At 69.4% G+C, this 112,881-nt stretch carries 102 protein-coding genes, 1 tRNA gene and 2 pseudogenes (2 of these 105 cut by a window edge); 53 read left to right on the forward strand and 52 right to left on the reverse strand.

Annotated features, from left to right (window positions below; translation table 11 throughout):
* A protein-coding gene (locus tag OF380_RS22675) for an ArnT family glycosyltransferase (protein ID WP_264047842.1) crosses the window boundary here: on the reverse strand, positions 1-790 show its 5' portion. 944 nt of this gene lie to the left of the window's left edge; only the first 790 of its 1,734 coding nucleotides appear in the window; the start codon lies at positions 788-790; its stop codon lies beyond the left edge, outside the window.
* Between the two features lie 123 nt (positions 791-913).
* On the reverse strand, positions 914-1,927 hold the full coding sequence (locus OF380_RS22680; RefSeq protein ID WP_264047844.1) for a GlxA family transcriptional regulator: 1,014 nt from the start codon (positions 1,925-1,927) through the stop codon (positions 914-916).
* A gap of 75 nt (positions 1,928-2,002) precedes the next feature.
* Here OF380_RS22680 and OF380_RS22685 point away from each other — a divergent pair, with 75 nt between their 5' ends.
* From OF380_RS22685 to OF380_RS22710, 6 genes are all read left to right on the forward strand, one after another.
* A complete protein-coding gene (locus tag OF380_RS22685) occupies positions 2,003-2,719 on the forward strand; it encodes a DJ-1/PfpI family protein (protein WP_264047846.1) in 717 nt (238 codons plus the stop codon).
* A 182-nt stretch (positions 2,720-2,901) separates the two neighbouring features.
* Positions 2,902-4,227, forward strand: a complete 1,326-nt coding sequence (locus tag OF380_RS22690) for an O-antigen ligase family protein (protein ID WP_264047848.1) — start codon at positions 2,902-2,904, stop codon at positions 4,225-4,227.
* Positions 4,224-5,396, forward strand: coding sequence for an acyltransferase family protein (locus OF380_RS22695; protein ID WP_264047850.1), 1,173 nt, complete (start codon positions 4,224-4,226; stop codon positions 5,394-5,396). The genes OF380_RS22690 and OF380_RS22695 overlap by 4 nt, the downstream gene beginning before the upstream one ends.
* Positions 5,393-7,255 (forward strand): acyltransferase family protein, encoded by a 1,863-nt coding sequence (locus OF380_RS22700; protein WP_264047852.1) that lies wholly within the window; start codon positions 5,393-5,395, stop codon positions 7,253-7,255. Before OF380_RS22695 ends, OF380_RS22700 begins: the two co-directional genes overlap by 4 nt.
* Before the next feature lie 118 nt (positions 7,256-7,373).
* On the forward strand, positions 7,374-7,694 hold the full coding sequence (locus OF380_RS22705) for a GCG_CRPN prefix-to-repeats domain-containing protein (RefSeq protein WP_264047854.1): 321 nt from the start codon (positions 7,374-7,376) through the stop codon (positions 7,692-7,694).
* A 114-nt stretch (positions 7,695-7,808) separates the two neighbouring features.
* A complete protein-coding gene (locus OF380_RS22710; protein WP_264047856.1) occupies positions 7,809-9,632 on the forward strand; it encodes a methanol/ethanol family PQQ-dependent dehydrogenase in 1,824 nt (607 codons plus the stop codon).
* Positions 9,633-9,732: 100 nt separating this feature from the next.
* On the opposite strand, the gene OF380_RS22715 is transcribed toward OF380_RS22710, so the two are convergent.
* The 3 genes from OF380_RS22715 to OF380_RS22725 all read right to left on the reverse strand — a co-directional run bounded on the left by OF380_RS22715 (position 9,733) and on the right by OF380_RS22725 (position 13,682).
* Entirely contained in the window at positions 9,733-11,418 is a 1,686-nt protein-coding gene (locus OF380_RS22715; protein WP_264047857.1) for a methyl-accepting chemotaxis protein, read from the reverse strand.
* 572 nt (positions 11,419-11,990) lie between these two features.
* Positions 11,991-12,470, reverse strand: coding sequence for a hypothetical protein (locus OF380_RS22720; protein WP_264047858.1), 480 nt, complete (start codon positions 12,468-12,470; stop codon positions 11,991-11,993).
* A gap of 117 nt (positions 12,471-12,587) precedes the next feature.
* Positions 12,588-13,682 carry a replication protein RepA gene (locus OF380_RS22725; RefSeq protein ID WP_264051448.1) on the reverse strand — a complete coding sequence of 365 codons (1,095 nt, stop codon included), beginning with the start codon at positions 13,680-13,682 and terminating at the stop codon, positions 12,588-12,590.
* Between the two features lie 592 nt (positions 13,683-14,274).
* Between OF380_RS22725 and mazG the strand changes: the two genes are divergently transcribed.
* Positions 14,275-15,135 (forward strand): nucleoside triphosphate pyrophosphohydrolase, encoded by an 861-nt coding sequence (mazG, locus tag OF380_RS22730; RefSeq protein WP_264047860.1) that lies wholly within the window; start codon positions 14,275-14,277, stop codon positions 15,133-15,135.
* Here mazG and OF380_RS22735 read toward each other — a convergent pair.
* Genes OF380_RS22735 through pabB form a run of 4 tightly spaced genes read right to left on the reverse strand, consistent with a single transcriptional unit; the run spans position 15,101 to position 18,411 of the window.
* Positions 15,101-15,466 carry a DoxX family protein gene (locus tag OF380_RS22735; RefSeq protein WP_264051449.1) on the reverse strand — a complete coding sequence of 122 codons (366 nt, stop codon included), beginning with the start codon at positions 15,464-15,466 and terminating at the stop codon, positions 15,101-15,103. The genes mazG and OF380_RS22735 overlap by 35 nt on opposite strands.
* Positions 15,467-15,498: 32 nt before the next feature.
* On the reverse strand, positions 15,499-16,323 hold the full coding sequence (locus tag OF380_RS22740) for an aminotransferase class IV (RefSeq protein WP_264047861.1): 825 nt from the start codon (positions 16,321-16,323) through the stop codon (positions 15,499-15,501).
* A complete protein-coding gene (locus tag OF380_RS22745; protein ID WP_264047863.1) occupies positions 16,310-16,930 on the reverse strand; it encodes an anthranilate synthase component II in 621 nt (206 codons plus the stop codon). The genes OF380_RS22740 and OF380_RS22745 overlap by 14 nt, the downstream gene beginning before the upstream one ends.
* Positions 16,927-18,411, reverse strand: coding sequence for an aminodeoxychorismate synthase component I (pabB, locus tag OF380_RS22750; RefSeq protein WP_264047865.1), 1,485 nt, complete (start codon positions 18,409-18,411; stop codon positions 16,927-16,929). The genes OF380_RS22745 and pabB overlap by 4 nt, the downstream gene beginning before the upstream one ends.
* A gap of 240 nt (positions 18,412-18,651) precedes the next feature.
* Between pabB and rimO the strand changes: the two genes are divergently transcribed.
* Positions 18,652-20,016: a 30S ribosomal protein S12 methylthiotransferase RimO gene (rimO, locus tag OF380_RS22755; RefSeq protein WP_264047868.1), complete on the forward strand. Its 1,365-nt coding sequence runs from the start codon at positions 18,652-18,654 to the stop codon at positions 20,014-20,016.
* Positions 20,017-20,115: 99 nt separating this feature from the next.
* On the opposite strand, the gene pncA is transcribed toward rimO, so the two are convergent.
* Positions 20,116-20,754 carry a bifunctional nicotinamidase/pyrazinamidase gene (gene pncA, locus OF380_RS22760; protein WP_264047870.1) on the reverse strand — a complete coding sequence of 213 codons (639 nt, stop codon included), beginning with the start codon at positions 20,752-20,754 and terminating at the stop codon, positions 20,116-20,118.
* Entirely contained in the window at positions 20,751-21,725 is a 975-nt protein-coding gene (locus tag OF380_RS22765) for a quinone oxidoreductase family protein (RefSeq protein ID WP_264047872.1), read from the reverse strand. Before OF380_RS22765 ends, pncA begins: the two co-directional genes overlap by 4 nt.
* 326 nt (positions 21,726-22,051) lie before the next feature.
* Between OF380_RS22765 and OF380_RS22770 the strand changes: the two genes are divergently transcribed.
* Positions 22,052-22,279, forward strand: a complete 228-nt coding sequence (locus tag OF380_RS22770; RefSeq protein WP_264047874.1) for a hypothetical protein — start codon at positions 22,052-22,054, stop codon at positions 22,277-22,279.
* On the opposite strand, the gene OF380_RS22775 is transcribed toward OF380_RS22770, so the two are convergent.
* Entirely contained in the window at positions 22,258-23,649 is a 1,392-nt protein-coding gene (locus OF380_RS22775) for a GntP family permease (protein ID WP_264047876.1), read from the reverse strand. The two genes, OF380_RS22770 and OF380_RS22775, sit on opposite strands and share 22 nt — an antisense overlap.
* Before the next feature lie 174 nt (positions 23,650-23,823).
* On the opposite strand from OF380_RS22775, the gene OF380_RS22780 reads away from it, so the two are divergent.
* Positions 23,824-25,035 (forward strand): FAD-dependent monooxygenase, encoded by a 1,212-nt coding sequence (locus OF380_RS22780; RefSeq protein WP_264047878.1) that lies wholly within the window; start codon positions 23,824-23,826, stop codon positions 25,033-25,035.
* Between the two features lie 4 nt (positions 25,036-25,039).
* Here OF380_RS22780 and OF380_RS22785 read toward each other — a convergent pair whose 3' ends face one another.
* Entirely contained in the window at positions 25,040-26,311 is a 1,272-nt protein-coding gene (locus tag OF380_RS22785; RefSeq protein WP_264047881.1) for a patatin-like phospholipase family protein, read from the reverse strand.
* 203 nt (positions 26,312-26,514) lie between these two features.
* Between OF380_RS22785 and OF380_RS22790 the strand changes: the two genes are divergently transcribed.
* Entirely contained in the window at positions 26,515-27,567 is a 1,053-nt protein-coding gene (locus OF380_RS22790; protein WP_264047884.1) for an HpcH/HpaI aldolase/citrate lyase family protein, read from the forward strand.
* Positions 27,568-27,644: 77 nt separating this feature from the next.
* Complete coding sequence (gene hspQ / locus OF380_RS22795; protein ID WP_264047886.1) at positions 27,645-28,001, forward strand: heat shock protein HspQ; 357 nt, start codon at positions 27,645-27,647, stop codon at positions 27,999-28,001.
* 162 nt (positions 28,002-28,163) lie between these two features.
* Here hspQ and OF380_RS22800 read toward each other — a convergent pair whose 3' ends face one another.
* The gene (locus OF380_RS22800) at positions 28,164-28,934 is read right to left on the reverse strand and encodes an invasion associated locus B family protein (protein ID WP_264047888.1); all 771 of its coding nucleotides are present in this window, start codon (positions 28,932-28,934) and stop codon (positions 28,164-28,166) included.
* Between the two features lie 587 nt (positions 28,935-29,521).
* On the opposite strand from OF380_RS22800, the gene OF380_RS22805 reads away from it, so the two are divergent.
* Both OF380_RS22805 and OF380_RS22810 read left to right on the forward strand, forming a co-directional pair.
* Positions 29,522-30,922, forward strand: a complete 1,401-nt coding sequence (locus tag OF380_RS22805; protein ID WP_264047890.1) for an AMP-binding protein — start codon at positions 29,522-29,524, stop codon at positions 30,920-30,922.
* A 334-nt stretch (positions 30,923-31,256) separates the two neighbouring features.
* Positions 31,257-31,601 (forward strand): hypothetical protein, encoded by a 345-nt coding sequence (locus OF380_RS22810; RefSeq protein WP_264051450.1) that lies wholly within the window; start codon positions 31,257-31,259, stop codon positions 31,599-31,601.
* Between the two features lie 86 nt (positions 31,602-31,687).
* Here the strand turns inward: OF380_RS22810 and mfd are convergent, their stop codons facing one another.
* From mfd to OF380_RS22825, 3 genes are all read right to left on the reverse strand, one after another.
* Positions 31,688-35,275, reverse strand: coding sequence for a transcription-repair coupling factor (mfd, locus tag OF380_RS22815; RefSeq protein WP_264047892.1), 3,588 nt, complete (start codon positions 35,273-35,275; stop codon positions 31,688-31,690).
* Positions 35,276-36,374: 1,099 nt separating this feature from the next.
* Entirely contained in the window at positions 36,375-37,397 is a 1,023-nt protein-coding gene (locus OF380_RS22820; protein WP_264047894.1) for a helix-turn-helix domain-containing protein, read from the reverse strand.
* Positions 37,398-37,618: 221 nt separating this feature from the next.
* Complete coding sequence (locus tag OF380_RS22825) at positions 37,619-37,912, reverse strand: FAD assembly factor SdhE (RefSeq protein WP_264047896.1); 294 nt, start codon at positions 37,910-37,912, stop codon at positions 37,619-37,621.
* Positions 37,913-38,119: 207 nt separating this feature from the next.
* Between OF380_RS22825 and recG the strand changes: the two genes are divergently transcribed.
* Both recG and OF380_RS22835 read left to right on the forward strand, forming a co-directional pair.
* Positions 38,120-40,267 (forward strand): ATP-dependent DNA helicase RecG, encoded by a 2,148-nt coding sequence (gene recG / locus OF380_RS22830; protein ID WP_264047898.1) that lies wholly within the window; start codon positions 38,120-38,122, stop codon positions 40,265-40,267.
* 208 nt (positions 40,268-40,475) lie between these two features.
* Entirely contained in the window at positions 40,476-40,946 is a 471-nt protein-coding gene (locus OF380_RS22835; protein WP_264047900.1) for a hypothetical protein, read from the forward strand.
* Between the two features lie 124 nt (positions 40,947-41,070).
* On the opposite strand, the gene OF380_RS22840 is transcribed toward OF380_RS22835, so the two are convergent.
* Complete coding sequence (locus OF380_RS22840; protein WP_404810495.1) at positions 41,071-41,850, reverse strand: DUF502 domain-containing protein; 780 nt, start codon at positions 41,848-41,850, stop codon at positions 41,071-41,073.
* Positions 41,851-42,034: 184 nt separating this feature from the next.
* Between OF380_RS22840 and OF380_RS22845 the strand changes: the two genes are divergently transcribed.
* From OF380_RS22845 to cysE, 3 genes are all read left to right on the forward strand, one after another.
* A complete protein-coding gene (locus OF380_RS22845) occupies positions 42,035-42,298 on the forward strand; it encodes a hypothetical protein (RefSeq protein WP_264047902.1) in 264 nt (87 codons plus the stop codon).
* Positions 42,299-42,607: 309 nt separating this feature from the next.
* Positions 42,608-42,799 (forward strand): hypothetical protein, encoded by a 192-nt coding sequence (locus OF380_RS22850; RefSeq protein WP_264047904.1) that lies wholly within the window; start codon positions 42,608-42,610, stop codon positions 42,797-42,799.
* A 55-nt stretch (positions 42,800-42,854) separates the two neighbouring features.
* Positions 42,855-43,748, forward strand: coding sequence for a serine O-acetyltransferase (cysE, locus tag OF380_RS22855; protein WP_264047905.1), 894 nt, complete (start codon positions 42,855-42,857; stop codon positions 43,746-43,748).
* A gap of 226 nt (positions 43,749-43,974) precedes the next feature.
* Here cysE and OF380_RS22860 read toward each other — a convergent pair whose 3' ends face one another.
* Positions 43,975-44,790, reverse strand: a complete 816-nt coding sequence (locus tag OF380_RS22860) for an alpha/beta hydrolase (protein WP_264047906.1) — start codon at positions 44,788-44,790, stop codon at positions 43,975-43,977.
* A gap of 610 nt (positions 44,791-45,400) precedes the next feature.
* On the opposite strand from OF380_RS22860, the gene OF380_RS22865 reads away from it, so the two are divergent.
* Both OF380_RS22865 and OF380_RS22870 read left to right on the forward strand, forming a co-directional pair.
* Positions 45,401-46,792, forward strand: a complete 1,392-nt coding sequence (locus tag OF380_RS22865) for a family 2B encapsulin nanocompartment shell protein (protein ID WP_264047908.1) — start codon at positions 45,401-45,403, stop codon at positions 46,790-46,792.
* Positions 46,779-48,863 carry a family 2A encapsulin nanocompartment cargo protein cysteine desulfurase gene (locus OF380_RS22870; RefSeq protein WP_264047910.1) on the forward strand — a complete coding sequence of 695 codons (2,085 nt, stop codon included), beginning with the start codon at positions 46,779-46,781 and terminating at the stop codon, positions 48,861-48,863. Before OF380_RS22865 ends, OF380_RS22870 begins: the two co-directional genes overlap by 14 nt.
* Before the next feature lie 36 nt (positions 48,864-48,899).
* Here the strand turns inward: OF380_RS22870 and glmS are convergent, their stop codons facing one another.
* Both glmS and glmU read right to left on the reverse strand, forming a co-directional pair.
* Positions 48,900-50,726 (reverse strand): glutamine--fructose-6-phosphate transaminase (isomerizing), encoded by a 1,827-nt coding sequence (gene glmS, locus OF380_RS22875; protein ID WP_264047912.1) that lies wholly within the window; start codon positions 50,724-50,726, stop codon positions 48,900-48,902.
* Between the two features lie 226 nt (positions 50,727-50,952).
* Complete coding sequence (gene glmU / locus OF380_RS22880; RefSeq protein ID WP_264047914.1) at positions 50,953-52,383, reverse strand: bifunctional UDP-N-acetylglucosamine diphosphorylase/glucosamine-1-phosphate N-acetyltransferase GlmU; 1,431 nt, start codon at positions 52,381-52,383, stop codon at positions 50,953-50,955.
* A 286-nt stretch (positions 52,384-52,669) separates the two neighbouring features.
* Between glmU and OF380_RS22885 the strand changes: the two genes are divergently transcribed.
* From OF380_RS22885 to OF380_RS22895, 3 genes are all read left to right on the forward strand, one after another.
* Positions 52,670-54,256, forward strand: coding sequence for a glucan biosynthesis protein (locus OF380_RS22885; RefSeq protein WP_404810628.1), 1,587 nt, complete (start codon positions 52,670-52,672; stop codon positions 54,254-54,256).
* A 62-nt stretch (positions 54,257-54,318) separates the two neighbouring features.
* The gene (gene mdoH / locus OF380_RS22890; protein ID WP_264051453.1) at positions 54,319-56,406 is read left to right on the forward strand and encodes a glucans biosynthesis glucosyltransferase MdoH; all 2,088 of its coding nucleotides are present in this window, start codon (positions 54,319-54,321) and stop codon (positions 56,404-56,406) included.
* 288 nt (positions 56,407-56,694) lie between these two features.
* A complete protein-coding gene (locus OF380_RS22895) occupies positions 56,695-57,102 on the forward strand; it encodes a hypothetical protein (RefSeq protein WP_264047917.1) in 408 nt (135 codons plus the stop codon).
* A 97-nt stretch (positions 57,103-57,199) separates the two neighbouring features.
* Here the strand turns inward: OF380_RS22895 and OF380_RS22900 are convergent, their stop codons facing one another.
* The 11 genes and pseudogenes from OF380_RS22900 to OF380_RS22950 all read right to left on the reverse strand — a co-directional run bounded on the left by OF380_RS22900 (position 57,200) and on the right by OF380_RS22950 (position 71,351).
* A complete protein-coding gene (locus OF380_RS22900; protein ID WP_404810496.1) occupies positions 57,200-57,445 on the reverse strand; it encodes a hypothetical protein in 246 nt (81 codons plus the stop codon).
* 150 nt (positions 57,446-57,595) lie between these two features.
* Positions 57,596-57,778, reverse strand: a complete 183-nt coding sequence (locus OF380_RS22905; RefSeq protein ID WP_264047919.1) for a DUF3606 domain-containing protein — start codon at positions 57,776-57,778, stop codon at positions 57,596-57,598.
* Between the two features lie 120 nt (positions 57,779-57,898).
* Complete coding sequence (locus OF380_RS22910; protein WP_264047922.1) at positions 57,899-58,174, reverse strand: hypothetical protein; 276 nt, start codon at positions 58,172-58,174, stop codon at positions 57,899-57,901.
* A gap of 542 nt (positions 58,175-58,716) precedes the next feature.
* Complete coding sequence (gene bcsN / locus OF380_RS22915) at positions 58,717-59,763, reverse strand: cellulose biosynthesis protein BcsN (RefSeq protein ID WP_264047924.1); 1,047 nt, start codon at positions 59,761-59,763, stop codon at positions 58,717-58,719.
* Complete coding sequence (locus OF380_RS22920) at positions 59,760-61,712, reverse strand: hypothetical protein (protein WP_264047926.1); 1,953 nt, start codon at positions 61,710-61,712, stop codon at positions 59,760-59,762. The genes bcsN and OF380_RS22920 overlap by 4 nt, the downstream gene beginning before the upstream one ends.
* A complete protein-coding gene (locus OF380_RS22925) occupies positions 61,697-62,947 on the reverse strand; it encodes a glycosyl hydrolase family 8 (RefSeq protein ID WP_404810497.1) in 1,251 nt (416 codons plus the stop codon). Before OF380_RS22925 ends, OF380_RS22920 begins: the two co-directional genes overlap by 16 nt.
* A complete protein-coding gene (locus OF380_RS22930; protein ID WP_264047931.1) occupies positions 62,944-65,463 on the reverse strand; it encodes a cellulose biosynthesis cyclic di-GMP-binding regulatory protein BcsB in 2,520 nt (839 codons plus the stop codon). The genes OF380_RS22925 and OF380_RS22930 overlap by 4 nt, the downstream gene beginning before the upstream one ends.
* 64 nt (positions 65,464-65,527) lie before the next feature.
* Complete coding sequence (gene bcsA / locus OF380_RS22935) at positions 65,528-67,918, reverse strand: UDP-forming cellulose synthase catalytic subunit (protein WP_264047933.1); 2,391 nt, start codon at positions 67,916-67,918, stop codon at positions 65,528-65,530.
* 75 nt (positions 67,919-67,993) lie between these two features.
* A complete protein-coding gene (bcsS, locus tag OF380_RS22940; RefSeq protein WP_264047935.1) occupies positions 67,994-68,725 on the reverse strand; it encodes a cellulose biosynthesis protein BcsS in 732 nt (243 codons plus the stop codon).
* A gap of 546 nt (positions 68,726-69,271) precedes the next feature.
* The gene (locus OF380_RS22945) at positions 69,272-70,879 is read right to left on the reverse strand and encodes a PDC sensor domain-containing protein (protein ID WP_264047936.1); all 1,608 of its coding nucleotides are present in this window, start codon (positions 70,877-70,879) and stop codon (positions 69,272-69,274) included.
* Positions 70,880-70,905: 26 nt separating this feature from the next.
* Positions 70,906-71,351: pseudogene (locus OF380_RS22950) on the reverse strand (transposase).
* A gap of 300 nt (positions 71,352-71,651) precedes the next feature.
* Here OF380_RS22950 and OF380_RS22955 point away from each other — a divergent pair.
* Complete coding sequence (locus OF380_RS22955) at positions 71,652-71,954, forward strand: contact-dependent growth inhibition system immunity protein (RefSeq protein WP_264047938.1); 303 nt, start codon at positions 71,652-71,654, stop codon at positions 71,952-71,954.
* 232 nt (positions 71,955-72,186) lie between these two features.
* Positions 72,187-72,804 carry a hypothetical protein gene (locus tag OF380_RS22960; protein WP_264047940.1) on the forward strand — a complete coding sequence of 206 codons (618 nt, stop codon included), beginning with the start codon at positions 72,187-72,189 and terminating at the stop codon, positions 72,802-72,804.
* Positions 72,805-72,983: 179 nt separating this feature from the next.
* Here the strand turns inward: OF380_RS22960 and OF380_RS22965 are convergent, their stop codons facing one another.
* From OF380_RS22965 to OF380_RS22995, 7 genes are all read right to left on the reverse strand, one after another.
* The gene (locus OF380_RS22965) at positions 72,984-73,217 is read right to left on the reverse strand and encodes a hypothetical protein (RefSeq protein WP_264047942.1); all 234 of its coding nucleotides are present in this window, start codon (positions 73,215-73,217) and stop codon (positions 72,984-72,986) included.
* Between the two features lie 5 nt (positions 73,218-73,222).
* Positions 73,223-73,552: an SDR family oxidoreductase gene (locus OF380_RS22970; RefSeq protein ID WP_264047944.1), complete on the reverse strand. Its 330-nt coding sequence runs from the start codon at positions 73,550-73,552 to the stop codon at positions 73,223-73,225.
* Between the two features lie 162 nt (positions 73,553-73,714).
* Positions 73,715-74,743: an IS110 family RNA-guided transposase gene (locus OF380_RS22975; protein WP_264047946.1), complete on the reverse strand. Its 1,029-nt coding sequence runs from the start codon at positions 74,741-74,743 to the stop codon at positions 73,715-73,717.
* Positions 74,744-74,925: 182 nt separating this feature from the next.
* Positions 74,926-75,600 carry a hypothetical protein gene (locus OF380_RS22980; RefSeq protein ID WP_264047948.1) on the reverse strand — a complete coding sequence of 225 codons (675 nt, stop codon included), beginning with the start codon at positions 75,598-75,600 and terminating at the stop codon, positions 74,926-74,928.
* 398 nt (positions 75,601-75,998) lie between these two features.
* Positions 75,999-76,088, reverse strand: a tRNA-Ser gene (locus tag OF380_RS22985).
* A 78-nt stretch (positions 76,089-76,166) separates the two neighbouring features.
* A complete protein-coding gene (locus OF380_RS22990; RefSeq protein ID WP_264047950.1) occupies positions 76,167-77,324 on the reverse strand; it encodes a site-specific integrase in 1,158 nt (385 codons plus the stop codon).
* A complete protein-coding gene (locus OF380_RS22995) occupies positions 77,321-77,887 on the reverse strand; it encodes a hypothetical protein (RefSeq protein WP_264047952.1) in 567 nt (188 codons plus the stop codon). The genes OF380_RS22990 and OF380_RS22995 overlap by 4 nt, the downstream gene beginning before the upstream one ends.
* A 198-nt stretch (positions 77,888-78,085) precedes the next feature.
* On the opposite strand from OF380_RS22995, the gene OF380_RS23000 reads away from it, so the two are divergent.
* The 7 genes from OF380_RS23000 to OF380_RS23030 all read left to right on the forward strand — a co-directional run bounded on the left by OF380_RS23000 (position 78,086) and on the right by OF380_RS23030 (position 82,215).
* On the forward strand, positions 78,086-78,298 hold the full coding sequence (locus tag OF380_RS23000; RefSeq protein WP_264047954.1) for a helix-turn-helix domain-containing protein: 213 nt from the start codon (positions 78,086-78,088) through the stop codon (positions 78,296-78,298).
* A 3-nt stretch (positions 78,299-78,301) separates the two neighbouring features.
* Entirely contained in the window at positions 78,302-78,502 is a 201-nt protein-coding gene (locus OF380_RS23005; protein ID WP_264047955.1) for a hypothetical protein, read from the forward strand.
* On the forward strand, positions 78,499-78,771 hold the full coding sequence (locus tag OF380_RS23010) for a hypothetical protein (RefSeq protein WP_264047957.1): 273 nt from the start codon (positions 78,499-78,501) through the stop codon (positions 78,769-78,771). Before OF380_RS23005 ends, OF380_RS23010 begins: the two co-directional genes overlap by 4 nt.
* Positions 78,768-78,998, forward strand: a complete 231-nt coding sequence (locus OF380_RS23015; RefSeq protein WP_264047959.1) for a hypothetical protein — start codon at positions 78,768-78,770, stop codon at positions 78,996-78,998. The genes OF380_RS23010 and OF380_RS23015 overlap by 4 nt, the downstream gene beginning before the upstream one ends.
* Positions 78,995-80,404: a replicative DNA helicase gene (locus OF380_RS23020; protein WP_264047961.1), complete on the forward strand. Its 1,410-nt coding sequence runs from the start codon at positions 78,995-78,997 to the stop codon at positions 80,402-80,404. The genes OF380_RS23015 and OF380_RS23020 overlap by 4 nt, the downstream gene beginning before the upstream one ends.
* Positions 80,404-81,351, forward strand: a complete 948-nt coding sequence (locus OF380_RS23025) for a YdaU family protein (protein ID WP_264047962.1) — start codon at positions 80,404-80,406, stop codon at positions 81,349-81,351. The genes OF380_RS23020 and OF380_RS23025 overlap by 1 nt, the downstream gene beginning before the upstream one ends.
* 396 nt (positions 81,352-81,747) lie before the next feature.
* Positions 81,748-82,215, forward strand: coding sequence for a hypothetical protein (locus OF380_RS23030; RefSeq protein WP_264047964.1), 468 nt, complete (start codon positions 81,748-81,750; stop codon positions 82,213-82,215).
* 52 nt (positions 82,216-82,267) lie between these two features.
* Here the strand turns inward: OF380_RS23030 and OF380_RS23035 are convergent, their stop codons facing one another.
* A complete protein-coding gene (locus OF380_RS23035; RefSeq protein WP_264047965.1) occupies positions 82,268-82,486 on the reverse strand; it encodes a hypothetical protein in 219 nt (72 codons plus the stop codon).
* Between the two features lie 135 nt (positions 82,487-82,621).
* On the reverse strand, positions 82,622-82,876 hold the full coding sequence (locus OF380_RS23040) for a hypothetical protein (protein WP_264047967.1): 255 nt from the start codon (positions 82,874-82,876) through the stop codon (positions 82,622-82,624).
* Between the two features lie 776 nt (positions 82,877-83,652).
* On the opposite strand from OF380_RS23040, the gene OF380_RS23045 reads away from it, so the two are divergent.
* From OF380_RS23045 to OF380_RS23080, 8 genes are all read left to right on the forward strand, one after another.
* Complete coding sequence (locus OF380_RS23045; RefSeq protein WP_264047968.1) at positions 83,653-83,871, forward strand: hypothetical protein; 219 nt, start codon at positions 83,653-83,655, stop codon at positions 83,869-83,871.
* 12 nt (positions 83,872-83,883) lie between these two features.
* The gene (locus OF380_RS23050; protein WP_264047969.1) at positions 83,884-84,918 is read left to right on the forward strand and encodes a hypothetical protein; all 1,035 of its coding nucleotides are present in this window, start codon (positions 83,884-83,886) and stop codon (positions 84,916-84,918) included.
* A 111-nt stretch (positions 84,919-85,029) separates the two neighbouring features.
* Positions 85,030-85,398: a hypothetical protein gene (locus OF380_RS23055; protein ID WP_264047971.1), complete on the forward strand. Its 369-nt coding sequence runs from the start codon at positions 85,030-85,032 to the stop codon at positions 85,396-85,398.
* Between the two features lie 125 nt (positions 85,399-85,523).
* Entirely contained in the window at positions 85,524-86,138 is a 615-nt protein-coding gene (locus OF380_RS23060; RefSeq protein WP_264047973.1) for a hypothetical protein, read from the forward strand.
* Positions 86,139-86,164: 26 nt separating this feature from the next.
* Positions 86,165-86,527, forward strand: a complete 363-nt coding sequence (locus OF380_RS23065; RefSeq protein ID WP_264047975.1) for a hypothetical protein — start codon at positions 86,165-86,167, stop codon at positions 86,525-86,527.
* A gap of 25 nt (positions 86,528-86,552) precedes the next feature.
* Positions 86,553-89,366 (forward strand): phage tail length tape measure family protein, encoded by a 2,814-nt coding sequence (locus OF380_RS23070; RefSeq protein ID WP_264047977.1) that lies wholly within the window; start codon positions 86,553-86,555, stop codon positions 89,364-89,366.
* Between the two features lie 399 nt (positions 89,367-89,765).
* Positions 89,766-90,782, forward strand: coding sequence for an HD domain-containing protein (locus tag OF380_RS23075; RefSeq protein WP_264047979.1), 1,017 nt, complete (start codon positions 89,766-89,768; stop codon positions 90,780-90,782).
* Positions 90,742-91,680, forward strand: a complete 939-nt coding sequence (locus OF380_RS23080) for a nucleotidyltransferase domain-containing protein (protein ID WP_264047982.1) — start codon at positions 90,742-90,744, stop codon at positions 91,678-91,680. Before OF380_RS23075 ends, OF380_RS23080 begins: the two co-directional genes overlap by 41 nt.
* A gap of 206 nt (positions 91,681-91,886) precedes the next feature.
* Here the strand turns inward: OF380_RS23080 and OF380_RS23085 are convergent, their stop codons facing one another.
* The 3 genes from OF380_RS23085 to OF380_RS23095 all read right to left on the reverse strand — a co-directional run bounded on the left by OF380_RS23085 (position 91,887) and on the right by OF380_RS23095 (position 92,842).
* On the reverse strand, positions 91,887-92,105 hold the full coding sequence (locus OF380_RS23085; RefSeq protein WP_264047984.1) for a hypothetical protein: 219 nt from the start codon (positions 92,103-92,105) through the stop codon (positions 91,887-91,889).
* 20 nt (positions 92,106-92,125) lie between these two features.
* On the reverse strand, positions 92,126-92,413 hold the full coding sequence (locus OF380_RS23090) for a hypothetical protein (RefSeq protein WP_264047985.1): 288 nt from the start codon (positions 92,411-92,413) through the stop codon (positions 92,126-92,128).
* Positions 92,414-92,539: 126 nt separating this feature from the next.
* A complete protein-coding gene (locus tag OF380_RS23095) occupies positions 92,540-92,842 on the reverse strand; it encodes a hypothetical protein (protein WP_264047988.1) in 303 nt (100 codons plus the stop codon).
* A gap of 61 nt (positions 92,843-92,903) precedes the next feature.
* Between OF380_RS23095 and OF380_RS23100 the strand changes: the two genes are divergently transcribed.
* A complete protein-coding gene (locus OF380_RS23100) occupies positions 92,904-93,083 on the forward strand; it encodes a hypothetical protein (RefSeq protein WP_264047989.1) in 180 nt (59 codons plus the stop codon).
* Between the two features lie 1,139 nt (positions 93,084-94,222).
* Here OF380_RS23100 and OF380_RS23105 read toward each other — a convergent pair.
* From OF380_RS23105 to OF380_RS23115, 3 genes are all read right to left on the reverse strand, one after another.
* Positions 94,223-94,486: a hypothetical protein gene (locus OF380_RS23105; RefSeq protein ID WP_264047990.1), complete on the reverse strand. Its 264-nt coding sequence runs from the start codon at positions 94,484-94,486 to the stop codon at positions 94,223-94,225.
* A gap of 167 nt (positions 94,487-94,653) precedes the next feature.
* Positions 94,654-94,992 carry a hypothetical protein gene (locus tag OF380_RS23110; RefSeq protein ID WP_264047991.1) on the reverse strand — a complete coding sequence of 113 codons (339 nt, stop codon included), beginning with the start codon at positions 94,990-94,992 and terminating at the stop codon, positions 94,654-94,656.
* The gene (locus tag OF380_RS23115; protein ID WP_264047992.1) at positions 94,989-95,252 is read right to left on the reverse strand and encodes a toxin-antitoxin system HicB family antitoxin; all 264 of its coding nucleotides are present in this window, start codon (positions 95,250-95,252) and stop codon (positions 94,989-94,991) included. The genes OF380_RS23110 and OF380_RS23115 overlap by 4 nt, the downstream gene beginning before the upstream one ends.
* A 186-nt stretch (positions 95,253-95,438) precedes the next feature.
* On the opposite strand from OF380_RS23115, the gene OF380_RS23120 reads away from it, so the two are divergent.
* The 3 genes from OF380_RS23120 to OF380_RS23130 are packed head-to-tail and all read left to right on the forward strand — an operon-like array spanning position 95,439 to position 96,803.
* On the forward strand, positions 95,439-95,618 hold the full coding sequence (locus OF380_RS23120; RefSeq protein ID WP_264047993.1) for a hypothetical protein: 180 nt from the start codon (positions 95,439-95,441) through the stop codon (positions 95,616-95,618).
* Between the two features lie 10 nt (positions 95,619-95,628).
* Positions 95,629-96,549, forward strand: a complete 921-nt coding sequence (locus OF380_RS23125) for a hypothetical protein (RefSeq protein ID WP_264047994.1) — start codon at positions 95,629-95,631, stop codon at positions 96,547-96,549.
* Positions 96,550-96,551: 2 nt separating this feature from the next.
* The gene (locus OF380_RS23130; protein ID WP_264047995.1) at positions 96,552-96,803 is read left to right on the forward strand and encodes a hypothetical protein; all 252 of its coding nucleotides are present in this window, start codon (positions 96,552-96,554) and stop codon (positions 96,801-96,803) included.
* A 587-nt stretch (positions 96,804-97,390) separates the two neighbouring features.
* Here the strand turns inward: OF380_RS23130 and OF380_RS23135 are convergent.
* Positions 97,391-97,639, reverse strand: a complete 249-nt coding sequence (locus OF380_RS23135) for a globin domain-containing protein (protein WP_264047996.1) — start codon at positions 97,637-97,639, stop codon at positions 97,391-97,393.
* 254 nt (positions 97,640-97,893) lie between these two features.
* Here OF380_RS23135 and OF380_RS23140 point away from each other — a divergent pair, with 254 nt between their 5' ends.
* A complete protein-coding gene (locus OF380_RS23140) occupies positions 97,894-98,874 on the forward strand; it encodes an aliphatic sulfonate ABC transporter substrate-binding protein (RefSeq protein ID WP_264047997.1) in 981 nt (326 codons plus the stop codon).
* 46 nt (positions 98,875-98,920) lie between these two features.
* On the opposite strand, the pseudogene OF380_RS23145 reads toward OF380_RS23140, so the two are convergent.
* Both OF380_RS23145 and OF380_RS23150 read right to left on the reverse strand, forming a co-directional pair.
* Positions 98,921-100,007, reverse strand: a pseudogene (locus tag OF380_RS23145) (LLM class flavin-dependent oxidoreductase); the annotation flags it as partial.
* 27 nt (positions 100,008-100,034) lie between these two features.
* Positions 100,035-101,252 (reverse strand): acyl-CoA dehydrogenase family protein, encoded by a 1,218-nt coding sequence (locus tag OF380_RS23150; RefSeq protein WP_264047999.1) that lies wholly within the window; start codon positions 101,250-101,252, stop codon positions 100,035-100,037.
* A 302-nt stretch (positions 101,253-101,554) separates the two neighbouring features.
* Between OF380_RS23150 and OF380_RS23155 the strand changes: the two genes are divergently transcribed.
* From OF380_RS23155 to OF380_RS23170, 4 genes are all read left to right on the forward strand, one after another.
* A complete protein-coding gene (locus OF380_RS23155) occupies positions 101,555-102,967 on the forward strand; it encodes an LLM class flavin-dependent oxidoreductase (protein WP_264048000.1) in 1,413 nt (470 codons plus the stop codon).
* Positions 102,968-103,278: 311 nt separating this feature from the next.
* Positions 103,279-104,229, forward strand: coding sequence for an aliphatic sulfonate ABC transporter substrate-binding protein (locus tag OF380_RS23160; RefSeq protein ID WP_404810629.1), 951 nt, complete (start codon positions 103,279-103,281; stop codon positions 104,227-104,229).
* A gap of 1 nt (position 104,230) precedes the next feature.
* Positions 104,231-105,274, forward strand: a complete 1,044-nt coding sequence (locus tag OF380_RS23165) for an LLM class flavin-dependent oxidoreductase (RefSeq protein ID WP_264048001.1) — start codon at positions 104,231-104,233, stop codon at positions 105,272-105,274.
* 227 nt (positions 105,275-105,501) lie between these two features.
* Positions 105,502-107,880, forward strand: coding sequence for a type IA DNA topoisomerase (locus OF380_RS23170; RefSeq protein ID WP_264051458.1), 2,379 nt, complete (start codon positions 105,502-105,504; stop codon positions 107,878-107,880).
* A 23-nt stretch (positions 107,881-107,903) separates the two neighbouring features.
* Here the strand turns inward: OF380_RS23170 and OF380_RS23175 are convergent, their stop codons facing one another.
* Positions 107,904-108,032, reverse strand: a complete 129-nt coding sequence (locus OF380_RS23175) for a hypothetical protein (protein ID WP_264048002.1) — start codon at positions 108,030-108,032, stop codon at positions 107,904-107,906.
* A gap of 359 nt (positions 108,033-108,391) precedes the next feature.
* On the opposite strand from OF380_RS23175, the gene OF380_RS23180 reads away from it, so the two are divergent.
* Positions 108,392-109,282 (forward strand): LysR family transcriptional regulator, encoded by an 891-nt coding sequence (locus OF380_RS23180; protein WP_264048003.1) that lies wholly within the window; start codon positions 108,392-108,394, stop codon positions 109,280-109,282.
* 37 nt (positions 109,283-109,319) lie between these two features.
* On the opposite strand, the gene OF380_RS23185 is transcribed toward OF380_RS23180, so the two are convergent.
* Positions 109,320-110,414, reverse strand: coding sequence for a YeiH family protein (locus OF380_RS23185; protein ID WP_264048004.1), 1,095 nt, complete (start codon positions 110,412-110,414; stop codon positions 109,320-109,322).
* Between the two features lie 233 nt (positions 110,415-110,647).
* On the opposite strand from OF380_RS23185, the gene rocF reads away from it, so the two are divergent.
* Positions 110,648-111,577, forward strand: a complete 930-nt coding sequence (gene rocF, locus OF380_RS23190; protein WP_264048005.1) for an arginase — start codon at positions 110,648-110,650, stop codon at positions 111,575-111,577.
* A 149-nt stretch (positions 111,578-111,726) separates the two neighbouring features.
* Positions 111,727-112,881 carry the 5' portion of a sensor domain-containing diguanylate cyclase gene (locus tag OF380_RS23195; RefSeq protein WP_264048006.1) on the forward strand. 93 nt of this gene lie beyond the right edge of the window, so only the first 1,155 of its 1,248 coding nucleotides appear in the window; the start codon lies at positions 111,727-111,729; its stop codon lies off the right edge, out of view.

The following is a 112,881-nucleotide window of genomic DNA, read 5'->3' on the forward strand; positions in this document are numbered from 1 at the left end:
AGGTGATGGCCGCGAACCAGGGGGCCACGATCAGCAGGGTCAGGGGCAGGCCGAGGCCGGGCCGCAGGGCGCCGAGCCAGCGGCCCGAGCGCGCGCGCACCGAGAGGACGAGGGCCGGCAGGCCGCAGAACAGCGGCACCATCGGACCCTTGATCAGGATGCCGAGGGCCAGGCCGAGCCAGAAGGCCAGCACGGTGGCAGTGTCGAGGCGCTCCCGCTCCCGCTGCAGCCAGGCACGGGCGAGAGCCCCGAAGGTCGCCACCGCGCAGGCGCAGAGGAGCGCGTCGGTCTTGGCGAGCCGCGCCTCGGCCGAGAGCACCACGCAGGCCCCGAACAGGGCCGCGGCGAGGAGCGCCCCGCGCCGGGGCAGGAAGGACAGGGCCGACCAGTAGGTCAGCAGCACCGCGCCGATGGCGCCCAGCAGCGACGGGATGCGGTACAGCCCGATGGTGGTGCGGGCGTTCGGCACGCCGAGCGCCTCGGCGGCGCCGACCACCGCGGCCTGCGCCCAGTAGATGCCCACCGGCTTCTTGTGCCGGGCCTCCGCCTGGAAGCGGATGTCGATGAGGTCCCCGGTCTCCAGCATCTGCTTGGAGGCCTGGGCGAAGCGCGGCTCGTCCCGGTCCATGGGCTGGAGCGAGGCGATCCCGGGCAGGAAGCAGACGAGGCAGAGGACCACCAGCAGGACGCAGGCGCGGGCATGGCTCCGGGTCGCGGCCGCCAGGATGGCGTCCGGGAACGCCAGGGCGTCGCCGCGGGCCGGGTGGGGCACGAAGGCGCGGTCGGTCATGCGGGAGGATGGGCCGTCTGGGGGGACATACGCGGCTCCGCACCGGCGCTCGGCCCCGGAATCCGCTCGATGATTCCGGTCGATGCCGCGAGGCCGGCGGTGTCGATGATGCGGCCGGGAATGTCAAATCCCGGGGTCGGCCCCCGGCCCCGGGGCGCCCTCGCGAAAGCGCCGGCGGTAGGCGGCCGGCGCCACCGCGACGTGGCGGAGGAAGCTGCGCCGCAGGGTCTCCTCGGAGCCGAAGCCGCAGCGCGCGGCGATGCGCTTGAGAGGAAGCGCGCTCTCGGCCAGCAGCCGCCGCGCCGCCTCGACGCGCAGCCGCTCCAGGGCGCGGGCCGGGGTCAGCCCCGTGGCCGCACGGTAGTGCCGGGCAAAGCCGCGCGGGCTCATGCCGGCGGCCTCCGCGAGGCGCGCGACGGTGAGGTCCTCGCCGAGGTGCTCGGCGATCCAGGCGTGCAGCGCCTCGAAGCGCGTGCCCGCCGCCTGGAGCGACAGGGCAGTGCTGAACTGGGCCTGCCCGCCGGGTCGCTTGAGGAACACCACGAGGTGCCGGGCGACCGCCAGGGCCGTCGCCCGGCCGAGGTCGGCCTCCACCAGGGCAAGGGCGAGGTCGATGCCCGCCGTCACCCCGGCGGAGGTCCAGAGCGCGCCGTCCCGGATGAAGATGGGGTCGGGCTCGACCCGGGCCCGCGGGTAGCGCCGCGCGAGTTCGGCGCAGCGCGTCCAGTGGGTCGCCACCCGGCGCCCGTCGAGGAGGCCCGCCGCCCCGAGGAGGAAGGCGCCCGTGCAGACCGATGCCACGCGCCGGGCGCGGGGGACGCGCGCGGCGATCCAGGCCGGCAGGTCGCCCGCCTCCGCCGCCGTGACGCCGCGCCCGCCCGCCACGAGGAGCGTGTCGAGGGGCCGATCCGCGGGCGGCAGCGCCTCCGTCGCGAGCCCGAGCCCGGCGGAGCTGCGGACGGGCTCGCCCGCCGACGCGACCACGTGCAGGGCGTAGGGCGCCGCGCCGGGGCCCGCGAGGTCGTTGGCCGTGGCGAAGACCTGCAGCGGCCCCGCCACGTCGAGGAGTTGGACATCCGCGAAGACGAGGATCTCGACGCGGCGCGGGTCTGGCAGGAAACGAGGGGACTTAGTCATTTCCGCCAGAGACTGACCGGTTAGGGTCCTGCCTGTCCAGACCGGCTGGACCAGCCCTGCGGAGATCCTGGAACGATGACCCTCGACATCGGCCTCCTCACCTTCCCGAGCGTCCAGCAGCTCGACCTCACCGCGCCCTACGAGGTGTTCGCCGGGATCCCGGGGGCCCGCATCCACCTCGTGGCGGCGGGGCTCGACCCGGTGACGAGCGCCACCGGCCTCGTGCTCACCCCGACGACGCGCCTGGCGGATTGCCCGCGCCTCGACGTCCTCTGCGTCCCCGGAGGGGTCGGGGTGAACGCGCTGATGCGGGACGAAAGCGTGCTCGGCTTCGTGCGCGCGCAGGCGGAGCACGCGCGCTACGTCACCTCCGTCTGTACCGGGGCGCTGGTGCTCGGCGCGGCGGGCCTGCTCAAGGGCCGGCGCGCCACCACCCACTGGGCCGCCCTCGACCTGCTGCCCGCCTTCGGGGCGATTCCCGTGGCCGAGCGGGTGGTGCGCGACGGCGCCCTCTTCACCGGCGGCGGCGTCACCGCCGGGATCGACTTCGCCCTGACGCTCGCCGCCGAACTCGTGGGGCGGCCGATGGCCGAGGGCATCCAGCTCGGCCTCGAATACGCACCGGCCCCGCCCTTCGCCTCCGGCACGCCCGAGGCGGCCAGCCCCGCCGTGCTCGCCGCGACGCGGGCGCGCCTCGCGGCGAGCCGGGCCGAGCGCGAGGGCATCGTGCGGGCGCTCACCGGCGCGGCGGACGTCGCGGCGTGGGAGCGCCCGGCTCCGACCGCGTCCTGAGGATCGCCGCGCCCGTTCGCGGGGTCTTCGTGGATCCGCAAGGTCTTCGTGGTTCAAAAGAACCTTCGCAGGTTGATCAGAAGAACCTTCGGGGGTTGGAAAGTATTCTGCGCGCCTATCGAGCGGGGCGGGCGGCGCTAGAATGGGCATCGTGCGCCGCATCCTCGGCGCAGGAGCGGACCATGACGACGGGCATTGCCGGCGGTGCGCAGGCCGCGAGGCGGGCAGACCTCCCCGATGCCGTGCGCGTCGGGACGATGGGCCTCATCCTGCTCTTCGTGCTGATCGGGGCCGATCCGTTCTACGACGGGACGGCGGCCGAGAACGCGGCCTCGCGGGCCGGTGGCAACCTGCTCAACCAGGTGCTGTTCCTGGCCATGGGCGCCATCGCGGCCGTGGTGCTGGCCTGGCGCGGGCGGGAGGCCCTGCGCCCGCTGGCCACCCTGCCGATCCTGGCCACCCTCGGCTGGATCTGCGTCTCCACCGCCCTCTCGATCGAGCCCGCCGTCTCGGCGCGCCGGCTGATCTCCCTCGTGATCATGTTCAGCGGCGTGGTGAGCGTGCTGGTGCTGGCCCGCGACGCACGCCAGTTCGCCGACGTGTTCGGCACCTGCGTGCTCGTCGTGCTCCTGCTCTGCTACCTCGGCGTCGCCCTGGTGCCCGAGCGCGCCATGCACACGGCCCTCGACCTCATCGAGCCCGAGCATGCGGGGAGCTGGCGCGGCCTCTACGCGCACAAGAACGGCGCGGGCGCGGCCATGGGCCTGTTCGTCATCGTCGGCCTGTTCTGGGCCGGGATGGGCCGGCGGGTGCTCGGAACCCTGGTGGCCGTGCTGGCGGGTGTCTTCCTCGCCTTCACCAACGCCAAGACCTCCCTGGTCATGACCCCCCTGGTGCTCGGCCTGACCTGGGCCTGCACCCTCTCGGCCTCGCGGCCCTGGCGCCGGCTCGTGCTCCTCGGGCCCCTGGCGCTGCTGCTGGTGGCGACGGTGGGCTCCGTGATGTCCCCGGCCATCGGATCGGTGATCGCGAGCCTGACCTCGGACCCGACCTATACCGGCCGCACCGAGATCTGGGCCTTCGCCCTCGACAACATCGCCAAGCGCCCCCTCACCGGCTTCGGCTACGGGGCGTTCTGGGAGAGCGTGTTCTACGGCGGCGGCGGGGACGCGACGACCTGGGTCAACCGCGCCACGGATTCGCATAACGGCTACCTCAACACCGCCCTGGAGAGCGGCCTGCCCGGCCTCGCCCTGACCGTGTGGTGGCTCGTGCTCGCCCCCCTCTCCGACCTCGAATCCCACCAGTCCCGCCAGAGCGCGCGGGCGGCCGCGATCGACCCGCTCAGCCTGCTGTTCCTGCGGATCTGGCTGTTCACCCTGCTGGTCGCGGTGTTCGAATCGGTGTTCTACCAGGCCACCAACGCGCTGTTCTTCCTGCTCGCCGTCGCCGTGCTGGGCCTGCGCTTCTCCGCCGGGGCGCGGGTGATCGAGGCGGGCTCGCGGTGACGGACCCGGCCGGGATCGCACCGTCCGCGCCGGGCCGCGCCCACCCGCCGGTCGCCCCCTTGCGCGCGCTGACGGCCCTGCGCTTCGTGGCCGCCGCCTACGTCCTGGTGTTCCACTACGCCCGGTTCTTCTTCCCCGAGGCCGCGATCCCGGCCCCGATCGGGCTCGGCTATTCCGGGGTGACGTTCTTCTTCCTGCTCTCGGGCTTCATCCTGGCCTACAACTACCACGCGGTGGACCTGCGCGAGCCCGGCGCCCGCGCCCGCTTCCGCCGGGCGCGGGTGGCCCGGGTCTATCCCGTCTACCTGCTCTCCCTGGCCCTCGCCCTGCCATGGCTCGCCGCCTGGGTGGCGAAATCGGCGCCCCCCCTGCAGGGGCTGATGGCCGCGAGCGCGGTGCTGGCACCGCTCGGCCTGCACGCCTGGGTGCCGGGCGCGGCCTGCGCGCTGAACTGCCCGAGCTGGTCGGTCTCGGTGGAGCTGGTCTTCTACGCCCTGTTCCCCGTCCTGCTGCCGCTCGCCCTGCGGACACCCGGCCGCACCGCCGCCCTCACCCTGGCGGCCTGGGGCGCCCTCGCCGCCGCGGCGAGCCTCGCCTTCGCGCGCTACGCCCCCGGTGCGTCGCTGATCGACCCGACGGGCACGGGACCGGTGCTGCTCGCGCAGGCGATCAAGTACAACCCCCTGCTGCGCCTGCCGGAATTCGTCGCCGGCCTCCTCCTCTACGCGGCCTCGCGGCGGGTCCGGATACCGACCGGCGGCCTCCTCGGGCTGGCGGCGCTCGCCGCCCTCGGACTGGTCGCGGCCGCCCCCCACCTGCCGGAGGTGGTCCTTCACAACGGCCTCACGGCGCTGGCCTGGGCCCCCCTGATCCTGGCCGGGGCGCAGATGCGCTCCGGCCCCCTGGTGGCGCCGGGATTCGTCTTCCTCGGCCGGATCTCCTTTGCCCTCTACCTCATCCATGCGCCGGCCTACGCCCTGGTGAACAGCCTCGACCGGGCCGCCCTCGGCGGCCGGCTCCGGGACCTGCCCTGGCTCGGGGCGGGTCTCGCCGCCGCCCTCGCCCTGGGCTTCAGCGTCGCGCTGCACCGCCTCGTCGAGGAGCCGGCGCGCCGGCGCATCCTGCGGGCGGGCGGGCCGGCGCGCGAACCCGCGCCCGCCTCACCGTGACCTACCGCCCCGACATCGACGGCCTGCGCGCCCTGGCGGTGCTCGCGGTCCTGGCCTTCCATGCGGGAATTCCGGGCTTCGGGGGCGGCTTCGTCGGGGTCGACGTGTTCCTCGTTATCTCCGGCGCCATCATCACCGCGCGGATCCGCGCCGAGGTGGAGGCCGGGCACTTCTGCGTGGCGGGGTTCTACGAGCGGCGGATCCGGCGCATCCTGCCGATGCTCGCCGCCACGATCCTCGCCAGCGCCCTCGCCGCCGCCGTCCTGCTGCCCGCAGAGGCGCGGACCGACCTCGCCCGCAGCCTCGCCGCCGCCGCCGGCTTCGTCTCGAACCTCTATTTCTGGAAGACCTCGGGCTACTTCGACGTCGCCGCCCAGACCCGCCCCCTGCTCCACACCTGGTCGCTCTCCCTGGAGGAGCAGTTCTACCTCGTCGTCCCGCTCCTGCTGCCGGTGCTGCTGCACCGGTTCCCCCGCCGGGCGGTCGCCCTCCTGCTCCTGGGGGCCCTGGCCTCGTTCGGGCTCAGCCTCTGGCTCACCGCGCGCGCGCCGACGACGAGCTTCTACCTGCTGCCGACCCGGGCCTGGGAACTCCTCCTCGGGAGCCTCCTCGCCTTCGCACGGCCCGGCGCGATCCGGGCGCCGGCCCTACGCGAGGCACTCGCGGCGGCCGGGCTCGCGCTGATCCTGGTGCCGGTGCTCGCCTATGACGAGGCGACCCCCTTCCCCGGCCTCGGCGCCGTGCCGCCCTGCCTCGGGGCGGCGCTGGTCATCCTCGCCGGCGCGTCCGGCCCGAGCCGCGTCGGCGCCCTGCTCGCGGCCCGCCCCTGCGTCGCGGTCGGGCTCGTCTCCTATGCCCTCTACATGGTGCACTGGCCGCTGATCGTGTTCACGCGCTACGCCCTGCTGCGCGAGCCCGAGGGCCTGGAGACCGTGGCGCTGCTCGCCGCCTGCGGCGCCCTCGCCTATGCGGGCTGGCGCTGGATCGAGACGCCGTTCCGGCGCCCGGCGCAGGCCCTGCCCCGGGCCGTCCTGTTCCGCCGGACCGGGGCCGCCCTGGCCGGGTGCCTCGCCCTCGGCCTCGCGGCCGGGTTCGGGGCGCCCCCCGCCGGCCCGGCCGGGACGCCGCTCGCCGGCCTGGAACGCGAGGGCTGGCGGGGCGGGCGCTGCTTCCTCGAGGATCAGGATCCCGCCGCCTGGGCCGGCGAGGCCTGCCGGATCGCCGCCGGTACCGGGCGCACCGCCCTGCTCTGGGGCGATTCCTTCGCCGCCCATTACGTGCCGGGCCTGGCGCGGCATGCCGGGGACCTCAGCCACGACATCCTGCAATACACCGCCGCCGGCTGCCCGCCGCTCCTCGACCACCGGTCCCGCGCCCGGCCGACCTGCGCCGCCTTCAACGCCCGCCTGCCCGAGGTGATCCGCGCCTACGGGGTCAGCCAAGTCATCCTCGCCGCGCGCTGGGACCTCGTGCCGCCCCACGCGCTGGCGACCCTGCCCGACACCCTGGCACGCCTGCGGGCGGCGGGGGTCGCGGTCTCGCTCATCGGCCCCTCGCCGCTCTTCGCCTTCGACGTGGGGCTCCTCGGCGCGCGCGGCGCCGGAACCCGGGACGACGGCTCGGCCGCCTGGTTCGCCCGGTCCGGGCACCGCGCCGCCGAGACCCTGCGGGCCCTGGCGCCGGAGGTGGGCTTCGCCGACCCCGAGGCCTTCTTCTGCGCCGGCCCCCTCTGCCGCTACCGCACGGACGGCAGCGACCTGTTCGTCGATTACGGACACCTCTCGCAGGCGGGCAGCGACCGGGCGGTGCGGGCCTATTTCCCCCTGCTCCGACCCCAGCGGGCCTCCCTGGCGCCCTGAGGCGCCGACCCCGCGATCCGGCCGTTCCCTGTCAGCGGATGTTCAGGACGCCCCTGGCAGGTTTCGGGGGTCCGGCCCGCGAGGCCGGATTCGGACATCAGCAGAAGGTCATGGTTCCATGCCCGTGAAATCGCTCGTGGCGGCCCTCGCCGTCGCCGGCGGCGTCAGCCTCGCCCCCGCCGCCCACGCCGCACCGATCGCTCCGGCCCAGCCCCTGGCGGGCGCGGCCGTCGAGACCGTCGCCTATGGGTGCGGCCCCGGCTTCATTCCGAACCGGTTCGGCTATTGCCGGCCGATGGGCCGCCCCGTCTACGGCCCCCGCGCCTTCTACGGGCCCAGGCCCTTCTACGGACCGCGTCCCTTCTATGGACCGCCCCCGTTCTACGGGCCGCGCCACGGCTATTACCGCCCGCGCCCGCTCTACGGGCCGTACTTCTAGGATCGGACCGGACCGGGCGGCCCCGCGCCGCCCGCGTCATTTGGTGTCGGCGCCGGACGGGGCCGGAAGGACTAGGAGCGGGCCCCTCCGCGAATGCCGCGACGGGGAGCCCCCATGCGCGCCAACCTCCTGCCCGGTCGTCTCTTCGGCCCCTTCGGTCTTTTCGGCCTCTCCGGCCTCTTGGGTATCCTGGTCTTCTTCGGGATCCTGGCGGGCGGGCCCGGGCCGGCCCGGGCCGAGCCGGTGCTGCCCACCCTCGACGCCGCCAACACCCGCTACTCCGCCCTCGACCGGATCACCGCCGACAATGTCGGCCGCCTCCAGGTCGCCTGGACCTTCTCCACCGGGGCCTTGCGCGGCCACGAGGGCGCCCCCCTGGTGGTCGACGGGGTGATGTACGTCCACACGCCCTTCCCCAACACCGTCACCGCCCTGGACCTCGACCACGAGGGCCGCATCCTGTGGCGCTACGAACCGAAGCAGGACCCGGGCGTCCAGGCCCTCCTGTGCTGCGACACGGTCCATCGCGGCCTCGCCTATGCGGACGGCGCCCTCCTCCTGCAGCTCGCCGACACCACCCTGGTCTCCCTCGACGCGAAGACCGGCCGGGTGAACTGGTCGGTGCGCAACGGCGACCCGGCCCGGGGCGAGACCAACACCGCCGCCGTCCTGCCGGTGAAGGGCAAGGTCCTGGTCGGCCTGTCGGGGGGCGAGTTCGGGGTGCAGTGCCACGTCACCGCCTACGACGCGCGGAGCGGGGCCCGGCTCTGGCGCGCCACCGCGACGGGCACCGATGCGGAGATGCGGGTCGACCCCGAGCGGACCACGTCCCTCGGCAGGCCCATCGGCCGGGATTCCTCGCTGAAGAGCTGGGAGGGCGACCAGTGGCGGACCGGCGGCGCCTGCGCCTGGGGCTGGTTCGCCTACGACGCGGCCCTCGACCTCGTCTATTACGGCACCGGCAACCCCTCGACCTGGAACCCGGCGCAGCGCCCCGGCGACAACCGCTGGTCGGCCTCGATCGTGGCCCGCGATCCCGACACGGGGATCGCCCGCTGGCTCTACCAGATGACGCCCCACGACCAGTGGGACTACGACGGCGTCAACGAGATGATCCTCACCGACCAGGCGGTCGACGGCGTCACCCGCCCGCTCCTCACCCATTTCGACCGCAACGGCTTCGCCTACACGCTGGATCGCGCCACCGGCGAACTCCTGGCCGCCCGGAAATTCGACCGCGCGGTGAACTGGGCCAGCCATGTGGACCTCGACCGGGCCTCGCCGGGCTACGGCCGCCCGGTGCTCGACCCGCGCTACGCGCCCGAGGCCACCGGCGAGGACGAGACCACCACGGGCATCTGCCCCGGCGCCATCGGGGCCAAGAACCAGCAGCCGGCCGCCTACTCGCCGCGCACACGGCTGTTCTACGTGCCGACCAACCACATCTGCATGGATTATGAGCCCTTCCGGGTCTCCTACACGCCCGGCCTGCCCTATGTCGGCGCCACCGTGAGCCTGCGCCCGGCCCCGGACGATCCCCGCACCGGCACCCTGACCGCCTGGGACGGGGTGAAGGGGGGCATCGCCTGGTCGATCCCCGAGCCGTTCTCGGTCTGGTCCGGGGTGCTCGCCACCGCCGGGGACGTGGTGTTCTACGGAACCCTCGAGGGCTATCTGAAGGCCGTCGACGCGCGCTCGGGCCGCGAACGCTACCGGTTCAAGACGCCGTCCGGCATCGTCGGCAACGTCACCACCTACACGCATCGGGGCCGGCAATACGTCGCCGTGCTCTCGGGGGTCGGCGGCTGGGCCGGGATCGGCCTGGCGGCGGGCCTCACCGATCCCAACGACGGCGCCGGCGCGGTCGGCGGCTACGCCGCCCTCTCCCGCTACACCGCGCTCGGGGGCCAGCTCACCGTGTTCGCCCTGCCCGAGTGAGGCTTGACTGGCGATAGGTCCCGCCTCCCGACGCAGCGACCGGGGGCGGCCGGGCCTCGACCCGGCGCGCCCCACGACGCTTCGGCCGTCCGCGATGGCCTCAGGCGGCCCGGACCATCGCCAGGAACCGCACGACCTCGGTGTTGAGGTGCACGGAGTCCCGCGAGAGTTCCGACGCGGAGGCCAGGACGAGGTTGGCAGCCGCTCCGGTCTCCTCGGCGGCGCTGGCCACGCCCGCGATGTTGCCCGTCACCTCGCCGGTGCCCGTCGCGGCCTGGGACACGTTGCGGACGATCTCCTGGGTGGCCGCCCCCTGCTCCTCCACCGCCGCCGCGATGGTCGTGGCCACGGCGTCGATGTCGCGGATGCGCGCGGTGATCACGGCGATGGCCGAGACGGCCTGACCGGTAGCCCCCTGCATCTGCGTGATCTGCTCGGAGATCTCGCTGGTCGCCCGCGCGGTCTGGCTCGCCAGTTCCTTCACCTCCGTGGCCACCACCGCGAAGCCGCGCCCGGCTTCGCCGGCGCGCGCCGCCTCGATGGTGGCGTTGAGCGCCAGCAGGTTCGTCTGGTTCGCGATGTTCGAGATCAGGCCGACGACGTCGCCGATGCGGCTGGCGGCCTGGCTCAGGGTCTGGACGAGGGCGCCGGTCTGGTCGGCCTCCACGACGGCGTGCTGCGCGAGGTCGGCCGATCCGCTCACCTGGCGGCCGATCTCCTGGACCGAAACCCCGAGTTCCTCGGCGGCGGCCGCCACGGTGCTGACGTTGACGGCGGCCTCCTCGGCGGCGGCGGCCACGGTGGTGGACTGGTTCGCGGTCTCGGTGGCGGTGGCGCTCATGGCCTGGGCCGTCGTCTGCAACGCGGTGGCCGAGGACGACACCCGGTCGACGATTCCGCTGACCGCCGCCTCGAAGGCGTCCGCCATCTGACGCATGCCGAGCTTGCGCTGCTCCTCCGCCGCCAGGCGCGCCTGGAGCGTCTCGGCTTCCACGGCGCGGGCCTGGATCATGCCGTCCTTGAACACCTGCACGGCGCCCGCCATCGACCCGACTTCGTCACGGCGATCCTGGAGTGCGATCTCGGTGGTGACATCGCCCGAGGCCAACCGGGCCATGATGCCCGTCAGGCGCGCGATCGGGCGGGTGATGCCGACCATGCCCACGGCGATCGCCACGATCATCCCGAGAGCGACGCCCAGCGCACCCGTCACGATCAGGGCCAAGCGCGTCGCATCGGTCTGCCGGGTCAGATCGTCGGAGGCATTGGCCACGAATTTCTCGAGATCTTCGGCCATGTCGGCACCGGATTGGGTCAGACGCGTGAAGATCGGGTCGATCCTGACGTGGACCAGATCCAGGGCCTCGGCGTTCTGGTTCCTGCGCGCCAGGTTCCGGACCTCGGTGATCTGGTGGAGATAGGTCTCGACCTGGGCCGATTGATCGGACAGCCGCGCGGCGAAGGTGGGTGCCTTCTCCGGAATGGTCTTGATCAGGGCCCTGAGTGTCGTGGCGGTGGCGTCGAACTGCGCGGAAGCGCTGTCCATCTGCTTTTCGTCCGTCTCAGCGACCAGTCTGTACACGTTGTAATTGAGCTCGACAACGAGTCGATTGACCCGGCGCAGACTGGCAATCGCACGCGTTTCCCGCAGGATGAACAGGCTGTAGGCGTCGTCGATTGCTGTCATGCGCGACTGCCCATACCAGACGAGGCCGCCGACGATCACGCCCATGAGAGAAATTACCGCCAGGATCTTATGGATAATTTTGATATTTCCGAGTTTCATTTCATCAGACTCCCGCCGGGATCGCCGAATTTGACAACATATCTGTAGAAATGATCGATTAAATTATTGATAAAACCAGTACCTCCCCTATAAGGCTGTACCTCTGCCAATTTATCCCGAATCCAAAGCGGAGATCACACGGCTATCCTCGCTCTTTCTGGTGGATGGCCCGGCCAAGACTGGTGTGAGGCGCCTGCCGCCCGCGCGGATGGAGCATCGCCGCATCCGTTGCAATCCGGCCATTCCGAGAGCGGTTCTCGCAGGTGCGGATAGCCCGGGCCCGTCCCCCGAAAGCCCCTCGCCTCCCCTCCGGCGGCACGCCGTCCTTCCCCACCGCAGGTTGTCTCGAGCCTGACGCCGGCGGCGGCTCCGGACGGCCCGCCTCCGCCTGCGGCCGGCCTCCCCGGAGAGGGGCGGGACGCCTGGAACCGTGACGAGACCGGCCGGATCGGGGCCGACCCGCGCGACGGAGAGGCGGCCGCCGTCCGCCGGCCCTCACGGGATCCGACCGATGGGCCGGGGGCCGTCGAGACCCCGTGCCGGACCGTCCGGGACGGCCCGAACGGCAGGCCTCAATCCGGATCCTCGTCCTCCTCCACCGGGGCGTAGACCGCCTCGCCGAGGCGCTTCAGGGGACCGCCGGGCCCCGAGCGCTTCCACAGGCGGGTGTTGAGGGCCGCCACCGGATCGTGGCCGGGAAGTTCGAAGCCGAGGGCCGTGAGGCCCTGCAGGATCTCGCCCGCATGGAGCGGCCGGCCGGCCTCGTGCAGCAGGTTGACCGCCGCCGCCACGAGGGCGCGCCCGTGCCGGCGCGCCGCCACGAGATCCTCGCCCGCCCGGGCGGGTTCGGCGGGGCCGGGCAGCGGCCCCAGGGCGGCGGGCGGGGTCTCGGGCTCAGGCCCGGACGGGGCTTCCGGCATTGGGGCGGCCCGGCCCAGGCGCCGGCCGAGCTCGAGATAGAGCTGGTGCTCGGCGATGGCGCGGTCGAGCTCGTCCCGGCGGCGGCGCAGGTCGCGCAGGGCCGCCTCGGCCTCGATTTCGGACAGGAACACGGCACCCCCACGGACGGTGTCTGGATCGGGCGATTATTCCGTCCGATATTCCATGGGGTCGGCGCCGCAGCAAGGCATCTTCCGCGATTTATTCCTTCTAATCGAAGGAATATACCGTCAGCCGGACACGGCGGCGGCCCGACGCGGCAGCTTGGCCCCGCGCGGGGGGATCATCAGGGTGCTCGGGTCGGCGGGCTGGAGCAGCATGCCGTTGTCGTCGAGGCGGATCGGCAGCTTCGGGAACACCTCCTGCAGGTGGGCCAGATCCGCCTTGAAGGCCTGCCGGAAGCTGCGGATGCTGGCATTGTCGGCCCCGAACTGCTTGTGCAGGTTGTCCCAGGTGAGGCGTAAGGGCCGCTGCAGGGCGCGCAGCCGGTAGCCGACCCAGAACAGGAGGTCGAGCTTGCGCGCCGAGCCCGAGAAGGCGCGGGCCGCGCGGATGTCCACCGGCAGGGCGTGCTGGATCAGGTTGTCGTAGAAATCCTGGTGGAACTGCACGCTCTTCTGCCAGACCACCCCGTCGGCCCCCTGGGGCAGCCAGAGGTCGAGCTGGCGGAAGGGCGGCACGTTGAGGGTGCTGGCGCTGCCCGCCCCGTCCCAGAGGCCGATCTGCAGGGTGCAGGCGGCGAGCCGCGCGAGCTGCTCCTTGAACTGCCGGATGGTGCCGCGCTCGCCGCCGGTCACGGCGAAGCCCATCTCCTTCATGAAGCCCGACAGGCTGTCGGCCACCGCGATGGTGGGGCTGCGCTGGCGCACGGCCTCGGTGCAGAGGTGCAGGAGCACGAGGCGGGCCTTGGGCCCGTAGGGCAGGCCCTGGAACTCCATCTCGCCGGTGGCGGGGTTCTTCAGGCGCCCGGCCAGCAGGCTCAGGGAATTGCGGCCATATTCGCGAAAGAACTCGCGGGCGTCGCCGGGGTCGCGATAGGGCAGCCCGCAGAGCGCCAGCACGGAATGGATGTGCTGCAGGTTCTCCGGGCCGGTGGGCTCGTTCTCGATGACCTCGCGCACGGCGTCGCGCCGGCGCTGATCGCGGCCCATGGCCTGGCGCCGGCCGACGACGGCGCCCCGCGCCGCGGCCTCCGCGTCCCGGGCCCGCTGCCGGTGCAGGATGGTGTTCGCGATGGTGGCGAACAGGAAGCTGCCCCGCGCGGCCTCCACCTCGGCGAGGAGATCGGCATCGCGGATACCCGCCACTACGTCCTCGATCCCCATGATCCCGGTGATGACCCTCGCGTGCCCAGATGCGGCCGATCCCCGGATCGGGCCGCGCCGCGACCATGCCCGATTCCCCGCCGCCGAGTCTCGGGCGACGGCGCCTCCGGGCGCGGTCATCCCGGCTATCCACCGGCCGCACCTCGCGAAAACCGCCCGGGCGCGGGTGGGCGACGGCGCCCCGCGCAGAGTTCGATACGGGGTCGAATCCCGCCCTGTCCCCAGAGTTCACCGGCGCGGAGCCTTATCCACGCCGAACCCGATACGGCTGGACGCAGAATCCGATGCGCCGGGGCCGGCCGCCGACGCCGAATCCGATACGGGCGCACGCAGAGTTCGATACGGATCCACGCAGAGTTCGATACGCAACCACCCCGCAGGACACTGGAAAGATTGGGGTTTCGCCGCCCCCATATAACTCTCAGAAATGACTCTCTGAGAATCTCTTACTGATACCTTTCCTAAGGGTCCGGGGGTCCGTTCGGAAGAACGAACACACCCCCGGCCAAGGCTTTTTGAAGGGAATTTCGGGAATTAGGCACCGCTTCTCCCGCATTCGTCCCCAGCCTCACGGCCCGTCCCACGATCGGCTATGGAACCATCATCGAGGGACGGGACGCGGAGCGACGTGGTGAGGATCGAGGATCTGCTGGCTCTGATGGCGACCCTGCGGGACCCGGAGGTCGGCTGCCCCTGGGACGTGGCGCAGGATTTCGCCAGCATCAGCCCCTACACGGTGGAGGAAGCCTACGAGGTGGCTGACGCCATCGCGCGGGGCGACGTGGCGGACCTGCGCGACGAACTCGGCGACCTGCTGCTCCAGGTGGTCTTCCACGCGCGCATCGCCGAGGAGGCCGGGCTCTTCGCCTTCCCGGACGTGGTCCGCGCGGTGGTGGAGAAGATGGTGCGGCGCCACCCGCACGTCTTCGCGCCGGACGGCGCGCTCCTGCCCGCCGGCTCCCCCCGGCGCGAGCCCGAGGCGGTGGCGGCGCAGTGGGAGGCGATCAAGGCGGAGGAGCGCCGGGCGAAGCCCCCGGCCGAGGCGGGGCCGCTCGCCGGCATTCCCCTCGCCCTGCCCGCCCTGACCCGCGCCCAGAAGATCTCGGCCAAGGCCGCGACCTACGGCTTCGACTGGCCCGATCCCGATCAGGTGGTGCTGAAGGTGCGCGAGGAGATCGACGAGGTCGCCGACGCGATGGCGAACGGCACCCCGACGGCGGTGGCGGAAGAGATCGGCGACCTGCTGTTCTCGGTGGCCAACCTCGCCCGGCATCTCGGGATCGATCCGGAATATTCCCTACGAGAGGGGAATATGAAGTTCACCCGGCGCTTCGACGCCATGGCGGCGACCCTGGCGGCGGAGGGGCGCGGCCTCGCCGACAGCGACCTCGACGCGATGGAGGCCGCCTGGCGGGCGGTCAAGTTGTCCGAGACGGGCGGGGCCAGTCGATGACCCGCGCGGCATAGAGCGCCCACCAGACGAAGACGGGCTGAAACGCCAGCCGCGGGCCGTGATACCACCAGCTGTCGGGCAGGCCCGGCACGGCGATGCCTTCGAAGGCGTGCTTGAGATTGGCCGGGAAGACGCAGACCGCGTAGAGCGCGAGCCCGATCCCGGCCCAGCGCCGGGTGGGCGCGAAGGCGAGGCCGAGCACGCCGGCGAGTTCGCACAGGCCCGTGACGATCACGGTGAGGCGGGGCGCCGGCACCCAGTCCGGGATGATCGGCAGGAAGGCGTCGGGGGCAGCCAGGTGCACGGTGCCGATGAAGCCGTAGGCGGCCATCAGCGGGAGGCGCCACCGGAGCCGCGACGTCCTCACGGGGCCATCGCCCCGCGCAGGTCGGCCACGAGGGCCGCGACCCCGGAATGGTCCGCGCTGGCGAAGGCGGTCGCGCCGATCGCCGTCACGGGAGCCAGGCCCCGCAGGGAATTGGTCGCGAACACCGCCTCGGCGCGCAGGAGCGCGTCGAGATCGAAGCTCCGTTCCGCGCTCGACAGCCCGAGCCGCGGCGCGCGCGCGAGAACCTCGGCGCGCAGGATGCCGGGCAGCACGCCGTCCGAGAGGGGCGGGGTGACGAGGACGCCGTCGATCACCGCGAACAGGTTGGCCGTGCCGGCGCAGGCCACATGCCCCTTCGTGTTGCCGAACAGGGCCTCGTCGAACCCGGCCGCCCGCGCCTCGCCCGCCGCCAGCACCGCGTCGAGGTAGCCCAGCGTCTTCAGGCTCGCGGCCGGGGAGGTCTCGTTGCGGCGGATCGCGGTGGCGTGGAGGGTGAGGGGGGCGAAGGCCAGGCTCGGCGCCACGGGGGCGGAGCGCGCGAAGAGCAGCGGCCGGGCCTCGGCGGGGGGCGCGAGGCCGCGCGGTCCGGCGCCCCGCGTGATGGTGGTGCGGATCGCCGCGAGCGGGCCTTCCTCCGCCGCCGCCAGGGCCCGCATGGCCGTGGCGATGCGCTCGGGCGGAACCGGAAAGCCGAGGGCCGCGGTGGCCGCCGAGAGGCGCGCCACGTGGGCGGCCTCGAACAGGATGCGGCCGTGGCGGGCGAGCGCGGTGTCGAACACCCCGTCGCCGAGCGTCAGGCCCCGGTCGGCGAGGTCGAAGGGCACCGGCCCCGGCGTGAGGCGTCCGTCAAACCACAGCATCGGTCGAGGCCGGTGCCGCGTGATCGGTGCGCCAGTCGCGCGCCAGTCGCAGGAAGTTGCCGAACAGGGCGTGGCCGTCCTCGGTGAGCACGGATTCCGGGTGGAACTGCACGCCCCAGGTCGGGTGGCTCCGGTGCGAGAGGGCCATGACCTCGCCCTCCGTCGAGACCGCGTCGATGCGCAGGCGCTCGGCCATGCCGGGCTCCGGCGCCACGATGAGGGAATGGTAGCGCCCGACCCGCATCGGATCGGGCAGGCCGGTGAACAGGCCGGTCCCGTCGTGCCGGACCGGCGTCGCCTGCCCGTGCAGGGGGCGCGTCGCCCGCGCGACCCGGCCGCCGAAGGCCGCGCCGATGGCCTGGTGGCCGAGGCAGACCCCGAGCAGCGGCACTGCGCCGGAGAGTTCGCGGATGGCCGGCAACGAGATGCCGGCCTCCGCCGGGGTGCAGGGGCCGGGGGAGATCACGATGGCCTCCGGCGCGAGCGCCCGGATGCCCGCCACATCGAGGGCGTCGTTGCGCGCCACCTGCACGGTCTCGCCGAGCTCCTCGAAGTAGCGCACCACGTTGAAGACGAAGCTGTCGTAATTGTCGATGACGAGGATCACGGCGCCCTCCCCGTCCCGGATCCGCGGGCGTCGGGCTCGAAGGCTTCCGGTTCGAAGGCTTCCGGTACGAAGGCTTCCGGTACGAAGGCTTCCGGTACGAAGGCTTCCGGCTCGAAGGCCTGGAACACCCGCGCGGCCTTGGTCAGGGTCTCCTCGTATTCCGGCCCCGGCTCCGAGAGCAGGGTGACGCCCCCGCCCGCCTGGAGCACGGCCGTGCGCGCGTCCATGAACACGGTGCGGATGGCGATCGCGGTGTCGAGGTCGCCCTCGAACCCCAGCGCGCCGATGGCGCCGCAATAGAGTTCGCGGGCATCCCCCTCGATCTCGGTGATGATGTCCATGGCGCGCAGCTTCGGCGCGCCGGTGATCGAGCCGCCCGGGAAGGTGGCGGCGATCAGGTCGAGGGCGTCGAGGCCGGGTTTGAGGGTTCCGGTGACCACCGAGACGAGATGGTGGACGGACGCATAGGATTCGAGCCCGCACAGGACCGGCACCCGCACGCTGTGGGGCTCGCAGATGCGCGAGAGGTCGTTGCGCAGCAGATCCACGATCATGATGTTCTCCGCCCGCTCCTTGGGGTTGGCCTGGAGGGCCTCTCCCAGGCGCGCATCGGCTTCCGGGTCGGCCACGCGCCGCACCGTGCCCTTGATCGGCCGGGTCTCGATGGCCCGCCCGCTGAGCTTGAGGAAGCGCTCGGGGCTGCTGGAGGCGATGCGCAGCGGGCCGAAGTCGAGATAGGCGCCGAAGGTCGAGGGGTTCGTGGCGCGCAGGCGCCGGTAGAGCTTGAGCGGGTCGAACCCTTCGGGCAGGTCGGCCTCGAAGCGCTGGGCGATGTTGGCCTGGTAGATGTCGCCGGCCCGGATGTAGGCGCGCACCCGCTCCACCGCCGCCTCGTAGGCGGCCTGCGAAAAATTCGAGCGCCATTCGAGCGGCCCCTGCGCCGCCGGCGCGGGGCTCGGCCGGGCCTCGGCCAGCAGGCGTGTGAACTGCGCCAGCCGGGCCCGGGCCCGGGCCTCGCGCGCGGCCGGGTCGGTCTCGGGAAAGCCGGTGGCGAGGAGGCGGCAGCGCCCGGTGGCGTGGTCGATGCTGAGCACCGTGTCGTAGAGGTTGAAGGCGATGTCGTCGCAGAGACCCGCCCGCCGGGCCGGGGGCGCCACCCGCTCCAGCGCCGCGCCGAGATCGTAGGCGACGTAGCCGATCGCCCCGCCCGCGAAGTCCGGCAGGTCGGGGTCGCGCGCCGTGCGATAGGGGGCGAGGCAGGCGCGCAGGGCCTCGAGACCGGAGCCCGGCAGGTTTCGTCCGTCGAGGGTGGCGACGCCATCGCGACAGCGGAAGCGCCCGAACGGGTCCGCCGCCAGGGTGGAGGTCCGGCCCAGGGTGTCGTGGTGCATGGCGCTGTCGAGGAAGGCGAGGTCCGGCAGCGCGGCCAGGGCCTCGGCCGCCGCGACGGCATCGACGGACGGGATGTCAGCAATCCACATGATGACTCGAAGATGTCGGGGACGCGGCGAAGGTCATGAGTCGGGTTCTGGAGCGGGCCTGCGGGTACCATGCTCAGGTGGCATGCGCGACGGCGTGGCAAAAGCGCGATCCGCGCATGGCTCGGATCCGCGCGGCTCGCCTGACGGCACGAATCCCGTTATAGGGCTGTCAACCTCTTTGTCCCGCCCTCCCCCGATTCCACGGCCCCTCCGGTCTCCGGTCCGGCCCGACGAGCCTCCATGACCGCATCGCCCCTGCTACCCACCGTCCCGACGGCGCCCGATGCGGCCCTCAAGGCGGCTCCCAAGATCTCCTTCGTGTCGCTGGGCTGCCCCAAGGCGCTGGTGGATTCCGAGCGCATCCTCACGCACCTGCGCGCGGAGGGCTACGAGCTCGCCCGGCGGCATGACGGCGCGGACGTCGTCATCGTCAACACCTGCGGCTTCCTCGATTCGGCCAAGGCCGAATCGCTCTCGGCCATCGGCGAGGCCATGGCGGAGAACGGCCGCGTCATCGTGACGGGCTGCATGGGCGCCCAGCCGGACGAGATCCGCGAAAAGTACCCGAACCTGCTCGCGGTCACCGGGCCGCAGGCCTACGAATCGGTGGTGGCGGCGGTGCACGAGGCGGTGCCTCCGGCCCACGACCCGTTCCTCGATCTCGTGCCGCCGCAGGGGGTGAAGCTCACCCCGCGCCACTACGCGTACCTGAAGATTTCCGAGGGCTGCAACAACCGCTGCACCTTCTGCATCATCCCGAGCTTGCGCGGCGACCTCGTCAGCCGGCCGGCGGGCGACGTGCTGCGCGAGGCGGAAAAACTGGTGAAGGCCGGCGTCAAGGAACTGCTGGTGGTCTCGCAGGACACCTCCGCCTACGGGGTCGACATCCGCTACGCGTCGAGCCCCTGGCGCGACCGGGAGGTGCGGGCGAAGTTCTACGATCTCGCCGCCGAACTCGGCGAACTCGGGGCCTGGGTGCGGATGCACTACGTCTACCCCTACCCGCACGTGGACGAGGTCATCCCGCTGATGGCCGAGGGCAAGGTGCTGCCGTATCTCGACATGCCGCTCCAGCACGCCAGCCCGTCCGTGCTCAGGCGCATGCGCCGGCCCGGCAACCAGGAGAAGCAGTTGGAGCGCATCCGGCGCTGGCGCGAGATCTGCCCGGACCTCGCCATCCGCTCCACCTTCATCGTGGGCTTCCCCGGCGAGACCGAGGCCGAGTTCGAGGAATTGCTGGCCTGGATTCGCGAAGCCAGGCTCGAGCGCGTCGGCTGCTTCGAGTTCGAGCCGGTGGGTGGCGCGGTGGCCAACGGCCTCGGCGATCCGGTGCCGCCGGAGGTCAAGGCCGAGCGCAAGCGCCGCTTCATGGAGGCGCAGCAGGGCGTCTCCGCCCGCCTGCAGAAGGCCCGCATCGGCAAGCGCCTGCCCGTGATCATCGACGCGGCCGAGGGCGGCATCGCCAAGGGCCGCTCGAAGTACGACGCCCCCGAGATCGACGGCAACGTCCACGTCACGTCGCGCCGGCCCCTGCGGGTCGGCGACATCGTGACCGTGAAGATCGAGCGCGCGGACGCGTACGATCTCTATGGGAGTGCGGTCTAGGACCCGGGGAACTCTCCTCCCCGCAAGGGGGAGGGAAACGCGTCTGACTCGGACAGGGAAGCGCCGCTGGGAGGATTTGGGGCCAATCGGTCTCGCGTCCTACCCGCTCCCGCCCCCGATCGCTCCGCTCACGACCCGCCCGACCCCGGCCGCCGCCATCTCGGCCCAGGCCCGCGCCACCGAGCCGTCGCGGTCGATCCCCCGCACGGCATCCTCGACCACCACGGCCTCGAACCCGGCCGCCCGGGCGTCCAGGGCGCTCCAGGCGACGCAGTAATCGGTGGCGAGGCCGCACAGCACCACGCGGGTGAAGCCGCGCTCCCTCAGGTAGCCGGCCAGCCCGGTCGGTGTGCGCCGGTCGGCCTCCAGGAAGGCCGAGTAGCTGTCGACGTGCCGGTGATGGCCCTTGCGGATCACCAGTTCGGCGCGCTCCGCCGCGAGCCCGGGAGCGAGCGCGGCCCCGGCGCTGCCCTGCACGCAATGCTCCGGCCACAGCACCTGCGGGCCGTAGTCCAGCGCCACCGTGTCGAAGGGCGCCCGGCCGGGATGGCGCGTGGCGAAGGAGACGTGGCCCGGCGGATGCCAGTCCTGCGTCACCACCGCGTGCGGGAAACGCCCGAGCAGGCGGTTGATCGGGGCGATCACCGCGTCCCCATCGGGTACGGCGAGCGCCCCGCCGGGCAGGAAATCCACCTGGACGTCGATGACGAGGAGGATCTCCCGCTCGTCCGGCGTCACGGGATCATCACCGTGGCGCCCGTGGTCTTGCGGGCGGCCAGATCCCGATGGACCTGCTGCACGTCGGCGAGCTTGGCCGTGCTGTGGACCGGGATCTTCACCGCCCCGCTCGCCACTACGGAGAACAGGTTCTCGGCCATGGCGTCGAGGGTCTCGCGCTTGCTCGCATGGGCGAAGAGCGAGGGGCGGGTGGCGTAGAGCGAGCCTTTCTGGCCGAGCAGCGCCAAGCTGAAATCGTCCACCGGGCCGGAGGCCGAGCCGAAGCTGACGAACATCCCCAGCGGGCTGATGCAGTCGAGGGAGGCCGGGAAGGTGTCCTTGCCGACCCCGTCATAGACCACGGGCACGCCCTTGCCCTTCGTGATCTCCCGGACGCGTGCGGCAAAATCCTCGTCGCGGTAGAGGATGACGTGGTCGCAGCCGTTGGCGCGGGCCAACTCCGCCTTCTCCTCGGACCCGACGGTGCCGATCACCGTGGCGCCGAGGTGCTTGGCCCATTGGCAGGCGATGAGGCCGACGCCGCCGGCGGCGGCGTGGAACAGGATGGTGTCGCCGGGCTTCACCGCGTAGGTCCGGTGCAGCAGGTACTCGGCGGTGAGGCCCTTGAGCATCATCGCGGCGGCGGTCTTGTCGTCGACCCCGTCGGCGAGGTGCACGGCCGCGCTCGCCTCGATCACGACCTCCTCCGCATAGGTGCTCGCGGCCGAGCCGTAGGCCACCCGCTCGCCGACCCGGAAGTTCGTGACGCCGTCGCCGACCGCCACGACCTCGCCGGCGCCCTCCTTGCCGGGGGTGAAGGGCAGCTGCGGCGCCTTGTAGGCGCCCGAGCGGAAGTAGATGTCGATGAAGTTGACACCGATGGCGGTCTGCCGGACGTGGATCTGACCGGGACCCGGGGCCGGAAGCGTCACGTCCTCGTAGCGCATCACCTCGGGGCCGCCGTACTCGTGAACCTGGATCGCCTTCGGCATCGTGTCGTTCCTCTGTCTGGGTCTTCGTTTGGTCTTGGGCTGATCTGCGGCGGGACCGGCGCGGGGCCACCGACCGCGATGGACAGCGACATAGACGGTCCCGGCATCCCGGCAACGGCGCAAGCTCTCATCCCGCCTCCGCCACGCCATGTGCGCCAACGCACCGGCCTGGAACGGCGGGGCTGCGGTCGCGATCCGATTGCGTCCGTGGCGGCCGCGTGATTAACGCAGATTAATCGGCTTCGCGGCCCGCGGAGGCGTGGGGCGCGGGAGACGGCCGACCCGGTCCGGCCGGGACGACACGACCACGAGGGCGGATCGGCTGGATGGACGAGATCGTGTGGATACGTCCCGCCGGGTACGACCCCGCCGTGCAGCCGGGCACGATCCTGCGTCCGGATGCGGGGCTGCCGGAATTCCGGGTCCTGGCCCGCCGCCCCGTGGTGATGATGTTTCATGCCGGGCCGGACTGGGACATCCGGCCCTTCACCCAGCTCACCCTGCGGCTCGTCGAGCCGGAGGAGGCCTCCCCTCAGACGATGCCGGTGAGGTAGTAGACCCCGATTACCAGGAACACCGCCGCGGTCTTCAGGAGGGTGATGGCGAAGACGTCGGCATAGGCCTGCCGGTGGGTGAGGCCCGTGACCGACAGCAGGGTGATGACGGCGCCGTTGTGCGGCAGGGTGTCCATGCCGCCGCTCGCCATGCTGGCCACCCGGTGCAGCACCTCCATGGGGATGTTGGCCGCCTGCGCCGCCGCGATGAAGGTGGAGGACATGGCCGCCAGCGCGATGCTCATGCCGCCCGAGGCCGAGCCGGTGATGCCGGCCAGCGCCGTCACCGTGACGGCCTCGTTGACCAGCGGGTTCGGGATCGCCGAGAGGGCGTCGCGGATGACGAGGAAGCCGGGGAGCGCGGCGATGACCGCGCCGAAGCCGTATTCGGAAGCCGTGTTCATGGCCGCCAGCAGCGAGCCCGCCACCGCCGCGCGGCTGCCTTCCGCGAAGCCCTGGGAGACCGGGCGCCAGGCGAAGACCAGCACGGTGATGATGCCGGCGAGCAGCGCCAGCTCCACCGCCCAGATCGCGGTGACCGACGAGACCGTCGTGACGATGGGCTTGTCGAGGCCGGCCAGCGCCGTCTCCGCCTTGGCCCCGTAGAAGCGCGGGATCGCGGCGGTGAAGGCGAGGTTCGACAGGCCGACCACGATCAGCGGCAGGAGGGCGATGGCCGGGTGGGCGCGGGCGGCCTCGTCCATCACCTGCGGCTCGTTGCTGTGGCCGGTGCCGTAGCCCTCGCCCTTGCGCTTGGCCGAGGCGATGCGCCCGTCGAGATAGGCGACGCCGACCACGAGGATGAAGACCGCGCCGATCAGCCCGAGCCAGGGGGCGGCCCAGGTGTTGGTGCCGAAGAAGGTGGTGGGGATGATGTTCTGGATCTGCGGCGTGCCGGGCAGCGCGTCCATCGTGTAGGAGAAGGCCCCGAGCGCGATGGTGCCGGGGATCAGGCGCTTGGGGATGTCGCTGAGGCGGAAGGCTTCGGCCGCGAAGGGATAGACCGCGAACACCACCACGAAGAGCGAGACGCCCCCGTAGGTGAGCAGGTTGCAGACCAGCACGATGGAGAGGACGGCGCGCCTGGCGCCCACCAGTTCGATCACGGCGGTCACGATGGAGCGGGAGAAGCCCGACATCTCGATGACCTTGCCGAACACCGCGCCGAGCAGGAACACCGGGAAGTACAGCTTCACGAAGCCGACCATCTTCTCCATGAACAGGCCGGAGAAGACCGGCAGCACCGCCGAAGGATCGGTGAGCAGCACCGCCAGCAGGGCGGCCACCGGCGCGAACAGGATGACGGAAAAGCCGCGATAGGCGACGAGCATCAGGAAGCCGAGCGCCAGAAGCGCTATGAACAGGCTCATGGGAATGGCGTCCTCCGGGTGGCCGATGTCCACGGCCTTGCGCAGGATGGTACAAGCCGCGCCCCTGCGGCACCATCGCGGCCTTGACCGCTGCGGTGACACGCCTCTGTAAGCGTTAGGTTTTTATGGGCGGGCCGAGGCGCCGCTTGAGTCCGTTCAGGAGACCGCGAAGCCGTGGCGACACTTCCTCCCACATCCGAATCCTTCGCGGTCGCCGTGGTCGGTGCCGGCGCGGCGGGCCTTGCCCTCGCCCTCGCCCTGACGCGGGGCGGCGTCGCCACCGCCCTCGTCGGACGCCACGCCCCCGTGGCGGACGGGCGCACGGTGGCGCTCCTCGACGGGTCCGTGCGCTTCCTCGACGCGCTGGGAGTCTGGCCGGCCCTCGCGCCCCATGCCAGCCCGCTTGCCGAACTCCACATCGTCGACGACACCGGCAGCCTGTTCCGGCCGCCTCCGGCCCGCTTCGTCGCCACCGAGATCGGGCTCGAGGCCTTCGGCTGGAACGTGGAGAGCGCCCGCCTCGTGGAGGGACTGCGGGCGCAGGCGCGCGGGACCGAGAACCTCACCCTGGTCGAGAGCGACGCGGAGGGTTTCTCGGCCGGCGAGGCGGAGGCCACGCTTACGCTGACGGAGGGCGGCACGCTGTCGGCGCGCCTCGTCGTCGGGGCGGACGGGGCGCGCTCGCGGTTGCGCGAGGCCGCCGGCATCGTGCCCCGCACCTGGTCCTACCCGCAGGCTGCGATCACCACGATCCTGGCCCATGCGCGGCCCCACCGCGACGTCTCCACCGAGTTCCACACCCGGCAGGGGCCGTTCACCCTGGTGCCGCTGCCCGGCGGGCATCGCTCCAGCCTCGTCTGGGTGATGGGCGAAGGCCCGGCCCGGCGCATGGCCGACCTCGACGATGCGGCGCTGGCCCGGGCGGTGGAGCATCAGGCGCAGGCCATGCTCGGCGCCATGCGGATCGACGGCCCGCGCGGCCTCGTGCCGATGCGGGGCCTGTCCCTGCCCAGCCCCGTCGGAGCCCGGCTCGCCCTCGTCGGTGAGGCTGCCCACGTCTTCCCGCCCATCGGGGCGCAGGGGTTGAACCTCGGCCTGCGGGACGTGGCGGCCCTGCGCGACGCGGTGATGCGGGCGGTGGAGGACGGGCGCGACCCGGGTTCGCGCGCGGCGCTCGCCGGCTTCGCGCGGGGGCGCCGCCTCGACGCCCGCCTGCGCACCACGGCGGTGGACGCCCTCAACCGAAGCCTGCTCGCCAGCCTCCTGCCGGTCGACGCCCTGCGCGGCCTCGGGCTCCTCGCCATGACGACGATCGGCCCGCTGCGCCGCCTCGTCATGCGCGAGGGCGTACTGCCCCGCCTGGGCGCCCCGAGCCTGATGCGCTGACGCCTCAGCGTCCGGCGAGGCTCCGGATCGCGGGCGGGTCCGTCGCCTCGCGCGCGGCCCGGTGATCCACCGAGCCCGTGGCGATCTCCGCGGGGTCCGGGCCGTTCCGGAAGGCGGTACCGTCCCGGCCGAGCGCCGCGCCGTGGGCGAACAGGGCCTTCATGTAGCCCTGGTCGAAGGGCGCCGCGGAGGTCTTGCCGAAGCGCCCGTCGATCTGCGCGACCTGCAGGTCGAGGCCGGTGCGCCGGGCATAGCCCTCGCTCAGCGCCAGGGTCGCGCGCGTCTGCGCCTTGATCGCCGCCGACATCGAGCGGCCGAGCACGCTCAGGGTGGTGCGCGACGCCATCTGGAAGTCCGGCGTCAGGCTGTTGTTGATCACGAGGTACACCCGATGCGTCGGCAGGGGCTTCGGGTCCCGGGCCAGCAGCATCGCTTCCGGGGCGAGGTAGTACGGCGCGGTGGTGCCGCCGTCGTCGTGCATCTCCTGAAAGCGCTTGGGCTGGGCGCCGTTGCCCGCCACCGCGTCGATCATCACCGGCGGGAATACGCCGGGTACGGCGGCGGAGGCCAGGATCACCGACCGGAACAGGGCGAGCGCCTTGGGGCCGCCGGCCTGCGCGATGGCCCCCATGTCCCACAGGACCGGGCGCTCGCCGTCCACGATCGTCGTCACCACGAGGAGGCGGCGGCCCTTGGCGTGCTCGGCCGCCACGGCCTTGAGGAGCGCCGGTGTGACGGCCCGCTCGATGCGCCGCTTGAGGGGCCAGGTGTCGGTGAGCGCCTCGTTCGTGCCGCCGAACTCGAACACGTCGGCCGCCGAGACCTCGGTGTAGTTCTCGCGCAGCATCGCGTCGCCGGATGATCCGATGAACGCGAAGGGCGCGATCATCGCGCCGGTGCTGACGCCCGTGATGACGCCGAAATCGGGCCGGGTCCCGGCCTCGCTCCAGCCGTTGAGCAGGCCGGCCGCGAAGGCGCCGTTCTCGCCGCCGCCCGAAAGGACGAGCCAGGGCCGGCTGGCGGCGGCGGCACCGTTGAGGAGCGTGCGGAACGCGCCGGCGTCATCGCCCGCGATGCGGACGGCGGGGCTCAAACCCTCGGGCCGCGCTGTGATCGCCTCGGCGGCGGTGAAGGCCACGCGCTCGGTCTGGCGGGACTCGCTCGCCCTGTTCCGCTCGGCGGCCAGGACCGTCTGCGGAAGGCTCAGGGCGATCACGGCCGTGCAGAGCAGCGCCCGGGACCGGAAGCCGCTGCGCCTGATCGATGATCCGGACATGGGGTCCGTCCTTCGTGTTGGGTGAGGTGCCCCCCTCATCGTGAGAACGTGAGGGGGCGACGCGCGTTCCGGGTAGGTCCTCCGATCCGGTTGCATGGCAAACGTTCTGCGTGCGTCCGCACACCTTTACGCGGGGGCGGACCTTGAACTAACCGCTGGGGCGGGACCCCGATACGACAGAAGAACCGGAGCCTGAGACGCCCATGAAACTGCCACGCCGCTTCTTCCAGCCGCTCGCCACCGGCGCGCCGGCCCCCTTCCGCGAGCTTCCCGTCAAGCTCGAGCGCATGATCCACTTCGTGCCGCCCCACAATGAGAAGGTGCGTGCCCGCGTGCCGGAGCTCGCCGCCACCGTCGACGTGGTGCTCGGCAACCTCGAGGACGCGGTGCCGGTCGACCAGAAGGAGGCCGCCCGCAAGGGCTTCGTGGCGATGGCGCAAGCCACCGACTTCGCCGCCACCGGCACGGGCCTCTGGACCCGCATCAACGCCCTGAACTCCCCCTGGATCCTGGACGACCTGTTCGAGATCGTCTCCCAGGTCGGATCCAAGCTCGACGTGGTGATGGTGCCCAAGGTCGAGGGGCCGTGGGACATCCACTACGTCGACCAGCTGCTGGCTCAGCTCGAGGCCCGGCACGGGGTGGAGAAGCCGATCCTCGTCCACGCCATCCTGGAGACGGCGGAAGGCGTCGCCAACGTCGATGCCATCGCCTCCGCCTCGCCCCGCATGCACGGCATGAGCCTCGGCCCCGCCGACCTCGCGGCCTCGCGCGGCATGAAGACCACCCGCGTCGGCGGCGGCCACCCGGATTACCGCGTCGTCGCCGACCCGACCCAGGACGGCGCCGCCCGCGCCAGTGCGCAGCAGGACCTCTGGCACTACACCATCGCGAAAATGGTCGATGCCTGCATGGCCAACGGGCTCAAGGCCTTCTACGGCCCCTTCGGCGACTTCTCGGACGGGGAGGCCTGCGAGGCCCAGTTCCGCAACGCCTTCCTGATGGGCTGCGCCGGAGCCTGGACCCTGCACCCGAACCAGGTCGCCATCGCCAAGCGGGTCTTCGCGCCCGACCCGGCGGAGGTCGCCTTCGCGGTGCGGATCGTCGAGGCGATGCCGGACGGCACCGGCGCGGTGATGCTCGACGGCAAGATGCAGGACGACGCCACCTGGAAGCAGGCCAAGGTCATCGTGGATCTCGCCAGACTCGTCGCCGAGAAGGACCCGGAGCTGGCCAAGACCTACGGCCTGGCCTGAGCTTTTCGGCCCCGCGTCCCATCGTCGGCGACATGCCGACGATGACAAGCGGCGCGGGGCATCTTATTTTGCTGGTCATGACCGACACGATCACCGCCGATCCCCTGATGAGAACCGCCAAGTTCGGCCTCGGCGCCGTGGTGCGCCACCGCATCTACCCGTTCCGCGGCATCGTCTTCGACATCGACCCCGTGTTCGACAACACCGAGGAATGGTGGCTGGCGATCCCCGAGGAGGTCCGGCCGCGCAAGGACCAGCCCTTCTACCACCTGCTCGCCGAGAACGCGGAGAGCGAGTACGTCGCCTACGTGTCCGAGCAGAACCTGCTGCCCGACACCTCGGGCGAGGCCCTGCGCCACACCGGCATCGCCGAGGTGTTCGAGCGCGGTGCCGATGGCCATTACCGCATGCGCGGGGCGGCCCACGCGAACTGATTCGGGCTCCGGTCGGCCGATTCGACGACGTTCCCAAGGATTCTCCGAGCCGCGACGAAACAAGGCCAGGCGCGATGCCTGGCCTTGTTTCGTCGTGCGGGGCCGGCCGCGCGAGGCGACCGGCGGGGGCGCTCAGGGCTTGAGCGCTTAGGACTTGAGCGCTTAGGGCTTGGGCGCGGGGGCCGGGGCGCCGCCGGCGGCGTTCTGCTGCTCCAGCTTCTTGCGCATGTCCTCGGAGCGCTTCTCCAGCTCGCTCTGGAGCTTCTTCTGCTGCTCCTCGAGCACCTTCGGGTCGATGGCCGGGCCGTCGAAGGCCTTGCCGAAGCCGGCGATCGGCACCGCGAAGGTGACCTCGCGCTGGGTCTGGTTCTGGACGCTGACGTTCAGGGCGGTGCCCTTCTTCATCGCGTTGACGAGCTCGGGGCCGACGCCGCCGGCTTCCGCGAAGCAGCCGTTGGGGAAGCAGACCGCGAACTTGCCCGCCGTGCCCTGCTGGCCGTCCACGGTGAAGCGGATGCCCGGCTGCAGCAGCAGGCCCAGCGGCAGGAGGAAGCGGACCACGCGCGCTTCCTGCTTCTGGGCGGCGTTCTTCATCTCGTAGACGGCGACCGCGAGGACCGGCTGGCCCTGGTCGGAAACGAAGTCGCGGGTGGTGTAGCAGACGTCGGTGCCGCTGCCCTGATCCTTGCCGCAGACCTTGGTCCATTCCGTCTGGGCGGGATCGGACTTCACGTTGACGATCTGCGGGCCGGTCTGGGCGGCGTTGGTCGGGGCGCCGGCGGGCGGAGCCGTCGGAGCGGGCGCGGCCGGGGCCGCCTTGCCCTTGGGGGCCTGCGCGTAGGCCGGTCCAGCAAGCCCTGCTCCTGCAAGCCCCGCGAGGGCAAGGAACGTGGCGGCGCGCAGCGGGCGTGCGGGACTTTTGGCGAAGAACATCAGCTCTGACCCCTTAGGATTCGGCGTAACGGATTCGGCTTGCGGAATGCGCCTCGAAGCTGGGGCGCGGATTCGCATCGAACGGTTTGGACTTCAAGGGCGCTTCGGCCTCGGGGCAGCGTTCCGGCCCCAGTTTGGCGGATTGACCGCATCCGGACGGGTCGGAATGGTGCCCCTGCGACCGAGATTGCTCCTCGCGAACATGAATGGACCGGGATGCGACCGGCGCGGTGGAGCCCCCTCAGCCCCGCCCGGAAACCCCTGGACCGCAACCCCTGGACCGCGCCGGTGGGCGGCGCGTCCCGCCTGAACGACAGGGCGGCCTGCTTTCCCCCCGATTGCGGCGAAGACATGACACCCTCGGGGCCGGGACCGCTGCGTGGCCGCGCCGGCGCGCCCTGAGGCCCGAGACCCGTGCCCGAGACCGAACCGCGATGAGCTCGCTGGAATCCGGGTCTGCTCACGCGTCGGCAGCCGTCCGCCGGACCTCACGGGCTCCGACCCTCGCTCGGGGTCGACGGGCCTCGGTCTTAAGCCGCGCTTAACCCTAAGGGTTCACGAACAGCCTGTAGCGGGAGTCAGCGCACGTGTCGGCGCAGCAAGCAGCCCATCTCCTCGAATCCGTCCGTGCGGGGATTCCCCTGTCCCGGGTCGGCGCGCTCATGTCCGGTGGACCGGCCGCGACCGGAATCCGTTCCGCCAGCGGAGTCCCCTCCCCGGCCCCGCCGGCGCCGCCCACGCGGGGCTCCGCCGATCCCGGCCCCGACGGCGTCCGGGTTCCGCCCCGGGCCCAGCGCCTCTGCACCCTGCTCGCCGCCACGGCGCAGGCTCATCCGGACCGCCTGGCCTTCATCGATCCCGCGCACAAGCCCCTCTGGAGCGCCCGGCCCGCCATCAGCTGGACCTATGCGGCGGCCGCCGAGATCGTCGCCCGCCTCGCCCAGGGCCTGCGCAGCTGGCGCCTGGCCCCGGCCAGCCGCATCGGCATCGCGCTCGCCGGCAGCTCCGAGAGCTTCCTCGCCTACCTCGCGGTGGAGGCGGCGGGACACGTCCCCTGCCTGCTGCCCCTCGCCTTCGACGAAGAGGCCCTGCTCGCGGCGGTGCAGGCGGCGGCCCTGCCCGCCGTGATCACGCAGACCCGCTTCGGCGCCCTCGCGCCCGCCGAGCGCCTCTGCCGGGTCGCGGTGCGGTATTTCGGCCTGCGCTACCTCGCCGCCTTCGGGCCGGACGTCCCCGATGGGGTCATCAACCTCGACGCGATGGTCCTCGACCAGGCGGGCGGGGCGTTTGCGGACGGCCCCGGCGGGATGATCAGCTTCCTCGGCGGCGATCCCGCGCGGCCGGTCCATCGCGGCAGCGACGCGCTGCTCGCCGCCATCGCGGTCTATCTCGTCACCGCCCGGGTGCAGCCCGGCGACCGGATCCTCAGCCTGCTGCCGCAGGACGACCTGCGCGGCCTCGTCACCGGCCTCGGCGCCGCCCTCGTCTCCGGCGCCGGGCTCGAGACCCTGCCGGTCTTCGAGGCCCGGAGCTTCGCCGCCAGCCTCGACCGGCCGCTCCCGACCCGGCTCGTCGCGCCCGCCGCCCTGGAGCGCAACCTCGCCGCCTGCCGGCTGCCGGCGAGCCTCGCCTCCCTCACCCTGGCGCATCGCGCACCGGGGCGCCTCGGCCAGCGCTGGCTGAGCCCGCAGGCGGACCGCGCGGTGGTGGATGTGGTGGCCTTCGAGGAGACCGCGCTGCTGGCCGGTGCCCGGGCGGCCAACGACGTCGCCCTCGCGCTGACCCATCCCGAGCGCGGGCACCTGTTCTCGACCCTCATGGCCCTGCGCCGTGACGCGGAGGGGCGCCTCGCCTTCCGGGGACGGGCCTGCCAGGCCGGTGCGCTGCAGCGCGATGGGACGATCCCCGAGATGGTCGATGACTGGATGCCCTCGTCCTTCGTGACGGGCGTCGAGGACGACCGCACCCTGGCGATCCGCCACGCCTGAGGCGTCATGCGCCCGTCACGTCCCTCCGGGCCGGACCGCACGGTCCGGATGCCCCCGCCTCGTCTCCGGGGCTGCGCTGCGGCGACGGGGCTGCGCTGCGGCGACGGGGCTGCGCTGCGGCGACGGGGATTGTCGGTGCCTGACAGGGCCTTGCGCCGCACCGGAGCGCAAGACCATCGCCGCATGATGCGGCGCACCGAATCGGTTCATCCCCGGGTCACCGAAGAGAATGCAAGGTCATTCTCGAAACGTGGCCGGCGAACCAACCGCCTCCATGTGTGTTGTCACACGGGTCTCTTTCCAAGAGACGATGGATGGGCTAGCACTGATGCTCATGGGTGCGCTGCAACAAGTTCTCGTTGTCGACGATGGCCATCGCGCCGTCGATCATTCGCTCGCCGCCGAGCTCGCCGAGCTCGGTTATGCCAGCGTCACCGCCTCGCTCGAGGCTGCACACGACGTGCTCGCGGTCATCGCGCGCCCGGCCGCCATCCTGCTCCAGGCTTCCTCCCGGCGCGATCCGGCCTATGACCAGCTCTCCGAGCGCCTGCGCGAGCAGATGCGCCAGGCCGGCATTCCGGTAATCGTGGTGGACGACGCGATGGGACGCCGGTCCGGCACCTGTATCGATCTCCAGAGCCAGATCGGCCCCTACGTCCTCAACCAGCCCGACCTCTGAGGAGCCGGCCGAAGCGGCCGGATCCAACCACTTCCGTTCCCCGCGAAAAGGGCGTGCCGGCGGCGCGCCCTTTTCGCGTCGTGGGGTCAGGCCGCCTTCTTGCCCCGGGCGATCTTCGAGAGTTCGCGCAGGATCGAGGTCGTGATCTTCAGGCGCTCGGGGATGGAATCGAGTTCGCGGATGAACACGATGCTCATGTCGGGCCGGACCTTAGCGAAGGAGGCCTGACCGCCGACGAAGGCCACCAGACCCTGCGGGTTGGCGAAAGCCTTGTCGCGGAAGTGGATGACGACGCCCTTCGGCCCGGCCTCGACCTTCTCCACGTTGGTGTCGCGGCACAGGATCTTGATGGTGACGATCTTGAGGAGCTGCTCCACCTCCGGCGGCAGCGGGCCGAAGCGGTCGATCAGCTCGGCGCCGAAGCTCTCCATCTCGGCGTCGTTCTCGAGGGTCGAGAGCCGGCGGTAGAGCCCGAGGCGGACGGTGAGGTCCTCCACGTAGTCTTCCGGAATCGTGACCGGCGCGCCCAGCGCGATCGTAGGCGACCAGGCCTCCTCCACCGGCTCGTCGATGCCGGCCTTGAGGGCGGTGACCGCATCCTCCAGCATCTGCTGGTAGAGTTCGTAGCCGACCTCCTTGATGTGGCCGGACTGGGCGTCGCCGAGCAGGTTGCCCGCGCCGCGGATGTCGAGGTCGTGGGAGGCCAGCTGGAAGCCGGCGCCCAGGGTGTCGAGGGTCTGCAGAACCTGCAGGCGCTTCTCCGCCTGGACCGTGAGGGTGCGGTTGGCCGGGGTCGTGAACAGCGCGTAGGCCCGGGCCTTGGCGCGCCCGACGCGGCCGCGCAGCTGGTAGAGCTGGGCCAGACCGAACATGTCGGCCCGGTGCACGATGAGGGTGTTGGCGGTGGGGATGTCGAGGCCGGATTCCACGATGGTGGTGGAGAGCAGCACGTCGTACTTGCCCTCGTAGAAGGCCGTCATCACGTCCTCCAGCTGCCCGGCCGCCATCTGGCCGTGGGCGACCGCCACGGTGGTCTCGGGCATCTCCTGGTCGAGGAAGCGCTTGACCTCGGCGAGATCCTCGATGCGCGGCACCACGTAGAAGGACTGGCCGCCGCGATAGCGCTCGCGCAGCAGGGCCTCGCGGACGAGGAGCGGATCGAACGGCGTCACGGAGGTGCGCACGGCCAGGCGGTCCACCGGGGGCGTCGCGATGATCGAGAGTTCGCGGACCCCCGTCATGGCGAGCTGCAGGGTGCGCGGGATCGGCGTCGCCGAGAGGGTGAGCACGTGCACGTCGGCCTGGAGCGCCTTGAGGCGCTCCTTGTGGGCCACGCCGAAATGCTGCTCCTCGTCGACGATGATGAGGCCGAGATCCTTGAAGGCGACGTTCTTGGCCAGCAGCGCATGGGTGCCGACGACGATGTCGACGGTGCCGGCGGCGATGCCCGCCCGGTTCTGCTTCATCTCGGCGGCCGGCACGAAGCGCGAGAGCTGCGCCACCTGCACGGGCAATCCCTTGAAGCGCTCCGCGAAGGTCCGGAAATGCTGGCGCGCCAGGAGGGTGGTGGGCACCACCACCGCCACCTGCTTGCCGCCGAGCGCCCCCGCGAAGGCGGCGCGCAACGCCACCTCGGTCTTGCCGAAGCCGACATCGCCGCAGACGAGGCGGTCCATCGGCCGGCCGGCGTTGAGGTCGGTCAGCACCGCGTCGATGGCGTTGGCCTGGTCCTCGGTCTCGTTGAAGGCGAAGCGCGCCGCGAACTCGTCGTAGAGCCCCTCCGGCGCGTGCAGGCGGGGCGCCTGGCGCACGAAGCGCTCGGCCGCGACCCGGATGAGCTGGCCGGCCATCTCCAGGATGCGCTTCTTCATCTTGGCCTTGCGGGCCTGCCAGGCGCCGCCGCCGAGGCGGTCGAGGGCCACCTCCGCATCCTCCGAGCCGTAGCGCGTCAGGAGCTCGATGTTCTCCACCGGCAGCAGCAGCAGGCCGCCGGCATACTGGATCTCCAGGCAATCGTGCGGCGCGCCCGCGGCCGTGATCGTCTTCAGGCCGATGAACCGGCCGATGCCGTGGTCGGCATGGACCACGAGGTCGCCGGGCTGGAGCGCCTGGACCTCCAGGATGATGTCCTGCGGGCGCTTGGCCTTGCGCTTCTGGCGCACCAGCCGGTCGCCGAGGATGTCGCCCTCGGAGATCACCGCGAGCCGGTCGACGGTGAAGCCGGATTCGAGGCCCCAGACCGCCACCGCCACGTCGGTGCCGCGCTTGAGCGCGTTCACCGCCGTGAGGGTGTTGATGGCGACGGGCTTCTTCAGGCCGTGGTCGCCGAGCACGGAGCAGAGCCGGTCGCGCGAGCCGTCCGACCAGGAGCCGAGGATCACGTGATGGCCGCTGGCCTGAAGCTCCTTCACGTGGGCCACGGCCGCGTCGAAGACGCTGGCGGCCTCGTTCGCGCGCTCGGCGGCGAAGCTGCGGCCCTGGCGGCCCTCGCAATCGATGGTGGCCCGCTCCGGGCTCTCCGGAATCGCGAAGGGCGAGAGCCGGGCGACGGAGGCCGCCGCCACCCGGTCGCGCCACTCGTTCGGGGTCAGGTAGAGGGCGGAGGGCTTGAGCGGCTTGTAGGGCGCGACCCCGGGGGACGGCGCCTTCATCGCCTCGGCGCGGGCGTCGTAATAGTCGCGGATCAGGGTCAGGCGCTCGCCCGCCGCCTCGTCCACCTGCGCGTCGAAGATCATCGGCACGCCGCCGACATAGTCGAACAGGGTGTCGAGGTGGTCGTAGAACAGCGGCATCCAGTGCTCGAGGCCGGCATAGCGCCGGCCCTCGCTGATGGTCTCGTAGAGCCGGTCGTCGCGGTTGGCCGCGCCGAAGGTCGAGAGATAGCCCTGGCGGAAGCGCCGGATCGTCTCGGTGGTGAGCTGCACCTCGCTCATCGGCACGAGGTCCAGCGAGCGCAGCTGCCCGATGGTGCGCTGGGTCTCGGGGTCGAAGGCGCGGATCGACTCGAGGGTGTCGCCGAAGAAGTCGAGGCGGATCGGGTTCGGCAGGCCCGGCGGCGACAAATCGAGGATGCCGCCGCGGACGGCGTACTCGCCCGTATCCCGCACCGTCCCGGTGCGCAGGAAGCCGTTGGCCTCGACCCAGGCCGTCACCGTATCCATCGGCACCACGTTGCCGATGGCGGCCGAGAACGTCTCCACGGCGATTTTTTCCCGCGGGGGGACGCGTTGGATCAGGGCGTTGACGGTGGTGCAGAGGATGCGGGGCTGCTCCTCCGAGGAGCGCGAGCGCGAGAGCCGCGACAGGGCCGTCATGCGCTGGGCCGCGATCGCCCCGTTCGGCGAGACCCGGTCGTAGGGCTGGCAATCCCAGGCCGGCACGCTCATCGCCTCGATCTCGGGGGCGACGAACTTCAGGGCGTTGACGAAGGCGGCCGAGCGTCCGGAATCGCGGGCCACGTGCACGAGCACCGCCGGCCCCTCGAAGTCGCGGCTCAGCGCCCGGGCGAGGTCCGCCACCACCACCGCGTCGAATCCCTCCGGCACGTTGGCGAGCGTCGGGCTGTCGCCGCGCTTCAGGGCGTCGAGGGCCCGGGCGAGCGGCCCGGATTTCGGCAGGGCGAAGCGCGCCGTCTGGGGCTTCGGCGCGGGAGCTTTGGGCTGAGGTTTTGCCATCGGATCGGGGTTTTGAACTCGTGCTGTGCCGGGCGGACCCTGCTGGTCGAAACCGGCCGGTCCGTCCGCCATCCTGCCTCTGAAGGACCGCCTCGGCCGCCGCGAAAGGACGTTCTCCGTTCCCTGGGGCGCGGACCGGGGGAACGGAAGCGCGCGGGGACGAGACCGTATGTATCCCTGAGCCCGGTCCTTACCAGACCCGGGCGGCGGCGTACCGGCGTTAATGCAGCCCACCGCGTGGATCCAGCGCGGCGGTGGTGTGGGTCCGCGTGACCCCGTCCCTTCCTCTTTCCAGGCGCGTCCGTCCCCGCATCGTGGATGCCGCCCGCGTGTCCCCTCTCCCGCAGAGGGAGGAGGGTTGAACCCGCACATCCCCACGCGGCTTCACCCCCGCGCGCGGTTCCGCGCCGGGGGCATGGCCCAAGTTCACCCCCGCGCGGTTCCGCGCCGGGGGCATGGCCCAAGTTCACCCCCGCGCGGTTCCGCGCCGGGGGCATGGCCCAAGTTCGCCCCCGCGCGGTTCCGCGCCGGGGGCATGGCCCAAGAACGCGCCGGACGGGGACGCGGGACGCCGCGGAACCCAGTGTTGCGCTTTATGATGTTGCCGGTTCCCCGGCGTCCCGGGCTCCGGCGTCGCCGCCGGGGCCGTTCGCGTCGCGGTGTCTCCGACGGGGCTCGTGCTGGCGCTAAGTTCGGCGGGTGATGGCTACCCCGCACGCTTCCGAGCGAGCCTTCGTCGCACGCCGCCTCGTCATGGGCGGCGCCGCAGCTATCCTCCGCTGTCCCAGTGACGGGTCGGTCGGCGGGGGCATTTCCTCCCCCGGCGCGCCGCCCTGTCCCGAGCCTACGGTCGTGACGAGCCGTCGCCCGGGGCGGCAGCGACCGAAGCCACCGACGCGGGCACCGCCCCGCCGCCCTTCAGCCCGCCCGGTCGGTCTCCGGTCAGGCTCCCGATTCGTTCCGGGCGGCAGGTGGGGGGATATAGGCACGACATAGGAATATTGTCAAGATCTTTCGCAGGCTCGACGGGCGTTCGCGCGGCCGGCTCGGCGCCCGTCCACGTCGTTCGGCGGCATCGCCCGGATGCGGGATGGTCGGGTCATCGGGTCTCGCGCAGCCACGTCCAGACGTGCTGCACCGTCCCGCGACCGTCGATCCGCTGGGCCACCCGGCGCTGGCCACGCCAGGCCTGGGGAGGGGCGCCGTAGTGACCGCGGAAGCTGCGGCTGAGCTGCGAGATGCTGCTGAAGCCGAAGACCTCGGCCAACCGGCCGATGGTGCGCCGCTCCATGGGATCCGCGAGGGCGTCGCGGACCGCCCTCAGGCGCTCGCCTTGCACGAAGTGCATCACGCCCCCCTCCGGCTCGAACAGCCGGTAGAGGGTGGACCGCGAGACCAGCATCTGCCCGGCGATGAGCTCGGGCGACAGATCGGGCCGCGACAGGTTCGCCTGCACGATCATCCGGGCCAGCGCCATCAGGCCGCCGTCGAGTTCGCGGCCGTCCAGCACGTCCGGGGCCTGCGAGGCATCGAGCAGGCGGTGGAGGAAGGCGACGAACTCGTCGGCGAGCGCCGGGGCCTCGTCGGCGCGCGTGGTCGGCAACCGGCGGTAGATGTCCGAAATGCGCGCCGCCAGGAGCCGGTTGCGGGCCGCATCGAAGCGCAGGTCATGCGCCTCGAGCGGTAGCCCGTGAAGGCGGGTGCAGGGTACGGCGATGCCGATCGCGTCGGCTTGGTCGAGCAGGCCATCGAGCAGGTGGCGGCGGCCGATGAGGGTCACGGTGCCCCGCGAGGCCGAGAGCGGCTTGCCGGCGACCGAGCCCTGGAAGCTGCCGGATCGGTAGAGTTGGACCATGTAGTGGTCGGGACCGGCCTCGACGCGTCGGCGGTCTCGCTGGAGCCGCTGGGTCGAGAGCAGCGTGCGGTGGGTGACGAGGTCGCCGATCTGGTAGGCGACGTTGGTGCCGAACGGCAGCGGGGCGGAGGGCGTGATCGGACTGACCGCGTACATCGGCGCCAGCAGGGTGCGCCATCGCTCGAAGGCCTCCCCGCGGGGCAAGCCCGACGTCGTCAGGAAGAAGTGCGGCAGGCCCGCCTCGAGCGTCGTGTCGTCCGCACTCAACGGGCCGCATCCTTCGCCATCCGACCCGTTCGGTCTCGGAGGTTAGGCATGCGAACCTTGGCGGGGCAAGCCGATGACCGCCGCGCAAGCCCATCCCTGCACCGCAACGCGACCGCGGCACGATAAGTTGATCGCCCGGGTGTGGGCGGAACCACCGCGAACACGGTGGCTGCCCGGGTCGACCCCGCACGCGGCCCGTCTCGGAGAGGCCGAGCGTGAGGCTAATGGATCGGCGCGTCGTGCTTGTGGAACGCCTTGAGGCGGCGATAGACCGGCGTGTCGTAGTTCTCGGGCGTCTCGTCCTCGCCGGTGAGCCAGCGGAACAGGTCGCGGTCGGGTACCTCGATCAGGGCCTCGAAGACCGTGAGCTCCTCCTCCGTGAGGGTGCCGATCTCGGCATCCGCGAAGCGGCCCATGATGAGGTCCATCTCGCGGATGCCGCGGTGCCAGGCGCGAAAGAGGGTGCGGCGGCGGCGCGGATCGAGGTCGGCGCTGGTGCGGGTGGTGCCGGACATGCGGTCAGCCTGTGATGCGGGGATCCCGGGATGCTGTGATCCTTGGATCACCGCATCCCAGGCCCTGCCCCGATGCGGCATCCGTGACGGGACCGGGCCTTCACGGACGTATATAGACAGACCGGTCCGTGCCACCATCCCGATCGCGCGTTAAAGCGGGATCCCGGTCTCCGGGGTCTTCCCGCATCGTCCCCGCCACCGAGCCGCATGACCGACGCCGCACCGCGCCAGCCGCCCCTCCGCCCGAGCATCCTCGATGCCCTGTTCGCGCCCGCGCGCGGATTGCCCGGCATCGGCCCGAAGATGGCGCCGATGATCGAGCGGCTGCTCGGCACCCCCGAGCAGCCGGCCCGGATCGTCGACCTCCTGTTCCACCTGCCCCAGGGGGGCGTCGCCCGCCGGATGATGGGCTCCATCGCGGAGGCGCCCCCCGGCGAGCCCGTGACCCTCGGCGTCACCGTGACGGGCTACCGGGCCCCGCAGCCCGGGGCGGGGCGCCGGCCGTTCCGGGTCCTGGTGGAGGATCCCACCGGCGACATCACCCTGGTGTTCTTCGGCATGCCCCAGGCGCGCGTCGAGAAGATGCTGCCGCTGGGGAGCCACCGCTACATCACCGGGCGCATCGACCTCTGGGACGGCCACCGCCAGATGGTGCACCCCGCCCGGATCGTGGACGAGGCGGGGCTGGCCGCGCAGCCCAGCGTCGAGCCCATCTACGGGGCCACCGAGGGGCTGACCTCGCGGGCGATCTCGAAGCTGGCCCATGCCGCCCTGGAGCGCCTGCCGGTGCTGCCCGAGTGGCAGGACCCGGCCTGGATCGCCCGCGAGGGCCTGCCCGCCTTCGCCGATGCGCTCAGGGCCGAGCACCGGCCCGAGCACGCGCCGCCCCCCGTGCCGGAGGGCGCCACCGCCCCGCCGCGCACGCCGGCCCGGCGGCGGCTGGCCTATGACGAACTCCTCGCCTCGCAGCTGGCGCTCGCCCTGATGCGGGCCCGCAACCGGCGGGCGCCGGGCCGGGCCAATGCCGGGGACGGCGCCTTGAGCGGGCGCATCCGGGCCGCCCTGCCCTTCGGGCTGACGGGGGCGCAGGATCGCGCCGTGGCGGAGATCCGCGCCGATCTCGCCTCCGACCGGCGCATGCTGCGCCTGCTCCAGGGCGATGTCGGCTCCGGCAAGACCGCGGTGGCGCTCCTCGCCATGGCCTCGGCCGTGGAGGTCGGGCGCCAGGCCGCCCTGATGGCCCCCACCGAGATCCTGGCCCGCCAGCATTTCGAGCGCCTCGCGCCCCTGGCCGAGCCCTTGCGCCTGCGCCTCCTCACCGGGCGCGACAAGGCCTCCGAGCGCCGCGCCACCCTGGCGGCCCTGGCCTCGGGCGAGATCGACATCGTGGTCGGCACCCACGCGCTGTTCCAGGACAGCGTGGCCTTCGCCGATCTCGGCGTGGCGGTGGTGGACGAGCAGCACCGCTTCGGCGTGCACCAGCGCCTTGCGCTCGGGGCCAAGGGGGCCGCCGTCGACATCCTGGTGATGACGGCGACCCCGATCCCCCGCACCCTGGCGCTGACCTGCTTTGGCGACATGGACGTCTCGGTGCTCGACGAGAAGCCGGCCGGGCGCCAGCCCATCGCCACCCGCCTCGTCTCCACCGACCGCCTCGACGAGGTGGTGGCGGGGCTGGGGCGCGCGCTCGCCGCCGGCGACCGGGTCTACTGGATCTGCCCCCTGGTGGCGGAATCCGAGTTCGTGGACCTGGCCGCCGCCGAGGAGCGCTTCGGGGATCTCCGCCACAGCTTCGGCGACGCGGTCGGGCTGATCCACGGCAAGATGCCGGGGCCCGACAAGGACGCCGCGATGGAGCGCTTCCAGCGGGGCGAGACGAAGATCCTCGTCTCCACCACGGTGGTGGAGGTCGGCGTCGACGTGCCGGAGGCCACCATCATGGTCATCGAGCACGCCGAGCGCTTCGGGCTGGCCCAGCTCCACCAGCTGCGCGGCCGGGTCGGGCGCGGTTCGCGCGCCTCCACCTGCCTGCTGCTCTATCGCGGCCCCCTCGGCCAGGTCTCGCGGGCCCGCCTCGAGATGATGCGCGAGACCGAGGACGGCTTTCGCATCGCCGAGGAGGATCTGCGCCTGCGCGGCGAGGGCGAGGTGCTGGGCACCCGGCAATCGGGCCTCGCCGCCTTCCGCCTCGCCAGCCTGGAAAGCGACGCGGAACTCCTGCAGGTGGCGCGCGACGACGCGCAGCTCGTGGTCCAGCGCGACCCGGGTCTCAGGAGCGCGCGCGGCCAGGCCCTGCGGGTGCTGCTCTACCTGTTCGAGCGCGAGGCCGCGATCCGGCTGCTCGGGGCAGGCTGATGGGACGATCCGACGTTTGGTTCGCTGCACCGAACGTCCGAGAAGGAGGGTAAAGCAGTCTGCTTCCGGCCGGCCATTGCATCGAAACGGACAGACCCGCGAGGACCGAGTCATTCTGGACGGCAAGATTCAGGATCAGGCTGGTGCCGGTCGCCTTATGCCAGCCATACGCGCCAGCCTTCTCCTGATCCGAGAGGATATGAGCAGCATGATCAGGCGCTACAGCATCTTTGCCGACTATCATCAGTTCTACCTGTGGGATCACGGGGCAAGTCCGGATGTGCCGACAGATTACGCCGAGGCGGATCTGGTCCGCCGCATCAAGACGGGTCCGTTCGTGGTCGTCGTTCAGCCCGAGCGTAACATGGACGTGCCGGTCGAGGTCGAGATCACGGACGAACCGCCGGACCTCGACCTCGACGCTTGGGATCACGTCACCGAGGCCAGCCTCGACCTGCCGTCAGGCAGGCTTGAAATCCACGAATGCACCGGAGGATCGCTCGACGTCCTGGTGGTCTCGCCGGGCACGTACCGGGTGCGGACCTGTCATGGCGGGTTGGGGACGTTGAGCGAGGACCGACTGGACGGGGACGATCACTACCGGATCGTGCTGTGGCCTGCTCCCCTCGCCAACCTTGCCGTGTTGAAGCAGTACGTCGATCCGCGCCCTGCCTTGTAACCAACATCCGGAGCAACGAGCGACCGCTCCCGGGTGCGGCATCGGATGCCGCGAGCGAGGAAACCGGGTCGGTTGCAGACGCCACCAAGCCTCGGGTTTCGACCACGGGAAGCCGGGGCGCGGTTCAGGCGTCGACCTTCGGCGGCGCGCCGTGGGCCGCCCGCAGGGTGGACGCCATGGCGTGGAACTTGGCCTGCGACTCCCGGGCCTGCGGATCGTCCGGCTGGATCACGCCGGCCGACATCACGAGTTTCGCCGCGTCGTCGACGCTCATGGCGATCTCCACGATGTCCGCGCGCGGCAGGTAGAAGAAGAACCCGGTGGTGGGGTTGGGCGCGCAGGGCAGGAACACCCCGACATGGTCGCCCCCCGGGGCCAGGGCGTTCTGCACGTCCGGGGCGGCGGGGGCGGAGAGGAACACCACCGACCAGGTGCCCTTCACGGGGAATTCCACGAGGCCGACCGTGCGGAACGAGGTGCCGTTGGCCGAGAACAGCGTCTCGAAGATCTGGCGCAGGCCCTTGTAGAGCCCCGAGATCACCGGGGTGCGGGCGAGCAGCACCTCGCCGAACTCGACGACGCTGCGCCCGACGAGGTTGGCGGTGAGGAAGCCGAGCAGCGTCACCGCCACGAAGGCGATGACGAGGCCGAGGCCGGGAATCGAGAACGGCAGGTAATGGTCGGGCAGGTAGCTCGCCGGCACCAGGGGCTTCACCCAGCCGTCGATGAGGCTGATGAACCACCAGGTCAGGTAGATCGTGATGGCGAGCGGCCCCGACACGATGATGCCGGTGAGGAAGTAGGTGCGCAGGCGCCCCCGCGCGCTCACCCGGGGGCGGGGCCCGGCCTCGGGTTCGGCGGGGGGAAGGGATTGGGGCAGGGACGGGGGAAGGGTGGGCGCCACGGATGCACTTTCAGCCGGGGGGAACGGCATCTCGGAAGGCCGTCCGCCGTGGACGCGGCGGAGGCCCGTTGCCCGGGCAAGCTTGACCCCTCCCCTAGAGGTAGCCCCTGCGCCGTCGCGGCTCAAGGCCGGCCCGCGTCGCGCCCGCGTTGCGGACCGGGCCCGCGCGGGCCTATTCAGGGGCATGACCGAGAAGCTGACGATCCGCGCCCTGTGCGACCTGGGCCTCATCACCGAGGCCGCCGTGAAGGCGGCCGTCGACGCCTACATGGCCGACCCGATGGCGCCCCCCTTCGTGTTCGAGGCGGGCTACCGCCTCAACCTCGCCCGGGCGATCCGGCGCCATCCGGGGGCCAACGACTTCATCCAGCGCAGCGGCGCCGGCCCCCAGCTGAAGCGGCCCTTCGTGGAAGCCGCGATCTGGGAGGCGCGGCCCGAGCGGGAATGAGCGCCGGGGCCTTCCGCCTCCGTCAAGGACGCGGGCCTGGATCGAAGACAAGTCTGCTTCCGGCGCCCGATCCCGGGGAAGGCTATTGTCGCCTTTCACCGGAATTCGAAAAACGCTGTTCTTGACCCGCGACAGCAGAAACCCGAAAAATACGGGACGATATTCGACGCGATCACGTCGTCGCGGCGTACCGATCACGGGTCTTGCCAGTCACGGGTCTTGCCAGCCGTCCCGATCCCCGTCCGGGGCCGGGCGCCCGGTGAGGGCCGGTGGAGGCGCGCGCCCGGACGGCGTTCGAAGGGATGAACCATGGCGCTTGGGGATCAGGTCGTGTTCGCGAGACTGGATGTCGCCGAGGTCCTGGGGATCTGGCGCCATGCCACGGGCCGCGTCGTCCACGTGCTGCCCGCCGACGGCGGGTCGCAGGTGGTGAATGTCCAGTTCGACGGGCACCGCCTGCTCGTCGGCTACATCGCGGACGTGTTCCAGCGCGTCGGCTGAGCCCGGCTCCCGCCCTTCGACGACGGCGCGCGCCGGCCCGGGGAGACCACACGTCATGACCGCCGGTGCCCAAGCTTCTCGCGATGCGTCCCGCGAAACCTCCCGCGGCACGCTGCCCGGCAACATCCTGCGCCCGCCCCTGCGCAGCGTGAGCCACACCAATGCGGAAGCCGATGTCTGGCGGGCCCTGCGCGCGGAGGCAGAGGCCGCGCTGATCGAGGAGCCGCTCTATGCCGGGATCATCCAGGCGACGGTGCTCGACCAGCCGAGCCTCGTCCACGCCTTCGCCTACCGGCTCGCCCATCGCCTCGGCGACGGCGACCTCGCGCGGCTCTCCACCCGCGACCTCTGCCTCTCCGCCTTCCAGGCCGACCCGCATGCGGGCGACCACGCCGTGCGCGACCTCGTGGCGATCCGCGAGCGCGACCCCACCTGCCGGCGCTACCTCGACCCCTTCCTGTTCTACAAGGGGCTCGCCGCCCTGGAGGGCTACCGGGTGGGCCACTGGCTCTGGCACCAGGGCCGCGCCACCCTGGCGCTCCACATCCAGAGCCGGATCTCCGAGGTGTTCGGGGCCGACATCCACCCCGCCGCGCGGATCGGCTCCGGCGTCTTCATCGACCACGCCACCGGGGTCGTCATCGGCGAGACCACGGTGGTGGCCGACGACGTCTCGATCCTGCAATCCGTCACCCTCGGGGGCAACGGCAAGGAGAGCGGCGACCGCCATCCGAAGATCGAGCGCGGCGTGCTGCTCAGCGTCGGCGCCAAGGTGCTCGGCAACATCCGGGTCGGCGAGGGCGCCAAGGTCGCCGCCGCGGCGGTCGTCCTGCACGACGTGCCCGCCCACACCACGGTGGCGGGCGTCCCCGCCCGCGTCGTCTCGCGCATCCCACCCGCCGAGAACCCGGCCCAGAGCATGGACCAGTTCTTCGGCGACGGAATCTAGGGGTCAAATCGGGCGGAGGGGACCTGAGCCTTGGGTGGGGTTCCGACCCGACCTGAACGCTCAGTCAGTGCGGCTTCTCGGACGCCGTCGTCCAAATGCGTTGCGATCTTCGTCGCTTGTTGCGCGACGGCCTGTTGTCGTCACGTTCACCACGCACCGGACCGGCTCATGCGGCGGTAGCCAGGACGCGCGCAACTGCCCGGCGACCTTTCAGGGACCGTTGCGATCAGCCGCCGTGCGTTCGGAGCCACCCGGTGATTCCGCCGACCACATCCTGCTCAATGCCGTAGTAGCCGTGGGGCGAGAGCGAACCGCAGGCCCTGTCCGAACGCTGCAATCCGCCGCCAACTGTCAGGACGCGAACGCTCGGCGAGTGCGTCATGGCCGCAGCAATGCGAGGAGCCATCTCGGGCGGGGCCACGTCGCATGCGTCGTCGCGGTTGGCTACGACCAGTACCGGAACGCGCACGCCTTCCGGATCAGCCTCGAAGACCGTCTCGGTGCTCCGTCGTCCGGGCACGGACACGGACTCGGTCAACACAAGGCCCGCAATGAGACCCGGCCGGGCGTGGGCGGCCCCGTTCATCGCCGCGATCGTCCCCTGGCTGGTGCCGACCAGGAAAACGGGCGCAGGGGCTTGGTCCCGGGCGTAGGCCGCCAGACCGTCGACCAGCCGACCGTAGACCGGGGAGCTTCGCAGACCCCGCAGGTTCGCCTGATCGACGGCGTCGGGGATCAGCACGGCGTAGCCTCTTGCCACCCAGTCCGCCCGCGTGCGGACGACGAAGTTGTCCTGGTGGCGCAGGTCGCCGTCGCGCCGAACGCCGATGTCGCCAGAGCCACCCGGCAGCATGACGAGCGTCGCCCGGGGGTGAGGCGGTGCGTCGTAGAGGACGCGCTGGTCCAGACCGTCCCCGAGCGGCAGATCCACCACCCGCTCTCCCGCAACATGGGCCTGCTCCGCCGGTCCGCTCTGAGCGATGGCCGGGGTACCGAGCAGGCCGACAGCGGCGAGCGAGAGCAAAGATTTACGCAGCGTCATAGGGGCCACCCGGTTTCCGCATCTCGCCGATCTTCAGGCACTCGCGCGCTACCATAGGATGTGGAGGCGAGCCGAACCACCGGCAGGCAAACGGTTCGAGAGCCCAGGTTTGGTCGCAGGTGGGGGCGACCGCGGCGTCTGCCCATTCGTTTCGGGCTCAGAAGAAGACCGTCCCATATCCACCCGACCCGGACGCTCCTGCCGGTCCCGAGCCTCAGATGTCCACCCCGCGAACGGATCGCCCGGACGGTCTCTCGCGCCGGCGGCCGCGCACCCGGTGGGATCGATCTCCGAATGTCGGTTCGGCGCGGGGAAGACAAGACAAACGGGGAAAGACAGGTCGACCCTGCTCTCCGCACGACAAATTATGGAACATCATTCCGTTGACCGCCCTCTTTGACAAGGGTTAGAAATAGCCTGATTTCGCAGCAACGCTCGATCAATGGGCGGCGGAAGTCCAGACAAACGCAAGAACAGTTCCAGACAATAGCATCGCGCGCGCAGGTGCGCGGGTCGATCGCATGCGAGTGCGATGCGGCACTCGTCGCGTCGTGGCCGACCCATGTCGAGCGCCGCGCGGTCCTTGTCGCCCAGACGGAGACGAAAACCGATGAGTGGACCGGGTCTGAGCGTGAGCGCCTCGGCGGCACGCAATCTCGCAACCGCGACCGTCACCTCGGTCCAGAACGCGGCCAACACCCCCCGCTGGTTCCATCGCCTGCTGCCCTTCGTGGACGTCGCCGGCGGCGTCTACCGGGTCAACCGCCGGGCGGTGGTGCTGGCCAAGCCCGGCCGGATCGAGCTGTCCAACGACGCGGGCGACCGCGCCGTGCGCCCGGCCTCGCTGCGGCGCATCCCGCTGTTCAGCCGGCTCGGCGACAACGAGCTCGCGGCGCTGGCGGGCAAGTTCACCGCCTCCCAGCACAAGGCCGGCGAGATCATCGCCGAGGAGGGCTCCACCGGCCGCAGCCTGACCGTGGTGGCGGACGGCACCGTCGAACTCACCCTGTCCGGCCCGTTCAAGGGCCGCCTGCGCCAGGGCCTGGCGACGGGGGGCGACTACTTCGGTGACGGCGACCTCGTCGGCGAGAACACGCCCGCGCCCGCCGTGAAGGCGCTCTCGGCGGTGACCCTGCTCACCCTCGACCGGGCCGCGATCGAGGACGAGGGCATCCGCTCGCGCATCACCCAGTATGTCGAGGAGCGCGACCGCCTCAAGGGCCACACCAATTCCCACGGCGAGCAGGGCATCGAGCTGCTCGCGGTCCATACCGGCGAGCCGCGCCTGCCCACCACCTTCGTGGATTACGAGGAGGACCCGCGCGAGTACCACCTCTCCACGATCCAGACGATCCTGCACACCCATACCCGCGTCACCGACCTCTATTCCAACGAGATCGACCAGCTGCGCGAGCAGATCCGGCTCACGGTCGATGCCGTGAAGGAGCGGGAGGAGTGGGAGCTCTTCAACAATTCCGAGTTCGGCCTGCTCCACGAGGTCAGCCAGCGCCAGCGCATCCCCACCCGCGGCGGCCCGCCCACCCCGGACGACCTCGACGAACTGCTGACGCTCGTCTGGAAGAAGCCCGCCTTCTTCGTGGCCCATCCCCGCGCCATCGCGGCCTTCGGCCGGGAGGCGACCCGGCGCGGCGTGCCCCCGGTGGTGATCCACCTGTTCGGCTCGCCCTTCCTGACCTGGCGCGGCGTGCCGATCGTACCGAGCGACAAGCTGCCCATCGACATCGACCCGGTGACCGGCGCCCAGACCACCTCGATCCTGCTGCTGCGCGTCGGCGAGGGCGAGCAGGGCGTGGTCGGCCTGCAGAAATCCGGCGTCACCGGCGAGATCGAGACCGGCCTGTCGGTGCGCTACATGGGCACCAACGACCATTCCATCGCCTCGCACCTCGTGACCCGCTACTTCTCGGCCGCCGTGCTGGTGGAGGATGCGATCGCACGCCTCGATAACGTGCTGCTGGGCAACTACCATGACTACGCCTAGCGCGCCGTCCGTCGGCCTCCCCGCGGGGCTGTTCGGCGATACGGCGCATGCGGACCTCGTCGGGCGCCTCGCCCGCGAGATCTACGGTCAGGGTCAGGCGGCCTCCGCGCCCCTGACCCCCAGCCTGCCGCAGACGCCGCAAGCACCGCAGGCCCTGGAGAATCTTCCCCAGGGCCTCGGCCACCCCCTCGCCCCCAAGGGGGATCTCGCCACGCCGTCGATCCCGGCGGGCTCGGCGCCGTCCGGCCTCCAGCCCGACGCCTCGGCGCTCGGCGCCCGCAGGTTCGGCGCCCCGCCGGTCGGCCTGTCCGGTCTGACGGGGCCGGGTTTCGCCCAGCACTCGGCCTTTCCCTCGGCCTTTCCCTCGGTCCATCCCGAGGCCCAGGGGCCGCGCTCGGGCCTGCCCGAGTTCTTCGTGCCGAGCGTCGCGGACGTGGCCGCCTTCCTGCCCGGCGGCCGCGACCTCCACGCCACCATCGCCCAGGACCACCCGCGCGCCCATGCCTTCGCGCAGGTTTTGGCCCCCTCCCTGGTGCCCGAGGCCCCCGGCCATGAGGGCAAAAACACCTCCCACCAGAGCGCCTCGCACAAGAACACCGCGCACAAGAACACCTCCCACAAGGACGCCTCGCGGGAGACCGTTTCCCGCAGCGGCCGGACATCCCCGGACGCGGCCCGAAAGGCCGAGATCGCCGAGGCGCCGTTCTCGTCGGGCGACTACTACTTCCTGACGGACAGGTACTTCCTGACGGACAGGAGCCGGACGGGCGGGGCCGCGCCCGCCCCGTCGTCCCGCGTCGAGCCGGGCCACCGGCACGCCCCGCATCTCGCCGCGCAAGGGACGAGCCCCGTGGCGGCGCCCTTCGACGTGGAGCGGGTCCGCAAGGACTTCCCGGCCCTGCACCAGAGCGTCAACGGCCATCCCCTGGTCTGGCTCGACAACGCGGCCACCACCCACAAGCCCCAGAGCGTGATCGACATCACCTCGGAGTTCTACGCCCGCCACAACTCGAACATCCACCGGGCGGCGCATACGCTGGCGGCCCGCTCCACGGACCTGTTCGAGGGCGGGCGCGAGCGGGTGCGCCGGTTCCTCAACGCGGCCTCGACGGACGAGATCGTCTTCCTGCGCGGGACCACCGAGGCGATCAACCTCGTCGCCAATTCCTACGGCCGCTCGACGATCGGCCCGGGCGACGAGATCATCGTCAGCCAGATCGAGCACCACGCCAACATCGTGCCCTGGCAGCTCCTGACCCAGGCGACGGCGGCGACCCTGCGGGTGATCCCGGTCAACGACCGGGGCGAGATCATCTTCGAGCAGTTCGCGACCCTGCTCTCGGGCCGCACCAAGCTCGTCTCGGTGACCCACGTCGCCAACGCGCTGGGCACCATCAACCCGGTCTCCGAGATCATCGCGCTCGCCCACGCCTACGGGGTGCCGGTGCTGGTGGATGCGGCCCAGTCCTCGCCGCACATCCCGCTCGACGTGCAGGCGCTCGATGCCGACTTCCTGGTCTTCTCCGGCCACAAGGTGTTCGGGCCGACGGGGATCGGCGCCCTCTACGGCAAGCGCGCGCTCCTCGAGGCGATGCCGCCCTGGCAGGGCGGCGGCCACATGATCGAGGACGTCACCTTCGCGCGGACCGTCTACAAGGGCGTGCCCGAGAAGTTCGAGGCGGGCACCCCCGACATCGCCGGGGCGGTGGGCCTGGGAGCCGCCCTCGACTACCTGGAGAGCGTCGGCCTGCCCGGCATCGCGGCCTACGAGCACGACCTGCTCGACTACGCGCAAGCGGGCTTGGCCGAGGTGAAGGGCCTTCGCCTCATCGGCACCGCCCACCACAAGGCCAGCGTGATGTCCTTCGTCATCGACGGGCACGAGAACGAGGCGGTGGCCCGGCACCTCGACGCGCGCGGCATCGCGGTGCGTTCCGGACACCACTGCGCCCTGCCGGCCCTGCGCCGCTTCGGAATCGACCAGTCGGTGCGGGCCTCGCTGGCCTTCTACAACACCCGCGCGGACGTGGACGCCTTCCTCGAAGGCCTCCACGCCCTGCCGCGCCGCTGAGCGACGCGGGACGCCGGCCCCCAGGGCCGGCGTCCCCTATTCCACGGTGACGGATTTCGCGAGGTTGCGGGGCTGGTCGACGTCTTTCCCCATGAAGACGGCGGTGTGGTAGGCGATGAGCTGGATCGGCACCGCGTAGACGATGGGCGCCACCACCGGGTCGAGGTCGGGCATGGTCACGGTGGCCATGGTGTCGAGGCCGGCGGCGGCCGCGCCCTTGGCGTCGCCGATCAGGATGATGCGCCCGCCGCGCGCGGCCACCTCCTGCATGTTCGAGACGGTCTTCTCGAAGATCGCGTCGTGGGGGGCGATCACGATCACCGGCACGCTCTCGTCGATCAGCGCGATCGGGCCGTGCTTGAGTTCACCCGCCGCATAACCTTCCGCGTGGATGTAGCTGATTTCCTTGAGCTTCAGCGCGCCCTCCAGCGCCATCGGATAGCTGGTGCCGCGCCCCAGATAGAGCACGTCGCGGGCCTTCGAGACCTCGCGCGCCAGCCCCTCGATCTCGCCCTCCAGCCGGGTGGCCTCCGCCATCAGGCCCGGCACGGTGATCAGCGCGTCGACGAGGCGGCGCTCGGCCTCCGCGTCGAGGGTGCCGCGCGCCCGGCCCGCCGCGATGGCGAGGCACAGGAGCACGGTGAGCTGGCACGAGAACGCCTTGGTGGAGGCGACCCCGATCTCGGGGCCGGCCAGCGTCGGCACGGTGGCGGAGGCCTCCCGGGCGATGGTCGAGGTCGGCACGTTCACCACCGCCAGGGTGTGCTGCCCCTGCGCCTTGGCGTAGCGGAGCGAGGCCAGGGTGTCGGCGGTCTCGCCCGATTGCGAGATGACCAGGGTGAGCCCGTCCCGGTCCAGCGGCGGCTCGCGGTAGCGCGCCTCCGAAGCCACGTCGATCTCGACGGGGAGCCGGGCCAGGCTCTCGAACCAGTACTTGGCCACCAGCCCCGCGTAGTAGGCCGTGCCGCAGGCGGTGATCGAGATCCGCGACAGCTTGGCGAAGTCGAAGGGCAGGGCCTCGGGCAGGGCGACCCGGCCGTTGGCGAGGTCGACGTAATGGCTCAGGGTGCGGCCCACCACCTCGGGCTGCTCGTGGATCTCCTTGCCCATGAAGTGGCGGTGGTTGCCCTTCTCCACCCGGTAGGCCTGGGCGACGATGCGCTGGCGCTCGCGGGTCACGGGCCGGCCGGCGATGTCGCGGATCTCGGCGCCGGCGCGCGACAGGATCGCCCAGTCGCCCTCGTCGAGGTAGGTGATCGCTTCCGTGAAGGGGGCGAGCGCCAGGGCGTCCGAGCCGAGATAGGTCTCGCCCTCGCCGAAGCCGATGGCGAGCGGCGCGCCGTGGCGGGCGCCGATGAGGAGGTCGTCGTGGCCCGCGAACACGAAGCCGAGCGCGAAGGCCCCGTGCAGGCGCGGCAGGCAGGCGGCCACCGCCTCGACGGGGCCTAGGCCCCCGTCCATGGCGTGGCTGACGAGCTGGGCCACCACCTCGGTGTCGGTCTCGCTCTCGAAGCGCACGCCCTGGCCCTGAAGCTCGGCCTTCAACTCGCGGAAATTCTCGATGATGCCGTTATGCACGACGGCGAGGCGCGCGGTCGCGTGCGGGTGGGCGTTGGTCTCGTTGGGGCGCCCGTGGGTCGCCCAGCGGGTGTGGCCGATGCCGATGGCGCCGCTCAAGGGTTCGTCGCGCAGGCGCATCTCGAGGTTGCCGAGCTTGCCCTCGGCCCGGCGGCGCTCAAGCCGCCCCTCCGTCAGGGTGGCGATGCCGGCCGAATCGTAGCCGCGATATTCGAGCCGGCGCAGGGCTTCCACCAGCTGCCCGGCCACGGCGTCCCGTCCGACGATGCCAACGATTCCGCACATGGGTTTTCCGTGTCTTTCCAAAGTCCGGGCCTGCCACGATCCGCGCGGGTCGGGCCACGCGCGGAGCCGCGTCGTCCCGGCCTTGTATCGGATCGGGACAGGGCGAGGCCAGCCACGCTTCGCCGGGCCGGAGGCGGTCCGGTTCCGTCTGGCGGATCCTGCGCCGGCAATCCTGAACGGGGGCTTGCACGCCGCCGCCGAGGGTCCGCTCCGGCGTCGGCGTGGTTTACGGCTTCCTCGCCCGCGCGGCCTTCTCGGCCTGGAGGGCCGCGCGCTTGCCCGGCGCCCAGCCGGCGACGACGCGCTGGCGCCCCCGCGAGACCGCCAGCGCCTCGTCCGGCACGTCCGAGGCGATCACCGAGCCGGCGCCGACGATGGCGCCCGCCCCGACCTGCACGGGGGCGACCAGCGCGGTGTTCGAGCCGATGAAGGCGCCCGCCCCGATCGTGGTGCGATGCTTGTTCACCCCGTCGTAGTTGCAGGTGATGGTGCCGGCCCCGAGATTGGCCCCCGCCCCGACCTCGGCATCGCCCACGTAGGTGAGGTGGTTGGCCTTGGCGCCCGCCCCCATGCGGGCGTTCTTGACCTCGACGAAGTTGCCGATGCGTGCCCCCGTCTCCAGCACCGCGCCGGGGCGCAGGCGGGCATAGGGGCCGACCTGCACGCCGGGCGCCAGGGTGGCGCCCTCCAGATGCGAGAAGCTGTGCACCACGCATCCGTCCCCGACCGTCACGCCGGGCCCGAACACCACGTGAGGTTCCACGAGAACGTCCCGCCCCAACACCGTGTCCACGCTGAAGAAAACGGTTTCCGGCGCGATCAGCGTCGTCCCCGCCACCTGCGCGGCGCGGCGCAGGCGCCCCTGGATCTCGGCCTCGGCGACCGCGAGCTGGACCCGGTCGTTGACCCCTTGCGCCTCCGCCTCGGCCACCGGCACCACCGCGACGGGCAGGCCGTCCGCCACCGCGAGGGCGACCGCGTCGGGCAGGTAGTACTCGCCCGCCGCGTTGGCGTTGCCGATGCGGGTGAGGAGGGACAGGGCGTGGGCGCCCGACAGGGCCATCAGCCCGGCATTGCACAGGGTGACGGTGCGCTCGTCCGCGCTCGCGTCCTTCTCCTCGCGGATCGCCAGCACCCGGTCGCCCTGCGTCAGCACCCGGCCGTAGCCCGTCGGGTTCCCGGTCTCGAAGGCCAGCACCGCGACCGCCGCGCCCTCGGCGAGCGGCGCGCGCAGGCGGGCGAGGGTGGCGGCGGTGATCAGCGGCGTGTCGCCGAAGGCGATCACCACGTCGTCGCCGACCGCACCGGAAGCGCCCTCCTCCAGGACGCCCTCCTCCAAGACGCCTTCCTCCAAGACGATGCGGGCGGCGAGCACCGCATGCGCGGTGCCGAGGCGCTCGGCCTGGGGATGGACCGAGGCGCCGGGCGCCAGGGTCGCGATCTCGCGGGCGACCGCCTCCTGTCCGGGCTCCACCACCACGGCGATGCGGCCGGCCCCCGCCTCCCGCGCGGCGGCGAGCACGTGGCCGAGCATGGTCCGGCCGGCGACCCGGTGCAGCACCTTGGGCAGATCCGAGCGCATCCGCGTGCCCTTGCCGGCGGCGAGCACGATGGCGGTGAGGCTGCGCCCCGCATTCTGGATCGTCTGGTCCGTCATCGAGGGTTCCGCCGCTGGCCAAGCTGTTGCTCCCTGCCGGCTAAAGCGCGGGCGGGGCACTTTCAAGTCTTGGCTCTTCCGAGTCGGGCTCTTGCAACTCCGGGCTCTTGCAACTCCGGGCTCTCGCAAGTCGGGCTCGGAACGAACGGTCCGGAGCCCTTCGGCGTTGACCGGCGCGATTCGGGACGGCTTAAGAACCGGTTCAGGGCGCTGCATGGTAGATCACCCTTCGCCCTCGTCCTTCGCCTTCTTCCTTCCGCGCGCCCGCGCCGACCAGACGGACCCGATGACGCCGCCGAACCCGGACTTCCTCGACGACCCGTCCGCCGGCGGCCCCAGCCGCCGCACCGTGCTCCGGCAGGCCGGCCGCGCGGCCTTCGCAAGCGCCCTGGCCGGCGGCCTCGCCGCCCTGCCCGGCCGGGCCCTGGCCGACGAGGCCCCGTCCCTGCCGGCCGACGGCGCGCCGTTCCAGCCCGGCCTGGTCGCGGATCTGGCCCGGGCCCTGGCCAAGCGCCCCTACGCGGCGCCGCGCACCGACGACCTGCCCGACGCGCTGACGGGCCTCAACCGCGAGCAATATGCCGCCATCCGCACCCGGCCCGGCAGCGCCGTCTGGGCCGAGGCGGGCCTCGGCTTCACCGTGGAGCCGCTGCATCGCGGCTCGGTGTTCCGCTCCCGCGTGGCGCTGGCCCTGGTGGAGGAGGGGGTCGTGCGCGCCCTGCCCTACGACCCGGCCCGGTTCGAGACCGAAGGCGTCGCCCTGCCGGCCCTCAAGGACGATCCCGGCTATTCGGGCTTTCGCCTGCGCGCCCGCTTCCGGGGCGGCGATCTCGCCGACTTCGCGGTGTTCCAGGGCGCCTCGTTCTTCCGCCTCGTCGCCACCGGCCAGGGTTTTGGCGTGACGGCGCGGGCGCTCACCCTGCGCCCGGCCGACGCGAAGGGCGAGGAATTCCCCGAGTTCCGCGCGGTCTGGATCGAGCGGCCGGGCCCCGGCGGCCCCCTCGTCCTGCACGCCCTGGTGGATTCGCCCTCCGCCACGGCGGCCCTGCGCATGAGCCTGCGCCCCGGCGACGCCTCGCTCTGCGACGTCGAGGGCACGGTCTTCGCCCGCGCGGCCATCGACCATCTCGGCCTCGGCGGCATGACCACGAGCTACCTGTTCGGACCCCACGACCGGCGCGGCGCGGACGACGCCCGCGCGGGCGCCTATGCCAGCGGCGGCCTGCAGATCCGCACCGGGTTCGACGAGGCGATCTGGCGCCCCGTGCGCAACCCCGAGACCCTGCAGATCTCCGCCTTCGTGGACGAGAACCCGAAGGGCTTCGGCCTGATGCAGCGGGCGCGCGGCTACGGCGCCTTCCAGGACGACGTGCAGCACTGGGAGTGGCGCCCCTCGCTCTGGCTCGAGCCGCTGGGCGCCTGGGGCCCGGGCGCGGTGACGCTCCTGGAGATCCCCAGCGATTCCGAGTTCAACGAGAACGTGCTGGCCTATTGGCGCCCCAAGGCGGCCCTGGCCGCCGGGGCCGAGCTGCCCTTCAGCTATCGCCAGCACTGGTGCTGGCAGCCCCCCGAGCCGCCCCCCGTGGCGCAGGTCTCGGGCACCCGCAGCGGGCGGGGCACCGAGAACCGGCGCCTGTTCCTGGTGGACTTCACCGGGCCCGGCCTCGCCGCCCCCGGCGACATCCAGACCCAGCTCGGCGTCGCCCCGGGGGCGATCACCGCGAGCACCCTCTACCGCTACCCCGAGCGCGACACCCTGCGGGTCGCCTTCGAACTCGACCCCAGGGGCGAGAAATCCTGCGAGCTGCGGCTCAACCTGCAGCGCGCCGGCACGCCGCTGACCGAAACCTGGCTCTACCGTTGGACCCCGTGAACGCACCCACGCTCCCCCCCGACGCGGACGCCCGCGCCCTCCCCGCCCCCTTCGCCCCGGCGATGCCCCCCGAGGCGCCGCTGCCCATGCCGGTGCAGGACCTGGCGCACTGGGATCCGGCCACCGGCCACCGGCCGGCGCAGCCGCACCGGAAACCCTGGCTCGCCCGCGCCTTCGTCTTCGGCGGGGCCGCGCTCCTCACGGCCTACGGCGCCCTGCAGATGTACGAGGTGGTGGCGGTCTCGGGCGGCACCACGGCGCTGCAGTACGTGCTGCTCGCGCTCTTCACCCTGAACTTCTCCTGGATCGCCCTCGCCTTCACCGGCGCGATCCTGGGGTTCCTCGTGCTGCTGCGCGGGCTGAAGAGCCCTGCCCTGCCGACGCATCTGGCCACCCGCACGGCGGTGGTGATGCCGGTCTACAACGAGGCCACCGCGCGGACCTTCGCCGCCATCGAGGCCATGCGCGCCGAGATCGACGCCACGGGCCTCGGCGCGGCCTTCGACTACTTCGTGCTGTCGGATTCGACCCAAGGGGACGCCTGGGTCGCCGAGGAGCGCGCCTTCCTCGAACTGCGCGCCCGCTGGGGGGACGACGCCCGCCTGTATTACCGGCACCGGCCGAAGAACCACCACCGCAAGGCCGGCAACATCGGCGACTTCGTCTCGCGCTGGGGCGCCGCCTACGACCACATGCTGGTGCTCGACGCCGACAGCCTGATGACCGGCCCCTGCGTCGTGCATCTCGCCGCCGCCATGGAGGCGGACCCGGATGCCGGCATCATCCAGTCGCTGCCGCTCATCATCAACCGCAACACCCTGTTCGCCCGCGTCCAGCAATTCGCCGCGCGCATCTACGGGCCGGTCATCGCCACCGGCCTCTCGGTCTGGTCGGGCCGCGACGGTAATTACTGGGGCCACAACGCCATCATCCGCACCCGCGCCTTCGCGGCTGCCTGCGGGTTGCCGGACCTTCCGGGCAAGCCGCCCTTCGGCGGGCACGTGCTCTCCCACGACTTCGTGGAAGCGGCCCTGATCCGGCGCGCCGGCTGGAGCGTGACCATGCTGCCGGCGCTGCCGGGTTCGTACGAGGAGAGCCCGCCCTCGCTCATCGACGTGGCCGTGCGCGACCGGCGCTGGGCGCAGGGCAACCTCCAGCACAGCCGCATCATCGGCGCGGCGGGCCTGGCCCTCGCCTCGCGCCAGCACTTCGCCACCGGCATCGCCGGCTACGTCGCCTCGCCCCTGTGGCTGGCGCAGCTCGTGGTCGGTATCGCCCTGGTGTTCCAGACCGCCTACGTGCGGCCGGAATACTTCACCTCCGAGTTCGGGCTCTATCCCGTCTGGCCGCGCTTCGACCCCGTGCGCGCGCTCCAGCTCTTCGGGCTCACCATGGGCATCCTGCTCGCCCCGAAATTCCTGGGCCTGATCCTGGCGCTGATCGACGGGCCGGTGCGCCGGGCCTGCGGCGGGGGCATCCGCCTCGTCCTGTCGAGCCTGATCGAGATCCTGCTCTCGGCGCTGATCGCCCCCATCGCGATGCTGATCCAGTCGGGCTCGGTGTTCCAGATCCTCCTCGGGCGCGACACCGGCTGGAACCCGCAGCGGCGCGACGACGGCTCGATCCCGCTCCGGGACATCGTGCGCCGGCACCGCTGGCACATGGCGCTCGGGCTCGTCACGGGCATCGCGGCCTTCGCCATCGCCACCTCGCTGTTCCTCTGGATGTCGCCCACCATCCTCGGCCTCGTGCTGGCGATCCCGATCTCGTGGGCGAGCGGCCAGCTCGGCCTCGGCCTCGCCCTCAAGCGCCTCGGCCTGCTGATGACCCCCGAGGAGCGCGTGCCGCCCGCCATCGCCACGCAGGCGGGGGCCCTGAGCCGGCGCAACGCGGAAGCCGGCCTCGACGATGCCGACGCCCTCGCCGCCCTCCACGGCGATCCGGACCTGGCGCGGGCCCATGCGGCGATGCTGCCCGAGGCCGCCCCGCGCCCCCGCGGCGTCATCGATCCCGACCGGGCGCTCGCCCAGGCCAAGGTGGTGGAGGCCGAACGCGTCGACGAGGCCCGGACCTGGCTCACCCCCAAGGAGCGCATGGCCCTCCTCCACGACCGCGCCCTCCTCGACCGCCTCACCCGCCTCGTCCCCTGAGGCGCGCGCACCCGGCGGGTTTACCGCCGGGGACGGGGTGCGCTCCGAACTGGGAAACAACACCCGGTTAATTTTTTCCTTCACCCCCCGCTGCGAAGGCTCGCCGACCGTTGACCTGCGCGCGCAAAGTCGCGCGATATCAGGTCCAAGAATGATCCGGTCGAAGAATGCGTTCCTCGGGAGCGGAAGCGGTCAATGAACAACATAGAAAAGCTGATGCGGGATCTCTCGAAGGACACGAATGGTGAGCCGCAGGTTGCCGCCCCAGAACAAGGTGGGCCAACCTCCTTGGCCAATATCCTTCGGGTCATCGGTCCTCTCGACAAGTTGTCGTCGGATCTCCCTCCGACGCGCCACTCTCCGCCGCAGGACTGGTCGGATCTGATCGAGCGGGTTCGCGCGGCCGCGGCGCGGGTCCGCGAGGTCGAAGCCGATGCGCAGGAGCAGGAGCTGCGCGTTCGGGAACTCCTGGACCGCGTGCGCGAGGACATGAAGGCGGCCAACGAGCGGGCTCTGGCCGCGGAGACCCATGCCCGCGACGTTCAGATCCGCACGGAGGCCCTGCTGCGGGCCGCCGAGGAGCGGGTCCGGACCGCCGAGACGCGCGCGCAGATGGCGGAGGAATGGCTGGCGCAGGTGTCCCAGACCATCGTCGACGAGTTCCACGGCCCTGCCGCCGAGCGGCTCACGGCCTAAGCCGCGCCCTCCTGCGGCGCGGAGGCGAACCCTCCCGCCGCAGGCCGCCCCGCCCGGATGCCCCCGCGGCGCTGGCCCGGCGTCCGAATCCGTCGGTTTATCGGCCGCCGCCGCCCCTCATGCTTCTCTGCCGGCAGGTACGGCCCATGTCCTCGTAGCCCGCAGGACAGCGGCGGACACAGGCCCCGGCCGCGTACTTGAGCGGAGGCCGGCACGCCCGACTGAAGCGCTGTTCCTGAAACAGGAAATCCTTGGCGGGGCTCTGCGCGGCTGCCGGAACGGACAGGCCAAGGGGCAGGACGACCACGGCCGTCACCATGGCTGCGTAGGAGAGGCGGTTCATCGATCGTCCCACATGGAAGGCTTCCGTATCAGATTAGCCCACGCGGCGCCGGAGCGAAGCCCAAATCCGTCATCCCAAAGGGATCAACCGGATTTGGTACGAGTTCGCGCCGGGCACCCTGCATCGTCGCCCTATCGCTTCTCGGCCGCGCTATCGCTTCTTGCCCAACTCCGCTGCGATATCCTTGGTCAGGCGGCCGACCTTCCGATGGGCCGCCGTGAGCTGGTCCTGCGTGACGCCCCATCGCTTCATCCAGAACTCCACGGCCTTGCGCTCCGACAGGTCGAGACGCTCCTTGTCGATGAAGCCGCGTTTGTCTTTCAGGCCTGCCATGGGTGGTCCGCTGAAGGGGGCCGCGTGAGGGCCCTGAGGGATGCGTGGGGCGGTGGGGTGTCGTGAGCGAGCGTGACGCGTGCGGGCGCGGTGCCGTTCGGCGTCACGCTCGGTGTGATTTCAGCGGGTCGGAGCGCTCGTGCCCTTGCCGGCCGCTCCGGGCGTGGAGCCGGAGCCGGCATCGTTGGCCCCGGTGCTGTTGGTGGTGCCGGAGCGGCTCTTGTCACCGGTCGAGGGGCCGCTGCCCGCGGCACCGGGGGACGAGCCTGCGCCCGCATCATTCGGGCCGGTGCTGTTCAGGGTGCCCGATCGGGTGGTCCCGGAGCCGCCCTCGGCAGCGACGGCGACCGATCCGAGGGCCAGCGTTGCAGCGATGGCGAGTGTGATGGCCTTCATGGCGTTTCCCTCCTGTTGGCGTGACGCACGCTCCCGGTAACGCCAGGGCGATGTGCGACGTTCCGGCACAGGACGGCGAGCACCGCCGGTATCGGGGCGTTGCCCAGCGTGACGTTGCCCGAACTCGCCAGGATGTCCGCGTGGGGATAGCCGAACACGGCGACACCTTCACCGAGCCGGGTGCCCATCCTCAGGGAGGCGAACGTGGTCCCGTCGGCGCCTTACTGACTTGAGGCAGTTCAGATTGCAGCTGGCTCAGAAGATTTTTCTCCTTCTGGCGAGCGTTTCAGTCACCAGGCCCTTCTGCCAAAGTCGTGCTGGCAAGAGGGCTCATCGATGATCGCCATTCCCGGCAGCGTCGGTTTCCAATGCGACGATGCGATCAGTCGCGCCGCGATTCACAGGCTCGGCAGCATTCCTAGGCTCTCGTCGGCCCTTCGACGCTGAATTCGCGGGACCGGGACTTCTTCACCTGCCACCCGGCCGTCGCAACGGCCGGGTGGCGGAGCCGCTGAAGGTTCAACGCTTCATCGTGCGGCGCCTTACCAGCCGGCCGGCGGTGGTCTCGAACCCGACGAGGCACGCGTCGGCGCCTCGGCCGTCGCGGATTGCGGGGCGCGGCCGGCGGGCGGCAGGGCGTCGGTCAGGAAGCGCGCGCGATCCGGGGCGCCGCCCGCGGTCGCCGGCCGGGGGACGGCGGGGACGGTTTGCGAGGCCGGTGGGGACGCGGGCTGTGCCAGGTAGGGTTGGTCCGTCGGGGCGGGCGGGAGCATCACCAGGGTTCGGCTGCCGTTGACGGCAACGGACGGCGAACTCGGGATCTGAACCGGCGGGTTGGCTGTCGGGACGACCGGAGCCGTCGTGGCCACGGGTTCGGCTGTCGGTCTCGGTCGTTCGAGGGGGGCACGCGCGAGAGGGGCACGCGCGAGACGGGGACGCGGCGAACCGGCCATCGCATCGGACGTCACGCCGAGGCGGATCCGGGCGATGTCGGCCAGGAGTGCCTCGGCCGCCATCGGCCTGAGACCGCAATGCTGCACGCGCAGCGAGACCGCGACCGGGCCGCGAAGCGAAGCACGGCCGAGTTCGACACGTTGCAGGTTGTCTAGCCATTGCCAGGCATAGGCACAGCGCTGGTTCAGGGCGACGCCGATGGGGCCGTAGGCATTCTGTACCGGCCGACGGACGATGCGGTAGGACCCCCCATCCTGCAGGCTCGCCAGTTCGGCCGCGATCCCGGCGCGGCTCGGCTTCGCCATCGCCGGGTCGTCCCAGACCTGGCCTGAGGCGATCGTGAGATCGACCCGGCCACGGGACTGTCCGTAGAGGATGCGCTGCCGCAGGCTGGCGGTCGAGCGGGTCTCCTCGACGGACTGCACGGGGCCGCTGTTCGGCAGGGAGACCAGGGGCCGGTTGTCGGTGGGCGCCGTGGATGTGAAGGCCGTCTCGAAGCGTGGGGATGTCCGGCGCGCCGTCTCGGTCTGGCAGGCCGCGACCAGGGTGAGGCTCAGCGCGACGCCGCCCGTTCGCAGCAGCGTCCGTCGCGCGTGGCTGCGCGGCTGGCCGAGGAGAGACGTCGGTCCGTTCATCGATCCTGTCCTGGACTTCTCTGGCCGCTCCGGTCGGCGCTGACCGTGTTGAAGGGACCGAAGCGGTCACCGTCACCCGGCGGCACGGACCGGGGCGAACCGGTTTGCGCCAGCGTGCCGCTCTCAGCTTGCGCGAGGGTGCCCACGGGCGGGGCCGGCGGTCCGCCCTGGAGGCTCGCCCGGTTCAGGCCGTTCCAGCCCGGCAGCAGGGTGAAGCCGTAGCGCTCGTAGGGCATCGGCCCGACCCCGACGACGCGCCGGGCGATCAGGGGCTGCGGCCCGCGGGCCTCGCGCAGATATTCCCCGTCCCGTGTGCGCGACGCGAGGGGCGCTCCCTCGCCGAAGCGCAGGGGGTTCTCCGAGGCGACCGCGATCGGGAACTCGCCGCGCTGAACGGCCAGGGGGCGGACCGGCGCCGTGGCGACGGTCGGCTTCGGTACGTTCACGCGCGGCGGCGCGGCCGCCGCCTGCTGCGGAACGGCCGGGGCCGGCCCGCAGGGGCCGGTGTCGCGCGCCTGCGGATCGGGCTCGGCGAAGACGAGTCCGACGACCTTCGGGAAGAGACCGTCGTACCGGTTCACGATCTCGAGGTAGTCCCGCGTCCGCTTCAAGCGCGACAGACTGAGCGCGTAGCCGAGCACGGAGGCCTCGCGCGGCCGCCAGCTCACGGCCCTCTGGAACCAGTCCGCCGCGGCGTCGAACTGGCAGGCATTGTAGGCGTACCAGCCGAGTGCCTGCGCGCCTTCGGACGCGCTCGTCGCGAGAACGACCTTGGCGAATCGGTCGAGCCGCTCGGCCTCGACGGGCGCGGCGGGGCCTTCGCCCAGGCGCCGCTCCATCATGTCGACGTAGAGGGTGAGGTTCGTCACGGAGGCATTACGCCACGTGAAGGCGACCTCCTCCGCCTCGCGATCCTGCCCCATCTCACGCAGCGCAAGCGAAAGACCCGTCGCCGCCGCGGCATCCCCGCCGCGCGTCAGGGCCGTCTTGAACCAGTCGTGGGCTTCCCGGAACTGTCGACGGTGATAGGCGTACCAGCCGAGGAGGGCGATCTGCGACGGCTCGCCCAGCCGGCGGGCCTGATCGCCGAGGGCGGCCAGATCCGCCGGCTCGATGCGCCCGGCCGGTTGCCCGTGCAGGACCGCGACGATGCGGGCCCGGGTCACGTCCTGATGGATCGCCCGGAACTCGTCGGCGCCCTCGGCGCCGGGGCTCCGCATCGCGAGAAGCGGCTCGACGGAAGCCATCGGCAGCGCCGCCATCGCCTTCTGCACCGTTGCGAGGCGCAGGCCGGGATCGACCTGCTCCTTGAGAAGGCTGCGGTACAGGGCGGAGGCCGCGGTGACGTCGCCGGTCCGGGCATAGGCTTCGGCCAACGTCCAGGCGATGTCGATATCGAGGTTCTGGATGCTCTCCCGGGAGGCTTTCATCCGAGCGATCAGGTCGTCCCAGGTTCCATCCCGGGCAGCCGCCCGCGCGGCGCTTCGCAGGGTTCCACGGTTCAGCTTGCGCGCGAGATCCTCGGACGGCTGCCAACCCGGATCGACGGATTGGCGCACGCTGATCGCGGTGCGCAGCTCGTCGAAGCGGCCTGCCGTGAAGAGGTCCCACATCGGGGCTTCCTCGGGCGGGCTCGGCTTCAGGGTGTCGAGGTCGGCCGGCACGGTCCAGTTCGGATGGTTCCGCCGCAGCCGTGCGATCTCGGCCTGGACGCGCTCGCCCTGGCGCTGGGCCGCGTAGTAGCGCAGGGCGCTCTCGTCGATGATTTCGGCGCCGCCCACGTTCTGCGGGGTGTCGAGGATGACCGGTGCGCGCCGCTCGTTGAGCTGCAGCACCCCCGTGCGGATCGGGGCCGGCTGCGACGCCGCGGGCCCGACCCAGGCGAGGCCTCCGGCGAGGGCGAGGAGGAGCGGCGCCGCGCCGCGCCGCGGGTTCAGCGGCCGAGGCATGACCGATACCTCATGTTGGTGGCCGTGAGGGCCAGAAGGTGGAGCGTGGCGGGATAGTAGTTCTCGTTCGGAGCCGGCTCCGACAGCCCGGCGGGCAGCGGCGTGCCGGAGACCGCACAGGCGGCCAGGGCCGGAATCGCCGCGTAGCCGGGTTCTCCCATGCGGCCCGCGACGGCGTCGCTCGCCGTGTCGATGATCGGCAGCCCGGCGGGGTCGGGATCGGCCCAGAGCTTGAGCAGGGGCTCGTAGTAGCGCCGCTCCGTGACGCCCGCCATGGCGAGATAGAGCGGGAGCCGCACCGCGTTGTAGGAGAACTGCGGAGGGAAGCCGGAGGCGGGCTGCGGCTGGCCGCCCCGCATCGAGATCCACTCGGTCGGCAGCTGGGCTGCGCCGAACCGGGCGCGCAGGGTGAGGTCCTGACCCGCGGCGCCGAGGCGGCTCCACTCGAATTCCGGAGCGACAGCGCTCAGCCGCTGGAAGGCCGGGAAGACCCAGTAGGAGAGGTTGATCACCGGGCCATCGCTCCGGTCCTCGGCCGAGAACCCGCTCATGGCGGGCAGCAGCAGCGGCAATCCCTCCGTGCGGAACAGGACCGTCCGGCGAGCCACATCCACGGCGATGCGGCGGCTGGCGAGGCGATAACCCTCGTCCGACCAGCCGTCGGCGGCCTCGGCGAGGGCCCAGGCCACGAGGATGTCACCGTCCGTCGCATTGTTCATGTCGGCGATGGCCGGCCGCTTGTCCGGCTCCCAGCGCCAGGCCAGAAGGGCGTCGTCGCGAACCATCAGGTTGGCACGGGTCCAGTTCCAGATCCGCTGGAAGGCATCGCGATCGCCGGCCGCCACCGCGAGCAGCATGCCGTAGCCTTGTCCCTCGCTGTGGCTGACGCGACCATTGCCGGTGTCGACGACCCGCCCCTGTTCCGTTACGAAGCGCGCCTTGTAACCACGCCAAGCCGGCGTGTTGCCCAGGCTATTGAGCATCGGAAGTGTCTCGGCAGGGCCCGGGGCGGCGGGCGGCGCGTCGTCGGGCCTCCCTCCGACGGGATTGCCTCCGGCGGGCCTGGCTTCGGTCGGCTTCGCTTCGCCCGCGGCGTTGGGCCTCGGAGCGATCGGCTTGTTTTCCACGGCCCTCGTCTCGAAAGGGGCGGCGGGTCCCTGCGCGCTCGCCGGGGCCACGGCCAGCAGCGGCAGACAGAGCGAAGCCGCGTATGCGTGCGCCCGATACGGCTTCATCGCACGTTCTCCTCATCTTCGGACTTCGCAGGGGCGGCCGTACCCGGATTGGGCCGACCCAGGCCGCGCAGCATCGCCGAGGTGCTCAGGCCGAGGCTGATCGCAGCGACGAACAGGATCAGCGTGAATACGCTCGGATTGGTGGAGAACCAGCCGGCGACGACGAGGCGCAGGTTCCCGAGGGAGGCCGGGGCGCTCTCCACGAAACGGGCCTGCTTCGCCCCGTGGTTGGTGAGCGTGCCGTCATTGGCGTCGAGCGTCGCGACGCGGCCGTCGATCCGGTTCCAGATCGAGGGGGTCGTCAGGCAGATGGCGGAGGCCTGGAGGGCGGCCGCGCTCGGCGCCGTGAACACGGTGAGGAGCCCGTTCGGGTCGCGTCCGGGCAAGCCCTGGCTGACGATCAGGGAGGCTTGCGATCCGATCTCGATCTCGGGTTCGCGGACCTGATCCACGGCCCAGGCCTTGGTGGCGGCCCAGCTTTCGCGTGCCGCGGCCCCGAGCCGGGCGGAGATCGTCGCCACCTGGTCGGCGAGGCGTTCCTGCGAGGCCGTGGCGCCATTCCATTCGGCGACGAGATCGCGCTCCCGCCGTTCGGCGTCGGGCCGCGTGCGCTCGATCGCGCCGGCCAGCCGGGGACCCGCAGCCGGGAGGGCACAGGCCGGCGGCCGGTCGTTGCGCAGCCGGTCGAGGCTCGCGCCGTCCATCACCGCGAATCTGCGGCCGGGTTCGCTCAGGAGCTGCGTGGCCGCGCGGCCCTGCCAGATCTGGCGGATCTGGTCCGGATCGAGGCCGGTGGTCCGCAGGATCGCGGGATCGAGGGCGCGGGCGGGCCCGACGACCACCGTCGGCGTCCGACCCTCCAGGGCGCGGTCGTTGGTGAGTTCGAAATCGATCGGCTTGCCGGCGGAAAGGGCCATCTGAACCGCGAGCGTCGCCGCCGCCGCCATCGACTCCCGGTCCGGGGCCGGCACGACCAGACGGGGGCGCTGGCCGGGTGACACCTTCGGCAGGCCACCGCCGAGCGTCGCCGCGAGGTCCGGGAGGCGGATCGCCCGGGCGAGCTGCGGAACCGCCAGCGTCGAGCGGTTGAGCAGCAGGAACCGGTTCCGCGCGGCTCCCCCCTCACAGACGCGGTCGGAGGGTGTCGGGAGCAGCGCCTTCAGCTCGACCTCGTTCCGCCCGGGCCGCCAGCGGCTGAGCGGCAGGGTGATCGTCTCGTCCCGGAAGATCTCGCCGCCCGCATTGGCGAGGGGCACGCTGGCGACGTTGCGCCCGTTGACGTCCACGATGATCTGGGCGCCGAGCTCCAGCCCGGCCGCATAGCCGCCGGCGAGGTTCAGGGTGATCTTGTCGTAATCCGCCGGCACGAAATCCGTCGGGAGCGTCAGGTCGAAGCGCGTCCGGAACAGGCGGCCGCCGAACTCCCCGCTCTCCAGGCCGAAGGCCGAGAGCGGCAGCGTCTCGCGACCCTGAACCGACACGCCCCGCGCGAGGGCGAGGGCTTGGAGGCCCTGCGGGCTACCCATCGGTTCGCGGTTGGCGATTCCACCAACGATGCGGCTCGCCGCCTCGATCTCGGCGGGCGTGTCGCCCGAGAGGACGATCCGGGCGGCCCGCTCGCCCTGCGAGGGCTCGAAGGTCAGGGGCTGGCGGCCGAGACCGCCCGTGTCCCCGCCGACGTCCGCCACGTGGATGTCGAGGCCGGCCGGGCCCTGGGCCTCGCCGGCGAACTCCACCGCCACCTGGCTGAAGTTGCCGGCGAGCGCCAGTTGCTGGACGAGACCGATCAGGCGCTCGAAGGTCGCGAAGCCCGGCCGGTTGCGCAGGACGATGCGGATCGGAACGATGCCGCGCGCATCGGGGGTGACGGCGGGCAGATCGCGCAGGGAGTTGACGGTCGCCGCACCGGACGCCGAGACGAGGCCCGTCCAGGCCGGATCGATCTGGGTCCAGAGTTCATAGGTCGCGTCGAGGGAGCAATCGACCCGGTGTCGCTGAACGCCGCCAATCGCCAGAGCATTGTAGCCCGGCTTCAGGAGATCGGCGGGAATGTCGAATTCGATGATCCGGATGGCGCCCGGCGCCTTGATCTCGCTGCGGCCCACGGCCACGCCGTTGACCTTCGCGGTGAGGAAGGAGGTCTCGGGGACAACGGAGATCGCCGCGAGATAACCGACGCGCAGGCGCAGGTGCTCCCGGGCCTGGGACTCCGTGAGGTAGACCGGCCATTGCAGGGTGCTCTCCTCGCCGCTCAGACGCAGGCTGCTCGACACCGCCGGAAACGGGCGCTGCGGCAGGGGCGGTGCGGCCGAAGGCGCGGCAGGCTCGGCCTCCGCATTGACGGTCGTGGCCGGACGCGCGGCCCGCTCGGCATCGGGGACGGTGAGCACCCGCGGTGCGCCGCGCCCGACGAAGCTCTGGGCCAGGGCTGGCTCGCAGACCGCGAGGAGCAGGCCGGCCAGCGTCAGCGCGGAAGCGCCGTGCAATCCGGGGCGGCGCTGGAATGTGACGGGCATGGCCGGGTTCGAGCTCGCGTCAGAGGGGTGGGCTGTCCGTGGGTGGGTTTGCGGGCGGGCCACCTTAGCTGCGCAGTCCCGTCTGAGCGGTGACCATCTGGTCCGAGGTCCGACGTCCGCGCTCCGACTCGTTCTGCGCGTTCTCGGTTTCGACCATCAACTGGAGCCAGCTCGGCGAGCCCTCGGCCGGCTGCGGGGCCACCGGCGTGGCGGCGGGCTGCACGGCCGGATCGACGGCGCGCCGGCGCGGGCTCGCCGCGCGTGCCTTCGGGGCATCCTCCTCGACCGCGGGCTGCGCGGTTCCGGTTATGAGGCAGGCCAGGGCCCGGACCGGTCCGGACAGACCCCAGCCGATGAACTGCGCGGTTCCCGACAGGATGTCCTTGTGCGTGCGGCGGCGCTGCTGGAAGCGGACCATCGCGTTCGCGTCGCCGTACATGATGTCGGCAAGCGCGAAGTAGCTGCCGGGCGTGAGGGTCTCGAAGACGAGGTCGCAGACCGATTCCTCACCGGCGGCGGTGATGCCGGCCACGCGAACCGGGATCGTCCTGGCATGGCTCAGGAGCGGCATCTGCGGCTGGGACGTCGCCGAGAGGGTGCCGATCGAACCATCGTTGCTGCGGCGCATCGGCACCACGGCATCCATCCGAATCCGGCAACGGGCGCTCGATATGCGCTCCACGGTCACGTCGATGGCCATCCCATTGAGGTTCAGCACCGCGGGCCGGTCGACGGGCAGGGAGGGCGCCGTCTCGGTCTGGCGCCGCTCGGTGGCGACGCCCAGGGCGGCGCCGGCCGTGATGAGATTGAACAGGTTCCAGAGGCCGACCACCAGCATCAGGTTGGTGACCCCGGGCTCGAAGGCGTAGCGGTAGGACGAGACGACCGCGCCGAGGAACAGCACCGCGAAGACGATGAAGTAGGGCAGCGCCAGCGGGGAGAGGTGATCGTGATCAAGGCTGACGTTCTTGGCCGTGACGTTGAAGGTCGGCTTGCGCGGCGACAGGATGACGGAGGCCGTTGCCTTGATCAGGAACAGGCCCTGCACGTACTCATACAGCTCCGACACGAACGGCCAACGGACCCGGCCGTAGAGATAGTTCTGCATCATCAGGTTCACGACGATGTAGGTCGCGGTGTAGGCGATCGCCTCGTCGACGTTGGCGACGACGATCTTCATGTCGAGGAAGATGTACAGCAGAGGCGCCGCCATGAAGATCAGCCGCGGCAGCGGGAAGAACCAGAAGGTCATGCTCGACAGATAGCAGAGCTTCTGGATCGGCCTCAGGCCGCTTTTGAACAGCGGGTTCTTGAGAAGCATGATCTGCAGCATGCCCTGACACCAGCGCGAGCGCTGACCGATGAAGGCCGACAGCGTCTCCGGCTGAAGGCCCGCGATCAGGGGCTTGTCGACGTAGATGCTGGTCCACCCCCGCGAGTGAAGCTCGAAGGCGGTTTCGCAATCCTCCGTGATGGTGATGCCGGAGAAACCACCCGCCTCATCGAGTGCGCGGCGCCGGAGCAAGGCGGCCGATCCGCAGAAGAACGAACCGTTCCACTTGTCGAGACCGCACTGCCCCACCGCGTAGAACATCTCGTTCTCCGAAGGCATTCGGTCGAACGTCTTCAGGTTCCGTTCGATCGGATCCGGATTGAGGAAGGCGTGCGGCGTCTGGACGAGGAACAGCTTCGGATCCGCGCTGAAGTGGCCGATCGTGTCGCGCAGGAACGAGCGGAAGGGGACGTGGTCGGCATCGAGGACCACGACGATCTCGCTGACCGAGTTCTGAAGGCCGTTATTGAGGTTTCCCGCCTTGGCGTGGAGATTGCGGCGGCGGGTCAGGTAGGAGACGCCGAGATCCGCACAGAGGGCCTGCAGGACCTTGCGACGCGCCCGCGCCTCCTCGGCCTTGCGTGGGTCGCTGTCCGCGCACTTCTGGTCCGTCCCGCCATCGTCAAGAAGCCAGACGGTCAGTTTCTGGGCCGGATAATCCAGGGATTTCGCGGCCGCGAGCGTCGTTGCGAGGATGTGCCGATCCTCGTTGTAGCTCGGGACGAAGATATCGACGGACGGCAGATCCTCGTCGTCTTCCTGAGCCGGAAGTGGGCGGCGTAGGGGATCGGCGTTGATCACGAGGCTCACGGCCAGGATGTAGAAGCAGTACAGCTCCGCTCCGATCAGGATCACGCCGGCGGTGAAGCCCGGAAGATCGCTGACCGGCGGCAGCGTGCTCGAGAGGCGCCAATAGATGTAGCGCAGCACGACGAGGCTGCCGATCGCGAGGAACACCAGTCGGCCGGTTCGTCCCTTGGCGACCAGCCATAGGACGCTCATGACCACGATGGCGCCGAGACTCATCTCGAGCTGGACGGTCGTTCCCAAGGGTTGCGACAGCAGCAGGAGGGTCAACGCGGCGCTGGCGAGCCAGATTGTTCGTACGAGAAAGGGTGGCATAGGGCCACTCCGCGTTGGTCTGAGGAAATATGAGGACGACGTGACACTGCGAACCGGCAGAGCTCTCGCCGAAGATCAGAAAGCGATCCGGCCATCGACACTGGTGTAGTATCCGCCCTTGCGGATACGGTCGAAGGCGTAGCCTGCACCGAGGGAGAACTTCATCGGGCCGATGGCGAACCCGGTGACGTGGCCGCCGGCGCGCCATCCGTTGAAGAAGGCGTCGCCCAGGAGCGTGGCCTCGGGCCCGACGAACACGCCGGGCAGGACCGCGACGCCGGCGCGGAGGCGTGCGTAATAGGCGTTGAACAGTGTCGAGTAGGAGGCGTTCGCCGTGAACAGGGTATTCTCGGTGGGATTGACGTAGAGATCCGCGGCAACCTTCGTCCCGATCCCGGTGCCGACCACCGGATTACCGGGATCCAGGATCGAGAGTTCGTTGTTGCGCACGTTCATGCCGATATAGCCGGCCAGGGCCGCCTGCTGCCAGATCCACTCGTAACCGAGCAGGACCGTGCCTTCCTGCTGCACGCCGGTGACCGTCTGGCGAACCGCAGCCCCCGGATAGGAATAGGTGCCGGCCACACCCTGAATGCGCACCCGCAGCCCGTCGGTGAGGAGGTTGCCGACGGGCGCGATCGTGGCCGTGATCGTCCCGAACGCGGAGTTGTTGGTGGTGACGGTGGCGCTGGCATCGACGGCCACGATCCACTCTTCGCCCGCGACCTCCTGCGCCGCGCCCGTATACCAGTCGGCCGCGACGGCAGTGGATGGCGCGAGCGCCAGAACACCGAAAAGGGCCGACAAGGTTCTCAGGCAGTGGGACACGGTGCGGCACCCTCGGAGGTGGCAGGATTGCGCTTCTTTTCGCGCCGCACCATCAAACACTTGTATAGTTAATCCGCGGTTAATCGGGGCGCCCCCTGCCCTATCGCACGGGAGACGTGATGACTGTTTTGATCTTGTCGTTCCGATCTGGAATTGCGGCCCTTATCCATGAATAGCTGGCGCTACATTATACGAACCGCGCTTTGATGCATGAGGCGAGTGTCATGCTTATTTATCGGAAGGTGAGTTTGATGATGACTCGACTGGGTTGGCTCTTATTTCAGGGATCTCGAACCGACCGAACCCAAGCGGCAACAGTCGAGTCCAGAAAAGCTTTCGCTACAGAATACATCAGCTTCGGCTGCATGCCCGACGCGACGAACCATGGGACCCGATGGCCAGATGATCGGCGATGCCCCTGTGGGACTCGCCCTGAGTCGCCCCCGGCGGAGTCCGGATCGGGCCGGCGCCGGGCCGACCGGGCTCGGTCAGCCCCCCTCTCCGGTCGCCATTCGGTGCCCGAGCCTATCCGAGCCGGCGGGTCGCGGCCTCGTAGCGCGGCCGCACGAGGCCGGGGCTTCGGCGTTCGCTCCCCACCGAGCCGTGTTCGACACTCGGAGCGATCATGACGGGCTCGAAGTACTCCCGGCTCAACGCATAGATGCGGCCCGAGCCGGCTCCGCCCATCGCCGCGATCCGAAATGCGAGCCGGCGGCCGGATATCCGTTCCGCGCTCGACCGGGTTCGGACGACCACTTCGCGGACGGCCCCACGGTCGGCCCGAACCGTTCCGAGCGCATCGCTCATCATCGCGCGATCCTCGGGTTCGACGTGAGCGAGCACGTCTTCGAGCGCGCAGACGCGCTCCGGCGCGGCTCCGCTCTCCCCATCGTCCCGATCCGTCCAAGTGACCTGGCCGGTCGCCAGGTCGATCTCCCAGCAGGTCGAACCCGATAGCCGACGGATGGCCCTGATCCGGTCGCGACTGCGGGCGAGGGCCGCCCGTTTCTCCTGGAGCAACCGCTCACGCACCACGCTTCTGTTGATAGCCGAGCGGATGGCCATCGTCAGACGATGGACATCGCGGGTGAGTGGGATGGCCACCGGCCGGTTCGCGCCCTCCTGTCGGCAGAGCGCCTCCGCGAAATCCAGGCTGCGCCTGAGCCACCCGCCGATGAGCCAACCGGCCACGGCCGCGAACAGGCCGGCGCCGAGCAGGACCAGAAGTGGAAGCGCCGCGGCCCCCGTCTCCGGACGTCGGAGGGTCACGAGCCACCCCACTCCACCGCGCTCCACGTCGCCCACGGTCGCCCGGACCTCGGGACCGCGCGCGTCTGGACCCGACCGGTGGAGGCTGCGTCCCGATCCATTCAGCACGCTGACCGACAAGCCTCGCCCCCCGTCCGGGAGCGTACGCCGGGCCGCGGCGATCACCGCATCGGTCCATTCGGGCGGGAGTTGGACGGCGACGACGCCGAGCGATACGCCCGCGTCGCTCACGGGAGCCGCCACGATGAGATTGCGCGCCACCGCGATGCCCGCCCGACTTCCCCCCGTGGCTTCTCCGACCACCAGACCGGACACGGCTTTCGCGAACCAGGGACTGCTCGAAACGTCCGCGCTCACGACGGCCCGGCGCGAGGCCGCAAGGACCTGTCCCGTTCGATCCGCGAACAGAACGTCGGCGAGTCCGGGATGAAGCCGCTGCCAAGCCGCGAGCAGGCGCGCCGGCGCATCACCGTCCGGCGCGTGGATCGCCAGGCTCTCTGCGGCGAAGAGAAGGTCCCGCTCGACCGATACGAGGGCGAGTTCTATCCTTTCGGCGATAACCTTGGCCTGATCGCGCCACTCAGCGTCGTTGCGAGCCAGGTCACCGGTTCCACGATCGCTCGTGCTCAGGACGGCGATGCCACCCAATCCCGTGCTCAGGACGAGCAAGAACGCCAGCAGGCTGCGGAGCGAAGAAAACAGTCCGTGACGCATAGGCCCGCCGCTGGTTTTTCCAGAACCGGAATCAACCGGACGGTCGAAGACGGCCTGCGAAGATATTATTAAGTACCGTAAACAAATCCTTAATCGCGCATCGGAGGCGCGGGATTCGCGAGTTTCAGCTGAAAAAGATCTCCCGGCCATTGTAACAACAACCCTTCTTGAGGCTGTCATGAACTGGCTGCGCGTTGTGCGGCCTGTTTGAGCATCAGACAGACGAAGGCGACGATGTGGAAGTCTGCCAATGCTGGGATAGTGCTCGTCGTCTTTGACGAGGCGGCGGACGCGCGTCACTCAGGCGTAGGAGCGCTCCACCACCCAGCGCGGTGGCAAGAGGACGAAGCCGCGCTTGGCTCGCGGCAGATCGTCGGCCCGTTGCCCGAAGCACCCGGCCGCCAGCCAGCTTTGGGCGCGCTGGTAGACCGCGTCCCATGGCGGCAGGTCGTCGGGCATCCAGCGCCACGGCGCACCCGTCTTCACGACGTAGCGCCGCCCGTTGAACACCGCGCGCAGACTGTGCTCGCGCATCCGCGCGCAACAGCGTCAGAGAGGGAGCGACCAGCGCCCACGCTTCATCCGAGACGTCGGACGGGTCGGCTTTGCGTGAAGAGGTCATGCCTCTCCAGCTGGAACCCAGCGGTCACAGGGCCATAACAGCCTCTCGCATCAGCTCTCCCACCACGATCGTTCGCAAGATCCGCCGGGAGACTTACCGGTCGGGTGCGGCCGATGCCCTCCTGAAGGGACGGATATCGAGACGGCTGATACCGGTCCGGTTCTGGTGTACGTATGTCCCGGCCGGCTGCACGGCCCTGCTGGCGCGCCGGTGCGAGGCGGAGGGCGGCGTGTATCGATGCGACTGAGCGATCTATGGCGCGGCCGGGCACGGGTGATCACGCCCGACCCGGATTATCCGATGCTGGAGCAGGTCATCCGTGGCTGGCTGCATCAGGACATGGATCTGTTCCATTCGACCATGTCGGACGCGATCGCCGGGTGGTCGGGTCTGGCGGATCCCGACGAACGGGCACGGGTGGTTGCGGAGATCGATCGCTTCTTCGTCGCGGAAGCAGCCGATCCGGACGCTGCCCTCGTGAAGCGCTGGGGCCTGGACGTGGACCCGCCGGATATGGGCCGCAGCAGCACCGAATTCCTGCACATGGTGCGCGCGATCGCCGTGGACCCGGCCGCGGCATCCAGGTTTCGGGAGCGATGGTGATGGTCCCCACTGCGGAGATGCGACGAGGATGCTCCCGATTGCGGTCGAGATCGGTACTCGTTGCTGTTCCGGCGACGACACTCTCCGGGAGGGGCCAATTCGTCAGGAGGTAGAGGAATGTGCGTTTTAACGCGTTGTTCGTCACGCCGTACGATGGAGGTCTGATAGGACCAGTTCATCTCCAGCCCGTTTCTCCGATTATATAGGCGCCAGTCTACCGGAGGGACTCAACTTGCCAGCAGCGTTCGTCGTGGCGCTGGATTGGATGGAAGAGAACGGATGTGTCCGCAGCTTTGCCGATGATGACGAACGGCAATATGCCACTCTCTACCCTGGACAACCGTCCGGGAGAGGCATGTCCTGCGTGTCGATCCGTGCCGTTGATCCGGAGGACGCCATCTACTGGATGGGAAAGGACGTCCCTGGTTCGAAACGTCTTGCGCCTTTCATCCGCACAGGCTTCGATGGGTCCTCCGCAGCCTTGTGGCTCGATCCGAACGACAGGCTTCGTTTCGTGCATCTCGGATCGGGCTCAGGCTCGAGCTGGGCGGGCGTGATTACCGATGATCCGATCGAAATGCTGCGCTTCCTCGGCATGGGCTACCCCGAACCATGCTGGCCTCAATATTTCGGGCTCACACCTGAAGAAGCATATGACGCGGACGATTTCAGCGACGAAGCCCCATTCACTCCACCCCGCCAGTTCCAGCAGTGGCTGTCCAGCGCCTTCGGTGCGACGATCCTGTCGCACGCTTCCGAATTGATTCACACGACCCCAAATATGGACGCCGTCGGTCCGACCGACCCCTTTCTGCTGTGGCTGAGATCAGCTCAGGATCAGGTGGCCTGAGAGCCGGCTCGCAAACGCCACAGCCTGCTCGGCTATGCCCATCGAAACGAGAGGGCTCGGAGCGATCCAGCTTTTCACAACGGGATCGCGAAGCGGAAGCGAGCCGCGACTGCCTTATGAAGCCGCCATCGATCGCATACTGGCTTTCCGTAACGTAGGATGCATCGTCGGACAGCAGGTTATGCGTCAGCCCATGCCTTCAACACGCGCACGTCTCTCGATTCATCTCCAGGCCAAAGCTGCATCACGTACTGGTCATTGTGCGGCCCGGCTACAAGACGGCGGGCGATCGCTTCATCGGAGTAGTCCTCTGGTAGATCGGGATGGTCCTTGTCGTGCAGGTCTATCTGGAAATAGTCGGCGAAAAGAGTGCCCTGAAGAAGAACGTGGGACGGAGCTGCCCCCTCAGCCACGGAACCTATCGTTCCCACGCATCCAATCCACCGGCTGTGCTGGCTGCTTCGGCCAGTGCGGTAACGGCGGTATCGTTCGCGATGACCTGGCCTGGACCATCGAGAGCAGCCTGCGCGTCGTTCATGCGCGCTTGATTCAAGCCGGTGACAATGACCGTGCCGGCCTCCGAAACGATACGCTTCGCACCGGCCAGCCCTATACCGCTCGTTCCGCCAGTGATGAGGCTTGCCGCCTGTCCTGTGTGGATGGCTCCCGCATTGCAAGTGACGAATTGAGGTTCTGACGCGTTGGTCGGGTGCAGTCTTGTGTCCGGCCTGTTGATGCAGTCGTTCATGTTGACCGCTGGCCCTGATGGTATCCGCGAGCTGGGTCCCACTCTGCTTTGCGGGCTATGATGCCCTGGACTGGCGGCGGGGTGTCCCGGCTCCCGGTCTGACCGGTTCGCCATCAACTCTCATCGTCCTCGCAACCTGGAAAAGTGCTCCGCTTCCTCCGGTCAGGCGGCCGTGGCCGCGGGTGCGCGGTAGGTGCCGCCGCGGGTCATGATCGCCCAGGCGACCCGCGCCGTGCGATTGGCCGCTGCCACGGTCACGACACGCACTGGCTTGCGCTGGAGCAGCGCCGGCAGCCGTGGGTCGACCGACGTCGGCGTCGCCTTCGCACGCCGGATCAGAGAGGTCATGCCGACCACGAGCAGGCGTCGCAGATAACGGTCGCCCATGCGCGAGATCCGGCCCAGGCGCTCCTTGCCGCCGCTGCAGTTCTGCAGCGGTGTCAGGCCCAACGAGGCCGCGAACTGCCGACCGGAGCGGAAGCGCTCGGGCTCGCTCACCGAGGCGGCCAGCGCTGTCGCCGAGACGATGCCGATCCCGGGGATCGTCGCTAGGCGCTGCGACAGGTCGTTGTCCCGATGCCAGGCCAGCAACTCCTTCTCCAGCCGGGTGAGCTGGATCTGCACGGCGCCGATCTGATCGGCCAGCCCGGTTACCACACGATGGGCTAACGGCGGCACCTCGGCCGCGTCTCCGGCTGAGAGCCTGGCCGCCAGTTCGAGCGCATGGCGCAGGCCCCGCGCCATCTCGATCCCGAACTCGGCGAGCAGGCCGCGGATCATGTTCACCAACTGGGTGCGTTGCTTGACCAGCAGGTCGCGCGTCCGGTGCAGCGCCAGCGCCGCCTGCTGCTCAGTCGACTTCACCGGCACGAACCGCATGCTGGGGCGCGTCACCGCCTCGCAGATGGCGGCGGCATCGTTCGCATCGGTTTTGCCGCGCTTGACGTATGGCTTCACGTAAGCCGGCGGCATCAGCCGCACGTCGTGGCCGAGCCTCATCAGTTCCCGGGCCCAGTGGTGGGACGTTCCGCACGCCTCCATGCCAACCAGGCAGCGCGGCAGCTTGGCGAAGAACGGCACGACCTGCGCCCGCCTCAGCGCCTTGCGAACGACGACCTGCCCAGCTGCGTCGATGGCGTGAACCTGGAAGATGCTCTTGGCCAGATCGATGCCGACGGTGGTGATCTCCATGGGGATGGCTCCTACATCTGCGTCGCTGCTGCTTCGACAGCAACCACATCTTGGCACCGCGATGCCGTCAGTTGGAGCGGGAGCCATCCACCCCATCTGCTTTTGGGGAGCGCACGCCCAATAGCTGCCGGTATTCGGCGAACTGAATGCCACCGGATCCTGGGCTCCCGGTTTCCGCCGTTTCAGCTCTCGACAGAGAGATCGAGCAATTCGCCAGCCTCGGAGAATTTGGCGGCCAGGACCTGATTGGTGATGTCGTAGCTGCCCCCAAAAACCAAATACCTGTCGGCATCCTGCGTGTCCGGGCCAATCAATGACGGCACGAGGAATCGGTAGTCTATCGTGAAGCTTCGCGTCCCGCTCGCGTCAATGCGATAGCCGATGGCACACAGCGTAGCGCCGCGAAGGAACTCCTTGGCGGAGATCGCGTCGTCACGCAGCCTGTCGCCGAACAACATCGCCAGATAAGGTGCCTCGACGTTGCGCAGAAATTCTGGGACCAGATAGTCGGCGAGCAACGAAACCTCATCGAACCCGGCCAGGATCGCACTGCGGACCGCAGCATCCTTCGATTCGATGGTGCTCAAGAAGCTGGCCAATTGCCCGACACCTTCCGCGGACAGCGAAGGTGCGTGCGTCATGACGTTGATCGTCAGCGAGTGCCCGTCGATGCGATAATCGTCGACCGACAGGCACCAGGAGAATTGATCCGCATCGATAACGCCATGACCCGCTGGCAGCGCTGCGTGGCCCCATTCAAGGCCGCCACTCGCGGAAACCACGGGGGTGGCCACCACGTCGAAGGACCGCAAGTCCGTAACCTCGAAGGGGATGTCATGAACCAGACCCATCTGCATCACCGATCGAATCCACCGCATATGGATTTACGACAAATCTCAGCTCGAATGATGGCTACCGATGTCTGCGATCGTTGCATTTCCGCGTTCCCGCGAACGTCCGTAAATGGGGCGATTCCTGTCATTACGTGCAGGCTCTCGCGTCGTTCTAACTCCGATTATGCGGCAGTCCGTTGGCCTCGACATCCATGGTCCACGTAACGCTGTCGGTAATTTGGTCTGTAAATATGCCTGCTCAGCGGCAAGCAGTAAATTCTGTAGAAGCGTCATTCGCTCCGGGGAACGTGCTGGACCATCTCGGGCGTTATCGGCGAGTTCAGTATCGCCGGTGCGCCAATGGGCGGCGTCTACGTCGCCATCGCGCGGAGTATCGCGCCACAGCGCAGAATCGGCGGGGCTGGCGGAAGGGGTGGGATTCGAACCCACGGTGGAGTTGCCCCCACGGCGGTTTTCAAGACCGCTGCCTTAAACCACTCGGCCACCCTTCCAAGCCCTTGCAGAAGCTTAAGAATTTGCCTCTGCCGAAGCACCGGGAAACGGCCCGTTGCTACCGATTTGCTACCCAATCAACCGGCAACCCTGTCTATGGCCGCCCGCATGGCGGCGTCAACCTTCGCGGCGGCGTCCTCCTGCATCCCCGGCATCACGTGGGAGTACAGATCGAGGGTGATGCCGATGCTCGAGTGACCAAGGCGCTCTTGCGCTATTTTGGGATGGATGCCGCTCGAGAGCAGCTGTGTCGCATGGCTGTGCCTAAGGTCGTGGAAGCGGATGCGTGGCAGGGAGCTCGACTGAGCCAGGATGCGCGTGAACTCGTGGGTCAGGCTGTTGGGCTGCACCGGCATCCCGTCCGCCTGTGCGAAGACATGATCGTCATCCGTCAGACGGACGCCAAGCTTCAGAAGCTCCTCGGCTTGCCGGACGCGCTGACGGCGAAGCTCTTCGACGACAATCGTGGGAAGGGCGACCCGTCGGGCTCTCCCACTCTTCGTCTCTTTCGCCCGGGTACCGCCATGCGTCTGCTCGGTGCTCTCGACGATCGCGAGCTGCCCGGCAGCGAAGTCAACAGCTCTCCATCGCAGCGCGGTCACCTCACCGCGGCGCAAGCCACAGAGTGCGCCCAGCAGGACTGGCGTGAACATCCGCGTCTGCCGGAAGTGGGCAAGCAACTGGGCTGTCTCATGGGTATCCAGTGCCCGCATCTTCGTTTTCTCGACCTTGGGCCCTCCGACCACATCGGCAGGATTGCGAGCCAGGACCCGCCACTTCACGGCTTGGCTGAGCGCCTGACGCAGGATGCGGTGCATGTGGTGGACGGTACGGGGCGAGAGACCACCAGAACCATCGCGCCGGCCCCTCACGAGAGCTTTGGAGTACGCGGCCGAAATCTGCTCCGGGCGCAGTTTCGCGAGGACCACGCTGCCGAGGAGAGGGACGACGTTTTTCCGAGCCAGCTCGGTGTAGCGCTCGTGGCTGCGCGGGGAGACCTGCGAACGCATGTGGTCGAGCCACCGGTCGAGGAACTTGGCCAGGGTCTCTTTGCCGGGCTCAACGTAGTCGCCGCCCTGCATCTCGGTGATAAGGCGGGCGCACTCCTTCTGCGCCTCACGCTTCGTGCCGGTAAACGAGTGCCACTTCCGCCTGCGCTTCCCTCCCTCGGGATCAGGGGCATCAAGAATGATAGCCCAGCGGCCTGGAGAGCGCTCACGGATGTGGCCTTTCATCTTTCCTCCTCGCTTCCCGATTTGTGGATATTGTTCAACTTGCTGTCGTCGCTGTCTGCTTGCTCTCTACGGCGGCGCCACTCTTCAAGGCGAGGTTTATCAAGCCTAGCTCGCTGCATGGCATTTTCCGAAGTGCTGCCCAATCGTCGCTTCATCGCAGCGAAGACATGCTCGGCATTCGTACCCTCATTCACACTTAAATCTAAGTTGGCGCTCGTAATATCTTCCCACAGCTGCTCAGAAACCAGAGCTTGCCAGAACTCGTCAACTACATCCATTTTTTTTGTTTTCTCTGGAACAGGCCCAGGACGAAGCGCATCAAGAACCCGGAAAATCACTCCCGTTGCAGCATCGAACGCCTGTGGATCTTGTCTCCAATCTTTACCGTGTCCGTGCAGCAGCTGTGAATTTTGGATGGCCATTGCCACCAGCCTCATAGTCCAAAAATTATCAACACTTCCGAAGGCATCCTCCATCCGGTCTTCGATGCGAAAGCTGTCGCTCAATCGCCTTTCTACTTCTTGCGATAAAGATCGACCATTAACTTCCGCGGATTCAGCCAATCTCTCTCTTAGATCCGGTCGGATTCGGGTCGTGAATACAGAGCTCTTTCCTTTAAATTCGCCCGTTGGCGGACGGCCTCGTGCAGCAACCATGACCCTCTCCAATTTGTCTTCGCTTTTGTAGTCGCCTCTCTTGCGACGGTCAATGACAGATCGGTATTGTCTGCGCATAGCGAAGCCAAAATAGGACGAGGGTTCATGATCGCGAAAGCCGTTACGCAGGGTGAGCGCAGAACGATCAGCGTTGAGGAGGCGGGGCGACAGCTCGGTCTCAGTCGAAACACAGCCTACCAAGCGGCGGGGCGTGGAGAGATCCCGACCATCCGGATTGGTCGCCGCATGCTGGTGCCTCTGGTCGCCTTTGAGCGACTTCTCAATCAGTCGGTGGCCATGCGGCAGGAAGGGGCTTGAGCCATGAAAAAACCCGCGCATCGCGGGGCGACGGCGGGTCTCTCGAATGCGTTCCTGGCAGTTCGCGACGAGAGATCTAGCGCAGATCGTCCTGTCCTCCAAGCCAAGCACATTGCCAATCGCTTCGGCGTTTCAGCGCTTCATGCAGCGGTGATCGCCGAACTGGCCTTCCCGTCCGCCGAGACCTGGCGGGGTCGCCAATGACCCACCCCGATCTCAAGCTTACCAAGCTCCTGGCAGACCTCGACGCTGCCCAGGCAGCGCTGTCCAATCACTTGCTCGGTTCGCCCGTGCGTTCCGCCTGCAGCGACGAAGGCAGCCTCGTGCCCCTGAAAATCGCCGCCGAGGCTTGGGGCATCAGCGAAGACGCTGCCCTGCGTCGGGCTCGCCGCAGCCACGGCGTGAAGCGGTTCGGCCGCTGGTACTTCCCCGAGTCCGTCGTCTACCCCGCAAAAGTAGGGAACGTGGCATGAGCGACCTCCGCACCATCGCCACTGTCCGCAAGAACAACTCGGAGGAGATCCGGGTCAGCGTCGCCATCCATGATGGATATGCCCTCGTCGATATGCGGGTGTTCTCGGCGCCCCGGGCCAGCCGCGGCGAGCCCGTGCCGACCAAGGCCGGCATCTGCGTCGCCCGCTCGAAGCTGCCCGAGCTCATCCTGGCCCTACAGGCTGCCGAGCGCGAGGTGACGCGATGACGGGCTCCGCCATGGCTACCGACCTGGTGCCTCCGAACGCCTTCGACAGCGAGCAGGCGCTGCTCGGCGCCATCATCCACAATAACGATGCCCTGGACCGCGCCAGGGACCACGTGCAGCCCGGCGACTTCTTCGAGCCGCTGCACCGGCACATCTTCGAGGTGATGATCCAGCGTCGGGATGCCGGCGAGGCCATCGACTTCGGGCTGATGAAGGCCGTGCTCGGCAACGCGGATCTCGGCGGGTTCACCGTCGGCGGCTATCTCGCCAAGTTGGTGTCGGAGGCCATCACCGTCAGTGGCGCCGCCAGCTACGCCCGGCTGATCGCCCAGGCCGCTCGCATGCGGCGGGTGCTGGAGACCTCGCAAGCGGCCATCGCAGCCATGACGGCTGGATCGGTGCACAGCCCGACCGAGTACGCCGCCTACATGATTGAGGCGCTGGACGAGGTCGCCAGTGCTGGACTTAGCGAGAGCGCCCGGCGTGTTACGCTCGGCCAGGGTGTCGCCAGCGTGCTCGCCCGGGTGGATCAGACCCGACTCGGCAAGGGCATCCTCGGCGTCCCCTACGGCGTGCCGAAGCTCGACACCTCGACCCTCGGCATGCGGCCCGGCCAGTTCGTCGTGCTCGCCGGCCGGCCCGCGATGGGCAAGACCACGGTGGCCATCCACATCGCCCTCACGGCCGCGCGCCGCAGTGGCGCGGTCGGTCTGATCTCGCTGGAGATGAACGCCGAGGAGTTGGCCGAACGGGTGCTCTCGGCCTTGGCCTACAATCCGCGGGAATGGGACCAGATCACCTACCGGGCCATCGCCGAGGCGCGAGGCCTGTCTGAGGCGGCCATGGCCCGACTGCGTGAGGCGACGGAAGCCTGCGCCGACATCCCCCTTTGGATCGAGCAGCAGCCCGGCCTGACCCTGTCGCAGATCTCGGCCCGGGCCCGGCAGATGAAGCTGAAGGCTGAGCGCCAGGGCATCCTCTTCGCGGCCCTCATCATCGACCACATCGGCCTCATCCGCCCATCCAAGCGCTACTCTGGCAACCGGGTGCAGGAGATGACCGAGATCAGCTCTGGCCTGAAGGGGCTGGCAAAGGAGCTCGGCATCCCGGTGCTCGGCCTCAGTCAGCTCAACCGCGAGGTGGAGAAGCGCCAGGACAAGCGCCCGATCCTCTCCGACCTGCGCGAAAGCGGGTCGATCGAGCAGGACGCCGACGTGGTGCTCGGGCTGTACCGGGACGCCTACTACCTCGAGCACAAGGCAGACCGCACCGACGTCGAGGAGGACCGCCTCGCCCGCTGCCTGAACACCCTGGAGATCGAGATCCTGAAGCAACGCTCCGGGCCGACGATCCGGATCGAGTGCTTCTGCGACGTCGCCTGCAACGTGTTGGCGGAGGCACGCTGATGGTCGGCTTCTACAAGCACGACATCCCGGCCTGGATGGATGGCACGGAAGCGCTCAGCGATGGCGCATACCGCACCTATCACGTCATCGTTCAACTCATCATGCTCAACGAGGGGCCGATCGCCCTGAATGAGCGCGGTATCGCCGGCCGGTGTAACCAGGCCATCAAATCCTTCCGGGTGCATCTGGACGCACTCCTGAAGGCTGGAAAGCTCACTCTGAGCGATGGTCGCCTGTCGAACTCACGCGCTGCGGCCGAGCTTCAGGCGGTCATGAAGAACCGTGAGAACGCAGGGAAAGGCGGTTCATCCCTGAAAAAATCAGCCCAAAACTCGGCTGAGCAGGCTGTGAGCGGTGCATCACGAGCGGATGAACCCTCTATCGACCCTGATAAGCCATTGAAAAACAACGATAGAGGGGGAGCGTCGCTTGATAAGATATCAAGCCTAAAAGAGAAGAGAAGAGAAGACTCCCCTATAGTCCCCAAGGGGACGGATCGGTTCGAGGAGTTCAGGGCAGCCTATCCGCCGAGGAACGTGCGTTTCCAGGCGACCCCTGCCCGAAAGCGATGGCTAGAAGCGCTGAAGCGCGGCGCAGATCCCGAGCAGATCATCGCTGGTGCCAAAGGCTACGCCGCCGAGCAGGGTCGGATCGGCAAAACGGGCACCGAGTTCGTCAAAACGGCCGAGGTCTGGCTGCGAAATCAACTGTGGAACGACTACCAGCCCGAACCGAGCGCTGCCGAAGGGAAGCTGGCCAGTCCGGACAGCTACCTCTCGAGTCTGTCCGACGACGACTGGCGCGGCCACCTCCGCCGCTGGCGCAGCACTGGCGGGCAGTGGACCCTAGCCAATCGCACCAAGCCGCCGGACGATCCAGGGACGAAGGTGCCGGCGCACCTGCTGGCTGAGTTGGGCGACGTGACCCTCCTGGCGAGGGCCAGCTGATGATGAGCCCTGACTTCTCAGGCTTGCGCCACCGGTTCAATTTTCAGCCCAACAGGATCAATGGCTTAGCCAAATTCTTGGAAGCCGCTCTCCTAAGGCCCTGCGAATTTCCGACCCAATCGGATCAATGGGTTAGCGGAAATCTTACCGCTCCCCGTTTTCGGGCATCGGCGATTTGCGCTCCCCAGTCCGGGGGAGCACACCGATTGATCCACCCGGTGCGGGGTTTCAACCGGATCGGGTGGAAACCTCCGGTTCGACAGGTTTCCGCCGAACCTGGCGTAAACCCCCAGGTGAGGCTGCCGGCATCAGAACGCAAAATTGCGTCGTGCAAATCCAAAGAGTTAGCGGGCTTCGGCCTGCCCATGGACCAGCCTTGCAATATAGGGTTCAGCCATGAGTAAGCGCGCTTTGGATCGCGACCGCTTCGCGAAATGTCGAGCGCTGATGGACCGCGGCGCCACTGCAGGCGAGCAGGCCGCTGGGGAAGCTGCAGCCGCCCGAGTCGCAGCCGCAGCCGGTTTAAGCCTGGCTGAGGCCATCAGCCTGGTGGATGCCGCGGACCGACGATTCCATTCTGATGCCGCCTCTCAGGACGAACGTGCCCGTCGCCCACAAGCTCGCCCAACTTATGCCTGGGCCGAACCGAAGCAGAAGCCCCACCCCATCACCGTTGAGGAGTTGCTGAGGCAAAAAGAGGCCGACGCCGCTCAGAAGAAGGCTGCCGCTGCGCGTCAGGCTAAGCGCGCTCCGAAGGGGGACAAGGACTTTGATCGCTGGGCCGAAGAGGCTCGTGAGGCGCAGGCTATGCGGGATCGTGAGTGGGCTGAACGGCGTAAGCAGCGCGAGGAGGCGCAGCCATGACTGCCGCTGAGATCAAGGCTCTGCCCATAGCCAGCGCAGGCAGCCACTCCGATCAGGGTTCGCTTACAGCCTTTTCGGCTTCGACGCTGTCCAGCAGTTCCTCGGCGCTCATCCAGAGCACACCGGACTCGGAGTGGATGGCGTGCGCGATCAGGCCCATGCCGATCTTCGTCTTGGCGGCGTCGAGTGCCTTCTCAGAGCTATCGTGCTCCTCGTGGTTCCAATGTCCCCTCACCTGGTTGGTGCTGTCGCCCCATTCCAAGATCCACATCGCGCCCTCCTCTTCCGAAAGAGAAGCGGCGGGCGCGCCAATCCGGTTCCATGAGTTCCTTGCAACGCCCCTGGCGAAGGCTCGGCAGGACATACCCATTCGAAAGTGGGGCGCTCCAAAGCGCCCCAACTCGGTTTACGAAGCTTTGAGCTCAATCAGCTTCCGACCGATGTTGTACAAGCGCTTGTCGTCTTCATGGGCGCATCGCGTGAAGTTTGCGATTTTGTGGTTGTCTCGCTGGCCCATCTTAAAGGCTTCGATGACGTGCATCATTTCTTTGGCGTCCCCTTTGCTGAATGCTTCCTTCAGCTCAGTGCGACCCTTCACGTCTTCGCCTTGGTTCAGGCTCCAGTCCAAGTCCTCTTTAACTGATTTCCAGTTTGCGGACATGTTTCCCTCCCTTGCCCCATGCGGGACGGACATGAGGATACGCCGCTTTCTACTCCCGTCGAGCCATCGAGTGCTCGGTGAGCAATCGCCAGGCAAATGGCTTATGGCAAAAGCGGGCCTTTTCAGCGCAGCCTCGATCCATCCGGCTTACGGCTAGTCAGCGGCCTACCAAACCTAGCGGATGCTCAGCATCGTTCTCTGCTCTTAGATTTCAGGTGCTGTTGGACCTTACTGATCACCGAGCCGGGGTCGTGCCCCCGGTCCTTTGCGAGCAGCAGCAGGTCGGTCATGAGGTCGACGACATCACATGGCGGAGCAGAGTCTCCCCATCTGCGGGCTGCTCCTTCGGCGTGAAGGTATGCGTCAAGGGCAATTTGAGCGAGTTCGGCTCGCCGATAAAGCTTAGCCATGGGCGTTCTCCTCGACCGCCCGGCCATGATTATTCTAGCCGGTTCGGCCATTTGCTAGTCATCAACTTACCAAACGCTCCAATGTTGTCGACTGCCGTTTATCCCTGGGCATTAGGTAACAAATGATACGCAGCTAGCTGGTCTAAACAGTACGTCGAGTAGCCTGCATAGGAGAGGCCGGGTCGCCCGCTGTCACAGGCAGGGCAGCGGCGCCCGTGGATGTCAGACCCATTGGCGCCGTACTCATGCACGCACAGTGGGGCGGGCCCAAGTCGCTTTCGTATTTGCGAGAGCGCGGAATGTGACCAGGCAAGCGCGGAATGCGACCAGGTGACTGAGCCCTGAGCGACCGGCACCATCTCGGACATGAACTCCGAGATCACCCTTCTCGACCGCATCAACGTGGCCGTCACCAGCGACATCGCTGAGGCGGTTCGTCAGACCGCAGCGGCTCGCGGCCTCACCGTAGCCGACTATGTCCGCGGGTCTGTGCAGGCCCGACTGATGCTCGACGGGGCTCGCTTCAATCGCCTTCCGAACCTTCAGCGCCTCGCCACCCGCACGAGCCGCTTCCGCACGCTCTGATCGGAAACCACCATGCCGAAATCCAAGCCCGTCACCCAGAGCACCATCGAGGACCAGCTCACAGGCCTCATCACCACCCGCACCAGCCTACAGGCCCGTCAGGCTGCCCTGGCTGCCGATGTCGAGAAGGCCGTCACCGTCCGTCGCAAGCTGCTGATCGAGGATGGTGACTCCGCGGCCGTCGCCGAGGCCGAGCGCGCCTGTCGCGAGATCGAGGGCACGGCCTACGGCATCAGCGATGCCCTCGCCGAGATCGAGCGCCGCATCAGCGAGACGGAAGCCCGGATCGAGGCGGCCCGGGTGGACGCCGAGCGGGAGCGTGTTGTCGGCGGCCTGGAGCAGAATGCCAGCGACATCGAGGTGGCTACCGCCAATCTGGCCAAGGCCCTGGCCGCTGTCGCCAAGGCGCACAGCATGCTCGCGATCACCATCAGTGGTGCGGCGGCGGGCCAGTTCGATCCCGCATACGGCACAGCCAGCCCGGTCGACATCGCCAACGCCCTCGTCCTGCAGGGCCTCGTCCATGCCCTGCCTGGCCTGGAGGTCCACGCCGAGATCAATCCCTGGTCGCTCTACAGCATGCGCCAGCCTGTCGAGGGTACGGACCCAGCCGCGACGGCTGCTGCCTTCGGCCAGCGCCTCCGCGAGGTCGCCGATCAGATCCGCAGACAGGAGATCGGCCAGGATCTGCCGGTCCACCACGATGCTCTGCCTGACTTCAGCCCGGCCAACGACGAGGTGCTGATCTTCGTGATCTCTCCCTTCCAGTACATCGGCGCCGACCGCGTTCAGACGATGGTGACCTCCCCGAGCACGCACCTCCCAGTCCCGGTTGCCGAGCGTGCGATCGAGTTGGGCGTCGCCTCGGACCACCAGTCGCGCGAATGGAAGGCCGCCCACCAAGATGCCGGCCTCCACGCGTCCGTCCGTGGAAGCGTCGGCTGGGAAGACTGCGTCGACATTGAGTTCGATCTGGCGGCTTGGCGGCGAGCCGAGACCGAGCGTCAGCGCGGCGCCTGGCTCACCGACCAGCGTCAAGCCGCCTGATCCGAGATCGCCGGGAGTTCTTCTCCTTCGCCCGGCGTAGGCACCCGCGGCAGGCGCGTGGCTCAGGCCATGGCCGCGGGTGCCACCCTTCACCGAGTACGGGATCTGCAGATGCCCATCCGCACCGAAACCGAGTACCGCAGCGCTCTCTCCCGCCTCGACGGCGAGAAGACCATCATGCGCAGCCGATCTTTCACCGATGACGAGCAGCGGGACTTCGATGCCCTGACGGCCGAGATCGCGGCCTACGAGAAGGGTCGCTCCCCCTCGTCCAGCGGTGCGCCATCGACCCTGCTGCCGCCCAGGTCCCCCATGCCCCAGGCGTCGGCATCTCATCCCATCGACCCGAGTGCCAGCATGCGCCGCGAGCTCGAGCGCCAGGGCTTGGCCCAGCAGCAGGCCGGCACCGCCTCCATGTCGACGATGAGCATGCAGCGTGAGCTCAAGCGGGCGGGCCTGACCCCGGCAGACCAAGGTTGAGCCGCCCCTGACCAGACCGTCAGGGACCCTGGGAGGCCAAAACCTATATGGGTGGTCGGGGCCCCCAAACTTCCTAGCGCCAGGGTTCGAAACTCACTTAACACCTCAGGGGCAGCAGATCGGCCGTGACCATCACAACTAAGGCTGCACTTGCCGACGAGCTCGGCGTAACTCGCGCCCGCGTCTCGCAATACGTGAAGGCGGGCCTGCCTGTACGCTCAGACGGTAAACTTGAGCGCGATGAAGCCCTTAACTGGCTTAACCGGAATGTGGTCGGACTTAACAGGGAGCAGGACCGGGGAGTTAACCGGGCCGCTCGCCTCGCGAAGCCGACGAAGGCCAAGCCAAAGTCCCCGCCAGAGCCCGAGCCCTTCGCGCCCGAAGACCTCGTGCGGGCCATCGTCGTGGCGATGATCCACCGGATGGACGCTGTGACCGCCTTCGCAGTGATCGCCGCCGGGGGCAGCGCCGAGACCGCCTACGCCGCCGCCAGCATCGCCCGCTCCGAGATGATGCAGGCCGGCGGCGACGTGGCGATGGCCTGGGGAGTGCCCGATGGGTTCGACGGCCCGCTCGGGCAGGTCGAGGCTACGCCGTTCCCGCCGAACTGGCCTGCCCTTGCCGCGATAGCAGGTGAACCGCCCGACCTTGGTCAGTGGCGCGAGGCGGAAACTCGCCGCCCGTACTGGCAAGACCCAGAGCCAGCCGAACCGCCCCACCCCTGGGACGTCACCCCTTAGCCCCTCACCGCACGAACGGATCACCCATGCTGAAGCTGACCCCGACCCCGACTGAACCGACGTGGCTCGACCTCCTGCCGGGGGTGCGGGTGCGCTTGAAGCCGCCCACGGTCCTGACGATCCTGGCGGCGCGCGATGCCGCCACTGAGGTTTACCGGGCCGATCTCCTGAAAGACGCCGCCGACCGCGACCCCGACGTCATCGTTCACGCGACCATCGCCATGGTGACATCGTACGCGCGCCGGCGGATCGAAGGCTGGGAGGGCGTAGGCGACGATGCGGGCGAAGCCATCCCCGTGACGCCCGAGAACGTGGACGCGGCCATGGACCTGCACCCGTTCTACGAGGCCTTCGACCGCCTCGTGCTCGCCCCGGCCATGGCCGCCTGACCTCAGCCGCGCAGGAGGCGCCACCATGCCCACGAACATAGCCATCCGTCTCGGCGTCGAGGGCGGCGCCAGCCTGAAGCGCGAACTCGAGGAGGCCGGCCGCTCCGGCGAGCAGGCGTTCAAGGGAGTCGGGGCCGCAGCAGAGGCGGCCGCCGCAGCAGCCGACAAGCTGGCGAAGAAGGCCGGCGAGGCAGGAGACGCAGCACGCCGGGTACCGGGTGCGTCCGGCGGCTCTCCGGCGCCCGCGGCACCCTCAACCCCGTACCCAGCGCCGAGCCCGACCACGGCGCGCGAGGTCGAGCGCCTGCGGGTTCAGCTGGACGAGGAGTACCGGCGGACGAAGCAACTCGGGACCGCCGAGGTCCGGATCGGCCGCGGAGTGTCCGGCGGCTACTTCGATGCGGCCGAGGGCGAGCGCCTTCGATCCCTGGCAGCAGCGAAGTACGCGGCGGGCGGCACGAACGACAACGATCCCTCCCGCCGCGGCCTCTCCAGCTACGACAAGCAGTTCGTGCGCTACCAGGGCTTCGACGTTGCCAGCACCCTCGGGTCCGGCGGATCTCTGACCACGGCCGCTTTCCAGCAGGGCCCGCAGCTCCTGCAACAGCTTGCCGACCGGGAAGGCGGTCTTGGCGCCGGCCTGAAGCAGCTCGGGGTCAGCGCCCTTGGTCTCGTCACCCCCATCACGGTGGCAACCACGGCGGTGGGCGGCATGGCCGCGGCGCTGGCCTATGCGGCGATCCAGGCTGGCAAGGACCGGGACGTGCTGGAGAAGGCCACGAAAGGGATCGGGGCGGCCACTGGTGCCACGATCTCGCAGCTGGACGACCTTGCCCGCGCCAACATGGAGGGCGGCAAGATCTCGGGCTCCACGGCCCGCGAGTACGTGGCGGCCTACGCCTCCCTCGGCAGCCTCGCCCTCCCGGTGATCGGCGATCTAACCCGCCTCACAGCGGACTACGCCCGGGTGACGGGCCAGGAGGGTGCGGCGGCGGCAACCGAACTTGGACGGGCGGTCGCTGAGGGCGGTACGGCCCTCGACGGCGTAGCGGCCAAGATCGGCGGCCTCGATGACCGGACCCGGCAGCTCATCCAGACCCAGATCGAACAGGGTGATCGCTCTGGAGCGCAGGCCACGGCGGCCGAGTACCTGAAGAGCACGATCGACGCGAACACCGCCGCGACGACCGGATGGGCCGGCGCCTGGAACGCTGCTACCGCCGCGGCGAACGGCTACTGGGAGGCCGCCAAGCGCATCGCTGGCATCAAGCTCGGCATCGTGCCGGAGGGCGCGGCCGAGGCGGTGGCACGGCTTCAGGCTTCGGTGGATGCCACGAACCGGACGCGTCAGGCGATGGGCATGGACCCGCTGAACGGCGCGAACAGTGAGCAGGCCCGGCAGCTGGCCACCGCGAAGGTCATCGCCGACCAGGACCGCATGATTGCCGAGGGCAAGGCTGCCGAGGAGCGGGCTACCAAGGCATCCACGGCGGCCGGCAACGTCGCTCGGGCAGTCGACCCCAACTTCGCCCGCCTCTCGCAGCTCCGGGAGCAGCAGAACGCCCTGCGCGACGCTCTGGCGGACCCGCTGGCCCGCTCGAAGCTCTCCGACACCTCGCAGGTGGAGGACGCCTACACCGCGACCACCCGCGCCATCACGACGATGACCGATGCCACCGGTAAGGCAATCTCGGCCGAAGAGATGGCCAGGCGCTCCGACCAGCTCCGGATCGATGGCCTGAACGCCAAGACGGCAGCCGAGAAAGCGGCCTTGGCCGAGCGCCAGAAAGCCTTCGACCTCATCGGGAAGATGGTCACCCCGAGCGATGCCCGCGGGCAGATTGACCGGGCATCCTTCCTGGCGCGTGCCGAGACCGATGCGAAGGGCGGCGGCAGCAAGGGTGCGAGCGGCGAGAAGCTGGACGAATACGATCGAGCCACCCGATCCCTGGAAGACCGCATTCGCCGGCAGGCCGAGGAGGCGACGACCTTCGGCCAGGGCGCACAGGAGATTGCCCGGTACCGCGCGGAGCAGGATCTCCTCGCCGCTGCCAAACGGGCCGACCGGGACGTGACGTCCGACCTCACGGCGCAGATCAAGGACTATGCCGATCGGGCCGGCGAGGCTGCGAAGCGCAACGAGGAGCTGCGGGACAGTCTGCGCACCGTGGACAGCGTGCGCAGCGCCGGGTCCGACAGCATCCGCAGTATCGTCACCGACCTGCAGAAGGGCACCAGCGCCACCAACCTCCTGACCAACGCGACCTCCCGGCTCGCAACGGCCTTCGGGAACATGGCCTCCGACCAGATCGCAGAGGCCTTCCTGGGCAAGCGTGGGTCCGCCGGGTGGCTCTCGGACTTCCTGAAGCCGTCGACCACCGGGAGCACTGAGTCCGGTGGCATCGCGGGCTTCCTGGCCTCGGCCAAGAGCTTCTTCGGGTTCGCGGACGGCGGGTACACAGGGGCGGGCATGCGCCTCGAGCCGGCCGGCATCGTCCACCGCGGCGAGTACGTCATCGACCGGACATCGGTGGACCGGATCGGCATCGGCACCCTGGACGCGATGCGCAAGGGTGCCCATGGATATGCCGATGGCGGCTACGTCCGGCCCGCCCCAGTCTCCCGCGCCGCCTTCGGCACCCCGGCATCAGCCGACGCGATGCCGAGCGTCGTCATCAACAACAACGGCGCCCCAGTGCAGGTCCAGTCCGCTCAGATGACTACCGACGGCCAGGGCAACCGGCGCCTGGAAATGACGCTCGGCGACATGGTGGCGACAGGAGCCAAGACCCCTCAGGGCCGGCAGGCAGTTGGTCGCCAGAAAATCGTCTCGACCTGACCGACAACGACCTTGAGGCAGATAGCTAACGCTCCTGCGCCGGTAGAGCGTCCCGGAGCATAGGATCGGCGCGTACGGGCTCGCCTACATGGTCGCGGTCATAGACCGGACGGCGGAGATCGCAACCGACCTAAATCGTCATAACGACGAACGTCAGGCCGTATGATACCGCACTACGCTTGCGCAACCGGAGGCGGCCACATGACTACGCATCGTACGGTCGCCCCAAAGCGGCACGTGTGCCATCTGGGTTCTCTCAGGACCCAGAAAGCACATTCAGTTAGGAAAAACTCGTTGTGCGATCTAGAAGGTTCTAAAGTACGAATGGCGAACTTGAGTCAGAGGGGCGGGCATTCGTTTTACGATTTCGTTGAACCTCTTGATCCGGGGACCGGTATCATGGGCGATGGCCTGTACGCAGAACTGGCAAAAACCTCAGCCTTCCAGCGGCTTAAGCAGGTCAGGTTTCTGGGTGGCATCGACTATATCTTGGTTCCTGCTCCAAATGGGTCGAAGAGCAGGTACACCAGATTTCAGCACAGTCTGGGGGTTGCCCGCTTAGCGCTCCTCTATGCTCGCCAAAGAGAGATAAGCTACCAAGACCGCCGCACCCTGTACGTAGCAGCGATGCTGCATGACATCGGGCACGCGCCACTTTCTCACTCTCTGGAACCAACGTTTCTAAAGCACTTTGGTATCGAACATCATAAAGCGACGAGCGATATTATAGCTGGTCGCGTTGATATTGGAATAGATGTTTATCAAGTCCTGCGGTGGCATGGAATCAACGTCGAGCAAGTAATTGCCCTCATATCGGGTGAGGACAGCAGCTTCGATGGACTGTTTTCTGGCCCGATAAACTTTGACACTATTGAAGGAATTCTGCGTTCGCACTCTTACGCGACGGCGTCAGCAACTGTTTACGGTCCCGAAGCGATTACGCGAGCCGCAATCTATAGGGATGACCCGAAGTCTAGAGAGCTGATTGATACATTTTGGCACTATAAAAATCTTATGTACAAGACAGTCATCAACTCAGAGTCTGGAATTCTGGCCGACTTTATATGTCAGAAGTTCATGGAGATGAACATCAGGCATTTTTCTGAGAAGGACTACTATACGACTGAGGACTCGGCTTTTAGAAAAATGCCTGGCCTCAGAGAGTTGCTCACAAGTAAAAACTTTATGTATATATCTCGTTCATATGCGAACGAACCTATCAACTACCGAGCGCGAAGCTTTTTCATTGATCAAAGCATCCCGTTTAAGTCTGAAATGGATGCGTTGCGGTATCAGCAGTCAAAAGAGCAAAAATCGCTCTTGCCGCATTCCGCAACTCAGGTAGGTATCTTCGGACCAGGCTGGGACCTCCTTAATGAGCACACCTTACGAGCGCAGCAAACTCTTTTCCGATGAGAAGCTTACTGCACTCCGGGAAGGTCTAGGTAATCTCGTTCCAGCCGGCGAGGCTGTGGTTACTTGTGGTTCTTATGCTAGACGTGAAGCATCTGAAAACTCAGATCTTGATTATTTTATCATTACTCAATGTTCAGAGGGCGCGTCAGATCACTCGTGGGGTGATAAGGTCAGAGATGTCATTAGTAGCTTGGTAAAAACTGAGCCGGCTGCTGGAGGAGCCTTTTCCGGCATAATCCATAGAGCTTCTATGACAAAGGATATTGGTGGAGACGGCGACGACAATGCCCACTTCACCCGCAGAATGCTCTTCTTGCTGGAGGGCGCTTATTTAGCGAATGAGGCCGAAATTCGCAGCTTTCGCAGGGAAATACTGGAAAGATATATTGGTGAAAAAATAACTAACCCGCAGATTGCCTTATTTCTTCTGAATGATGTGATCCGCTACTATAGAACTATGGCCGTTGACTATGAGTTCAAAACGGTCGAGGGCACGAAGCCGAAGCCCTGGGGACTCAGGAACATCAAGCTCGTTTTTTCACGTAAACTGCTTTACGCGAGCGGTCTGTTCAGCGTTGCAATGACAGTGGATCGAACAAGAGACAAGAAGATCGAGACGCTGGAAAAGTTATTTGACATGCCGGTAATCGATCGAATGCAGTACATTTGCGGCAAGAGCGCCATGGAAAACGTTCTGGAGCGCTACAATGTGTTTCTTGAAAGGCTTGAAGATCACGATGTTCGCAGTAAATTGACTGCTCTGACTAGAGATGAGCGTAGCGATAAGTTATTTAGAGAAATAAAAAACGAAGGCCACCTGTTTACTCGTGACTTACTTAAGCTTTTCGACAACAGCTTCGATTCAACGCATCCCATCAGAAAAGCTGTCTTATTCTGATTAAACGTAAACTCTCAGAGCGTCAGATAAGCCGTCTATCAGGATGGAAGGGCCACTTTCCTGGTCGATTACATCCAGAACTCAAGAGTAAACAGTGCAGGCGAAGCGATAAATTTGCACCTCCAGTGTAATGCCTACGCGCGTGCACCGATCTGAAATGGGCGAGCAATTAAGCTCGCAATCCCAGATCGACGGAGGACACCTCGTCACATGCTGGTGTCGGGAATGTCCTTGCCCACAGTCTCGGGCGCAAGCGCTTCCTCGCCCTCCCAGGGTAGGCTTTGCCAGGGCGGCTGTCCGCCACGAACCTCGTAGTCCTCCCGCGATAGCGTCAGCTGGCCATGCTCGCCATCCTCCGCTCGGATGTGCGTCGGCTGGGGCTGCTTGGGCAGGCACAGGTAGAGGCCTTTGAACGAGGTCGCCATGTGATCTGCTTTCCGATTGCCTACTGGCTGGACCCTGACGGGGGCAGGCCTTGCTCTGGGGTAGGCACTACGCCGAGACCGCCGGCTGCGTTAGGAGGTGCTGCACCGAGACGCCGCAGCAGCGCTTCATAGGTCTGTGCGGCTGGCGAGTGCGGCTGGAGCTCGTTCGTGCTGTCCAGAAGCTGCTGGACGTCCTGGACGAACAGGCGCTTGGCCTCATCACCGCCAGGGAGCGCTTCGAATAGCCGGCTGATCGCGAGCTCGTACAAACCCATGAGGATTTCGAGCTTCTGGGTGTCTTCCGGCATCGTGCTGTTCGCCCCTGTTATTCAGCCACCCTGATGGCGATAGCATCCCTCGTAGAACAGGGTCTGCGGCTCGAGTGACCGACCCGCATTCGGCTCCTAATTGTCAGCCGTAGTTCGGTTTCGCCCTCAGGGTCTGACCGCCTCAATGTCGTTGACGTAGATGGAGTCCGGCGCACATGGATGCCATTCCTTCTTGGCGTCCATCTGGCCCTTGCGACCCCAGCAGTACCCAGCCTGAGCCAATCGCCCGCTCAGGCGGTCTCGCAAGGTGCACTGCTCTTTGATGATAGCCGTGTCGCCGGTCCCCTCACAGCCTTGGGTCGCCTTGGCCTCGGCAGCCAGGAGCTCCTGAGCGGTCGGAAGTTGCTGCTGCGCAAATGCTTCGCCAGAGGCGATGAGAAGAGCGAGGACGGCGGCCACGATGCGCATCCTTGCAGGATAGCCGCCGGGGTGCAGTTGTCGAGGTGGGGCATGACTCTAGATCGAGGCGATGACCGACCTCAATTCTCTCCTTGACCGCCTGAAGGCACGCCAACGCGACGTCATCATGCAGGCTTCCAAACAGGACATGCTACCGCCAGACGGCATGCTCAGGCAGATCGCTGAACTCGAAAACGCGATTGCCGCCGCAGAGGCCGTCGGAGAAGAAGAGGCGGACCGCGACGTATAGATTCCATACAGCCCGCTGCATTCAGAAGGCGGCAAGTAACCTGTAGCGGCTACCGTTCAGCCTGCCTCGCCAATCGTAGGGCCTTCAGACGCTCAATCTTATCGTCCTGCGCCTGACTGGCGTCCGAGAGCTCCGTCCAAGCCATCTGTGCGATGCGCTCCTTCTCAGCCTCCCTCGAAACCTGGGACTCAGTGCGCGGCAAGGCCTGGCTTAATCTGAGATGCATGGCTGTCTTCCTTCTGGGTAGGGATATGTAGGGCGCAGCTGCGAAAAGCGGCTCGTACCAAGTGCTGGGTGTGGTGGCGAAAGACGCGAAAGCGTCTATGCCAGCGCCTGCGGATGCAACGACGGCGTTCCCGAAAATGTCTCCGGGTTGAGCGAACAGCCAGCGTGCTTCCTACGGTGCGCAAGAATGGGGCGTGCACTCGGAGAATAGGCACCGTAGGCACTCATCTGCCCATGGCAGGTCGGACAACGCTTCGTATCCAAACGGTGACGTTTTAGGGCTTCTATGACGCTGACCGTCTTCCACGTGCCGTCAATTTTGACTTCACACGTTAATGGGCGATCTGTTCTCATTCGTTAGCATGACAGATTTGCAAAGCGATCGAAAGAATCAATTAATCAAACTGCGCATTTAATTGAGAGTTGCCAAAAACCCGCCGCAGTTTGTGCCGGGCGGGTAAGGTGGTTGTACTCGGGGCAAGCGCACGGCAACCTGAGTGGATACAAGCCTAGCCGCGCTAGATCACGTTGCACGGGTACGGAGGCGAGGGCTACTCTAATTTATGAGGAAGCACGCGTCAGAACCGCACCCCCTCAATTACAAGTCGCGGCTAACATCGTAGGTGGGTTCTATAGCATTGAGCTGAGCACTTCTCGTCAGCTGATGAAGCACAAGAAACCGTAGCCGTCGTGCGTTATAGGCGAGCGATGATTCCCCGGGCTGCCGCTCATCTCCGGACGGACGCGTAAATGCGAAATATTCATTAGACTGACTTAGATTAAGGCCGACGTAGATCTCGGCCCCATTGTCATCGATCGTGATGCATTTGGCATCTTGCAAGTGCATGCGTTCGGCTGGATCAAAATTCATCTGCTCCACCTTGATGCTTGCCACGAAGGCGGCTTTAAATTTATCAATGTAAGGTCGGGGCAGGTTCTAAGAAGGCGCCCATCCCCCCGCCTTCTATGACTGCATCGACAAAGGCATCCATGGCATCGCTGTCCAACCTGAAGGTTTCGCTCCAAACCGTCGACCAGCCCTTTTGATCGACCACTTCGAGCGTCCAACGATCCCGTGTGCCAGCAGCCCGATAGACTTTCACCGAGACTGTTACGCCATTCCGAGTTGCCATGCTCGTGAGGCGAGAAAACTCCATTTTAGGTGCTTCGAGCGTCATGGGTATCACTCTCAAGCTGCGAGTTCATTGAGGGACACGTATGTGTCCCCAGCCCATGGTCCATTCTCAGACAGCTTAGCAGATCTTCTTCTCAGAAGCTGTGGTGATTTCCCTCGTGCGCAAGCCAGATCCGCGATCCAAGCGCCGAGAGGGGCGAGCATCAGGTTTTACCCCTTCGTCCCTTGGAACGGCCGGAACATCCACGCGAGCCGCCCCGTGGCTTCATCCTCGGCAGCACCTTGCTGCGCCTCGGTGTGGTTCTGAGGCTGCTCTGCGGAGACTCCGTGCATGATCTGACCGAGAAGAGACGGCAGCTCCTGGCCATGCTCCCTGAGCACGAGTGCGGCCTCTAAGAGCGCGCGGATGTGTCCATCGGGAACCGGCCGGCTCATGATCTGAGCGTCCAGCACTTGGTCAGCGAGGAGCGTCGCCAAGCGGGCTACCTCGGAGAGGCGATCGAGGGTCTCTGCCCTCTCAATCTCAGGCATCATGAGCTCACTGCTCATGTCTTCTTCGCAGACCCGGGCGTCTCAGCCGTTGCGAGATGGGGCTCGTTGCTCAGCGTGCCGGTTGCGGTACCGCCGAGATATCCGTTCGCCTTGAGATGATCGGAGAGCAGCTTTTCCACGAGCGAGGTCAGAGAGCGCTGATCGTCGGCCGCTGCGCGCTCAGCAGTCTCCTTCAGTTCCGGATCAATCCGAAGGTTGAGGGTTGCCGTCTTCTTTCGCTGCTCAGCCATAAAAATGTAACGCCAGTGGCTTGACATCAGGGGTTCAAAGCGTAACGTAAATGGCGTTACAAAGCAAACGGCCCGCCAAGGTGTTGGAGCACCAAAGCGAGCCTGACCACTCACGTCGAGGGACGACGCATTATGGCTACCCCGAATTCTACAGCATCGGCACGCGCCGGTGAACGCTCCCGCTCGCCTTTCGTAGCGGTTTACTCCCGCCCCATGCCTTTGCTGGAGCCCGATGAAGCCGACGCGGAGGCCGGCCACGTCATCACACTTGTGCGCCCTGACACGGCCCACGTCCGTGCTCCCCGCTTCCTCGACTTCGCTGGTGACCTCGTCTCGGGTGTCCTGATCATCGCCGGGGGCGTGTTCGCCTACGGCTTTGTGCGGCTCGGTTGAGGAGGCTGCCATGAAGTCTGCAAAGAGAGCTGAGGTCAGCAGCGTACGCTCGGACCTGGGACAGCGAGCGAAGGCATCCCGAGCCGCCGCCAAGCGCGTGTCAACGGCAGCGCTTTCCGCCGTCGAGAAGTCAGATCCGATCCTGCCCCACATCGCTGAGGCCTACCGGCTGATGCGCATCTGCGATGAGGCGTTCGCGGCGCATGATCAACAAGGATTGGGGGGCACCTTTGAGCAGGCCGACGACGCTCAGGATGCCCTGGTCGCGCACTGCGACAATGTCCTGATGCAAATCCGGCCGACGAGTGCCGCCGGCGCAGTCGCACTGGCACGCTTTGCGGTAGATTGGTTCGAGAGCCAGGGCGTTCCACTCGCGCGAGACGAGTATGGAACGAGCGTTCTGCGATTGATTGCGGCCCCATTCTCGCCGGCAGAGCACCCATACGCGAGCCGCCGGGAGCTGAGCACGGCTGCTGCAGCGCCTCAAGGCAGCACCGAAGCGCCGAGAGCGACTGTCAGCCGGCTACCGCATGCTACTCGCTTAGACGATGTCCTGGATAATGCTCGCAGCTATGCGAACGAGTTCGATTTTAGTCCTTTCAGCATCAAGGATCTTGCTCACCTTTTCGATGTCGCTCGACACGCGGGCACCTACTGGGGAGACGTCGGCAACATGCCGCTCTCTGGCGGATTCGGCGCTGACGGTTCCAGCCTGACAAACGTCGGCTGGTTTGTTGAAGGCGAAGAGCAGCGCATGTCGTTTCTGCGCGACCGGTGCGTTGCCGAAATCGCGCAGCGGGGGCCCACCAATGATTCTGAGCGCGATGAAATCCTCTGCGTGCGCATCGCCCATGAGTTTGACTGTAACGGCCGGATAGATCGCGCGGAGGCACCAAGCCTCCTCATCGAAGCGTTGAAGGCGTGGGGGTGATCATGAGCAACGTTTTTCGCTTTCCGGCCTCTCGGCGGTTTCAGGCCACCACCATCCCGCGTGAGGAGTTCCAGCGCCTCGCCGATCTTGCTCTTGATGTCGTCGATCAGATTGTTGCGATCCTCGACGCGGCGGATGGGGATGCCGACTTTGAGCTGGACACTGATCTCGAACCGTCCCTTGGCGCTCCTGAGGGGCACGAGAGTCAGGTTGTGTGGCTACGAGGCGGCGCCCGAGACTTCGAGACGAGCTGACTCGACCCCGACCACTCAGTGCTCGTTCGCGTCTGGCTGTGGCAACAGCAGGCCGGCAGTGATGGCAGTCAGGATCGAGACGTAGGCGTAGAAAATCACTGTCTCAGGCATGGCTGGCACTCGATTGAGATAGGGGGCGCTCTTATCCCCTGAACCTCACATTCGAGTGACTGTTCCGCCCTGTGGCGCGGGTAAGGCGGTTGCTACCGCTTTTGCTACCCAACTCATTGATACGAGGTAGGACGGAGAACGATGAGAGAACGCCCGCAATCCGATTTTGGCAGTCAGAACAATACTTTATCTGACTGCCTGGGATTGTGCAGGATGGCCGGGAGCGAATTTCAAGACCGCTGCCTTAAACCACTCGGCCACCCTTCCAAGCCCTTGCGGACGCGAGGGACGTTCCCTCCGCCGAAGCACCGGGCGGTGCTGCCGATGTGTCGCTCGATCGACCGGCGACCTTGTCTATGGCCGGGTGCCGGGCGGCGTCAACCGCCGGTCCGCCTGCCGCCGGGCGGTGGGACGCGCGGGGTGGTGCGGGCCGGATCGCGGCGCTCACCCTGCGGCCTCCGCGGCGGCGGCCTGCATCACGCGGGACACGAGGGCGTAGGTTTCCGTCCAGGCGGCGCGGACCTCCGGGGTAAATCGGCGCTGAGCCCCTGCGCCGGGGTCCAGAGGCGTGCGGCACCGACCGGCTCGTAAGGCGCCGCCTGCGTGCCGAACGCGACGTGCCGGCGTCCGAGGGTCTGCAGGGCGGACGCGACCGTGTCGGGCTGGTCGAGGTTCGCCACGGCGAGGCCGAGCATCGCCATGAGCTTCTTCTTCTGCTCGCGCATGTCCTCGGGGAACAGCGCGCAGCCCCGGCGCGATCGCCAACCGGCGTCCGTGGAAGAGGTCGGCGATCGGCCGGACCTTCGCAAAACTGTCCTGAACGATGCTGACCTGCTGCGCCGGCCAGGTTTCGCGGAAGGACGTTCTCGCGGTCCCAAGGACAACGGAAGCTCATTTTGTCGCGCCCAGGCTATACCCGTCTCCACGGCGGGCCGCACCGGGTTTCCGGGGCGGACGCCGACCGTCAGGAGACCCGCGCGTGACGTTCACCAGACGCCGAATCCCGGCCCTTCTCCTCGGCCTCGGGGCCAGTCTCGCCGGCGTGCACCCCGCGGCGCTCGTGAAGCCCGCGGCGGCGCAGGAAGCCGCGCCGGCGACGTTCCGGATCGGCTACCAGAAGATCGGGCTCATCGTCGTCGCGCGTCAGCAGGCGACCATCGAGAAGCGCCTCGCCGCGCAGGGCACGAAGGTGCAGTGGGTGGAGTTCCAGGCCGGGCCGCCGCTGCTCGAGGCCCTCAACGCGGGCAGCATCGATTTCGGCTATACCGGCGACGCGCCGCCGATCTTCTCCCAGGCGGCGGGGGGCAACCTCGTCTACGTGGCCGCCTCCGCGCCCTCCGGAGACGGCGAGGCGATCCTGGTCAAGGCGGATTCGCCGATCCGGTCGGTGGCGGACCTGAAGGGCCGCAAGGTGGCGGTCGGGCGCGGCACGAGTGCGCACAACCTCCTCATCGCCGCCCTGGAGAAGGCGGGCCTCGCGTTCTCGGACATCACGCCCGCCTACCTGACGCCCGCCGATGCCGGCTCGGCCTTCGCCAATGACAGCGTCGAGGCCTGGTCGATCTGGGATCCCTACTTCGCGGCGGCGCAGGCGCGCAGCCGGACGCGGGTGCTGACGACCTCCGGCCAGACCCTCGACGTGTCGGCCTACTTCCTGGCCAACAGGACCTTCGCGGACGCGCATCCGGGGATCATCGCCAGCGCCCTGGCGGCGCTGTCCGAAGCGGCGGCCTGGGCCGACGGCCATCGCGACGCGGTGGCGCAGGCCCTCGCCACCGTGACGGGGATTCCCTTCGCCATCCAGAAGGCCGCGGCGGATCGCACGCAGTTCGCGGTCCGGCCGCTCTCCGACGCGATCCTGTCCAATCAGCAGGCGACGGCGGACCGCTTCCACCGCCTCGGGCTCATCCCCCGCGCCATCAGCGTCCGCGACGCGGTCTGGACCCCGCCACGCACCTGAGCGCGGTGCGCGGGGCGATCAAACCCCGCGCCTTCCGCGACCCCACTCACGGGACGCGGTGGGGCGGCCTCGGCAGGCCGAGATGCGCGCAGGGTCCGGCCCGCGTAATCCGTGCGGAACAGGCCCCGGCGCTGGAGTTCCGGGATGACGAGGGCGGCGAAATCGTCGAGGCCGCCCGGCAGCGTCGGCGGCATGATGTTGAACCCGTCCGCCCCGTAGGCCTCGAAGCGCTCCTGCAGCGCGTCGGCGATCCGGCTCGCGGTGCCGACGAGGGTCCAGTGGCCGCGGGCGCCGGCGATGAGCAGGGAGAGTTCGCGGATGGTCAGCCCCTCGCGCCGGGCGAGGGGCAGGATGAGAGCCTGCCGGCTCCTGCCGCCCTCGGTCTCGGGCAGGTCGGGCACCGGCGCGTCGTCCGGGTAGGCGGAGAGGTCGGCGCCGGTGAGCTGTTCGAGGAGCGAGCGGCCGACCACGGGGTGGATCAGCGCCTGCAATGCGCCGTCGCGGTCCTGCGCCTCCCCTTCCGTGCGCCCGACCACCGGGAAGGCGCCCGGCATGATCTTGAGGTGCGCCGGATCGCGGCCGAAGGCCCCCATGCGGCCCTTCAGGTCGGCGTAGAAGGCGGTGGCGTCCGCCAGGGTCGTCTGCGCGGTGAGCACGATCTCGGCGGTGCGGGCGGCGAGCGCCTTGCCGGCCTCCGACGAGCCGGCCTGCACCACGACCGGATGGCCCTGCGGGGGACGCGGCACGTTGAGGGGCCCGCGCACCGAGACATGCGCGCCCTCGTGGGACAGGAGGTGCAGCTTGTCGGGATCGAAGAAGCGGCCGGCCTCCCGGTCGCGCACGAAGGCGTCGTCCTCGTAGGAATCCCAGAGGCCCCGGACCACGTCGACGAACTCCTCGGCCCGGGCGTAGCGGTGGGCATGGGCGAGGTGGCTCTCGCGGCTGAAGTTCCAGGCCTCGCGCGGGTCGGCGGAGGTCACGAGGTTCCAGCCGGCCCGGCCTTCGCTGAGATGGTCGAGGGAGGCGAACTTGCGGGCGACGTGGAACGGCTCGTTGTAGGTGGTGGAGGCTGTGGCCGCGAGGCCGATCCGCTCGGTCACCGCCGCGAGATGGGCGCGCAGGTGCAGGGGCTCGCGCCGGCTCGTCATCGCGGGCCGCCCTCAGGCCGATCCGACCCGGTACTCGCGCGGCGGCGCGAGGCCGCTGACCGCGAAGGCGCCGACGATGCGGTCGCGGTAGATCCGGGGGTTGTGCGAGGCGATGGTGCGGGCGTTGCGCCAGTAGCGGTCGAGGCCCAGGCCCTCCTTCACCGCCGAGGCGCCGAGCGCGTCGAACAGGCCGGTGGTCGCCTCCAGCACGAGGTTCGTCACCACGGTGACGGCCTGGTTGACCTCGACATCGGCGAGGCTGGCGGAGGCCGTCGTGTCCGCGCCGGCGGCGCGCGCCTCGAACACCCGCTGCACCGCCTCGGCCGCCTTCAGCACGATGGCGCCCGCCGCGTAGGCGTTGCCCCGGACGCGGCCGACCACCGCCTGGACCTGCGGATCGTCACGGGTGTGGGCCGCGTTGCCGTGGCTGTAGACGCGTCGGCGCTCGGCCACGAGCCGGGCCACGTCCTCGGCCGCCGCGCGACCGATGCCCGCGAGCGTGGCGAGGTGCACGAGCTGGAAGAACGCCATGGCGTAGGGAAAGCGCGCCGGATCCGGCTTGATCCAGTCGGGCTCGACCACGACGCCCGTGAAATGCGCGGTGCCGCTCGCGGTGAGCGCCTGCCCGAACCCGTCCCAGTCGTCGACGATCTCGACGCCGGGCGCGCGGGTGGAGACCGCCGCCACCACCGGGGCGCCGTCCTCGTCCTGGGCCGAGAGGTGGATCCAGTCCGCGAAGAGCGAGCCGGTGGTGTAGAATTTCCGGCCGTCCACGACCCGCTCGCCGCCGCGCTGGCGGATGACGGTGTCGAACTGTCCGACCCGCGCCTCCCCGGTCTCGGAGACGCCGCTGCCGATGGTCTCGCCGGCCGCGATCCGCCCGGTCCAGCGCGCCCGCCATTCGGGCGAGGTCGAGCAGAGCACGTCCTCGGTGAAGCCGAAATGCGCGCGCAGCGCATTGGTGACGTTGGAATCGGCCTGCGACAGCTCGATCAGCAGGTTGAACAATTCCGGCAGGTTCGCCCCGTGCCCGCCCGCCTCCTCCGGGAGCCGGAGGGTCGTGAAATGCGCGTCCCGGAGCCAGTCGATCTCGGCATGCGGCAGCCGGCGCGCCCCGTCCCGGGCGATCGCCGTGGCGCGGATCTCGGCGAAGACCGGGCGAAAGCGCGTGGCGAGGTCCTCGTAGCGCCCGCTCGGCCCCGCGCCCCAGCCTGCATCGGTTTGCGACATGGTCTGTGAGATCCCGTACCTGAACGGCGCCGGTGTGGCGGCAGGCGCTGAGATCCGGGATTATGATCGGAAACTCAAGACGTTCCATGGTATTTCTGCGGTGAATGGTCAAATTTAGAAGCCGTTTCCCCGATCTCGACAGCAGAAAAACGATCTTTCTCTATGATCGTCGAAGTGAAAAAGAACGTTCTTGTTGACCTGCCGGGGTTGGCGACTACCCTGACCGTCGCCACTGCGCCGTCGCGTGACATCGCGTGACATCGCGTCCGTCGAGCGTGGCCTCCGCGCAACGGAATCCCTCTATGACGAACCGCCGAGAACTCCGGCCGCGCGAACTCCGGCTGAACGCCTTCCAGATGGCCTCGCCGGGCCACACCTGGGCCGGCCTGTGGCGGCACCCGCGCGACACGGGCAGCAGCTACAACAGCCTCGACTACTGGGTGGATCTGGCGCGCACCGCCGAGCGCGGCCTGTTCGACGGGGTCTTCCTCGCCGACGTCCTCGGTCAGTACGACGTCTATGGCGGCAGCGCCGATACCGCCCTGGCCCGGGCCGCGCAGGCGCCGAGCCTCGACCCGTTCCTGGTGGTGCCCGCCATGGCACAGGCCACCCGCCATCTCGGATTCGGGGTCACCGCCAACCTCACCTACGAGCACCCCTACCCCTTCGCCCGGCGGATCACGACCCTCGACCACCTCACCGGCGGCCGGGTCGGCTGGAACACCGTCACCGGCTACCTGGAGAGCGGGGCGCGGGGCATGGGCCAGGACAGGGCCCGCGACCATGACGCGCGCTACGAGGCGGGGGAGGATTTCCTGGCGGCCGCCTACAAGCTCTGGGAGGGAAGCTGGGCGGACGACGCCGTCCGCCGCGACCGGGCCGGCGGCGTCTTCACGGACCCCGCCAAGGTGCACCGCATCCGCCACGACGGACCCTATTACCGGGTCGACGGCCGCCACCTCGCGGAGCCCTCGCCCCAGCGCACGCCGGTCCTCTACCAGGCCGGGACGTCGAGCCGGGGCCGGCTGTTCGCCGGGCGCCACGCGGAGGCCGTGTTCCTCAACGGCCAGACCAAGCCCCTGGCGGCCCAGGCCGTGCGCGCCATCCGCGAGGCCGCCCGTGCCGCCGGGCGCGACCCCCACGACATCCGCATGTTCCTCGGCGCCACCGTCATCGTGGCGCCGACCCGCGCCGAGGCCCTGTCCCTCCGCGACGAATATGCCCGCTACCTCGACGTCGAGGGCCAGCTCGCCCTGGTTTCCGGCTGGACCGGCATCGACCTGTCGGTCCTGGGGCCTGACGAGGCCCTGGCCTACGTGAAGACCAACGCCATGCAGTCCCTGGTGGAGACCCTGACGCAAGGCGGCGAGCGGCCCTTCACCCGGGCCGACTTCGCCGAGTTCGGCCCGCGCGGCGCGCGCGCGCCCTTCATCGTCGGCGCGCCCTCGGAGGTCGCCGACGAACTCGTCGCCTGGGCCGAGGCCACCGATGCCGACGGATTCAACCTGACCCGCGCGGTGGCCCCCGAGACCCTCGAGGCCTTCGTCGACCTCGTGGTGCCGGAACTGCAGGCGCGCGGCGTCTTCAAGACGCGCTACCGGGAGGGGACGCTCCGGGAGAAGCTGTTCCCGGACGCCGGGCCCCGTCTCAAGGCGAGCCATCCCGGTGCGGGGTTTCGTCCCGAGGCGCCGGGCGCGGTGCGGGTTGCCTCCTGAACCGGGTCGATGCGGAGGGAGGACAGGTGTTTCGGCACCCGGAACGGGCCGGAGAAACATCGATCCAAGGTTTGGCTAAAATTCGGAAAAGCGTTTTCTTGCGTGTCGGCGATCAGTGTCTGTAGAAAGGATGAATAATGCGTGATCGTCCTGCCGTACGGCAAATGATCCGAAGTCGAACACGCTTGAAACCTGGTGCGCGCCGCCCGGTCCCGTGATGGGCCGGGGTGAGGCCGCGCCGGACCCGATATCCCGATCCGGAGCCGATGATGACCGACGACACGCCGCGCGGGGCGACCCCGTCGCGCCGGATGATCCTGCGCGCCGGGATCGGCGCCGCCGCGCTCCTGCCCCTGGGCGCCCCGGCGGTGCGGGCGGCCGAGCGCACCGTTCGCCTGAGCTACCAGCGCTCCTCGACCCTGCTCACCGTCCTGAAGGCGAAGGGCACCCTCGACGCGCGCCTGAAGCCGCTGGGTTTCGCGCCCTCCTGGCACCTGTTCACCAGCGTGATCGAGCCGATGAACGCTGGGGCGGTCGATCTCCACGCGGACGTGGCGGACGCGGTGCCGATCTTCACGCAGGCCGCCAACGCGCCCCTGACCTTCTACGCCCGCGAGGTCGGCGCGCCCTCGGCCGAGGCCATCATCGTCCCGGCCGAATCGCCGATCCGCACGATCGCCGACCTGAAGGGCCGCACGGTGGGGGTGTCGCGGGGCTCGGGCTGCCACTTCATCCTGGCGGCGGCGCTCAGGAACGCGGGCCTCGGCATCGCCGACATCAAGCCGGCCTACCTCCAGGCGCCGGAAGGGCTCGCGGCCTTCGGCCAGGGCAGCCTCGATGCCTGGGTGATCTGGGATCCGTTCCTCGCCATCGCGCAGGCCAAGCGCCCGGTCCGGGTGCTCGCCGACGCCACCGGCCTGTCGAGCTACCACCGCTACTATCTGGCCAATGACAGCTTCGTGGCCGAGAACCCCCACGTGGTCGCGGCCGTCTACGAGGCCCTGAAGGAGGCCGGCCGCTGGGTGAAGGCCGAGCCGGAGGCGGCGGTGGCCCTGCTCGCCCCGATCTGGGGCGACCTGTCGCCGGAGGTCGTCGCTACCGTGAACCGGCGGCGGACCTACGAGGTCACCCCGGTCGTGCGTGCGGAACTCGGCGAGCAGCAGGCCATCGCCGACACCTTCCACGAGGCCCGGCTGATCCCGCGCAGGCTCGACGCCACGGGCGTGCGCATCTGGCAGCCCTCCGGCGCGCGGGCGGGCTGAGGTGAGCCCCCCGCCCCGCTTCGGGATCTGGGCCGCCGTCCACGGCGCGCGGGCCGCCCACCACGATCCGGACGAACCGGACGACGCCACCTGGGAGCGCAACCGCGCCCTGGTGCTGGAGGCCGAGGCGCTGGGCTTCGACGCGGTGCTCGTCGCCCAGCACACGGCCAACCCCTTCGACGATGCCCGCGACCAGCTGGAGGCCTGGACGGCCTCGGCCGCCCTGGCGGCCCTCACCCGCCGCATCGAGATCATCGCGGCGATCAAGCCGGGGCTCTACCACCCCGTCGTGCTCGCCAAGATGGCCCTGCAGATCGAGCACATCGCTCAAGGGCGCTTCGCCCTGAACCTGGTGAATGCCTGGAACCGGGCCGAGTTCGAGCGGGCGGGCCTCCCGTTCCCGGCCCACGACGCGCGCTACGCCTATGGGGCCGAATGGATCGGGCTCGTCGACCGGCTGATGCGGGGCGAGCGCGTCACCCATGCGGGCCCGCATTTCCAGGTCTCGGATTACCAATTGCGCCCGGCCGGGACCTTCCGGCCGCGCCCGACGATCTATCTCGGCGGCGAATCGGAGCCGGCCCGTGCGCTCGCGGCCGAGCGGGCCGATGTCTGGTTCATCAACGGGCAGCCCCTCGCCGACGTCGCGGCCCTGATCGCGGATTTGGCCCGTCGGCCCACCGCCCGGACGCCCCTGCGCTACGGCCTCTCCGCCTTCGTGATCGCCCGCGAGACGGACGCGGCGGCAGAGGCGGAGCACGCCCGGCTCCTCGCCCTGGCGCATCGCGACGCGGCCCTGCGGGCCGAGACGCGGGCCCGCACCGATGCGGCGAGCGTGATGTTTGCCAAGACCGACGCGGCGGCCAGCCGCCACGTGGGCACCAACGGCGGCACGGCGGCCGGGCTGGTGGGCAGCTACGCGACCGTCGCGGAGCGCATCCGCGCCTTCCACGGGGCCGGCATCGCGCTGTTCATGCTGCAGTTCCAGCCCTTCGAGGCGGAGATGCGGCGCTTTGCCGAGCATGTCCTGCCCCGGGTGCGCTGAGCCCCGGGCCCGCGCCGGCTCCGGTGCCGCCTGCGACAAGCCGCTTGCCACGAACCGCTCCCTGCCCTCATAAGAGAACAGAGAGAGAACTGACGGGGCGCCGGCCGGCACGGTCGAGGCGCGGCCCGGACGGATCGCGGGGGCGGCGGGGCACGGTCATGACGGTGAGTGCCACGCCCGGTCCGGTGCCCGGCCGCACGCTGTTCTTCTTCGAGAAGCCCTCGGCGATGCGCCAGCTCCAGCGCTTCTTCCGCTCGCCCGGCACCGTCTGCGTCGCGGCCGAGGGGCACCTCCTCGCGGCGGAGGAGCCCGGCCGGATCCGGCCCGACTGGAAGCCCTGGCGCTTCGAGGCCCTGCCCATCGTCCTCGACGCCATCCCGCTCCAGTGCGGCACGAACCGGTCCGGCCAGTCCCATGCGGGCCGGATCGCCGCCATCGCCCAGGCGTTGCGGGGCGTCGAGCGGGTCATCATCGCCACCGATCCGGGGCGCGAAGGCTCGATGATCGCCTGGGAGGTACTGGAGCATCTCGGCTGGCGCGGGCGCGTGGATCGCCTGAAGCTCGGGGCGCTGGACGACGTCTCGATCCGGCGCGCCTTCGCGACCCTGGCGCGGGAGCCGGATTCGGGGGAGCGCGACTACGCGGCCTATCTCGAGGCGCTCTGCCGCCAGTACGAGGATTACCATCTCGGCCTGAACGGCACCCGCGCCATCTCCCTGCGCCTGCGCCCGCCCGCCTTCCGCGAGCCCTGGCGCTTCGGCGGCGTGCAGTCGCCCACCCTCGCCATCCTGGCCGATCTCGAGGCGCGCATCCGCTCCTTCGTGCCGCAGGACTTCTACAAGGTGGCGCTGCACGTGGAGACGGGCACCGGCGCCGCCCTGACCCTGTGGCACATGCCCAAGGAGCGGATCTTCGCGCGCGGGACGGCCGAGGCCATCGCGGCGGCCGCCGCCGCCTGGTCCGGGCCGCTGGCGGTGGAGCAGCGCGACGTGCGCCGCGCGCCGCCGCGCCTGTTCTCGAAGGACACCCTGGCCCGGCGCTGCGCCAAGCGCTTCGGCTGGGACCCGCAGCACACCGCCCGGCTGGCCCAGGAACTCTACGACCAGGGCTATCTCAGCTATCCGCGCACCGAGTCGGAATCGCTGCCGGAGGGGCAGGCGGGGGATGCCGGCGCGGTGCTCGCCGCCATCGGTCGCGTGCGCCCCGATCTCGCGGCCCTGATGACGGACGACCCCATCATCCGGCGCGGCGCGAAGGGTCACTACGTCAAGGATCCGGGCGAGCACCACGCCATCGTGCCCCTGCGCAAGGTGCCGGAGGGGGGCCGGCTGAACGCCGAGCAGATCCGGCTGTGGGACCTCGTGGCGAAGGCCTACGTCGCCGCCCACCTGCCCGACGGCATCGATGCCCGCACCAGCGTGGCGGCGGAGGTTTCGGTGGGGGAGATCCCGGAGGCAGCGGCCGCGCCGGGCCCGAGGCGCTTCTCGGTGACCGGCCGCGTCGTCCGGGTGCCCGGCTGGCGGGCGGTCTACGGCGCCGAGGCGGAGGCCGAGCCCGACATCGTCCCCGGCAAGGCGCGGCGCGAGGACGAGGCCAGCGTCGCCCGCCTGCCGGCCGTGACCGACGGCGAGGCCGCCCGCGCCACCGGCGCCGAGATCGCGCAGGCGGTCACCGAGCCGCCCCGGCGCATCACCCGCGGCGAGTTGCCGGTGGTGATGGGCCGCCTCATCGATCAGGTCGAGGATCCGGCGGCCAAGCGCGCCCTGGAGAACCCCGTCAACCCGAACGAGCCGAAGGGGCTCGGCACGGCGGCGACCCGCGACACCATCCTGCCCAAGCTCCTCAAGAGCCACTACATCAGCCTGGCCGGCGGCAAGGATCCGGCCATCACCGTGACGGAGGTGGGGCTCGCCTTCATCGCGGCGGTGCGGCGGGTGTTCCCGGCCTATGGCGATCCGGTGGGGCGGGCGATGTTCGAGGCGGATCTCGCCGAGATCGGCCGGGCCACCACCCGGGCGGACGCGCTGGCGCGGGCGGACCGCTTCCGTGCGCGCACCCGCGCCCGGCTCGACGCCCTGATCGACGCCATCGGGCGGGCGGAGGTCGTCAGCCTCGATCCCGGCCTGATCCCGCCGGGCGCGAACCCGGCGGCCCAGGGCGAGGCCCGTCCGCCGACGCCCGCCATGGTGGCCTTCGCGGTGTCGCTGGCCGCCCGCAAGGGCGTGCCCCTGCCCCGCGGCTGCAAGAGCAGCCTCGCCCGCTGCCGGGCCTTCCTCGACGCCCATGCGGGGCCGCGCCCCGAGGCCCGCGACGGGGTGGGCGCGGAGCGGGCCCCGAGCGCCGCCATGCTGGCCTATGCGCGCCGCCTGGCCGAGGACCGGGGCCTCGCCTGCCCGCCCGAGGTCGAGGCGCGCTTCGACGCATGTCGCCGCTTCCTCGATGCCCACGCGCCCAAGGTGTCCGAGTCCGAGGGCTCAGCAGCGGGGGCTTCCGCCGCGCCCGCACGGCCCGCGACGCGCGCCCCGCGCGGCAAGGCCCGGCCGGTATCCGCGCAACGGTCACGGGCCGGCACGCGGGGCGCCGCCCGGCCGGCGGCGTCGCCCTGATCCGATGGAGCCGCGATCCTGGATCAGGTCGCGGCGGGGCGGCCGCGCAGGAGCCCGCCGAAGCTCTGGAACGGAAGCCAGAGAAGTTTCAGGGACGCCCGGATGGTCAGGACGGCGGCGACGGTGAAGAGCGCCAGCAGCGTTTTGATCATGGGTTCGTTTCCTTATCCGGGACCGCCTGGCCTCTGCTTGCGGCAGGACCACCGGCCTCCACCAATGGGCTCGGAGAACAGGGCGGGATTAAGGACAACCCTGGGCGCGACCGGCCTCGAACGTCCTTCGCCGCGCCGATGTCCGTCCGGCCTCTTACCACGCCGATCCCGCGAGGCTGGGGCCGGATTGGTTAACAAATCCTTTGATGCGACGGGCGCCCCGCGTCGGCGAGGCCGAGCCTGTCACCGAATGGCGGGCGACCCGGGGGGATAGGCAGGGGCCGCCTGCCCCCCTATCACCGGGCGACCCCCGCGCCCTCTCGTTCCCATGACCCGTCCTATCCCATGACCCTTGCCCCATGACCCTGGACCAGTTGCGGATCTTCGTGGCGGTGGCCGAGCGCGAGCACGTCACCCGGGCCGCCGAGGCGCTCAACCTCGTGCAGTCGGCGGTGAGCGCGGCCATCGCCACCCTCGAGGGCCGGCATGCCACGAAGCTGTTCCACCGGGTCGGGCGCGGCATCCAGCTCACGGAACCCGGCCGGGTCTTCCTCGACGAGGCGCGCGCCGTCCTGGCCCGGGCCGAGGCCGCCGAACTGGTGCTGGCCGATCTCAGCGGCCTGCGCCGGGGGACGCTCGCCCTCCAGGCGAGCCAGACCATCGCCAGCCACTGGCTGCCGGCGCACCTCGTGGCCTTCCGCCGGGCCTATCCGGAGATCGTGCTGCGCCTCGAGGTCGGCAACACGGCGGAGGCCGCCGCCGCCGTCCGCGAAGGCCGGGCCGAACTCGGCTTCGTCGAGGGCGAGCGCGACGATCCCGCCCTGGCGAGCACGGAGGTGGCGCGGGACGAACTCGTGCTCGTGGTGGCGCCCACGCATCCCTTCGCGGGCGGGGGCGCGATCGGGCGCGAGGCCCTCGCGGCGGCGGACTGGGTCCTGCGGGAGCCGGGCTCGGGCACCCGCTCGGCCTTCGAGGCCGCCCTGGAGGCGCGCGGCCTCCCGCCCGCCGGCCTGAAGGTGGCCCTGGAACTGCCCTCGAACGAGGCGGTGCGGGCGGCGGTGGAGGCCGGCGGCGGGGCGAGTGTGCTGTCGGCCTCGGTGGTCGCCGGCGCCCTGCGCGCCGGCACCCTGGTGCGGGCCGACCTCACGCTGCCGGCGCGGCTCTTCCGGGTGCTGCGGCACCGGGAACGCTACCGCAGCCGCGCGGCGGACGCGCTCCTCGCCCTCATCGCCCGCGCGCCCGCCGGCTGAGAAGTCCTGCCCAAGGCGAGAGAAGCCCCGCTCGGGATCAGAGAATACCCAGGCCGCGGATCAGCCCGAGGCTGATGCCGCCCAGCGCCAGCAGGGAGGCGACGACGGCGAGGGTGACGCGCAGCCCGGCGCGGGCGACGACCCGCACGTCGACCCCGAGGCCGAGGGCCGCCATCGACACCACGGTGAGCAGGGTTGCGGCCCGGGCGAGGATCGGCAGGACGGCCTCGGGGATCAGCCCCGCCGCACGCAGCCCGGCGAGCGCCAGGAAGGCCAGGATGAACCAGGGCACGAGGCGGTGCAGCGGGACGCGGTCCGGCGCGGGGCTTCCCGGCCGACCCGACCGCCTCCGCCCCAGCGAGAGGGCCAGCACCACGGGGCCGAGCATCAGCACCCGCACGAGCTTGACCAGGGTGCCGACCTGCACGCTGAGCGCGGCGACCGGGGCGGTGGCGGCGAGCACCTGCGGCACGGCGTAGACGGTGAGGCCGGCCAGCACGCCGTACTGCATCGGCGACAGGCCGAGCAGCGGCACCAGCAGCGGCAGGAGGACGACCACCAGCACGCCAAGCACGGCCGTGAAGGCGATGGAGGCTGCGACGTCCTCACCCTCGGCACCGATGACCGGGGCGGTGGCGGCGATCGCCGCGTTGCCGCAGATGGAATTGCCGCAGGCCACCAGCATCGCCAAGCGGTGCCGCAGGCCGAGCGCCCGGCCGATGGCGTAGCTCGTCGCGATGGATACGGCGACGACCCCCGCGATGCCGAGGAGGAGGCCGGGGCCGGCCTCCAGCAGCGTGGTCAGGCTCAAGGAGGCGCCGAGCAGCACCACGGCGATTTCGAGCACGGTCCTGGCCCCGAAATCGATGCCGGCGTCCCAACGCGGCGCGGGCGTCCACAGGGTGCGCAGCACGGTTCCGATCAGGATGGCGAGCACCAGCGCTTCGAGCCAGGCATTGCCGAACAGGCGCACCTCGACGGCTTCGAGGAGCATCGCCGCCGCGCTCACCGCGAGGCAGAGCGCCAGGCCGGGCAGGTGCGCCGTGATGTGCGCGGTTATGTGCGCAGTGAGGCGCGTGCGCAGGGGCGCGGGGGCTCGCGTGATGCGGTCGGGCGGGTCGGTGGCGGTCATGGGGGCGTCGTTCGTCATGACCCATAGGCCCATGTCGCGACCGTTCGATCCAACAGAACGTGGCGATGCATTCGTTCTGATATCGTGATGATACGGTTGGGAGGCGCAACCCGCCGTCACCGTGGCGGGGACCTCGCGGTCGGCGCCGCCCCGCCCTACCTGCCCGGCGGCACGGCCCTGGCAAGGCGCCCGCCGGTCCGGCGAGCCGAGGGGGCCGCGACGCGAGGAATGCCATGACGAACACACGCTGCACCCTGATCGGCGTCCGCGTGCAGGAGGGCGCCGGCCGGCTCGGCTGCGACATGGGGCCGAGCGCCTACCGGGCGGCGGGGCTGGCCGAGACCCTGTCCGGCCTCGGGCTCGACATCGTCGATGCGGGCGACCTCGCGCCGGGCCCCGCCAGCCCGCGCGCCCATCCCAACGGGGTCCTGCGCCACCTCGGCGCCGTCGCGGCCTGGACGGCGGTGATCGCGGACGCCGCCTACGCGGCGAGCGCCGAGGGCCTTCCGATCTTCCTCGGCGGCGACCACAGCCTCTCGGCCGGGACGCTGTCCGGCCTCGGCCGCCGGGCCGCCGAGGAGGGGCGTCCGCTCTTCGTGCTCTGGCTCGATGCGCATGCGGATTTCCACACCCTCGACACCACCACGAGCGGCAACCTGCACGGCGTGCCCCTCGCCTACGCCACCGGGCGCGCCGGCTTCGCGGGCTACCTGCCGGCTCCGCCCGCCCCTATCGACGCCCGTCATGTCTGCCTGATGGGCACGCGCAGCCTCGACCCGGCGGAGCGCGTCGCGGTGCGCGAGTCGGGCATGCTGATCCACGACATGCGCACCCTCGACGAGGCCGGTGTCGTCGCTCCCCTGCGGACCTTCCTCGAACGGGTCGCGGCGGCCGGCGGGCGCCTGCACGTCAGCCTCGACGTGGATTTCCTCGATCCCGGCATCGCGCCCGGCGTCGGCACCACGGTGCCGGGGGGCGCCACCTTCCGCGAGGCGCACCTGATCATGGAGATGCTGCACGATTCCCGCCTCGTCGGCAGCCTCGACCTCGTCGAGCTCAACCCCTTCCTCGACGAGCGCGGGCGCACCGCTCACCTGATGGTGGATCTGGCCGCGAGCCTGATGGGCCGTCGCGTCCTCGACCGGCCGACGCAGAGCTACTGACGGCGGACCTCGACCGGGGGGCGCGGGTCATCCGTCCGGGCGGCCCCGGGTTGGATCGGAAACGATCGAGGCCGTCAGGATTTTCGTAAACCAACTTGGGTTAGGCCTTGTCGGATCGACCCGAGACCAGGACCTGACGAGACCACACAATGGGGCGCGAGGCGCAGGGCGGAGAGGCGGGGCGGTTGGTCGCCCTCGACCGTTACGACATCCTCGATACGCCCCGGGAAGAGGGCTTCGACCGCATTACCCGGCTGACGCGGCGCATCTTCGACGTGCCGATGTCGACCATCACGCTGATCGACGGGCATCGGCAGTGGTTCAAGGCGCGGTCGGGCGTGGAAGCCTGCGAGACCGCGCGGGGGCCGGCCCTGTGCAACGTCGCCATGCGCGAGCCCCGCATCCTCGTGGTGCCGGATGCCCGCGCCGATGCACGCTTTTGCGAAAACCCCTTCGTGACCGGTCCGCCGCGGATCCGGTTCTATGCCGGGGTTCCCCTGCGAACCCCCGACGGCCACAGCATCGGCACCCTGTGCGCCATGGATACGCGTCCGCGCGCCTTCTGCGACGGGGAGGCCGAGACCCTCGCCGACCTGTCCCAGATCGTGATGGGCGAACTCGAACTGCGCCGCGTCGCCATGACGGACAGCCTCACCGGGGTGCTGTCGCGCCGGGCCTTCCGGGACGAGGGCGCCCGCGCGCTCGCCCTGGCCCTGCGTTACGGACACCCGCTCGCCTGCATCATGGTGGATCTCGACCACTTCAAGGCCGTCAACGACGGCTACGGGCATCCGGCCGGCGACCGCGTCCTCTCCGCGATGGCGTCCGCCTGCCGCAGGGAGCTGCGCACCTCCGACGCCTTCGGCCGGGTGGGCGGCGAGGAGTTCGCGGTGCTCCTGCCGCACACCGATCTCGCGTCGGCGATGATGGTCGCCGAGAAGCTGCGGGCCGCCATCGCGCAGCTTCGCGTGGCGACGCCGGCCGGCCCCCTCCGGGTCAGCGCCAGCTTCGGCGTGGCGGCCCTCGACGCCACGGTGACCGAACTCGACGGGCTGCTGCGGAACGCCGATGCCGCGCTCTACGCCGCCAAGGCGGGGGGGCGGGACCGCTGCGTCGCGCACGGGCCGTCGCGTGAACCAGCGCATGGCCCGGCGTCTGGGCGGCGCCCGGCGATCCGCACGCGCGTGCTCAAGGCGGGCTGGCTCTCCCTCGAAGGCGGGCGCACGCGCGTCGACTGCACCGTCCGCAGCCTGTCCGACGAGGGGGCGGGCCTGAAGGTGATGGACGCGGGCGTGATCCCCGAG

The sequence above is a fragment of the Methylobacterium sp. FF17 genome, from assembly GCF_025813715.1.
Taxonomy (GTDB): Bacteria; Pseudomonadota; Alphaproteobacteria; order Rhizobiales; family Beijerinckiaceae; genus Methylobacterium; species Methylobacterium flocculans.

What these genes read in the sequence shown, in the direction of transcription:
- OF380_RS22680 (WP_264047844.1), bottom strand. Translation starts at nt 1,927, where the DNA reads ATGACTAAGTCCCCTCGTTTCCTGCCAGACCCGCGCCGCGTCGAGATC.
- OF380_RS22685 (WP_264047846.1), top strand. Translation starts at nt 2,003, where the DNA reads ATGACCCTCGACATCGGCCTCCTCACCTTCCCGAGCGTCCAGCAGCTC.
- OF380_RS22690 (WP_264047848.1), top strand. Translation starts at nt 2,902, where the DNA reads ATGACGACGGGCATTGCCGGCGGTGCGCAGGCCGCGAGGCGGGCAGAC.
- OF380_RS22705 (WP_264047854.1), top strand. Translation starts at nt 7,374, where the DNA reads ATGCCCGTGAAATCGCTCGTGGCGGCCCTCGCCGTCGCCGGCGGCGTC.
- OF380_RS22710 (WP_264047856.1), top strand. Translation starts at nt 7,809, where the DNA reads ATGCGCGCCAACCTCCTGCCCGGTCGTCTCTTCGGCCCCTTCGGTCTT.
- OF380_RS22715 (WP_264047857.1), bottom strand. Translation starts at nt 11,418, where the DNA reads ATGAAACTCGGAAATATCAAAATTATCCATAAGATCCTGGCGGTAATT.
- OF380_RS22725 (WP_264051448.1), bottom strand. Translation starts at nt 13,682, where the DNA reads ATGGGGATCGAGGACGTAGTGGCGGGTATCCGCGATGCCGATCTCCTC.
- mazG (WP_264047860.1), top strand. Translation starts at nt 14,275, where the DNA reads ATGGAACCATCATCGAGGGACGGGACGCGGAGCGACGTGGTGAGGATC.
- OF380_RS22735 (WP_264051449.1), bottom strand. Translation starts at nt 15,466, where the DNA reads ATGGCCGCCTACGGCTTCATCGGCACCGTGCACCTGGCTGCCCCCGAC.
- OF380_RS22740 (WP_264047861.1), bottom strand. Translation starts at nt 16,323, where the DNA reads ATGCTGTGGTTTGACGGACGCCTCACGCCGGGGCCGGTGCCCTTCGAC.
- pabB (WP_264047865.1), bottom strand. Translation starts at nt 18,411, where the DNA reads ATGTGGATTGCTGACATCCCGTCCGTCGATGCCGTCGCGGCGGCCGAG.
- rimO (WP_264047868.1), top strand. Translation starts at nt 18,652, where the DNA reads ATGACCGCATCGCCCCTGCTACCCACCGTCCCGACGGCGCCCGATGCG.
- OF380_RS22765 (WP_264047872.1), bottom strand. Translation starts at nt 21,725, where the DNA reads ATGCCGAAGGCGATCCAGGTTCACGAGTACGGCGGCCCCGAGGTGATG.
- OF380_RS22770 (WP_264047874.1), top strand. Translation starts at nt 22,052, where the DNA reads ATGGACGAGATCGTGTGGATACGTCCCGCCGGGTACGACCCCGCCGTG.
- OF380_RS22775 (WP_264047876.1), bottom strand. Translation starts at nt 23,649, where the DNA reads ATGAGCCTGTTCATAGCGCTTCTGGCGCTCGGCTTCCTGATGCTCGTC.
- OF380_RS22785 (WP_264047881.1), bottom strand. Translation starts at nt 26,311, where the DNA reads ATGTCCGGATCATCGATCAGGCGCAGCGGCTTCCGGTCCCGGGCGCTG.
- OF380_RS22790 (WP_264047884.1), top strand. Translation starts at nt 26,515, where the DNA reads ATGAAACTGCCACGCCGCTTCTTCCAGCCGCTCGCCACCGGCGCGCCG.
- hspQ (WP_264047886.1), top strand. Translation starts at nt 27,645, where the DNA reads ATGACCGACACGATCACCGCCGATCCCCTGATGAGAACCGCCAAGTTC.
- OF380_RS22800 (WP_264047888.1), bottom strand. Translation starts at nt 28,934, where the DNA reads ATGTTCTTCGCCAAAAGTCCCGCACGCCCGCTGCGCGCCGCCACGTTC.
- OF380_RS22810 (WP_264051450.1), top strand. Translation starts at nt 31,257, where the DNA reads ATGGGTGCGCTGCAACAAGTTCTCGTTGTCGACGATGGCCATCGCGCC.
- mfd (WP_264047892.1), bottom strand. Translation starts at nt 35,275, where the DNA reads ATGGCAAAACCTCAGCCCAAAGCTCCCGCGCCGAAGCCCCAGACGGCG.
- OF380_RS22825 (WP_264047896.1), bottom strand. Translation starts at nt 37,912, where the DNA reads ATGTCCGGCACCACCCGCACCAGCGCCGACCTCGATCCGCGCCGCCGC.
- recG (WP_264047898.1), top strand. Translation starts at nt 38,120, where the DNA reads ATGACCGACGCCGCACCGCGCCAGCCGCCCCTCCGCCCGAGCATCCTC.
- OF380_RS22835 (WP_264047900.1), top strand. Translation starts at nt 40,476, where the DNA reads ATGATCAGGCGCTACAGCATCTTTGCCGACTATCATCAGTTCTACCTG.
- OF380_RS22845 (WP_264047902.1), top strand. Translation starts at nt 42,035, where the DNA reads ATGACCGAGAAGCTGACGATCCGCGCCCTGTGCGACCTGGGCCTCATC.
- OF380_RS22850 (WP_264047904.1), top strand. Translation starts at nt 42,608, where the DNA reads ATGGCGCTTGGGGATCAGGTCGTGTTCGCGAGACTGGATGTCGCCGAG.
- cysE (WP_264047905.1), top strand. Translation starts at nt 42,855, where the DNA reads ATGACCGCCGGTGCCCAAGCTTCTCGCGATGCGTCCCGCGAAACCTCC.
- OF380_RS22860 (WP_264047906.1), bottom strand. Translation starts at nt 44,790, where the DNA reads ATGACGCTGCGTAAATCTTTGCTCTCGCTCGCCGCTGTCGGCCTGCTC.
- OF380_RS22865 (WP_264047908.1), top strand. Translation starts at nt 45,401, where the DNA reads ATGAGTGGACCGGGTCTGAGCGTGAGCGCCTCGGCGGCACGCAATCTC.
- OF380_RS22870 (WP_264047910.1), top strand. Translation starts at nt 46,779, where the DNA reads ATGACTACGCCTAGCGCGCCGTCCGTCGGCCTCCCCGCGGGGCTGTTC.
- glmS (WP_264047912.1), bottom strand. Translation starts at nt 50,726, where the DNA reads ATGTGCGGAATCGTTGGCATCGTCGGACGGGACGCCGTGGCCGGGCAG.
- glmU (WP_264047914.1), bottom strand. Translation starts at nt 52,383, where the DNA reads ATGACGGACCAGACGATCCAGAATGCGGGGCGCAGCCTCACCGCCATC.
- OF380_RS22885 (WP_404810628.1), top strand. Translation starts at nt 52,670, where the DNA reads ATGACGCCGCCGAACCCGGACTTCCTCGACGACCCGTCCGCCGGCGGC.
- mdoH (WP_264051453.1), top strand. Translation starts at nt 54,319, where the DNA reads ATGCCCCCCGAGGCGCCGCTGCCCATGCCGGTGCAGGACCTGGCGCAC.
- OF380_RS22900 (WP_404810496.1), bottom strand. Translation starts at nt 57,445, where the DNA reads ATGAACCGCCTCTCCTACGCAGCCATGGTGACGGCCGTGGTCGTCCTG.
- OF380_RS22905 (WP_264047919.1), bottom strand. Translation starts at nt 57,778, where the DNA reads ATGGCAGGCCTGAAAGACAAACGCGGCTTCATCGACAAGGAGCGTCTC.
- OF380_RS22910 (WP_264047922.1), bottom strand. Translation starts at nt 58,174, where the DNA reads ATGAAGGCCATCACACTCGCCATCGCTGCAACGCTGGCCCTCGGATCG.
- bcsN (WP_264047924.1), bottom strand. Translation starts at nt 59,763, where the DNA reads ATGAACGGACCGACGTCTCTCCTCGGCCAGCCGCGCAGCCACGCGCGA.
- OF380_RS22920 (WP_264047926.1), bottom strand. Translation starts at nt 61,712, where the DNA reads ATGCCTCGGCCGCTGAACCCGCGGCGCGGCGCGGCGCCGCTCCTCCTC.
- OF380_RS22925 (WP_404810497.1), bottom strand. Translation starts at nt 62,947, where the DNA reads ATGAAGCCGTATCGGGCGCACGCATACGCGGCTTCGCTCTGTCTGCCG.
- OF380_RS22930 (WP_264047931.1), bottom strand. Translation starts at nt 65,463, where the DNA reads ATGCCCGTCACATTCCAGCGCCGCCCCGGATTGCACGGCGCTTCCGCG.
- bcsA (WP_264047933.1), bottom strand. Translation starts at nt 67,918, where the DNA reads ATGCCACCCTTTCTCGTACGAACAATCTGGCTCGCCAGCGCCGCGTTG.
- OF380_RS22945 (WP_264047936.1), bottom strand. Translation starts at nt 70,879, where the DNA reads ATGGCCGGGAGATCTTTTTCAGCTGAAACTCGCGAATCCCGCGCCTCC.
- OF380_RS22955 (WP_264047938.1), top strand. Translation starts at nt 71,652, where the DNA reads ATGCTGGAGCAGGTCATCCGTGGCTGGCTGCATCAGGACATGGATCTG.
- OF380_RS22970 (WP_264047944.1), bottom strand. Translation starts at nt 73,552, where the DNA reads ATGAACGACTGCATCAACAGGCCGGACACAAGACTGCACCCGACCAAC.
- OF380_RS22975 (WP_264047946.1), bottom strand. Translation starts at nt 74,743, where the DNA reads ATGGAGATCACCACCGTCGGCATCGATCTGGCCAAGAGCATCTTCCAG.
- OF380_RS22980 (WP_264047948.1), bottom strand. Translation starts at nt 75,600, where the DNA reads ATGCAGATGGGTCTGGTTCATGACATCCCCTTCGAGGTTACGGACTTG.
- OF380_RS22990 (WP_264047950.1), bottom strand. Translation starts at nt 77,324, where the DNA reads ATGAAAGGCCACATCCGTGAGCGCTCTCCAGGCCGCTGGGCTATCATT.
- OF380_RS23000 (WP_264047954.1), top strand. Translation starts at nt 78,086, where the DNA reads ATGATCGCGAAAGCCGTTACGCAGGGTGAGCGCAGAACGATCAGCGTT.
- OF380_RS23005 (WP_264047955.1), top strand. Translation starts at nt 78,302, where the DNA reads ATGAAAAAACCCGCGCATCGCGGGGCGACGGCGGGTCTCTCGAATGCG.
- OF380_RS23010 (WP_264047957.1), top strand. Translation starts at nt 78,499, where the DNA reads ATGACCCACCCCGATCTCAAGCTTACCAAGCTCCTGGCAGACCTCGAC.
- OF380_RS23015 (WP_264047959.1), top strand. Translation starts at nt 78,768, where the DNA reads ATGAGCGACCTCCGCACCATCGCCACTGTCCGCAAGAACAACTCGGAG.
- OF380_RS23020 (WP_264047961.1), top strand. Translation starts at nt 78,995, where the DNA reads ATGACGGGCTCCGCCATGGCTACCGACCTGGTGCCTCCGAACGCCTTC.
- OF380_RS23025 (WP_264047962.1), top strand. Translation starts at nt 80,404, where the DNA reads ATGGTCGGCTTCTACAAGCACGACATCCCGGCCTGGATGGATGGCACG.
- OF380_RS23030 (WP_264047964.1), top strand. Translation starts at nt 81,748, where the DNA reads ATGAGTAAGCGCGCTTTGGATCGCGACCGCTTCGCGAAATGTCGAGCG.
- OF380_RS23035 (WP_264047965.1), bottom strand. Translation starts at nt 82,486, where the DNA reads ATGTGGATCTTGGAATGGGGCGACAGCACCAACCAGGTGAGGGGACAT.
- OF380_RS23040 (WP_264047967.1), bottom strand. Translation starts at nt 82,876, where the DNA reads ATGTCCGCAAACTGGAAATCAGTTAAAGAGGACTTGGACTGGAGCCTG.
- OF380_RS23045 (WP_264047968.1), top strand. Translation starts at nt 83,653, where the DNA reads ATGAACTCCGAGATCACCCTTCTCGACCGCATCAACGTGGCCGTCACC.
- OF380_RS23050 (WP_264047969.1), top strand. Translation starts at nt 83,884, where the DNA reads ATGCCGAAATCCAAGCCCGTCACCCAGAGCACCATCGAGGACCAGCTC.
- OF380_RS23055 (WP_264047971.1), top strand. Translation starts at nt 85,030, where the DNA reads ATGCCCATCCGCACCGAAACCGAGTACCGCAGCGCTCTCTCCCGCCTC.
- OF380_RS23065 (WP_264047975.1), top strand. Translation starts at nt 86,165, where the DNA reads ATGCTGAAGCTGACCCCGACCCCGACTGAACCGACGTGGCTCGACCTC.
- OF380_RS23070 (WP_264047977.1), top strand. Translation starts at nt 86,553, where the DNA reads ATGCCCACGAACATAGCCATCCGTCTCGGCGTCGAGGGCGGCGCCAGC.
- OF380_RS23075 (WP_264047979.1), top strand. Translation starts at nt 89,766, where the DNA reads ATGGGCGATGGCCTGTACGCAGAACTGGCAAAAACCTCAGCCTTCCAG.
- OF380_RS23080 (WP_264047982.1), top strand. Translation starts at nt 90,742, where the DNA reads ATGAGCACACCTTACGAGCGCAGCAAACTCTTTTCCGATGAGAAGCTT.
- OF380_RS23085 (WP_264047984.1), bottom strand. Translation starts at nt 92,105, where the DNA reads ATGGCGACCTCGTTCAAAGGCCTCTACCTGTGCCTGCCCAAGCAGCCC.
- OF380_RS23090 (WP_264047985.1), bottom strand. Translation starts at nt 92,413, where the DNA reads ATGCCGGAAGACACCCAGAAGCTCGAAATCCTCATGGGTTTGTACGAG.
- OF380_RS23095 (WP_264047988.1), bottom strand. Translation starts at nt 92,842, where the DNA reads ATGCGCATCGTGGCCGCCGTCCTCGCTCTTCTCATCGCCTCTGGCGAA.
- OF380_RS23100 (WP_264047989.1), top strand. Translation starts at nt 92,904, where the DNA reads ATGACCGACCTCAATTCTCTCCTTGACCGCCTGAAGGCACGCCAACGC.
- OF380_RS23105 (WP_264047990.1), bottom strand. Translation starts at nt 94,486, where the DNA reads ATGACGCTCGAAGCACCTAAAATGGAGTTTTCTCGCCTCACGAGCATG.
- OF380_RS23110 (WP_264047991.1), bottom strand. Translation starts at nt 94,992, where the DNA reads ATGAGCAGTGAGCTCATGATGCCTGAGATTGAGAGGGCAGAGACCCTC.
- OF380_RS23115 (WP_264047992.1), bottom strand. Translation starts at nt 95,252, where the DNA reads ATGTCAAGCCACTGGCGTTACATTTTTATGGCTGAGCAGCGAAAGAAG.
- OF380_RS23120 (WP_264047993.1), top strand. Translation starts at nt 95,439, where the DNA reads ATGCCTTTGCTGGAGCCCGATGAAGCCGACGCGGAGGCCGGCCACGTC.
- OF380_RS23125 (WP_264047994.1), top strand. Translation starts at nt 95,629, where the DNA reads ATGAAGTCTGCAAAGAGAGCTGAGGTCAGCAGCGTACGCTCGGACCTG.
- OF380_RS23130 (WP_264047995.1), top strand. Translation starts at nt 96,552, where the DNA reads ATGAGCAACGTTTTTCGCTTTCCGGCCTCTCGGCGGTTTCAGGCCACC.
- OF380_RS23135 (WP_264047996.1), bottom strand. Translation starts at nt 97,639, where the DNA reads ATGCGCGAGCAGAAGAAGAAGCTCATGGCGATGCTCGGCCTCGCCGTG.
- OF380_RS23150 (WP_264047999.1), bottom strand. Translation starts at nt 101,252, where the DNA reads ATGTCGCAAACCGATGCAGGCTGGGGCGCGGGGCCGAGCGGGCGCTAC.
- OF380_RS23155 (WP_264048000.1), top strand. Translation starts at nt 101,555, where the DNA reads ATGACGAACCGCCGAGAACTCCGGCCGCGCGAACTCCGGCTGAACGCC.
- OF380_RS23160 (WP_404810629.1), top strand. Translation starts at nt 103,279, where the DNA reads ATGATCCTGCGCGCCGGGATCGGCGCCGCCGCGCTCCTGCCCCTGGGC.
- OF380_RS23170 (WP_264051458.1), top strand. Translation starts at nt 105,502, where the DNA reads ATGCGCCAGCTCCAGCGCTTCTTCCGCTCGCCCGGCACCGTCTGCGTC.
- OF380_RS23175 (WP_264048002.1), bottom strand. Translation starts at nt 108,032, where the DNA reads ATGATCAAAACGCTGCTGGCGCTCTTCACCGTCGCCGCCGTCCTGACC.
- OF380_RS23180 (WP_264048003.1), top strand. Translation starts at nt 108,392, where the DNA reads ATGACCCTGGACCAGTTGCGGATCTTCGTGGCGGTGGCCGAGCGCGAG.
- OF380_RS23185 (WP_264048004.1), bottom strand. Translation starts at nt 110,414, where the DNA reads ATGACCGCCACCGACCCGCCCGACCGCATCACGCGAGCCCCCGCGCCC.
- rocF (WP_264048005.1), top strand. Translation starts at nt 110,648, where the DNA reads ATGACGAACACACGCTGCACCCTGATCGGCGTCCGCGTGCAGGAGGGC.